This is a genomic window from Achromobacter sp. EB05 (assembly GCF_044232075.1).
GTDB classification, from domain to species: domain Bacteria; phylum Pseudomonadota; class Gammaproteobacteria; order Burkholderiales; family Burkholderiaceae_B; genus Achromobacter; species Achromobacter dolens.
This window is the reverse complement of sequence record NZ_CP155917.1, coordinates 1,415,749-1,528,512: the sequence shown is the minus strand read 5'-3', so window position 1 is coordinate 1,528,512 and position 112,764 is coordinate 1,415,749. Positions and strand designations below refer to the sequence as shown.

The 112,764-nt window shown below is 66.8% G+C and carries 108 protein-coding genes (2 of these 108 cut by a window edge); 43 read left to right on the top strand and 65 right to left on the bottom strand.

The features are described from left to right. From AAID08_RS06990 to AAID08_RS06955, 8 genes are all read right to left on the bottom strand, one after another. Positions 1-601 carry the 5' portion of a hypothetical protein gene (locus AAID08_RS06990; RefSeq protein WP_175142199.1) on the bottom strand. Its footprint begins 509 nt before the window's first position, so 601 of the gene's 1,110 nt are visible here — the first part of the coding sequence; the start codon lies at positions 599-601; its stop codon lies off the left edge, out of view. 128 nt (positions 602-729) lie between these two features. Beyond that, on the bottom strand, positions 730-2,040 hold the full coding sequence (locus tag AAID08_RS06985; RefSeq protein WP_047992235.1) for a citrate synthase: 1,311 nt from the start codon (positions 2,038-2,040) through the stop codon (positions 730-732). 19 nt (positions 2,041-2,059) lie between these two features. Beyond that, on the bottom strand, positions 2,060-2,320 hold the full coding sequence (locus AAID08_RS06980; protein WP_049077540.1) for a succinate dehydrogenase assembly factor 2: 261 nt from the start codon (positions 2,318-2,320) through the stop codon (positions 2,060-2,062). 26 nt (positions 2,321-2,346) lie between these two features. Beyond that, on the bottom strand, positions 2,347-3,063 hold the full coding sequence (locus AAID08_RS06975) for a succinate dehydrogenase iron-sulfur subunit (protein WP_054501497.1): 717 nt from the start codon (positions 3,061-3,063) through the stop codon (positions 2,347-2,349). An 18-nt stretch (positions 3,064-3,081) separates the two neighbouring features. Beyond that, entirely contained in the window at positions 3,082-4,848 is a 1,767-nt protein-coding gene (gene sdhA, locus AAID08_RS06970) for a succinate dehydrogenase flavoprotein subunit (RefSeq protein WP_208025194.1), read from the bottom strand. Between the two features lie 15 nt (positions 4,849-4,863). Next, on the bottom strand, positions 4,864-5,247 hold the full coding sequence (sdhD, locus tag AAID08_RS06965; RefSeq protein ID WP_054501498.1) for a succinate dehydrogenase, hydrophobic membrane anchor protein: 384 nt from the start codon (positions 5,245-5,247) through the stop codon (positions 4,864-4,866). Beyond that, a complete protein-coding gene (gene sdhC, locus AAID08_RS06960; protein ID WP_054501499.1) occupies positions 5,248-5,664 on the bottom strand; it encodes a succinate dehydrogenase, cytochrome b556 subunit in 417 nt (138 codons plus the stop codon). It abuts the gene before it with no gap. A 121-nt stretch (positions 5,665-5,785) separates the two neighbouring features. After that, on the bottom strand, positions 5,786-6,565 hold the full coding sequence (locus AAID08_RS06955) for a GntR family transcriptional regulator (RefSeq protein WP_035360087.1): 780 nt from the start codon (positions 6,563-6,565) through the stop codon (positions 5,786-5,788). Between the two features lie 357 nt (positions 6,566-6,922). Between AAID08_RS06955 and AAID08_RS06950 the strand changes: the two genes are divergently transcribed. The 15 genes from AAID08_RS06950 (at position 6,923) to AAID08_RS06880 (ending at position 22,677) form a co-directional block, all read left to right on the top strand. Continuing rightward, a complete protein-coding gene (locus tag AAID08_RS06950) occupies positions 6,923-7,912 on the top strand; it encodes a malate dehydrogenase (RefSeq protein ID WP_049072248.1) in 990 nt (329 codons plus the stop codon). A gap of 278 nt (positions 7,913-8,190) precedes the next feature. After that, positions 8,191-9,081 (top strand): methylisocitrate lyase, encoded by an 891-nt coding sequence (prpB, locus tag AAID08_RS06945; protein WP_054501500.1) that lies wholly within the window; start codon positions 8,191-8,193, stop codon positions 9,079-9,081. Between the two features lie 89 nt (positions 9,082-9,170). Next, a complete protein-coding gene (gene prpC, locus AAID08_RS06940; protein ID WP_064524451.1) occupies positions 9,171-10,388 on the top strand; it encodes a 2-methylcitrate synthase in 1,218 nt (405 codons plus the stop codon). Between the two features lie 82 nt (positions 10,389-10,470). Beyond that, positions 10,471-11,922, top strand: a complete 1,452-nt coding sequence (locus AAID08_RS06935) for a bifunctional 2-methylcitrate dehydratase/aconitate hydratase (protein ID WP_064524450.1) — start codon at positions 10,471-10,473, stop codon at positions 11,920-11,922. Between the two features lie 522 nt (positions 11,923-12,444). Next, on the top strand, positions 12,445-12,873 hold the full coding sequence (locus AAID08_RS06930; protein ID WP_006384749.1) for a CopD family protein: 429 nt from the start codon (positions 12,445-12,447) through the stop codon (positions 12,871-12,873). A gap of 35 nt (positions 12,874-12,908) precedes the next feature. After that, positions 12,909-14,600, top strand: a complete 1,692-nt coding sequence (locus AAID08_RS06925; protein WP_054501504.1) for a THUMP domain-containing protein — start codon at positions 12,909-12,911, stop codon at positions 14,598-14,600. Between the two features lie 251 nt (positions 14,601-14,851). Continuing rightward, positions 14,852-15,040, top strand: a complete 189-nt coding sequence (locus AAID08_RS06920; protein WP_006393542.1) for a hypothetical protein — start codon at positions 14,852-14,854, stop codon at positions 15,038-15,040. A gap of 152 nt (positions 15,041-15,192) precedes the next feature. Continuing rightward, a complete protein-coding gene (locus AAID08_RS06915; protein ID WP_054501505.1) occupies positions 15,193-15,708 on the top strand; it encodes an RDD family protein in 516 nt (171 codons plus the stop codon). Positions 15,709-15,860: 152 nt separating this feature from the next. Continuing rightward, positions 15,861-16,769: a DUF2167 domain-containing protein gene (locus AAID08_RS06910; protein ID WP_054501506.1), complete on the top strand. Its 909-nt coding sequence runs from the start codon at positions 15,861-15,863 to the stop codon at positions 16,767-16,769. A 3-nt stretch (positions 16,770-16,772) separates the two neighbouring features. Continuing rightward, the gene (locus AAID08_RS06905; RefSeq protein WP_054501507.1) at positions 16,773-17,498 is read left to right on the top strand and encodes a site-2 protease family protein; all 726 of its coding nucleotides are present in this window, start codon (positions 16,773-16,775) and stop codon (positions 17,496-17,498) included. 105 nt (positions 17,499-17,603) lie between these two features. Next, entirely contained in the window at positions 17,604-18,476 is an 873-nt protein-coding gene (locus tag AAID08_RS06900) for a UDP-2,3-diacylglucosamine diphosphatase (RefSeq protein ID WP_144654979.1), read from the top strand. Between the two features lie 128 nt (positions 18,477-18,604). Further along, positions 18,605-20,272 carry an acyl-CoA synthetase gene (locus AAID08_RS06895; protein ID WP_054501508.1) on the top strand — a complete coding sequence of 556 codons (1,668 nt, stop codon included), beginning with the start codon at positions 18,605-18,607 and terminating at the stop codon, positions 20,270-20,272. 46 nt (positions 20,273-20,318) lie between these two features. Further along, positions 20,319-20,840 (top strand): gamma carbonic anhydrase family protein, encoded by a 522-nt coding sequence (locus AAID08_RS06890; RefSeq protein ID WP_054501509.1) that lies wholly within the window; start codon positions 20,319-20,321, stop codon positions 20,838-20,840. Between the two features lie 86 nt (positions 20,841-20,926). Continuing rightward, entirely contained in the window at positions 20,927-21,856 is a 930-nt protein-coding gene (gene hslO, locus AAID08_RS06885; protein WP_054501510.1) for an Hsp33 family molecular chaperone HslO, read from the top strand. 47 nt (positions 21,857-21,903) lie between these two features. Continuing rightward, positions 21,904-22,677, top strand: a complete 774-nt coding sequence (locus AAID08_RS06880; protein ID WP_240806393.1) for a TadE/TadG family type IV pilus assembly protein — start codon at positions 21,904-21,906, stop codon at positions 22,675-22,677. Positions 22,678-22,759: 82 nt separating this feature from the next. Here the strand turns inward: AAID08_RS06880 and ftsB are convergent, their stop codons facing one another. The 4 genes from ftsB to AAID08_RS06860 all read right to left on the bottom strand — a co-directional run bounded on the left by ftsB (position 22,760) and on the right by AAID08_RS06860 (position 26,726). Then, a complete protein-coding gene (ftsB, locus tag AAID08_RS06875) occupies positions 22,760-23,206 on the bottom strand; it encodes a cell division protein FtsB (protein WP_175189351.1) in 447 nt (148 codons plus the stop codon). A 64-nt stretch (positions 23,207-23,270) separates the two neighbouring features. Continuing rightward, complete coding sequence (eno, locus tag AAID08_RS06870) at positions 23,271-24,557, bottom strand: phosphopyruvate hydratase (RefSeq protein WP_006389345.1); 1,287 nt, start codon at positions 24,555-24,557, stop codon at positions 23,271-23,273. Between the two features lie 4 nt (positions 24,558-24,561). Continuing rightward, positions 24,562-24,846, bottom strand: coding sequence for a DUF1330 domain-containing protein (locus AAID08_RS06865; RefSeq protein ID WP_006389344.1), 285 nt, complete (start codon positions 24,844-24,846; stop codon positions 24,562-24,564). Between the two features lie 227 nt (positions 24,847-25,073). After that, positions 25,074-26,726 carry a CTP synthase gene (locus tag AAID08_RS06860; protein ID WP_054501512.1) on the bottom strand — a complete coding sequence of 551 codons (1,653 nt, stop codon included), beginning with the start codon at positions 26,724-26,726 and terminating at the stop codon, positions 25,074-25,076. A 191-nt stretch (positions 26,727-26,917) separates the two neighbouring features. Here AAID08_RS06860 and AAID08_RS06855 point away from each other — a divergent pair, with 191 nt between their 5' ends. After that, positions 26,918-27,922, top strand: a complete 1,005-nt coding sequence (locus AAID08_RS06855; protein ID WP_395757477.1) for a hypothetical protein — start codon at positions 26,918-26,920, stop codon at positions 27,920-27,922. 80 nt (positions 27,923-28,002) lie between these two features. Here the strand turns inward: AAID08_RS06855 and AAID08_RS06850 are convergent, their stop codons facing one another. The 9 genes from AAID08_RS06850 to AAID08_RS06810 form a co-directional block, all read right to left on the bottom strand. Beyond that, on the bottom strand, positions 28,003-29,793 hold the full coding sequence (locus AAID08_RS06850) for an aminopeptidase P family protein (protein WP_336235877.1): 1,791 nt from the start codon (positions 29,791-29,793) through the stop codon (positions 28,003-28,005). A gap of 8 nt (positions 29,794-29,801) precedes the next feature. Next, positions 29,802-30,704, bottom strand: coding sequence for a M55 family metallopeptidase (locus AAID08_RS06845; RefSeq protein WP_336235876.1), 903 nt, complete (start codon positions 30,702-30,704; stop codon positions 29,802-29,804). A gap of 20 nt (positions 30,705-30,724) precedes the next feature. Further along, positions 30,725-31,819 carry a P1 family peptidase gene (locus AAID08_RS06840; RefSeq protein ID WP_336235875.1) on the bottom strand — a complete coding sequence of 365 codons (1,095 nt, stop codon included), beginning with the start codon at positions 31,817-31,819 and terminating at the stop codon, positions 30,725-30,727. 169 nt (positions 31,820-31,988) lie between these two features. Then, on the bottom strand, positions 31,989-32,891 hold the full coding sequence (gene gsiD / locus AAID08_RS06835) for a glutathione ABC transporter permease GsiD (RefSeq protein ID WP_054501517.1): 903 nt from the start codon (positions 32,889-32,891) through the stop codon (positions 31,989-31,991). 7 nt (positions 32,892-32,898) lie between these two features. Further along, on the bottom strand, positions 32,899-33,819 hold the full coding sequence (gene gsiC, locus AAID08_RS06830) for a glutathione ABC transporter permease GsiC (protein WP_006389337.1): 921 nt from the start codon (positions 33,817-33,819) through the stop codon (positions 32,899-32,901). Between the two features lie 89 nt (positions 33,820-33,908). Then, positions 33,909-35,462, bottom strand: coding sequence for a glutathione ABC transporter substrate-binding protein GsiB (gsiB, locus tag AAID08_RS06825; RefSeq protein ID WP_054501518.1), 1,554 nt, complete (start codon positions 35,460-35,462; stop codon positions 33,909-33,911). Between the two features lie 66 nt (positions 35,463-35,528). Beyond that, complete coding sequence (locus AAID08_RS06820; RefSeq protein WP_064524437.1) at positions 35,529-37,415, bottom strand: dipeptide ABC transporter ATP-binding protein; 1,887 nt, start codon at positions 37,413-37,415, stop codon at positions 35,529-35,531. 46 nt (positions 37,416-37,461) lie between these two features. Next, on the bottom strand, positions 37,462-38,442 hold the full coding sequence (locus tag AAID08_RS06815) for an isoaspartyl peptidase/L-asparaginase family protein (protein WP_064524435.1): 981 nt from the start codon (positions 38,440-38,442) through the stop codon (positions 37,462-37,464). Beyond that, on the bottom strand, positions 38,439-39,314 hold the full coding sequence (locus AAID08_RS06810) for a MurR/RpiR family transcriptional regulator (protein ID WP_054501521.1): 876 nt from the start codon (positions 39,312-39,314) through the stop codon (positions 38,439-38,441). Before AAID08_RS06810 ends, AAID08_RS06815 begins: the two co-directional genes overlap by 4 nt. 187 nt (positions 39,315-39,501) lie before the next feature. Here AAID08_RS06810 and AAID08_RS06805 point away from each other — a divergent pair, with 187 nt between their 5' ends. After that, complete coding sequence (locus AAID08_RS06805) at positions 39,502-39,960, top strand: GNAT family N-acetyltransferase (RefSeq protein ID WP_064524433.1); 459 nt, start codon at positions 39,502-39,504, stop codon at positions 39,958-39,960. Positions 39,961-40,056: 96 nt separating this feature from the next. Here the strand turns inward: AAID08_RS06805 and AAID08_RS06800 are convergent, their stop codons facing one another. The 3 genes from AAID08_RS06800 to AAID08_RS06790 all read right to left on the bottom strand — a co-directional run bounded on the left by AAID08_RS06800 (position 40,057) and on the right by AAID08_RS06790 (position 42,169). Further along, positions 40,057-40,710: a CoA transferase subunit B gene (locus tag AAID08_RS06800; protein WP_049072221.1), complete on the bottom strand. Its 654-nt coding sequence runs from the start codon at positions 40,708-40,710 to the stop codon at positions 40,057-40,059. A 12-nt stretch (positions 40,711-40,722) separates the two neighbouring features. Further along, on the bottom strand, positions 40,723-41,421 hold the full coding sequence (locus AAID08_RS06795) for a CoA transferase subunit A (protein ID WP_054501524.1): 699 nt from the start codon (positions 41,419-41,421) through the stop codon (positions 40,723-40,725). A 298-nt stretch (positions 41,422-41,719) separates the two neighbouring features. Beyond that, complete coding sequence (locus tag AAID08_RS06790) at positions 41,720-42,169, bottom strand: thioesterase family protein (protein ID WP_054501525.1); 450 nt, start codon at positions 42,167-42,169, stop codon at positions 41,720-41,722. Positions 42,170-42,281: 112 nt separating this feature from the next. Here AAID08_RS06790 and AAID08_RS06785 point away from each other — a divergent pair, with 112 nt between their 5' ends. The 6 genes from AAID08_RS06785 (at position 42,282) to AAID08_RS06760 (ending at position 48,693) form a co-directional block, all read left to right on the top strand. Continuing rightward, positions 42,282-43,928, top strand: a complete 1,647-nt coding sequence (locus tag AAID08_RS06785; RefSeq protein ID WP_054416785.1) for an electron transfer flavoprotein-ubiquinone oxidoreductase — start codon at positions 42,282-42,284, stop codon at positions 43,926-43,928. A 15-nt stretch (positions 43,929-43,943) separates the two neighbouring features. Beyond that, entirely contained in the window at positions 43,944-44,789 is an 846-nt protein-coding gene (locus AAID08_RS06780; protein ID WP_175142184.1) for an NAD-dependent epimerase/dehydratase family protein, read from the top strand. Positions 44,790-44,859: 70 nt separating this feature from the next. Beyond that, positions 44,860-45,978, top strand: a complete 1,119-nt coding sequence (locus AAID08_RS06775; RefSeq protein WP_175142183.1) for a cytochrome — start codon at positions 44,860-44,862, stop codon at positions 45,976-45,978. After that, positions 45,975-46,319, top strand: coding sequence for an antibiotic biosynthesis monooxygenase (locus AAID08_RS06770; protein ID WP_054501528.1), 345 nt, complete (start codon positions 45,975-45,977; stop codon positions 46,317-46,319). Before AAID08_RS06775 ends, AAID08_RS06770 begins: the two co-directional genes overlap by 4 nt. A gap of 50 nt (positions 46,320-46,369) precedes the next feature. Further along, positions 46,370-47,251, top strand: a complete 882-nt coding sequence (locus AAID08_RS06765; RefSeq protein WP_054501529.1) for a GntR family transcriptional regulator — start codon at positions 46,370-46,372, stop codon at positions 47,249-47,251. Positions 47,252-47,358: 107 nt separating this feature from the next. Then, complete coding sequence (locus AAID08_RS06760) at positions 47,359-48,693, top strand: aspartate aminotransferase family protein (protein WP_395757476.1); 1,335 nt, start codon at positions 47,359-47,361, stop codon at positions 48,691-48,693. Between the two features lie 67 nt (positions 48,694-48,760). Here AAID08_RS06760 and ltaE read toward each other — a convergent pair whose 3' ends face one another. The 6 genes from ltaE to AAID08_RS06730 form a co-directional block, all read right to left on the bottom strand. After that, on the bottom strand, positions 48,761-49,771 hold the full coding sequence (gene ltaE, locus AAID08_RS06755) for a low-specificity L-threonine aldolase (RefSeq protein ID WP_054501531.1): 1,011 nt from the start codon (positions 49,769-49,771) through the stop codon (positions 48,761-48,763). 42 nt (positions 49,772-49,813) lie between these two features. Beyond that, a complete protein-coding gene (locus AAID08_RS06750) occupies positions 49,814-50,701 on the bottom strand; it encodes a DMT family transporter (protein WP_116792770.1) in 888 nt (295 codons plus the stop codon). 138 nt (positions 50,702-50,839) lie between these two features. Continuing rightward, positions 50,840-52,819 (bottom strand): acetate--CoA ligase, encoded by a 1,980-nt coding sequence (gene acs, locus AAID08_RS06745; RefSeq protein WP_064524425.1) that lies wholly within the window; start codon positions 52,817-52,819, stop codon positions 50,840-50,842. Positions 52,820-53,085: 266 nt separating this feature from the next. Next, the gene (locus AAID08_RS06740) at positions 53,086-54,426 is read right to left on the bottom strand and encodes an MFS transporter (protein ID WP_054501533.1); all 1,341 of its coding nucleotides are present in this window, start codon (positions 54,424-54,426) and stop codon (positions 53,086-53,088) included. Beyond that, positions 54,423-54,830, bottom strand: a complete 408-nt coding sequence (locus AAID08_RS06735) for a heme-binding protein (RefSeq protein WP_054501534.1) — start codon at positions 54,828-54,830, stop codon at positions 54,423-54,425. Before AAID08_RS06735 ends, AAID08_RS06740 begins: the two co-directional genes overlap by 4 nt. Then, positions 54,827-56,716 (bottom strand): propionate--CoA ligase, encoded by a 1,890-nt coding sequence (locus AAID08_RS06730; protein WP_064524422.1) that lies wholly within the window; start codon positions 56,714-56,716, stop codon positions 54,827-54,829. The genes AAID08_RS06735 and AAID08_RS06730 overlap by 4 nt, the downstream gene beginning before the upstream one ends. Before the next feature lie 313 nt (positions 56,717-57,029). On the opposite strand from AAID08_RS06730, the gene AAID08_RS06725 reads away from it, so the two are divergent. Continuing rightward, positions 57,030-57,689 (top strand): C40 family peptidase, encoded by a 660-nt coding sequence (locus AAID08_RS06725; RefSeq protein ID WP_054501536.1) that lies wholly within the window; start codon positions 57,030-57,032, stop codon positions 57,687-57,689. A gap of 202 nt (positions 57,690-57,891) precedes the next feature. Here the strand turns inward: AAID08_RS06725 and AAID08_RS06720 are convergent, their stop codons facing one another. The 4 genes from AAID08_RS06720 to AAID08_RS06705 all read right to left on the bottom strand — a co-directional run bounded on the left by AAID08_RS06720 (position 57,892) and on the right by AAID08_RS06705 (position 62,295). Further along, on the bottom strand, positions 57,892-58,215 hold the full coding sequence (locus AAID08_RS06720) for a DUF2325 domain-containing protein (protein WP_035361296.1): 324 nt from the start codon (positions 58,213-58,215) through the stop codon (positions 57,892-57,894). 233 nt (positions 58,216-58,448) lie between these two features. Continuing rightward, positions 58,449-59,393, bottom strand: coding sequence for a CysB family HTH-type transcriptional regulator (locus tag AAID08_RS06715; RefSeq protein WP_006389315.1), 945 nt, complete (start codon positions 59,391-59,393; stop codon positions 58,449-58,451). Positions 59,394-59,486: 93 nt separating this feature from the next. Continuing rightward, on the bottom strand, positions 59,487-60,980 hold the full coding sequence (locus AAID08_RS06710; RefSeq protein ID WP_049072202.1) for a CoA-acylating methylmalonate-semialdehyde dehydrogenase: 1,494 nt from the start codon (positions 60,978-60,980) through the stop codon (positions 59,487-59,489). Between the two features lie 97 nt (positions 60,981-61,077). Further along, positions 61,078-62,295, bottom strand: a complete 1,218-nt coding sequence (locus tag AAID08_RS06705) for an ABC transporter substrate-binding protein (RefSeq protein ID WP_054501537.1) — start codon at positions 62,293-62,295, stop codon at positions 61,078-61,080. A gap of 170 nt (positions 62,296-62,465) precedes the next feature. Between AAID08_RS06705 and AAID08_RS06700 the strand changes: the two genes are divergently transcribed. Continuing rightward, a complete protein-coding gene (locus AAID08_RS06700) occupies positions 62,466-63,386 on the top strand; it encodes a LysR family transcriptional regulator (RefSeq protein WP_054501538.1) in 921 nt (306 codons plus the stop codon). A gap of 92 nt (positions 63,387-63,478) precedes the next feature. Here AAID08_RS06700 and lptF read toward each other — a convergent pair whose 3' ends face one another. Then, a complete protein-coding gene (lptF, locus tag AAID08_RS06695) occupies positions 63,479-64,579 on the bottom strand; it encodes an LPS export ABC transporter permease LptF (protein ID WP_064524420.1) in 1,101 nt (366 codons plus the stop codon). A gap of 55 nt (positions 64,580-64,634) precedes the next feature. On the opposite strand from lptF, the gene AAID08_RS06690 reads away from it, so the two are divergent. The 9 genes from AAID08_RS06690 (at position 64,635) to AAID08_RS06650 (ending at position 73,491) form a co-directional block, all read left to right on the top strand. Continuing rightward, positions 64,635-66,140 carry a leucyl aminopeptidase gene (locus tag AAID08_RS06690; protein ID WP_054501539.1) on the top strand — a complete coding sequence of 502 codons (1,506 nt, stop codon included), beginning with the start codon at positions 64,635-64,637 and terminating at the stop codon, positions 66,138-66,140. Between the two features lie 22 nt (positions 66,141-66,162). Next, entirely contained in the window at positions 66,163-66,618 is a 456-nt protein-coding gene (locus AAID08_RS06685; protein ID WP_054501540.1) for a DNA polymerase III subunit chi, read from the top strand. Between the two features lie 60 nt (positions 66,619-66,678). Then, positions 66,679-67,191, top strand: a complete 513-nt coding sequence (locus tag AAID08_RS06680; RefSeq protein ID WP_054501541.1) for a hypothetical protein — start codon at positions 66,679-66,681, stop codon at positions 67,189-67,191. 150 nt (positions 67,192-67,341) lie between these two features. Beyond that, a complete protein-coding gene (locus tag AAID08_RS06675) occupies positions 67,342-68,052 on the top strand; it encodes a Bax inhibitor-1/YccA family protein (protein ID WP_006393496.1) in 711 nt (236 codons plus the stop codon). Positions 68,053-68,119: 67 nt separating this feature from the next. Beyond that, positions 68,120-69,037: an aldo/keto reductase gene (locus tag AAID08_RS06670; RefSeq protein WP_064523615.1), complete on the top strand. Its 918-nt coding sequence runs from the start codon at positions 68,120-68,122 to the stop codon at positions 69,035-69,037. Between the two features lie 4 nt (positions 69,038-69,041). Further along, entirely contained in the window at positions 69,042-70,328 is a 1,287-nt protein-coding gene (locus AAID08_RS06665) for an NTP/NDP exchange transporter (protein WP_064523614.1), read from the top strand. 90 nt (positions 70,329-70,418) lie between these two features. Further along, the gene (locus AAID08_RS06660; RefSeq protein WP_054501544.1) at positions 70,419-71,381 is read left to right on the top strand and encodes a tripartite tricarboxylate transporter substrate binding protein; all 963 of its coding nucleotides are present in this window, start codon (positions 70,419-70,421) and stop codon (positions 71,379-71,381) included. A 31-nt stretch (positions 71,382-71,412) separates the two neighbouring features. Further along, a complete protein-coding gene (locus AAID08_RS06655) occupies positions 71,413-72,390 on the top strand; it encodes a succinylglutamate desuccinylase/aspartoacylase family protein (protein WP_054501545.1) in 978 nt (325 codons plus the stop codon). Positions 72,391-72,393: 3 nt separating this feature from the next. Beyond that, positions 72,394-73,491, top strand: a complete 1,098-nt coding sequence (locus AAID08_RS06650; protein ID WP_054501546.1) for a pyridoxal-phosphate dependent enzyme — start codon at positions 72,394-72,396, stop codon at positions 73,489-73,491. Between the two features lie 33 nt (positions 73,492-73,524). Here AAID08_RS06650 and AAID08_RS06645 read toward each other — a convergent pair whose 3' ends face one another. From AAID08_RS06645 to AAID08_RS06560, 18 genes are all read right to left on the bottom strand, one after another. Further along, entirely contained in the window at positions 73,525-74,442 is a 918-nt protein-coding gene (locus AAID08_RS06645) for a LysR substrate-binding domain-containing protein (protein ID WP_054501547.1), read from the bottom strand. A gap of 18 nt (positions 74,443-74,460) precedes the next feature. Then, on the bottom strand, positions 74,461-75,048 hold the full coding sequence (recO, locus tag AAID08_RS06640; protein WP_054501548.1) for a DNA repair protein RecO: 588 nt from the start codon (positions 75,046-75,048) through the stop codon (positions 74,461-74,463). Then, positions 75,041-75,931 (bottom strand): GTPase Era, encoded by an 891-nt coding sequence (gene era / locus AAID08_RS06635; protein WP_054501549.1) that lies wholly within the window; start codon positions 75,929-75,931, stop codon positions 75,041-75,043. Before era ends, recO begins: the two co-directional genes overlap by 8 nt. Then, entirely contained in the window at positions 75,928-76,689 is a 762-nt protein-coding gene (gene rnc / locus AAID08_RS06630) for a ribonuclease III (protein ID WP_049072173.1), read from the bottom strand. The genes era and rnc overlap by 4 nt, the downstream gene beginning before the upstream one ends. A 2-nt stretch (positions 76,690-76,691) precedes the next feature. Continuing rightward, positions 76,692-77,576 (bottom strand): signal peptidase I, encoded by an 885-nt coding sequence (lepB, locus tag AAID08_RS06625; protein WP_054501550.1) that lies wholly within the window; start codon positions 77,574-77,576, stop codon positions 76,692-76,694. A gap of 22 nt (positions 77,577-77,598) precedes the next feature. Further along, on the bottom strand, positions 77,599-79,392 hold the full coding sequence (lepA, locus tag AAID08_RS06620) for a translation elongation factor 4 (protein WP_049072171.1): 1,794 nt from the start codon (positions 79,390-79,392) through the stop codon (positions 77,599-77,601). 221 nt (positions 79,393-79,613) lie between these two features. Further along, positions 79,614-81,107, bottom strand: a complete 1,494-nt coding sequence (locus AAID08_RS06615; RefSeq protein WP_395757475.1) for a DegQ family serine endoprotease — start codon at positions 81,105-81,107, stop codon at positions 79,614-79,616. A gap of 40 nt (positions 81,108-81,147) precedes the next feature. Beyond that, on the bottom strand, positions 81,148-82,224 hold the full coding sequence (locus AAID08_RS06610) for a MucB/RseB C-terminal domain-containing protein (RefSeq protein WP_054501552.1): 1,077 nt from the start codon (positions 82,222-82,224) through the stop codon (positions 81,148-81,150). Then, complete coding sequence (locus tag AAID08_RS06605; RefSeq protein WP_054501553.1) at positions 82,224-82,733, bottom strand: sigma-E factor negative regulatory protein; 510 nt, start codon at positions 82,731-82,733, stop codon at positions 82,224-82,226. The genes AAID08_RS06610 and AAID08_RS06605 overlap by 1 nt, the downstream gene beginning before the upstream one ends. Before the next feature lie 12 nt (positions 82,734-82,745). Continuing rightward, complete coding sequence (rpoE, locus tag AAID08_RS06600) at positions 82,746-83,345, bottom strand: RNA polymerase sigma factor RpoE (protein WP_054501554.1); 600 nt, start codon at positions 83,343-83,345, stop codon at positions 82,746-82,748. A gap of 492 nt (positions 83,346-83,837) precedes the next feature. Further along, on the bottom strand, positions 83,838-85,067 hold the full coding sequence (gene fabF, locus AAID08_RS06595; RefSeq protein ID WP_054501556.1) for a beta-ketoacyl-ACP synthase II: 1,230 nt from the start codon (positions 85,065-85,067) through the stop codon (positions 83,838-83,840). 183 nt (positions 85,068-85,250) lie between these two features. Continuing rightward, positions 85,251-85,490, bottom strand: coding sequence for an acyl carrier protein (gene acpP, locus AAID08_RS06590; RefSeq protein ID WP_005012191.1), 240 nt, complete (start codon positions 85,488-85,490; stop codon positions 85,251-85,253). Positions 85,491-85,703: 213 nt separating this feature from the next. Beyond that, a complete protein-coding gene (fabG, locus tag AAID08_RS06585; protein WP_054501557.1) occupies positions 85,704-86,456 on the bottom strand; it encodes a 3-oxoacyl-ACP reductase FabG in 753 nt (250 codons plus the stop codon). Positions 86,457-86,460: 4 nt separating this feature from the next. Further along, positions 86,461-87,396, bottom strand: a complete 936-nt coding sequence (gene fabD / locus AAID08_RS06580) for an ACP S-malonyltransferase (RefSeq protein ID WP_054501558.1) — start codon at positions 87,394-87,396, stop codon at positions 86,461-86,463. 91 nt (positions 87,397-87,487) lie between these two features. Continuing rightward, complete coding sequence (locus AAID08_RS06575; protein ID WP_035360074.1) at positions 87,488-88,474, bottom strand: beta-ketoacyl-ACP synthase III; 987 nt, start codon at positions 88,472-88,474, stop codon at positions 87,488-87,490. Continuing rightward, on the bottom strand, positions 88,474-89,541 hold the full coding sequence (gene plsX / locus AAID08_RS06570) for a phosphate acyltransferase PlsX (RefSeq protein WP_054501559.1): 1,068 nt from the start codon (positions 89,539-89,541) through the stop codon (positions 88,474-88,476). Before plsX ends, AAID08_RS06575 begins: the two co-directional genes overlap by 1 nt. 59 nt (positions 89,542-89,600) lie before the next feature. Continuing rightward, positions 89,601-89,783, bottom strand: coding sequence for a 50S ribosomal protein L32 (gene rpmF, locus AAID08_RS06565; RefSeq protein ID WP_006389284.1), 183 nt, complete (start codon positions 89,781-89,783; stop codon positions 89,601-89,603). A gap of 52 nt (positions 89,784-89,835) precedes the next feature. After that, positions 89,836-90,495, bottom strand: a complete 660-nt coding sequence (locus AAID08_RS06560) for a DUF177 domain-containing protein (RefSeq protein ID WP_175167631.1) — start codon at positions 90,493-90,495, stop codon at positions 89,836-89,838. Between the two features lie 165 nt (positions 90,496-90,660). On the opposite strand from AAID08_RS06560, the gene AAID08_RS06555 reads away from it, so the two are divergent. The 3 genes from AAID08_RS06555 to AAID08_RS06545 are packed head-to-tail and all read left to right on the top strand — an operon-like array spanning position 90,661 to position 92,758. Beyond that, entirely contained in the window at positions 90,661-91,263 is a 603-nt protein-coding gene (locus tag AAID08_RS06555; protein WP_054501561.1) for a Maf-like protein, read from the top strand. Next, positions 91,260-91,970 (top strand): SAM-dependent methyltransferase, encoded by a 711-nt coding sequence (locus AAID08_RS06550; RefSeq protein ID WP_054501562.1) that lies wholly within the window; start codon positions 91,260-91,262, stop codon positions 91,968-91,970. Before AAID08_RS06555 ends, AAID08_RS06550 begins: the two co-directional genes overlap by 4 nt. Positions 91,971-91,972: 2 nt before the next feature. Beyond that, positions 91,973-92,758, top strand: a complete 786-nt coding sequence (locus AAID08_RS06545) for an N-acetylmuramoyl-L-alanine amidase (RefSeq protein WP_395757474.1) — start codon at positions 91,973-91,975, stop codon at positions 92,756-92,758. Between the two features lie 18 nt (positions 92,759-92,776). On the opposite strand, the gene msrQ is transcribed toward AAID08_RS06545, so the two are convergent. From msrQ to AAID08_RS06525, 4 genes are all read right to left on the bottom strand, one after another. After that, positions 92,777-93,430, bottom strand: a complete 654-nt coding sequence (msrQ, locus tag AAID08_RS06540) for a protein-methionine-sulfoxide reductase heme-binding subunit MsrQ (protein WP_054501564.1) — start codon at positions 93,428-93,430, stop codon at positions 92,777-92,779. Then, complete coding sequence (gene msrP, locus AAID08_RS06535; RefSeq protein ID WP_054501565.1) at positions 93,427-94,392, bottom strand: protein-methionine-sulfoxide reductase catalytic subunit MsrP; 966 nt, start codon at positions 94,390-94,392, stop codon at positions 93,427-93,429. Before msrP ends, msrQ begins: the two co-directional genes overlap by 4 nt. Before the next feature lie 158 nt (positions 94,393-94,550). Further along, positions 94,551-95,216: an HAD family hydrolase gene (locus AAID08_RS06530; RefSeq protein WP_054501566.1), complete on the bottom strand. Its 666-nt coding sequence runs from the start codon at positions 95,214-95,216 to the stop codon at positions 94,551-94,553. A gap of 1 nt (position 95,217) precedes the next feature. Beyond that, a complete protein-coding gene (locus AAID08_RS06525) occupies positions 95,218-96,183 on the bottom strand; it encodes an RluA family pseudouridine synthase (RefSeq protein WP_100505113.1) in 966 nt (321 codons plus the stop codon). A 508-nt stretch (positions 96,184-96,691) separates the two neighbouring features. Between AAID08_RS06525 and AAID08_RS06520 the strand changes: the two genes are divergently transcribed. Next, entirely contained in the window at positions 96,692-99,727 is a 3,036-nt protein-coding gene (locus tag AAID08_RS06520) for an Rne/Rng family ribonuclease (RefSeq protein WP_395757473.1), read from the top strand. A 187-nt stretch (positions 99,728-99,914) separates the two neighbouring features. Here AAID08_RS06520 and AAID08_RS06515 read toward each other — a convergent pair whose 3' ends face one another. The 5 genes from AAID08_RS06515 to argE form a co-directional block, all read right to left on the bottom strand. Then, complete coding sequence (locus AAID08_RS06515) at positions 99,915-100,463, bottom strand: acyloxyacyl hydrolase (protein ID WP_395757472.1); 549 nt, start codon at positions 100,461-100,463, stop codon at positions 99,915-99,917. A gap of 268 nt (positions 100,464-100,731) precedes the next feature. Further along, positions 100,732-101,610, bottom strand: a complete 879-nt coding sequence (gene accD, locus AAID08_RS06510) for an acetyl-CoA carboxylase, carboxyltransferase subunit beta (RefSeq protein ID WP_049072142.1) — start codon at positions 101,608-101,610, stop codon at positions 100,732-100,734. 37 nt (positions 101,611-101,647) lie between these two features. Beyond that, positions 101,648-102,514: a tryptophan synthase subunit alpha gene (trpA, locus tag AAID08_RS06505; protein WP_175142164.1), complete on the bottom strand. Its 867-nt coding sequence runs from the start codon at positions 102,512-102,514 to the stop codon at positions 101,648-101,650. A gap of 1 nt (position 102,515) precedes the next feature. Next, positions 102,516-103,715: a tryptophan synthase subunit beta gene (trpB, locus tag AAID08_RS06500; protein ID WP_064526737.1), complete on the bottom strand. Its 1,200-nt coding sequence runs from the start codon at positions 103,713-103,715 to the stop codon at positions 102,516-102,518. Between the two features lie 166 nt (positions 103,716-103,881). Further along, entirely contained in the window at positions 103,882-105,033 is a 1,152-nt protein-coding gene (argE, locus tag AAID08_RS06495) for an acetylornithine deacetylase (RefSeq protein ID WP_026382580.1), read from the bottom strand. Between the two features lie 133 nt (positions 105,034-105,166). Here argE and AAID08_RS06490 point away from each other — a divergent pair, with 133 nt between their 5' ends. Continuing rightward, positions 105,167-106,480 (top strand): MFS transporter, encoded by a 1,314-nt coding sequence (locus AAID08_RS06490; protein ID WP_081273556.1) that lies wholly within the window; start codon positions 105,167-105,169, stop codon positions 106,478-106,480. A 120-nt stretch (positions 106,481-106,600) separates the two neighbouring features. Here AAID08_RS06490 and AAID08_RS06485 read toward each other — a convergent pair whose 3' ends face one another. Next, entirely contained in the window at positions 106,601-108,886 is a 2,286-nt protein-coding gene (locus AAID08_RS06485; RefSeq protein WP_054501571.1) for a bifunctional (p)ppGpp synthetase/guanosine-3',5'-bis(diphosphate) 3'-pyrophosphohydrolase, read from the bottom strand. Between the two features lie 108 nt (positions 108,887-108,994). Here AAID08_RS06485 and AAID08_RS06480 point away from each other — a divergent pair, with 108 nt between their 5' ends. Both AAID08_RS06480 and AAID08_RS06475 read left to right on the top strand, forming a co-directional pair. Continuing rightward, the gene (locus AAID08_RS06480; RefSeq protein ID WP_395757803.1) at positions 108,995-109,828 is read left to right on the top strand and encodes a zinc-dependent peptidase; all 834 of its coding nucleotides are present in this window, start codon (positions 108,995-108,997) and stop codon (positions 109,826-109,828) included. Further along, entirely contained in the window at positions 109,825-110,334 is a 510-nt protein-coding gene (locus AAID08_RS06475) for a flavodoxin family protein (protein WP_054501572.1), read from the top strand. Before AAID08_RS06480 ends, AAID08_RS06475 begins: the two co-directional genes overlap by 4 nt. A gap of 163 nt (positions 110,335-110,497) precedes the next feature. Here the strand turns inward: AAID08_RS06475 and AAID08_RS06470 are convergent, their stop codons facing one another. After that, on the bottom strand, positions 110,498-110,851 hold the full coding sequence (locus tag AAID08_RS06470; protein ID WP_006389266.1) for a RidA family protein: 354 nt from the start codon (positions 110,849-110,851) through the stop codon (positions 110,498-110,500). Between the two features lie 78 nt (positions 110,852-110,929). Next, positions 110,930-112,105 (bottom strand): nicotinate phosphoribosyltransferase, encoded by a 1,176-nt coding sequence (gene pncB / locus AAID08_RS06465; protein WP_049072128.1) that lies wholly within the window; start codon positions 112,103-112,105, stop codon positions 110,930-110,932. Positions 112,106-112,262: 157 nt separating this feature from the next. Here pncB and fdxA point away from each other — a divergent pair, with 157 nt between their 5' ends. Beyond that, a complete protein-coding gene (gene fdxA, locus AAID08_RS06460) occupies positions 112,263-112,586 on the top strand; it encodes a ferredoxin FdxA (RefSeq protein WP_006389264.1) in 324 nt (107 codons plus the stop codon). A gap of 46 nt (positions 112,587-112,632) precedes the next feature. After that, positions 112,633-112,764: the 5' end (the start) of a ferredoxin--NADP reductase gene (locus AAID08_RS06455; protein ID WP_054501573.1), read on the top strand. 669 nt of this gene lie beyond the right edge of the window; 132 of the gene's 801 nt are visible here — the first part of the coding sequence; the start codon lies at positions 112,633-112,635; its stop codon lies beyond the right edge, outside the window.

Here is a 112,764-nt window from a genome sequence, read left to right as displayed (position 1 = left end):
TGCCCGGCCCCAGCACGCACTTGTTCAGCGCCATCATCGCGCCATCCTTCGCCACGTCGAATTCAATGTCCTGGGTGGCGTCGCATTGCCAGCCCAGCACCGTCTGGCTGCCAGCGCCTCGCAGCAGGACGCTGCGCGGATGCCGGCCGCGCAGGGCGTAGGTTTCGCTGTCGTACTCGGCGTCCAGATAGCGTTGCGCCCGCGACGCCTGCACGCCGTACATGGCCACGGGCTGCGGAAACTCGGCTTCGACGTAGGTTTCCAGCTCGCCCTCGTCCTGCAGCTTGAGGCGCGTGCCCGCGGGCATGGCGGTGCCGCCTACCGTCGTCGGCGCTTCCAGGGTGACGTTGCGGGCGGCCTCGCGGCGCGCGCCTTCGCGCTCGATCTGCCAGATGACCGTCTGGACCCAGGCATAGAAGGCAAAGGGGACAAGCAGCACCACGAACAGCAGTCCGGAGGTCTTCCAGTATTTGCGAACCGTGCGGCGCGCGCCGCCGCTGGCGACCAGCACCAGCGCCCAGCCAAGCAGCACCAGGCCGGCAAGAAAACCCAGGGAAACGAAAATGTAGAAGCCCGCTGAGGGCAGCGCTATTGGAATCATGGCAGGGATGATAAACGCCAAACCGCATCACCGCGACGGCGGGGCGGCCATCGGGGGAACAGGCCGAGGAGCGAGCGGACAACAAAAAACCGCCCGAAGGCGGTTTCCTGGTCAAGCGTGGCGGCGTATCAACGCTTGTCCATCGGGGGCACGTCGCGCGTGACCGAACCGGTGAACAACTGGCGCGGACGGCCGATCTTGTAATCGGGATCCGACAGCATTTCGTTCCACTGGGCGATCCAGCCGACCGTGCGGGCCAGCGCGAAGATGGCCGTGAACAGCGAGGTCGGGATGCCGATGGCGCGCTGGACGATACCCGAGTAGAAGTCCACGTTCGGGTACAGCTTGCGCTGCACGAAGTACGGATCTTCCAGGGCGATGCGTTCCAGTTCCATGGCCAGCTTGAACAGCGGGTCGTTTTCCAGGCCCAGGGCCGAGAGCACTTCCTTGCACGTTTCCTGCATCAGCTTGGCGCGCGGGTCGTAGTTCTTGTAGACGCGGTGGCCAAAGCCCATCAGGCGCACGCCCGAGTTCTTGTCCTTGACCTTCTCCATGAACTCGCCGACCTTGGCGATGCCGCCGTTGGCTTGCAGTTCTTCGAGCATCTGCAGGCAAGCTTCGTTGGCGCCGCCGTGAGCCGGGCCCCACAGGCAAGCCACGCCGGCCGAGATGGCGGCGAACGGGTTGGTGCCCGACGAACCGCACAGGCGGACCGTGGAGGTCGAGGCGTTCTGCTCGTGGTCGGCGTGCAGGATGAAGATGCGGTCGAGCGCGCGCTCGACGACTTCGTTGACCTTGTACTCTTCGCACGGCGTGGCAAACATCATGCGCAGGAAGTTGCCCGTGTAGGACAGGTCGTTCTGCGGATAGATGAACGGTTGGCCTTGCGAGTACTTGTACGCCATCGCGACCAGCGTCGGCATCTTGGCGATCAGGCGGATGGCCGAGATGTGACGATGCTGCGGGTTCGTGATGTCGGTCGAGTCGTGGTAGAACGCCGACAGCGCGCCCACCAGGCCCGTCAGGACGGCCATCGGGTGGGCGTCGCGACGGAAGCCGCGCAGGAAGAAATGGAGCTGTTCGTTGACCATCGTGTGATGGGTCACTTGCGAATCGAAGTCGGCCTTCTGTTCCTGGTTCGGCAGTTCGCCGTTCAGGATCAGGTAGCAGATGTCCATGAAGTCGCAATTGACGGCCAGTTGCTCGATGGGGTAGCCGCGGTACAGCAGCTCGCCCTTGTCGCCGTCGATGTACGTGATGCCCGATTCGCAGGCCGCGGTCGACATGAAGCCGGGGTCGAACGTGAACATGCCCGTCTGGCCGTACAGCTTGCGAATGTCGATCACATCCGGACCGACCGTGCCCTTGTAGACAGGGAACTCAATGGGTGCGCTGCCGTCCGAGAAGGACAGAGTGGCTTTTTTGTCAGACAGGTTCATGTTTTTTCCTCTCAATTAATCAGAGCGACCGCATCTGGCCGATGATGCCGCGGAGCCGGGGCGTGTCGAGCGCGCCCTCGAGCTCCTTGCGGGCCAGCAGCAGGTCGAGAAGATCGTTGTCTCCCAACTCGAAGAGCTGCGTCAATGCCGTCACGTCATCGTCGGTAAGCTCGGCCTCGTAGGCGTCGAGATACCGGGTGATGATCAAGTCGTTTTCGAGCAGGCCCCGGCGCGCCCGCCAACGCAGACGCGCCCGTTCCAGTTCAGTAAGCCTGCTCATCATTACACCTTAAATACACCAAACTACTAGACCGCGCGACGGACCATCAGTTCCTTGATCTTGCCAATGGCCTTGGTCGGGTTCAGCCCCTTGGGACAGACGTCGACGCAGTTCATGATGGTGTGGCAACGGAACAGGCGGTACGGATCTTCCAGGTTGTCCAGACGGCTGCCGGTGGCTTCGTCGCGGCTGTCGGCGATGAAGCGGTAGGCTTGCAGCAGGCCGGCCGGGCCGACGAACTTGTCCGGATTCCACCAGAAGGACGGGCAGGAAGTGGAACAGCACGCGCACAGGATGCACTCGTACAGGCCGTCCAGCTCTTCGCGCGCCTCGGGCGACTGCAGGCGCTCTTTCTCGGGCGGCGGCGTGTCGTTGATGAGGTACGGGCGGATCGAGTGGTACTGGTTGAAGAAGTGCGTCATGTCCACGATCAGGTCGCGGATCACCGGCAGGCCCGGCAGCGGGCGCAGCACGATCGGTTCCTTCAGCTCGCGCAGGTTGGTCGTGCAGGCCAGGCCGTTCTTGCCGTTGATGTTCATGGCGTCCGAACCGCACACGCCTTCACGGCACGAGCGGCGCAGGGCCAGGCTGTCGTCGACGTCGTTCTTGATGCGCACCAGCGCATCGAGCAGCATCTTGTCGGTCGGCTGGAGTTCGACCTCCAGCTTCTGCATGTACGGGCGCTCGTCCTTGTCCGGATCGTAGCGGTAGATTTCGAACTTGACGATTCTCTTGGTGCTCATAGTAGGCTCTATCCGGACTTAGAAGGTACGCGCCTTGGGCGGGAAGGACTCGACCGTCAGCGGCTTCATCTGCACAGGCTTGTAATCCAGGCGGCTGCCTTCGGAGTACCACAGCGTGTGCTTGAGCCAGTTCTCGTCGTCGCGGGTCGGGTGGTCGTCCAGCGCGTGGGCGCCCCGGCTTTCGGTGCGGTTGGCGGCCGACTTGATGGTGGCGCGGGCCACTTCGGTCATGTTGGCCAGTTCCAGCGCCTCGACGCGCGCGGTGTTGAACACCTTGGACTTGTCCTTGAAGTAGATGTTGTCGGCTTGCTTTGCCAGGTCTTCGATCTGGGTCACGCCTTCGTTCAGCAACTCCAGCGTGCGGAACACGCCGCAGTGGCGCTGCATCGAGAAGCGGATGGCGTTGCCGATGTCCTGGGTCTTCTCGCCCGAGGTGCGCGACTCCAGCTTGTTGATGCGATCCATCGAGAATTCGACGGCCTGCTGCGGCACGGGCTGGTGCGCGTGCTGGCGTTCCGGATGCGAATTGACGATGTGGTTGCCGGTGGCGCGGCCGAACACGATCAGGTCCAGCAGCGAGTTGGTGCCCAGGCGGTTGGCGCCGTGCACCGACACCGCGGCGCATTCGCCGATGGCGTACAGGCCGTTGACGATCTTGTTCTCGCCGTTTTCGCGCGTCAGCACCTGGCCGTGATAGTTGGCCGGGATGCCGCCCATCTGGTAGTGGATGGTCGGGACGACGGGGATCGGTTCCTTGATCGGGTCGACGTTGCCGAACTTGATGGCGATTTCGCGGATCGAGGGCAGGCGCTTGTTGATGACGTCGGCGCCGAGGTGGTCGAGCTTGAGCACCACGTAGCTGCCGTCCGGACCGCAGCCGCGGCCTTCCTTGATTTCCTGGTCCATCGAGCGCGACACGAAGTCACGCGGGGCCAGGTCCTTCAGCGTGGGCGCATAGCGCTCCATGAAGCGCTCGCCATCCTTGTTCAGCAGGATGCCGCCTTCGCCGCGCACGCCTTCGGTGATCAGCACGCCGGCGCCGGCCACGCCGGTCGGGTGGAATTGCCAGAATTCCATGTCCTGCAGCGGGATGCCCGCGCGGGCGGCCATGCCCAGGCCGTCACCGGTGTTGATGAAGGCGTTGGTGGAAGCGGCCCAGATGCGGCCGGCGCCGCCGGTGGCCAGCACCGTGGTCTTGGCTTCCAGGATGTAGATCTCGCCGGTTTCCATTTCGAGGGCGGTCACACCCACGACGTCGCCAGCTTCGTTGCGCAGCAGGTCCAGCGCCATCCATTCGACGAAGAACTGGGTGCGGGCGGCGACGTTGCGCTGGTACAGGGTGTGCAGCAGCGCGTGGCCGGTACGGTCGGCAGCGGCACAGGCGCGCTGGACCGGCTTTTCACCGAAGTTGGCGGTGTGGCCGCCGAACGGACGCTGGTAGATGGTGCCGTCGGGGTTGCGGTCGAACGGCATGCCGAAGTGCTCGAGCTCGTACACGGCGTTGGGGGCTTCGCGGCACATGAACTCGATGGCGTCCTGGTCGCCCAGCCAGTCAGACCCCTTGACGGTGTCGTACATGTGCCAGTACCAGTTGTCTTCGCTCATGTTGCCCAGCGAGGCGCTCACGCCGCCCTGCGCGGCAACGGTGTGCGAGCGCGTGGGGAACACTTTGGACAGCACCGCAACGGACAGGCCCGCTTGGGACAGTTGCAGCGAACAACGCATGCCGGCTCCGCCGGCGCCAACGACCACCACATCAAACTGGCGGCGCGGCAAGGATTTCATGACAGAGACCACGGCTTAGATGCTCCAGAGGATTTGCGCGAAGTAAACGACCGTACCGATCAACCAGAGGATCGTCAGCACTTGCAACAGCAGGCGCAGGCCCACCGGCTTGACGTAGTCCATCCAGATGTCGCGCACGCCGATCCAGGCATGCCAGGCCAACGCAAAGAAGGCAAGGGAGGCCAGGATCTGGCCAACCGGAATGAAGCCCACGTAGAAATTGAACAGCTTGACCCAGTGTTCGTACGTGAAGGCGGGCATCGTCAGGATGCCGATGAGCAGCACCAGCGTGTACACGGCCATGACGACGGCGGTGACACGCTGAATGATGAAGTCCATGACGCCATAATGGGCGCCGACGACCAGGCGCTTGGGTCCGTAGTTTTTAGCGGCGGCCATTTACAGCACTCCGAACAGTTTGAGACCGAACACCAGCGTCAGCGCCAGGCTGACACCGAAGACCACGCCGGCGCTTTTCTTGGCCGACAGCTTGTCGATGCCCAGGTGCAGATCCAGCAGCAGGTAGCGGATGCCGGCACAGAAATGGTGCAGGTAGCCCCAGATCAGGACCAGAAAGACAAGCTTGACGATCGGGTTGGCCGCGAAGGAAGCGATCCATGCGAACGACTGCGGCGCGGCCACGCTCGCTGCGAACAGCGGAACGATGACCAAGGGCAAACAGAGGAACAGCAATATGCCGCTGATGCGGTGCAGGATGGACAGCTTGCCGGCCAGGGGCAGGCGATAGGAGAACGCAACTTGGGCAAGCCCAATATTGCGAAACTGCGGACGTGGCTTGGCAGCGGTGTCGGACATGACGGCCTCGGTGTTTCGGAACTAGGGAATCGTGACGGCGCTAATGCCGTGGCCCTTGCGGGCAAACACAGTATTTTCGCCCAGAGAATGGGTCGGTATCAAATCGTAGGTAAAAAGCTCATCAATTCAGACTATTGCGGTAGTGGTATCGATCGGTCAAGTACAAGCCCCGTCGGATTTCCATGGGGCGGTCACCATACGTGTACGACACGCGATCCACCTGCAACAACGGCGCGCCGGCGGCAACATTAAGCAACGTACAGACTTCGGCCGGCGCCGCCACGGCACGCAGCTTTTCGTCCGCGCGCACCATGCTGACGCCGAACTCGGATTCGAACAGGCCATAGAGCGGCGCCTTGTTGGCGGTCAGCAGCTCCTGGGTGAGGCCGCGGAAGATGGATCCGGGCAGCCAGATGTCGTCAAGCACGGTGGGCACCTGCCCCATGCACAGCAGCCGGCGGATCGAGATCACGGTTTCGCCGGCCCGCAGGTCGAGCGCGCGGGCGATCTCGGCCGGCGCGCGCAAGCGGCGGCATTCGAGGATGCGGCTTTCCGCCCGCACGGCCTCGCCCTCTTCGTCGGGGGCCAGGCGCAGGAAACGATAGCGCACGCGGGCTTCATGATGGGTGGCGACGAAGGTGCCCTTGCCCTGGCGGCGCAGCAGCAGATGCTCGGCCGCAAGCTCGTCGACCGCCTTGCGCACCGTGCCCTGGCTCACCTGGAAACGGGCGGCCAGATCGATTTCGCTGGGGATGAGTTCGCCGGGCTTCCATTCGCCGCGGTCCAGGCTCTGCACGAGCAGGTCCTTGATCTGGCGGTACAGCGGACTGAAAGCGGCCCCCTCGCCCGTCGGACGGGCGGCGCGAGTGCGTAGGGGAGTTTCGGGCCGGGGGTCTGCCATGGATCGTCTTGGAAGTGTCATGTTCATCCGGAGAATGGAAGGCAGCGCAAACGATGCGGTTTCCATTCGCGTGCGCTGCTGCGGTGCCGGTATTCTGGCCTGATACAGGCGCGCAGCCGGCGGTGCTGCGGCGCATTCGAACAAACGCTCTATTGTGGCATATCGGGGGTGACGCTGTCCAACGTCTTATGTCTTATATAAGATATAAGATCAATTGACGCACCCGTAAATTAGTTCTAGGATTCCTGGCTGTCCGGCGACACATCCGCCCCCTCGCGCGCGGGCCGTCTTCGCCGTTCAACGGATTACACTGATTGGTGAGATTATTTTCTCGCCACACCATTACGGAGAACGTCCATGTCTAAGCCTGCCTTGCGTGTCGCCGTCACCGGCGCCGCCGGCCAAATCGGTTACGCACTGCTGTTCCGCATCGCCTCGGGCGAAATGCTGGGCAAAGATCAGCCCGTCATTCTGCAACTGCTCGAAATCCCCGACGAGAAAGCGCAAAAGGCCCTGAAGGGCGTCATCATGGAACTGGATGACTGCGCCTTCCCGCTGCTGCAGGAAGTCACCGCCCACAGCGACCCGCGCACGGCATTCAAGGACGCGGACGTGGCCCTGCTGGTCGGCGCCCGCCCGCGCGGCCCCGGCATGGAACGCAAGGACCTGCTGTCGGTCAACGCCCAGATCTTCACGGCCCAGGGCAAGGCCCTGAACGACGTCGCCAGCCGCAACGTCAAGGTCCTGGTGGTCGGCAACCCGGCCAACACCAACGCCTACATCGCCATGAAGTCGGCGCCGGACCTGCCCGCCAAGAACTTCACCGCCATGCTGCGCCTGGACCACAACCGCGCCCTGTCGCAACTGGCCGCCAAGTCGGGCAAGGCCGTGGCCGACATCGAGAAGCTGGTCGTGTGGGGCAACCACTCGCCCACCATGTACCCCGACTACCGCTTCGCCACCGTCGGCGGCGAATCGCTGGCCAAGCTGATCAACGACGACGCCTGGAACCGCGACACCTTCATCCCCACCGTGGGCAAGCGTGGCGCCGCCATCATCGAGGCCCGTGGCCTGTCGTCGGCCGCCTCGGCCGCCAACGCCGCCATCGACCACGTCCGTGACTGGGTCCTGGGCAGCAACGGCAAGTGGGTCACGATGGGCATCCCGTCGGATGGCTCCTACGGCATCCCCGAAGGCATCATCTACGGCGTGCCGGTGACCACCGAAAACGGCGAATACAAGCGCGTCGAAGGCCTGGAAATCGACGCCTTCTCGCGTGAGCGCCTGGACTTCACGCTGAAAGAGCTCCTCGAAGAGCGCGACGGCGTCAAGGACCTGCTGAAGTAAGCAGCCAGCAAGCAGAATTGGGCCCGTTGACGCGGGCCCAATTCGCAAGCGGACGGCGCGTCAACGGATGCGCCGCCCGCGGAACGCAAACCTGTCTCTTTGCGCCCGCGCAATGAATTGTCGCGAAGGGGACAGATTTTCGTTCCGCGACCGCGGTAAGGTCGTGGCCAGGCGCCGGAACCCGATGTCCGGCACGGCCACACGCCGCGGGCGCGCAGACCCAGCCATCCCAGCCGGGGCAACGTGACGACACCCGGCCCCTATAACGGAGACTCCCCATGTCCAGACCCGAATCCGCCGGCGCCCTGTTCCGCCGCGCGCTCGCCGAAGAAAGCCCGCTGCAGATCATCGGCGCCATCAATGCCAACCACGCCCTGCTGGCCAAGCGCGCCGGCTACCGCGCCATTTATCTGTCGGGCGGCGGCGTGGCGGCGGGCTCGCTGGGCCTGCCCGACCTGGGCATCAACACCATGGACGACGTGCTGACGGACGTGCGCCGCATCACCGACGTCTGCGACGTGCCGCTGCTGGTCGACATCGACACCGGCTTCGGCCCGTCGGCGTTCAACATCGCCCGCACCGTCAAGAGCCTGATCAAGTTCGGCGCCGCCGCCTGCCACATCGAAGACCAGGTCGGCGCCAAGCGCTGCGGCCATCGCCCGGGCAAGGAAATCGTCAGCACCGAAGAGATGGCCGACCGCGTCAAGGCCGCGGCCGACGCCCGCACCGACAGCGACTTCTACCTGATCGCGCGCACCGACGCCATTGCCTCGCACGGCGTGGACGCCGCCATCGAGCGCGCCCTGGCCTGCGTCGAAGCCGGCGCCGACGCCATCTTCGCCGAAGCCGCCTACGACCTGCCGACCTACGACCGCTTCGTCAAGGCGGTCAAGGTGCCGGTGCTGGCCAACATCACCGAATTCGGCAAGACGCCGCTGTTCTCGGTGGAAGAACTCAAGAGCGTGGGCGTGGGCATGGTGCTCTACCCGCTGTCGGCCTTCCGCGCCATGAACAAGGCCGCCGAGGCCGTCTACACCGCCATCCGCCGCGACGGCCACCAGAAGAACGTGGTCGACCTGATGCAGACGCGCGAGGAACTGTACGACCGCATCGGCTACCACGAATTCGAATCGCGCCTGGACGCCCTGTTCCAGAAAGGCAAGGCCTGACGCGCGCCACCGCATCCGGCGCCACGGCGACCCCGCGGCGCCCCGCCTCCCCATTGCATCGACCACCGCGAAAGGAAAGGAGTAGAGACATGAGCACGGCTCCCAAGAAGCAGGCTGCCAAAACGGATACCACCGCGGACGCCGCCCCGGCCGCCAAGCCGGAAGAAAAGGCCGGCTTCAAGCCCAAGAAATCGGTCGCGCTGTCCGGCGTGGTCGCCGGCAACACCGCGCTGTGCACGGTCGGCCGCAGCGGCAACGACCTGCACTACCGCGGCTACGACATCCTGGACATCGCCCACACCAGCGAGTTCGAGGAAATCGCCCACCTGCTGGTGCATGGCAAGCTGCCCAACAAGGCCGAACTGGCGGCCTACAAGCAGAAGCTGCGTTCGCTGCGCGGCCTGCCCGTGCAACTGCAGGATGCGCTCGAGGCCCTGCCGGCCGCGAGCCACCCGATGGACGTGATGCGCACGGCCGTCTCGGTGCTGGGCTGCGTGCTGCCCGAGAAGGACGACCACAACCTGCCCGGCGCGCGCGACATCGCCGACCGCCTGATGGCCAACCTGGGCTCGGCCCTGCTGTACTGGTACCACTACAGCCACAACGGCCGCGTGATCGACGTGCAGACCGACGATGACAGCATCGGCGGCCACTTTCTGCACCTGCTGCACGGCGAGAAGCCGAGCGACGAGTGGGTCAAGGCGATGCACATCTCGCTGAACCTGTACGCCGAGCACGAGTTCAACGCCTCCACCTTCACCGCCCGCGTCATCGCCGGCACCGGCTCGGACATGTACTCGGCGATCACCGGCGCCATCGGCGCGCTGCGCGGCCCCAAGCACGGCGGCGCCAACGAAGTCGCCTTCGACGTGCAGAAGCGCTACGAGACGCCGGACGAAGCCGAGGCCGACATCCGCCGCCGCGTCGAGGCCAAGGAAGTCATCATCGGCTTCGGCCACCCGGTCTACACCGTGTCCGACCCGCGCAACAAGGTCATCAAGGAAGTGGCCAAGAAGCTGTCCAAGAAGGCCGGCAGCACCAAGATGTTCGACATCGCCGAACGCCTCGAGACGGTCATGTGGGACATCAAGAAGATGTTCCCCAACCTGGACTGGTTCTCGGCCGTCAGCTACCACATGATGGGCGTGCCGACCGCCATGTTCACCCCGCTGTTCGTGATCGCGCGCACCGCGGGCTGGTCGGCCCACATCATCGAGCAGCGCGTGGACAACAAGATCATCCGCCCGACCGCCAACTACGTCGGACCGGAAGACCAGAAGTTCGTGCCGCTCGACAAGCGCAAGTAGGACGACGACATGGGCCTGCCGACGCCTTCCCCCGCGCCGCGCGGGCCCAGTGCCGCCTGTATCCACTCAGGAGAGGTACCCAATGTCTGCCCCGATCTCCAACGTCCGTCCCGAGCCCGACCAGGTCCTGGTCGATATCGCGGACTACGTCCTCAACTATGAAATCCAGAGCGGCCTGGCCTACGAGACCGCTCGCAACTGCCTGATCGACACCCTGGGCTGCGGCCTGGAAGCGCTGGAATACCCGGCGTGCCGCAAGCTGCTGGGCCCCGTCGTTCCCGGCACCATCGTCCCGCACGGCGCCAAGGTGCCCGGCACCCAATTCCAACTCGATCCCGTGCAGGCCGCGTTCAACATCGGCGCGATGATCCGCTGGCTCGATTTCAACGACACCTGGCTGGCCGCCGAATGGGGCCACCCTTCCGACAACCTCGGCGGCATCCTGGCCACCGCCGACTGGCTGTCGCGCACCGCCGTCGCCGCCGGCAAGCCACCGCTGACGATGCGCGCCGTGCTGACCGGCATGATCAAGGCGCACGAGATCCAGGGCTGCATCGCGCTGGAAAACTCCTTCAACAAGGTCGGCCTGGACCACGTGGTGCTGGTCAAGGTGGCGTCCACCGCCGTCGTGGCGCAGATGCTGGGCCTCACCCGCGACGAAGTCATCAACGCCGTCTCGCTGGCCTGGGTCGACGGCCAGAGCCTGCGCACCTACCGCCACGCCCCCAACACCGGCAGCCGCAAGAGCTGGGCCGCCGGCGACGCCACCAGCCGCGCCGTGCGCCTGGCGCTGATCGCCCGCACCGGCGAGATGGGCTACCCCTCGGTGCTGTCCGCCAAGACCTGGGGCTTCTACGACGTGCTGTTCAAGGGCCAGCCGTTCAGGTTCCAGCGTCCCTACGGCAGCTACGTCATGGAAAACGTGCTGTTCAAGATTTCGTTCCCGGCCGAGTTCCACTCGCAGACCGCGGTCGAATGCGCCATGCAGATCCACGACCGCCTCAAGTCCCTGGGCAAGTGCACCGACGACATCGCCAGCATCACCATCCGCACCCACGAGGCGTGCATCCGCATCATCGACAAGAAGGGCCCGCTGAACAACCCCGCCGACCGCGACCACTGCATCCAGTACATGGTCGCCGTGCCGCTCCTGTTCGGCCGCCTCACCGCCGCCGACTACGAGGACGACGTCGCCGCCGACCCGCGCATCGACGCCCTGCGCGACAAGATCACCTGCGTCGAGGACCCGGCCTACACCCGCGACTACCACGACCCCGACAAGCGCTCCATCGCCAACGCCCTCACCGTCCGGTTCACCGACGGCACCCAGCTCGACGAGGTCGTCTGCGAATACCCCATCGGCCACAAGCGCCGCCGCGCCGACGGCATCCCCCTGCTGGAAGCGAAATTCCGCACCAACCTGGCCCGCATCTTCCCCGCCCGCCAACAGGCCCGCATCCTGGAAGCCTCGCTGGACCAGAAAAAGCTGGAAGCGATGCCGGTCCACGAGTACGTCGATCTGTATGTGATCTGAGGCGACACGCGCGGATCTGATCCGAAGCGACAAGCGCAGATCTGAAGCGACAAGCTGCACGCCCCACGGCCCCATCACGGCAAAACCGTCCGGGGCCGCTCTTCTCCCTTCCTCGCGGCTGCGCGCCAAGCAAGCACCTGTCCACCACCGCGCAGCGAACACCCTCCCGACACAATCCACCGCGTAAGTCAAGACCGGCCGCCCGCGCGGCCGGCCTTGACGGGCCCCGCAAACCTCTCCAGCCCCCCACCGGTCTGGTGGCGCATCATTTCTCGAAACCCGTAGCCCGTCGCGGCGGCGGTTTGGGGGGCGGGCAACCTCGATGCGCCCGACGGAAACCGAAGGCAGCCGCCGAACGGCGGCCACGAGGTTGAGGCAGGGGCAGTCCGGAGCGAACGCTCCGGACCGCAATCGTGGGCGCCCGCCCCCCAAACCGCCGCCGCGACGGGCGACCTACGAAGCCCCCCCAGCCCCCAGCAATTACAATCCCCCTTCCCCAAGAAAACAAAGACCGCCCCCACCATGTCCATGCTCTGGGTAAAAACCTTCCACATCGTCTTCATCGCCTCCTGGTTCGCCGGCCTGTTCTACCTGCCCCGCATCTTCGTGAACCTGGCCCAGCAATCGGATTCGGCCGTGCAGGTCACCCTGCTCGGCATGGCGCGCCGCCTCTACCGCTTCACCACCATCCTGGCGGTCGTCGCCGTCGCGCTCGGCATGTGGCTGTACCTGGGTTACGGCATCGGCGTCGGCCCCGGCAACGGCTGGATGCACGCCAAGCTCTTTTTCGTCCTGCTCGTCATCGGCTACCATCACGCCTGTGGCGTCATGCTGCGTAAATTCGAACAGGGCAAGAACACCCGTTCGCACAAGTTCTATCGCTGGTTCAACGAAGTTCCCGTCTTGCTGCTCTTGGTGGTGGTGGCGCTGGTCGTCGTCAAACCCTTCTGATTCCCCCTACCCTTTGCACATTCGCCAGGATTCGTATGTCCGCTGATGACCAGGACCGCCCGCGCAAGACGCTGACGATCAAGAAAACCGCGCGCGACGCGCACGCCGAAGCCGCCCCCAAGCGGGTGCGCACCGGCGCCCGCGCCCGCCTGGTCGCCCAGAACGAGCGCGCCAAGGACAACATCGAGCGTCAGAAGGACCCCGAGGGCTACCAGCAGCGCCAGGCCGCCGCCCGCGCCGCGCGCCGGCCGGACGATCGTGAACGCGGCGACGGCCCGCGCCGTGGCGATGGCCCGCGCGGAGACCGCCCGCGCCGCGATGCCGCGCCGGCGCCGCGACCGGGCCGTACGCCGCAGCGCGCCCCGCGCCTGGACGACAAGTACGTCGCCCCCGCCACGCCCGCTGGCCGCTTCTACGATCCATTCGAGGACGACGGCCCCGCGCCCGAATTCGCGCCCGAACCCGATTACGACGACGAGGCGCCGGTCGACGCCGGCCCGGCGCACGGCGCCGACGCGCCACATCGTCGCGCCCCGACCGTCGAGGTGCGCGAACGCCGTCCGCGCGAACCGCGCCAGGCCGAGCGCTTCAAGGTGTTCGCCCCCTGCCCCCAAGGCCTGGAGGAAGCACTGACGGCCGAGATGCAGGCCCTGGGTTACGAAGATGCCGAAGCCGGCCGCGCCGGCTGTTCCTTCACGGCCGATTGGGCGGGCGTGCAGCGCGCCAACCTGTATTCGCGCCTGGCGACCCGCATCCTGGTGCAGGTCGCGCACGCCGAGATCTCGCACGAAGACGACATCCTGGATCTGGCCCGCGACACGCCCTGGGAGCGCTGGTTCGGCGCCGAACAGACTCTGCGCGTGGACACCTCGGCGATCAAGAGTCCGGTGCAGAGCCTGCAGTACTGCAACCTGCGCGCCAAGGATGGCATCTGCGACCGCCTGCGCGAGCTGGAAGGCGAACGCCCCAGCATCGACACCGTCCGCCCCGACGCGCGCGTACACCTGTTCCTGACCGGCCACACCGCCACCCTGTACCTGGACACCTCGGGCGAATCGCTGTTCAAGCGCGGCTGGCGCCTGGACAAGGGCGATGCGCCGCTGCGCGAGAACCTTGCCGCCGGCATGCTGGCGCTGGCGGGCTGGGACCCGGCCGCGCCGTTGCTGGATCCTTTCTGCGGCTCGGGCACCATCCTGATCGAAGCCGCCTGGATCGCCCTGGGCGTGCCCCCCGGCATCTCGCGCCCGTTCGGCTTCGAGCGCCTGCGCGGCCACGACGCCTACCGCTGGCGCGACCTGAAGGACGACGCGCGTTCGCGCATCCTGCCGCAGTTGGACGCGCCGCTGGTGGGCTACGACCTCGATCCACAGGCGGTCGAATTCGCCCGCAACAACGCCGAGCGCGCCTGGCTCACCGCCGACACCATCCGCTTCGAAGTGGGCGACGCCCGTGAAATACAGGCGCCGGCGGATCATGGCTGGATCGTCACCAACCCGCCCTACGGCGAGCGCATGGCCACCGAACAGGATGCCGACCTGTGGCGCGACTGGGCCGCGTGCCTGAAGCGCAATTTCGCCGGCTGGCAACTGCACATCATCACCAGCGACCTGACCCTGCCCAACCAGATGCGCCTCAAGCCCAGGCGCCGCGTGCCGCTGCACAACGGCGCGCTGGACTGCCGCCTGTTCGGCTTCGAACTGGTCGCGGCCGGCTACCGCGACGCCTGACGTCATCCCCGCCACCCCCGGGGCGGTTCGTCCCCGGGGCGTCATCCTATTTCCACGGCCCGCGCGTTGTAAAAGCGCCGCAACATCGCGCCCGTATCTTTGCTTATGGTGCCCCGCAGCGCCGATTTGGGGCATCATCAGCACCAGGGTGTTGCCAATGCGCACCAGGTGCTTGCACAGTTTCAGGGTTAACCCTATAATTCGGGTTATCCCTAGTAGCTAAACAACAGTGCAAGCCCGTGGAGGCTATTGTGATCAACCCGAACAACACCATCCGCCTGACCGACGAACTCGAGCGTCAACTGATGCTCCAGGCCATTGAAGAACAGTTCCGCCCGCACCCGATGCGTGCGTTGGCCGCGGGCCTGCGTAAGCTGGCCCACGGCGTCCGTGCCCTGGCTGGCAAGACGAGCGCCAAGAACGCGCACTCCGCCGCCTGAGCAGGACCCAGGCCTTCGGGCCTGAACGATTTCCCCTTGGGGGCTGCATAGCCCCTTTTATAGACCCGCCCTTACCGGCGGGTTTTTTTTATGGCCGGCACCGGGAAATCGTCAACCCACCAGGCGGTGGCTTTGTCGGATAATACCGGCCCATGACCGACGCCTCCCTCGACCAGACCCCCAACCGGCTGCGCCGGTTCGCCTGCATGATGTACGAAGCCGTGCTGCTGTTCGGCGTGGTCTTCCTGGCGGGTTATCTGATGGACACCCTGACCCAGAGCCGCAACGCCCTGGAATTGCGGCCCGTCCGCCAGGCCTGGCTGTTCGTGGCAATCGGCGCCTACTTCGTGCTGTGCTGGCGCCGCCGCGGCCAGACGCTGCCGATGAAGACCTGGAATATCCGCCTGGTCGATCGCGACGGCAATCCGCCCTCCACTGCCCGCCTGATCCTGCGCTATGTGCTGGCCTGGCCCCTGGTGCTGGCCGGCGCCGCCGTGGTCTGGGCCGCCGCCAGCGCCACCGGCTGGCCGTCGATGGACATGTTCATCGTGGCCGCGCCGTTCACGATCTTCGTCTGGTCGTGGTTCGATCCCGACGGCCAGTTTCTGCATGACCGCCTGCTTGGCACGCGCCTGCGCAATGCGCCGCAGCGCAAGAAAACCCGGTGAGCGAGCCTTGAGTCAGGTGCCTGACCACACGCTGAACATACCTGCTTACAACTGGCAAAATCATGCGGCGAATTAGGCGCAGGCTTTCAGAAAGTTGAAAGTCGCGCGCAAAGACAATGGGGCCCCTTTCATAGACGCTCCAATAACTAATCATGCGCGCATTCCTTTCCCGCCTGTCGCTGGCCGCCGCCAGCGCCCTCCTGTTCCTGCCGTTCGGCGCCTCGGCCCAGAATGCCGCCGCGCAACAGGAGATCGAAGCCGCGATGAAAGCGGCCTACGCGGCCGCCCAGGAAGGCCCGGCGGATGTGAAGCTGGGCGACCAGGCCGTGGTGCACCTGCCGGAATCCATGTTCTTCGTGCCGCGCCTCCAGGCCGACCGCCTGATGGCAGCCTACGGCAATGGCAAGGACCCCTCGCTCTTGGGCGTGGTCATGCCCAAGAGCGACGATGACGACTGGGTCATCACCATCAACTTCGACAAGGCCGGCTACATCAAGGACGATGACGCCAAAAACTGGAACGTCAACGAGCTGTTGGACAGCCTGCGCGACGGCACCGAGGAATCCAACGTCGAACGCAAGAAGCGCGGCTTTCCCGAACTGGTGATGGACGGCTGGGTCGAGGCGCCGAAGTACGACAGCAACACCCAGCGCCTGGTCTGGTCGGTCGCCGTCAAGCACAAGGGCGAGACGGCCAACGACAACCCCACCGTCAACTACAACACCTACGCGCTGGGCCGCGACGGCTACATCACGCTGGACCTGATCACGCAGAAGAACCTGGTGCCGAAGGACAAGACCGCGGTGCTGACGCTGCTGGACAACCTGAAGTACGTCGAGGGCAAGCGCTACGCCGACTTCAACTCGTCCACCGACAAGGTCGCCGAATACGGGCTGGCCGCGCTGGTCGCGGGCGTCGCCGCCAAGAAGCTGGGCCTGTTCGCCGTGATCGCGGCGTTCCTGGCCAAGTTTGCCAAGGTCGGCATCCTGGCCGCCGCGGCGCTGGGCGGCGGGCTGTGGAAGCGTTTCCGCGGCAAGAAGGCCGAACAGCAGCAACCCTGAGCAATGAAGCTGCTCCTGCTGCTGTTTTCCGGTATCAAATACCTGAAATTCGGCAAGCTGTTCGCCACCGGCGGCACCATGCTGCTGTCGGTGGCCGTCTACGCCTTCGTCTTCGGCTGGCGTTACGCGGCCGGCTTCGTGCTGTTGCTGCTGGTGCATGAACTGGGCCACTACATCGCGGCGCGCCAGCGCGGGCTGGACGTGGGCGCGCCCGTCTTCATCCCGTTCGTCGGCGCCTGGATCCAGCTCAAGGACATGCCGCACGATGCCGACACCGAGGCCTATGTGGGCCTGGGCGGGCCGCTGGCCGGCACGGTAGCGTCGCTGGCCTGCTATTTCGCGGCGCGCAGCACCGGCAGCGACCTGCTGCTGGCGCTGTCGTACGCGGGCTTTTTCATCAACCTGTTCAACCTGATCCCGCTGTCGCCTTTCGACGGCGGCCGCATCACCGCGGTGCTGTCGCCGCGCATCTGGCTGGTGGGCGTGCCGGTGCTGGTGGCCCTGTTCTTCTGGCGTCCCAGCCCGATCCTGATCCTGGTGGCGGTGCTGGCCTTTCCGAACGTGCTGCGGGCCTTCAAGTACGACCCGACGCTACCCGAGAACCAGGCCTATTACGGCACCACGCTGGAAAGCAAGCTGACCTATACCTGCGCCTACCTGGGCCTGGTCTGCGTGTTGGCCATCATGGCCCACGACGTGCACGACATGCTGGGCCATCTGCGCGGCTGATCCCGCCTGTTTGACGGCCGCCGCCGCCGAAACGGAGGCGGCAGTCACAACAGCGTCACTTTTTTTTCATGTCACGGTCATCGCGGGGTGATTTCATTCCCAGGCATGACGACAGCCCCCATGGACAGCACCGTGAACGAAATCCGCCCCACGCACTGGCGCGCTCTCTGGATTTCCGACATTCACCTGGGCACCGCCGGGTGCAAGGCGGAATTCCTGCTGGATTTCCTCGAGCATAACGATTCCGACACCCTGTACCTGGTCGGCGACATCGTCGACGGTTGGCAACTGCGCAAGCACTGGCACTGGCCCAGGGCCCATAACGACGTGATCCAGCGCATCCTGCGCAAGGCCCGCAACGGCACCCGGGTGGTGTTCATCCCCGGCAACCATGACGAATTCGCGCGCGAATTCGCCGGCTACGCCTTTGGCGACATCGAGATCCTGGACGAAGACGTGCACGTGACGGCCAAGGGCCTGCGCCTGCTGGTGCTGCACGGCGACCAGTTCGACGGCGTGATCCAGCACAGCCGCTGGCTGGCGCACCTGGGCGACGGCCTCTACCAACTGGCGCTGTGGATCAACCATCATTTCAACCGCCTGCGCCACCGCCTGGGACTGCATTACTGGTCACTGTCGCAGTACCTCAAGCACAAGGTCAAGAACGCGGTGTCGTTCATCACCGACTTCGAGGAAGCGCTGGCCGGCGAGGCCCGCCGCCGCGGCCTGGACGGGGTGGTGTGCGGCCACATCCACAAGGCCGAGCTGCGCGACGTGGGCGGCATCCTGTACTGCAACGACGGCGACTGGGTGGAAAGCCTGTCGGCCCTGGCCGAGACCCATGACGGCCAGTTGCAGTTGCTGGACTGGGCCGCGATCCAGGCCGAGCGCCAGGCCGACCCGACGCCGCGCAAACCCCGTTCGCTGTCCCTGCCGGCGCTGCCGTCGGCGCTGCGCCGGCAGGGCAAACACCCGTGATAACCCTTATACGTCCCCGTTACGCAACGCGGATATTGCAGTTCACGGCCCTCTAGGTCATGCTTGCAATTGGGGCAACGGGCAAAAACTGACCCGTTCACGCTGCAACATGCTCACAACATAGGGCCATGAACGACCAATATCAGGTGCTCTACCAAACATTCCGCTGGCTGGTTCCCACCCAGTTCAACATAGCGGAAGCGTGCTGCCACCGCTGGGCATCCAGTAGTCCGGATGCGCGGCGCATCGCCATCTACTACGAAGATGAAGCCGGCAACCGCGAGGTCTGGACCTATGCGCGGCTGGCCGAGGCCGCCAATCAGTTGGCCAATGGCTTGGTCAAGATGGGCGTGGGCCGCGGCGACCGGGTCGGTGTGGTTTTGGGGCAACGCCCGGAGACCGTGGTGGCCCACATGGCCATCTACAGCGTGGGCGCGGTGGTGCTGCCGCTGTCGGCGCTGTTCGGCCCCGAAGCCCTGCAGAGCCGCCTGTGCGATTCGGAAACCCGCGTCGCCATCGTCGACCATGCTTCCAGCGCCAACCTGCTGGCCGTCAGCGACAATTGCCCCAACCTGCAACAGATCATCGGCATCGGTTTCGCCGACGAGCGCGTCCTGCCCTGGCGCAGCCTGCTGGCGCGCCAACCCAGTGAATTCAAGCCGGTGCCGACGCGTTCGTCGGATCCGGCCATCCTGCTCTATACCTCCGGCACCACCGGCGCCCCCAAGGGCGCCCTGCTGCCGCACAGCGCGCTGATCGGCAACCTGCCGGGTTTCGTCGCTTCCCAGGACTGGTTTCCGCGGCCCGCCGACGTATTCTGGTCGCCCGCCGACTGGGCCTGGACCGGCGGCATGATGGACGCGCTGCTGCCGACGCTGTATTTCGGTCATCCCATCGTCGGCACCCGCGGCCGTTTCTCCGTCGAGCGCGCCTTCGAGCTGCTGGAACGCTACCAGGTCACCAACACCTTCCTGTTCCCGACCGCGCTGAAGATGATGATGAAGGCGGTGCCCGAGCCTCGCAGTCAATACCAGTTGGCGCTGCGGTCCATCATGAGCGCCGGCGAAAGCGTCGGCGAGACCGTATTCGAATGGTGCCAGTCGGCGCTGGGCGTGACACCCAACGAGATGTTCGGCCAGACCGAGATGAACTACGTGGTCGGCAACAGCCAGAAGCGCTGGCCGGCCAAACCGGGCAGCATGGGCCGGCCCTACCCCGGCCATCGGGTCGCGGTGCTGGACGACGCCGGCCAGCCGGTGGCGCCTGGCGAAACCGGCGAGATCGCCGTGAATCGCTACGACATCCACGGTTTTCCCGACCCGGTCCTGTTCCTGGGCTACTGGCGCGACGAAGCCGCCACCCAGGCCAAGTTCAAGGGCGACTGGTGCCTGACGGGCGACCTGGCCCGGATCGACGCTGACGGCTATCTCTGGTACGCCGGCCGCGCCGACGACGTGTTCAAGTCGTCCGGTTACCGCATCGGCCCCGGCGAGATCGAAAGCTGCCTGGTCGGGCACCCGGCCGTGGCCAATGCCGCGGTGGTGCCCAAGCCGGACGCCGAGCGCGGCACGGTGGTCAAGGCCTATGTGGTGCTGACGCCGGAATTCGCCCAGCGCGACCGCGGCGACATCATCGAGAACCTGCAGGAACACGTGCGCGAGCGCCTGGCGCCCTACGAGTACCCGAAGGAAATCGAATTCGTCGAAGAATTGCCCATGACCACCACCGGTAAAATCCAGCGTCGCATCCTGCGCCAGCGCGAAGAAGAACGCGCGCGGGCGTCCAGGCCCCAATGACGCGGGCGGGTCCGCAGAGATCCGCCGCCGCACCCGGAGACAGGGCATGCCCATTTACCAGCTCGACGACCTCATTCCCCGCATCGATTCGGCCGCCTACGTGGCCGACAGCGCCGACATCATCGGCAACGTCACGCTGGAGGCCGGCGTCAGCATCTGGTCACACGTCTCGATCCGCGGCGACAACGACGCCATCCTGATCCGCCAGGGCACCAATATCCAGGAAGGCAGCGTGCTGCACGTGGATACCGGCTGTCCCATGAGCATCGGCCCGAACGTCACCGTGGGCCACCAGGCCATGCTGCATGGCTGCACCATCCACGAAGGCGCGCTGGTGGGCATGCAGGCCATCGTGCTGAACAATGCCGTGATCGGCCGCAACTGCCTGATCGGCGCCGGCGCCATCATCCCGGAAGACCGGGTGATTCCGGACAATTCCCTGGTCATCGGCATCGGCAAGATCGTGCGCGAACTGTCGGACGAGGAAATCGCCAACCTGCACAAGAACACCGCCCATTACGTGGCGCGCGGCCAACACTACAAGACGGCCCTGAAACGTCTGGCCTGAGCCCGCCGCCGGGGACGCCCCGGCAACCGCCGACACCCCTGCCGCCGACAGGGGGAATCGGCCGTCCGATCGGCTAACATTCTTCCATGACCGATCAGCTCAAGAAATACCTCCTCGAAGACCGTAGCGTCCGCGTCCAAGCGGTGCGCCTCACGGATACCTGGAAGGCCGTCCAGGCCAACCACGACTACCCGCCCGCCATCACCCACCTGCTGGGCGAATTGGTGGCGGCCTCCACCCTGCTGGCCGCCAACATCAAGTTCGATGGCTCGCTGGTGCTGCAGATCCAGGGCGACGGCCCGATCGCCCTGCTGGTGGTGGAATGCCGCTCCGACCTCAGCCTGCGCGCCACCGTCAAGGTGCGCGAAGGCCATGACGTGCCGACCGATGGCGACATGCAAAGTCTGCTGAACCCGGGCGGCAATGGCCGCTTCATTGTGGTGCTGGACCCCCAGCACAAAGTGCCCGGCCAGCAGGCCTACCAGGGCATTGTGCCGCTGGAAGGCGAAACCGTCGCCGAAGCCCTGCAGCACTACATGAAGGCCTCCGAGCAGCTCGACACCCGTCTCTGGCTGGCCGCCGACGCCGACCATGCCGCCGGCATGCTGATCCAGCGCCTGCCCCACCACGGCGGCTCGGACACGACGACGCTCAGCGAACAGGCTGCCACCGAGACCTGGGACCGCGCCACGGCGCTGGCCACCACGCTCAAGCGCGACGAACTGCTGACCACCGAGATCGACACCCTGATCCACCGCCTGTTCTGGGAAGAAACGCTGGTGGCGTTCGATCCGCTGCCGGTGCGCTGGCACTGCCCGTGCACCCGCGAACGCGTGGCCAACATGCTGCGCTCGCTGGGCCAGGCCGAAGTCGACGACATCCTGGCCGAACGCGGCCAGGTCGACGTGGCCTGCGATTTCTGCGGCAAGCCCTACGTCTTCGACGCGGTCGATTGCGCCGCGCTGTTCACCGGCAGCCAGCCGGCCAACGGCGACGCGCCGCCCACCGTGCATTGAACCGCGCCGGGGTCCCTGCCTCGGCTTGTACGAATCGACAGGCGGTCATGCCCGCGCCACACTGGCCGGCCATGACCGCCTTTTTTGTCGCCTCGCGCTCCCGCGCCGCGCGCCCGCTGCAGCGTGGCGCCGCCGCCCTCGAGTTCACCCTGATCGCCGCCCTGATGCTGCTGCTGGCGCTGGGCACGGTCGAGGCCGTCCGCTGGCAACTGACACGCCAGATCGTCCACCTGGCGTTGTTGCAGGCGGCCCGCGCCGGCGCCACGACCCACGGCGATCCGGTCCACATCCGCGCGGCATTCCAGCAGGCCCTGCTGCCGCTGCACGCCGGCGCCGGCGGCCAAGCCGGCGCCCGCCGCCGTCAGGCCCACGCCCAGGCGCGCATCGCCGGGCAAGTAGGCGCGTCCCCATGGCGTATCGAGATCCTGCGGCCCGACGCCCAGGCCTTCCGCGATCATGCCCGGCCGGGGCTGCGCACCGATGCACCCGCCGGCCTGCAGGCCATCGACAACGCCTACCAGGCGCTGCAATACGCGCGCCGGCCCGACTTGCCGGACAGCCGCAGCATCTTCCGGGCCAATACGCTCAGGCTGCGGCTGACCTATCTGTACCGTCCCCTGCTGCCGCCATTGCGCCCACTGCTGGCGGCATTGGCCGGAGCCGACGGCAGCTACGCGGCCGCGGCGCGGGCTATCGGTCTCGCGCCGATCGGGATGGAACTCGAGGTGGAAATGCACAGCCATCCCGTGGACTGGCGCGGCGCCCAGCCGTATCCGCCCGGCATGGTGGCCGGGGCGTGCCGCGGCCTCCACTGCCCGTGAACGGACCGGGTGGGGCGGACATCAGCACTGGAGTATGACGGGACCGTTGGCGGGTCCGGGCATTGCCCGGACGCGTGGCGGATCAGCGTTGGGGAGTGGCGGTGCCGTTGGCGGGCCGGGCATTGGCCGGCCGCGTGGCGGAAGTGGCGGCCGGGGCCGGCCTGGCGGGCGTGGCCGGCGCGCTCGCACGCACCGGAGCGGCCGGGCGGGTGGCGGCCTCGGTGGCCAGCGACGCGCCGCCCGCGGGCGGCTGGGTGTTCTGCGGCAGGATGTGCACGAAGACTTCGCCGTCGCGCATCATGCCCAGTTCACCGCGGGCCCGTTCCTCGATGGCGCCCGACCCGTTTTCCAGGTCGCGGACTTCGGCCTCCAGGGCCGCGTTGCGCGCGCGCAGGCCTTCGTTGGTCTCGCGCTGCGCCGCCACCTGGCGTTGCAGGTCCCAGACCTTGAGCCAGCCGCCCTTACCCAGCCAGAGCGGGTACTGGATCAGCCCTACCAGCACGAACAGCACCAGGAACAACAGGCGCATACGCGGGAACCCTCAGCAGTCGTGGCGCTAACGAGGCCGCGGCGCGTGCCGCGGCCCGCTTACATTAACGCAAGTTGTAGAAGGCTTCCAGGCCGGGGTACGACGCGACTTCGGCCAGTTCTTCCTCGATGCGCAGCAACTGGTTGTACTTGGCCATGCGGTCCGAACGCGACAGCGAGCCGGTCTTGATCTGCATGGCGTTGGTGGCCACGGCGATGTCGGCGATGGTCGAATCCTCGGTTTCGCCCGAACGGTGCGAGACGACGGCGGTGTAGCCGGCGCGCTTGGCCATTTCGATGGCGGCGAAGGTCTCGGTCAGGGTGCCGATCTGGTTGATCTTGATGAGGATCGAGTTGGCCACGCCCTTCTGAATGCCTTCGCGCAGGATCTTGGTGTTGGTGACGAACAGGTCGTCGCCCACCAGTTGCACCTTCTTGCCGAGCTGGTCGGTCAGCAGCTTCCAGCCTTCCCAGTCGTTTTCGGCCATGCCGTCTTCGATCGAGATGATCGGGTACTTGTCGCACCAGGTCGCCAGCAGGTTGGTGAATTCCTGCGAGGACAGCGAGATGCCGCCTTCGCCGGCCAGGGTGTACTTGCCGTCGCGGTAGAACTCGGAGCTGGCGCAGTCCAGGCCCAGGGCGATCTGCGTGCCCGGCTCGTAGCCGGCTTCGGTGATGGCCTTCAGGATCAACTGGATCGCGGCTTCGTGGCTGGCCACGTTGGGGGCGAAACCGCCCTCGTCGCCCACCGCGGTGGACATGCCCTGGCCGTGGATCAGCTTCTTGAGCATGTGGAAGACTTCGGCGCCCCAGCGCAGGGCTTCGCGGAAGCTGCCCGCGCCCACCGGCAGGATCATCAGTTCCTGCAGGTCGAGGGTGTTGTTGGCGTGCGCGCCGCCGTTGATGACGTTCATCATCGGCACGGGCATGCTCATGGGGCCGCTGCCGCCGAAGTAGCGGTACAGCGACAGGCCGGACTCGTCGGCGGCGGCGCGCGCCACGGCCATGGAGGCGGCCAGGATGGCGTTGGCGCCCAGGCGTTCCTTGGACTCGGTGCCGTCCAGTTCGATCAGGGTGCGATCGACGAAGGTCTGCTCCTGGGCGTCCAGGCCCATCAGCGCTTCCGAGATTTCGGTATTGAGGTTCTCGACGGCGCGCAGCACGCCCTTGCCGAGGTAGCGGCCCTTGTCGCCGTCGCGCAGCTCGATGGCTTCGCGGGCGCCGGTGGACGCGCCCGACGGCACGGCCGCGCGGCCCATGGCGCCGGATTCCAGCAACACGTCACATTCGACGGTCGGGTTGCCGCGCGAATCCAGAATCTCGCGGCCGATGATATCGACGATTGCACTCATGACTTTACATTCCCTGAACGATAAACATATTCATCACGGCCGCGCCTTCACGGGCATTGCGGGCGCGTCGGTACTGCCAGGAGTCGTAGAAGGCCTGGGCCGCGGCCATGGACGGAAACTCCATGACGACGGTGCGGCCGGGCTCACGCCCCTCGAGGTGCCGGGATTCGCCGCCGCGCACCAGGATCTTGGCATCGTACGCGCGCATGGCGAGCGTGGACAGACGCTTGTAATCCTCGTACTGCGCGGGCTTGGTCACTGTGACGTCGGCGATGAGATAGGCACTCATGGGGTTCCTTCAGGACAGTTGCATTGATGGGGTCGCGGCGCCGGACAGCGAGACACGGGCAGTGTCGCGCAACACGGCGGGGCCGTGCCTGTCCGATGCTAAGTGGTTGTATCCGAAAGCAGCGCCGCGGCGCGAGGCCGCGGCGCATTGTCCGCCAGGAGCGACGGCGGGAACGGGGCCGGCGGCCCGGGCGGCGCAGATGCGCGGCTCGGTGCCGCCGACCGCCATTACGCCCCCTGGCCGCGGCGAGCCTTCTGCTCGATGGCGGCGCGGATGTAGCTGGAGAACAGCGGGTGGCCGTCACGCGGGGTGGACGTGAACTCCGGGTGGAACTGGACGCCGACGAACCAGGGGTGGTCGGGCAGTTCCATGATTTCCGGCAGGTTCTCCGTCGGGGTGCGCGCGCTGATCACCATGCCGGCCTCTTCAAGGCGCGGCACGTAGACGTTGTTGACTTCGTAGCGGTGGCGATGGCGTTCGTTGACTTCGTCGCCGTAGATCGACTGGGCGCGGGTGCCCGGCTTGATCGGCACGCGCTGCGCGCCCTTGCGCATGGTGCCGCCGAGGTCGGACGAGTTGTCGCGCTTCTCTACCTTGCCTTCGCGGTCCATCCATTCGGTGATCAGGGCCACCACGGGATGCGGCGCCGACGGATCGAACTCGGTGCTGTTGGCGCCGCCCAGGCCGGCCACGTGGCGCGCGAATTCGATCACGGCCAGTTGCATGCCCAGGCAGATGCCCAGGTACGGCACGCCGTTTTCACGGGCGTAGCGGATGGCGGCGATCTTGCCCTCGGTGCCGCGCTTGCCGAAGCCGCCCGGCACCAGGATGGCGTCCAGGTGCTTGAGCTGGTCGGTGCCGCGGGTTTCGATGTCTTCGGAATCGATGTACTCGATGTTGATCTTCGAGCGCGTGTGGATGCCGGCGTGCACCAGGGCTTCGGTCAGCGACTTGTACGATTCGGTCAGGTCGACGTACTTGCCGACCATGCCGATGGTGAGCTGGTGTTCGGGGTGTTCGAGCGCCTCGACCAGGTTGTCCCACATGGACAGGTCGGCCGGCGGCGGGGTCAGGCCCAGCGCTTCGCAGACGATATTGTCCACGCCCTGCTTGTGCAGCATGGCCGGGATCTTGTAGATCGAGTCGGCGTCCCACACCGAGATGACGGCATCCAGGGGGACGTTGGAAAACATCGAGATCTTGGCGCGCTCGTCGTCCGGGATGGGACGGTCGGCGCGGCACAGCAGCGCGTTCGGGTAGATGCCGATTTCGCGCAGCTTCTGCACCGAGTGCTGGGTGGGCTTGGTCTTGAGTTCGCCGGCGGACGCGATGAACGGCACCAGCGTCAGGTGCACGAACGCGGCATTGTTGCGGCCCATGCGCAGGCTCATCTGGCGCGCGGCTTCCAGGAAGGGCAGCGATTCGATGTCGCCCACGGTGCCGCCGATCTCGACGATGGCGACGTCGGTGTTGCCGTTCCAGGCGGCGTCAGCGCCCCGGGCGATGAAGTCCTGGATCTCGTTGGTGATGTGCGGAATGACCTGGACGGTCTTGCCCAGGTAGTCGCCCCGGCGCTCCTTGCGCAGCACCGATTCGTAGATCTGCCCGGTGGTGAAGTTGTTCACCTTGTGCATGCGGGCGGAGACGAAACGCTCGTAGTGGCCCAGGTCCAGGTCGGTCTCGGCGCCGTCTTCCGTGACGAACACTTCACCATGCTGGAACGGGCTCATGGTGCCCGGATCGACGTTGATGTAGGGGTCGAGCTTGAGCATGGTGACCTGCAGACCACGCGACTCGAGGATGGCGGCGAGCGACGCAGCGGCGATGCCCTTGCCCAGGGAAGACACCACTCCGCCGGTGACAAATACGTATTTGGTCATCGTAATAAGCGCCCGGGACGAGCGGGCGCGTGCGGGAAATTTGGATTATAGCCGGGAGGCGGAACTTGTCTGGGTTTTCCCCTAGCGGCCAGGCGTAACATTTGGCTGCACTCGCGCGCAGGACCGAAATGCCGTGACGGTGGCCATCATGCTATGGTCGTCCCCGATTTTCTTGTCCCGAGGCCCCTGCGATGAACCTTCCGACCGCACACCCGAACGCGCTGGCCAGGCGCCTGACCACCGCCGCCGTCGGCCTGCAGTTGCTGGGCGCCATCCTGGTCCAGCTCTACCTGATAAGCGCCGGACCGCTGGCCGCGCTGACGCGCGAGGCGTTTGCCCGGCCCGACATGCTGGCGAGCACGGTCGTGAACATCGTCGCCGGCTGCATCCTGGTCGGCCTGACCACCTGGGGAGCCACGCAGCGCTGGCTGCGCCGGCACAACGCGGGCGACGTCGACCGCCCGGGCAGGATGGTGGCCGTGCTGCTGGCGGTCTCGCTGGTGCTGTTCGTGCTGATCTCGACCGGGCTGGCGTTGCTGCAGCACGGTTTCTACACGCTCATCGTGAGGCACAAGGAATGGGTGGACGAGGCCTTCGGCTATTACGGCGTCCGCCGCATGCTCCTGATGGCCCTGCCGCCCAAGCTGTGCGCCATCCTGCTCACCATCCTGGGCAGTTGGCTGGCGGTGCGCATCGCGGCCTGGAGCGTCACCCCCGTAGCAGCGCAGGCGCCGTTCCTGCAGCGGCGCCACGCCGCGTGGATCGCCGCGCTGACGCTGCTGCTGTGGCAATTGCACGTCGCGCTGGTGATCGGCCTGTACTTCATGCCCGATGCGGGATCGGCCGGCATGCTGGAATACGCGATCGGCTATTGGATACTGCCCGCTTTGCTGCTGGCGCTGGCCGCATGGGTCTGCCTGCGCAACCTGCCGCAAGCACTGGGCGCGGCAGGCATGGGCCGCGCCATCGCCCACGGCACTTTCGCGTTCTGGCTGACCCAGGTGCTGGGAATCGGTCTGGCGCTTTTGATCATCTGGTCCATGACCTGGAGCCAGTTGATACGCACAGCCGCGTCATACACGACCTCGGTGGTGTCGGTGCTGATCTACAGCGTGCTGCTGGCGCTGAGCTGCTACCTTGGCGCCCGGTTGCTCTACCGCCGCCGCGAGACGCCGCCGGAGAGCGCGTCGGCCTGAGCGCCGCGCGAAGGCGCAACGCCGCAAGCGCAATGACAAAAGGCCCCGTTGGGGCCTTTTGTCATTGCAGGACGCGACCGTCAGATCGCCGCGGTGCGGCGTTCCAGCCAGGCCAGCGCTTCGCCCTCGACCAGCGGCGACAGGCGCTCGAACACGGTCTTGTGATAGTCGTTGAGCCACGCGATTTCATCCGCGCGCAGCAGCGACAGTTCGATGCAGCGCGTGTCGATCGGGCACAGCGTCAGCGTCTCGAAACACAGGAACTCGCCCAGCTCGGACGTCAGCCAGGCGCGGTTGGCCACCAGGTTCTCGATGCGCACGCCCCAGCGGCCAGGACGATAGATGCCCGGTTCGTTGGACGTGATCATGCCCGGTTCCATGGCCGTGTGCGGACCGGGAACCGCGCGATAAGAGATGACCTGCGGGCCTTCGTGCACGTTCAGGAAGTAGCCCACGCCGTGGCCGGTGCCGTGGCCGTATTCGGCGCCGCCCTCCCAGATCGGGGCGCGCGCGATGGCGTCCAGCATCGGCGACGGCGTGCCGCGCGGGAACGAGGCGCGCGACAGCGCGATCATGCCCTTGAGCACCAGCGTGAAATCGACCTTCTGGTCGGCGCTGGGCGTGCCTACCGCGACCACGCGGGTGATGTCGGTGGTGCCGCCCAGGTACTGGCCGCCGGAGTCGATCAGCAGCAGGCCGTCGCCTTCGATGGTGGCGTGCGATTCGGCCGTGGCGCGATAGTGCGGCATGGCGCCGTTGGCGTTGAAGCCGGCGATGGTGGCGAAGCTGGGGCAGACGTAGTCCGGCCGGCGGGCGCGAGCGGCGGTGATCTGTTCGTCGATGGTCAGCTCGGTGATGCGCTCGTTGCCCAGCGCGCCCTCGAACCAGGCGAAGAATTCGCACAGCGCCGCCCCGTCCTGCGCCATGGCCTGGCGCACATTGGCCAGTTCAGCGTCGGTCTTGCGCGACTTGAGCAGCGTGGACGGGTTGATGGCCTCGACACGCGGCACGGCGGGGTCCATCGCGTGGAACACGCCGCAGGTGACGCGCGCCGGATCGATCAGCAGCTTCTGGTCGAGTTCGAGCGAGGCCAGCGCGTCGGCGGCCTGGGCGTAATCGGCCACTTCGACGCCATCGGCGGCCAGCGTGGCGCGCAGCGCGGCGTCGATCTTGCCGTCAGCCACGAACAGCGTGGCATGGTCCAGGCCGAGCAGCGCATGGCCGACGAACACCGGGTTGTAGTCGACATCGGCGCCGCGCAGGTTGAAGAGCCAGGCGATGTCGTCGAGCGTGCTGATGAAATGCACGTCGGCGCCATGGGCGCGCATGGCGGCGCGCACCTGGGCCAGCTTGTCGGCGCGCGTGACGCAGGCCTGCGGCGCCACGTGTTCGTAGATCGCGGCCGACGGCAGGCCGGCCCGGTCGGTCCAGATATCGTCCAGCAGGTCGGCGCGGATCTCCAGCGTGGCGCCGGACGTGGCGGCGGCCACCGACAGCGCGCGGAACGCGGCCAGGCCCAGCACCTGCCCATCGACGCCGATGACATCGCCGGCGCGGGTGTTGGCGGCCAGCCAGTCCACATGGCCCGGCGTGGTGGCGACGGCGATCTTCATCAGTTGCACGCCGGTGCCGGCCAGTTGCGCCTCGGCCTGCACCCAGTAGCGGCTGTCGACCCACAGGCCGGCGAAATCGGCGGTCACCACCAGCGTGCCCACCGACCCCGTGAAGCCCGACAGCCAGCGCCGGCCCTGCCAGCGCGCCGGCAGGTATTCGGACAGGTGCGGATCCGAGGACGGCACGATATAGGCGGACAGGCCGCGGCGGCGCATGGCCTGCCGCAGTTGGGCGATACGGGTGTCGGTGCTGGACATGGGTTTCCTTAGCGCAACATGAAGGACATGGCGGCCAGGCTGTTCAGCGTGCGGATGGCGGCCTGCATGCTGTCCGTGGTGAACCGCAGCGTCACGCCGTCCACGCGCTCCAGCGTGGGCCACATGCAGAACAGGTCGGCCAGGGCCGACGACTGCGTCTGCAACCGGCATTCTATAGGGGCGGGGATGCGGAACGGAATTGCCTTTCCACCGCTGGGCCGCCCCGAGGTGGAAACGCCCCCCTGGGGGGCAGCAAGCCCGCCTTGCGGGCGCGGCGTGGGGGTCGTTCCCTTCAAGTTGCGCACGGCCGTCTCGGCAGCGGCGGCGATCGCGCGGCGCGAGGCCGCCGGCGACAGCGTCACGCCGCTGCCCTGGCCATGCGCCACCTTGGTCTGCACCCACTGCGCGCCGGGGAACAAGTCGGTGGTCTCGGCGATGAACACGTCGTCGCCGGTGGCCAGGATGACGGGCACGCCCATTTCGCCGGCCAGCGCGCCGTACAGGCCGGCCTCGCCCAGCTCCATGCCATTGATGAAGACGCGCGAGAAAGCGAAGCTGTTGATGGTGTGCGCGAGGATGCCGCGCCCCTGCGAGCGCGAATGGTAGCCGATCATGAAGACGGCGTCGCAGCCCTCTTCCAGGCCGCCCATCATGCCCAGGTAGCGCGGCTTGCCCAGCACCAGGCGGGCGCGTTCGTCGATGCCGTCCGGCAGCAGGTTGCGGAAGCCGCCGTGCGAATCATTGACCAGGACCTCTTCGGCGCCGCCGGCGATGGCGCCCTGCACGGCCGCGTTGGCCTCGGCGGTCATCCAGGCGCGGGCGCGCTCGTATTCGCCGTTGCCCGCGCGGACTTGTTCGGCGTGGAAGACGCCGGCGACGCCTTCGATATCGGTGGAAATCAGGATCTTCATGGAGAGTGCCTTCGTAGGATTCAGAATTCGGTGTCCGCCAGCCATTGGCGCCAGTCGGGCGCGGCGTCGCGGATGGCGGCGCGCTGATGGCCATCGCGGCCCAACACGCCGTCGGCCTGCCACAGCGCGGCGATGATGGCCTGCTCGCAGGCCTCGGCCGCCGCCTCGAACAGCGGATCGATGCGGGTCTCGTGCAGCATGGCGATGGCCGGCATCGGCCGCTCGGCCTGTTGCGGCACGGTGTAGGCGGTGGAGAACGCCAGCGCGATGTCGCCGCTGCCATGACCGAACACCGAGCCGGTGCGGGCCAGGCCGGCGCCGGCGCGCAGCGACAGGCGGCGCAACTGGCGCGCGTCCAGCGGCGCGTCGGTCGCCACCAGCAGGATGATGGAGCCCTTTTCCGGCACGATGGCGGCGTTCTCGCCCGCCTGCGCCAGGCCTCGGTCCAACTGGTCCGCCAGCCGCCGGCCGAAGGGCCGGCCGGCCACGGTCAGGTTGGGCAGGCGGCCGAAATTGGCCAGCACCAGCGCGCCGACCGTGTAGCGCAGGCCAGGCTGGATCGCGGCCACGCGCGAGGCCGAGCCGATGCCGCCCTTGAAGGAAAAGCACGACATGCCACGGCCCGCGCCGACCGCGCCCTGTGCCATGCGCTTGTCCGCGGCGGCCAGCGCCTGGACGTAGTGCGATTCCTGCACCGCCATGGCCTGGATGTCATTCAGATAGCCGTCGTTGCACTCGAACACCAGCGGATTGACCGTCGACATGCCGCGGCCGATCTCGGGCGTGGCCGCCACCGCCGCGCGGATCTGGGCGTTGGCCACGGTGCCCACGCCGAAGGTGTTGGTCAGCGCGATCGGCGTTTCCAGCACGCCCAGTTCCTGCACCTGGACCAGGCCGGTGCTCTTGCCAAAGCCGTTCAGCACCGTGGCGGCGGCCGGCACCTTGTCCAGGAACAGGTTGCCGCCATGCGGGCGCACCACGGTCACGCCGGTCTGCAGCGCGCCGTCGTCCAGCGTGCTGTGGCCAACGGTGATGTCGCCCACGTCGCAGATCGAATCGAGCGCGCCGGCTTGCAGCTTGCCGATGCGGGGTTGGTCCAGCGCTTGTTTGTCCATGCTTGTCGATGCGTGTCGCCACGCTCCAGAATGCAAAATGCCGCCGTCCCGCGCGACCGTGGCGCGCGCCGCGAGGCGGGCGCCCGGACGCGGGCGGCGGCAAGGGGATCGATGGGGCGCGCCGCGCCCCGAAGGGCGGCCGGCGCGGCGGCCATCATCCGCTTGGCGGTTACTTGCGGTCGATCTTGGGATCGAGCGCGTCGCGCAGGCCGTCGCCCAGCAGGTTGAACGCCAGCACGGTCAGGAAGATCGCCAGCGCCGGGAAGATCGCCACATGCGGGGCGATCACCATGTCGGCACGCGCCTCGTTCAGCATCGCGCCCCACTCCGGCGTGGGGGGCGAAGCGCCCATGCCCAGGAACGACAGGCTGGCCGCGGTGATGATCGAGGTGCCGATACGCATCGTGCCGTACACCACGATCGGCGAGATCGTGCCGGGCAGGATGTGGCGCATGATGATGGTCCAGTCGGACGCGCCCACGCTCTTGACCGCCTCGACGTAGGTCATCTGCTTGATCGACAGCGTGTTGCCGCGCACCAGGCGGGCGAACGCCGGCACGCTGAACACGGCCACGGCCACGATCACGTTGACCATGCTCGAGCCCAGGATCGCGACCACGCCGATGGCCAGCAGCATGCCGGGGAACGCCAGCAGCACGTCGGAGACGCGCATCGTGATGCGTTCCCACCAACCTTCATAGTAGCCGGCCATCAGGCCCATGAAGGTGCCGACGATGGCGCCCATGGCGACGGACAAAAAGCCCGCGGCCAGCGAGATGCGCGCGCCCATGATGATGCGGCTGAAAATGTCGCGGCCCAGCGAATCCACGCCCAGCCAGTGCGTCCAGGACGGACCGGCGTTGAGCGCGTCGTAGTCGAAGAAGTTCTCCGGGTCGAACGGCACGATCCAGGGGGCCAGGATCGCCACCACGACCAGCAGCAGGACGAAGACGCCGGCGCCCACGGCCAGCTTCTGCTTCTTGAACTTGCGCCAGAACTCGGTGGCGGGCGTGCGCACGTCGTTCTTGGGCACGGCGGCGGCAACGGTTGCGGCGGGTGTCGTATTGCTCATGGCCGCCTCACTTGTAACGGATGCTGGGATTGATGACGCCATAGAGCACGTCGACAATCAGGTTGATCAGGATGAATTCCAGCGAGAACAGCAGCACCAGGCCCTGGATCACCGGATAGTCGCGTTGGGTCACGGCGTCGACCAGCAGGCGGCCGAGGCCGGGCCAGTTGAACACCGTCTCGACCACGATCGAGCCGCCCAGGAGGAAGCCGAACTGCAGGCCCATCATGGTGACGACCGGAATCAGCGCGTTGCGCAGCGCGTGCTTGATGACCACGCGACGCTCGCTCAGGCCCTTGGCCCGGGCGGTGCGCACGAAGTCTTCCTGCACCACTTCGACGAAGGAAGCGCGGGTAAAGCGCGCCATCACCGCGGCCACCGCCGCGCCCAGCGTGATGGACGGAAGAATGTAGTGTTTCCAACTGGAGGCGCCCACGGTCGGCAGCCAGCCCAGGTTCACGGAAAAGATCTGCATCAGCATCATGCCCAGCGCGAACGCGGGGAACGAGATGCCGGACACCGCCAGCGTCATGCCGAGGCGGTCGGGCCAGCGGTTGCGCCACACGGCCGACACGATGCCGATGATCATGCCGAAGGTGACGGACCAGACCATGCTGGCGATCGTCAGCCACAGCGTGGGCATGAAGCGATCGGCGATTTCGGTCGAGACGGGACGCTTGGTGCGCAGCGAAGTGCCGAGGTCGCCTTGCAGCATGTGGCTGAAGTAGCGCACGAACTGCTGCGGCAGGGGCAGATCCAGCCCCAGTTCCTTGCGCACCAGTTCGACGGTCTGCTGGTCAGCCTCCTGGCCCGCGGCCAGTCGCGCCGGGTCGCCCGGAAGCATGTGCACAAACAGGAACACGACCACGGCCACCAGCAGCAGCGTGGGGATCATGCCCAAAAGACGTTTGACGATGTAGGTCAGCATTGAAATTCCTGCAACATCGGCGGGGACACCGCGTCCCCGCCGTATGTGGCCTTGCAAGGGGCCGAACGGCCCCGTGAGTTACCGCCGGTTTACTGCTTCAGGTCGATGTCGCCGAACCAGAACGAGGTGTCCGGTTCCACGTACACGCCCGACAGGTTCTTCGACTTGACGTACAGGTTGTTCTGGGTCACCAGGAAGGCCCACGGGGCGTCCTTCCAGATGGTTTCCTGAACGGTCTTGTAGATCTCGGTCTTCTTGGCGCGGTCGGTCGTCGCCAGGGCCTGCTGGATGCCGTCGTCAACCGACTTGTTCGAGTAGTACGACACGTTGTTGAGCACCGGCGGGAACGCGGCGGTGGTCAGCAGCGGACGCAGGCCCCAGTCGGCTTCGCCGGTCGAGGACGACCAGCCGGCGTAGTACATGCGGACCTTGGCGTCTTCAGGCTTTTGCACCTGTTGCACGCGCTGCACGCGCTGGCCCGATTCCAGCACTTCCACCGACACCTTGATGCCGACTTGCGCCAGTTGCTGCTGCAGGAACTGCACCACCTTCACCGAGGTGCCGTCGTTGTAGGCGGACCAGAGCTGGCTTTCGAAGCCATTGGGGTAGCCGGCTTCGGCCAGCAGGGCCTTGGCCTTCTTGATGTCGTACGGCCACGGGCCGGTCTTGTGGGCGAAGTCGACGCCGGTCGGCACGACGCCGTCGACGACGGTGGCGTAGCCCGAGAAAGCGACCTTGGCCAGGGCTTCCTTGTTGATGGCGTAGTTGATGGCTTCACGCACCTTGACGTTGTCGAACGGCTTTTGCTGCACGTTCATCGACAGGTAGCGGGCCATGATCGAGTTCTTGTGGTCGACCACGTCCAGCTTGTCGTTCTTGGACAGCACGGCGGCCTGCTCGAACGGCACCGGGAAGGCGAATTGCGCTTCGCCCGTCTGCACCACGGCGGCGCGGGTGTTGTTGTCGGTCACGGTGCGGAAGGTCAGGGTGTCGACCTTCGGGTAGCCCTTCTTCCAGTAGCCGTCGAACTTCTTGACCTTCAGGTATTCGGCGGGCTTCCATTCGACGAATTCGAACGGGCCGGTGCCAACCGGGTGGAAGCCGATTTCCTTGCCGTACTTGGCCAGGGCGGCCGGCGAGATCATCATGGCGGCCGGGTGGGCCAGCGCGTTGATGAAGGCCGAGAACGGCTTCTTCAGCGTGATCTTGACGGTCAGCGGGTCGATCACTTCGATCTTCTCGATGACGCTGAACTGGATGTAGCGCGACAGGCGGTTTTCCGGGTTGGCCGGACGGTCGAAGTTGATCTTGACGGCTTCGGCGTTGAACGGGGTGCCGTCATGGAACTTGACGCCATCGCGCAGCTTGAAGGTGTACACCAGGCCGTCTTCGCTGACGGTGTAGTCGGTGGCCAGGACCTTCTGGACCTTCAGGTCCTTGTCGAACTCGAACAGGCCTTCGTAGTAGGCCTTGCCGGCCGCCTGGTTCAGCGTGCTGTTGGTGTTGTACGGGTCGAGCGTTTCCAGCGCGATGGAGACGGCAAACGTCACGTCCTTGGCAGCATGCGCCAGCGGCGAGGTGAGCACGCCGAAGGCCACCGCGGCGGCGGCCATCAGCTTGGTGGGGCGCAGAACTTTCATCATTGCAACTCCTGGTTCCTGTGCGGAATTAGGGGGTTTGGTGGAAGAAAAACAAGTACGACAACTGACTCAATACGCTCCGCCGACCGCGTGGCGGGCGACAAAGTGATCGGTTCCTACCTGCACCAGCGGTTGCACCACCGGCTCGTCGCCGAGCTTGCGGATCGGGCTGGGAATTTCATCGGACAGCAAAGTGCGTTTCATGTGGCGGCGCGCCGGATCGGCGATCGGCACGGCGGCCATGAGCTTCTTGGTATAGGGGTGCTGCGGGTTCTCAAAGATGGCCCGGCGCGGACCGATCTCGACAATCTGCCCCAGGTACATGACCGCCACGCGATGGCTGACGCGCTCGACCACGGCCATGTCGTGAGAAATGAACAGGAACGAAATGCCCATGTCGCGCTGCAGGTCGATCAGCAGATTGACGATCTGCGCCTGGATCGACACATCCAGCGCCGACACCGATTCGTCCGCGATCACGACCTTGGGGTTCAGGGCCAGGGCGCGCGCGATACAGATGCGCTGGCGCTGGCCGCCGGAGAATTCATGCGGGTAGCGCTGCGCCATTTCGGGCGGCAGGCCGACGCGCTCGAGCAGTTCTGCCACGCGCTGTTCGGCCTCTTTGCCCTTGGCCACGCCGTGCACCAGCAGCGGTTCCATGATCGAGAAACCGACGGTGACGCGCGGATCAAGCGAGGCGAACGGATCCTGGAACACGAACTGGATGTCGCGGCGCAAGGCTTGCAGTTCGGAAGTCTTCAGGCGCACGATGTCGCGCCCGCCGAAGCGGATCTCGCCGCCCTGGCTGTCCACCAGGCGCAGCAGCGAGCGGCCGGTGGTGGATTTGCCGCAACCGGATTCGCCCACCAGCGACAGCGTCTCGCCGGGGTACAGGTCGAAGCTGACCTTCTCCACGGCGTGCACGCGGCGCTGCACGCGGCTCAGTATGCCGCCGCGCAGGTCGAAGCGCGTCACCAAGTCGCGCACGCTCAGGATCGGCTCGCGGCGCGCGGCCGGCACTTCCTGGGTGCTGGTGGCGCCGGGTTCGGCCACCGGCTGCGCCTTGCCGTCCACCTGCAGCAGCGGGAAACGCGCCGGCAGGTCGGTGCCCTGCATCGCGCCCAGCTTCGGCACGGCCGACAGCAGCGCCTTGGTATAGGCATGCTGGGGCGTGGCGAACACCGACGCCGACGGGCCTTCCTCGACCTTGTCGCCGCGGTACATGACCAGCACGCGGTCGGCCACTTCGGCGACCACGCCCATGTCGTGGGTGATGAACACCACGCCCATGTGCATTTCTTCCTGCAACTGGCGGATCAGTTGCAGGATCTGCGCCTGGATGGTGACGTCCAGCGCGGTGGTGGGTTCGTCGGCGATCAGCAGCGCCGGCTTGCAGGCCAGCGCCATGGCGATCATGACGCGCTGGCGCATGCCGCCCGACAACTGGTGCGGGTAGCGGTCCAGCACCGACTTGGCTTCCGGAATGCGCACCTGTTCCAGCATGCGCAGGGCTTCGGCGCGCGCGGCCGCGGCGTCCATGCCCTGGTGCTCGCGGATCGACTCGGCGATCTGGTCGCCGGCCGTGAACACCGGGTTCAGGGACGTCATCGGCTCCTGGAAGATCATGGCCATGTCGGCGCCGCGCACGTTGCGCATGGCGCGCTGATTGGCGTTGACCAGGTCGATCACGGAGCCGTTGCGCCGGCGCAGGGCCATGCTGCCCTGGGCGATGCGGCCGCCGCCGTGCTCCACCAGGCGCATCAGCGCCAGCGACGTCACCGACTTGCCCGATCCCGATTCGCCCACGATGGCCAGGGTCTCGCCCCGGTCCACATGGAACGACAGGTTGCGCACGGCTTCGACCGTGCGCTCCGAACCCACGAAGCGCACCGTCAGGTCGTCGACCTGGACCACGCGGTTATCCGGCAGCGCCAGGCTGTTTGCGCGATCAACCATATCTCTAGTAATCCCTAAAACTGACAAAAACGAAGCCCGTCGCCGCTCAGCGATAGATGGCGGTGACCGGCTTCTCACCGACGCGGGCGTAACCGCGGTACATGCCTTCCGTGTTGAACGGCAAGGCCACATTGCCCTGGGCGTCAACGGCCACCAGGCCGCCCTTGCCGCCGATGGTGGGCAGTTTTTCCATCACGACGCGGTCCGCCGCCGTTTCCAGCGAGGCGCCGCAATATTCCATCTGGGCCGCCACGTCATAGGCGGCGACCATGCGGATGAACATCTCGCCCGTGCCCGTGGTGGACACGGCGCAGGTCTTGTTGCTGGCGTAGGTGCCGGCGCCGATCAGCGGCGCGTCGCCGACGCGGCCGACCTGCTTGTTGGTGATGCCGCCGGTGGAGGTGGCCGCGGCCAGGTTGCCCTGCGCGTCCACGGCCACGGCGCCCACGGTGCCGAACTTCTTGTCCGCGTCGAGCGGATCGGCCGGCGCCGGCTGGCCGCGCGCGACCATGGCCTGGCCGTCGTGGTCCAGCACCGCCGCTTCCGGCGTTTCGCGCTGCACGCGCAGCAATTGCTCGCGGCGCGCCTCGGTGGAGAAATACGAGGGGTCGACGATTTCCAGGCCGGCGTCCTTGGCGAAGGCTTCGGCGCCCTCGCCCACGAACAACACGTGCTTGCTGGTTTCCATGACCTTGCGCGCGGCGAACACCGGGTTGCGCACGCAGTTGACATTGGCGATGGCGCCCGAACGCAGCGTGGCGCCGTCCATGATGGCGGCGTCCAGTTCATGGGTGCCGGCGCTGGTGAACACGGCGCCATGGCCGGCGTTGAACAGCGGGCAATCTTCCAGGAGGCGCACGGCTTCGGTGACGGCGTCCAGCGCGCTGCCGCCACGGGCCAGCACGGCCTGGCCGGCCGTCAGGATGGATTCGAGGGCGCTCAGGTATTCCTGCTCTTTCTCGGGCGACATGGCCGCGCGGGACATCGCGCCGGCGCCACCGTGAATCGCGATCACGGGTTGAATCATCGTTTACCTACTCCATGGATGAGCCACGGCATCACCGACTGGGTCACCCCAGCGGCGGCCGCGACGGAATTCTTGGCCCGATAGGCCACCGCCGCCGAAAGGGCTTCGATCAGGCCCAGCGCGGCGGTTTCGGAATTGGGAATCAGTTGGCGCGTGGACACCGCGTACAGCACCACCGACGCGGTCGGCGCCAGCGGCGAGGTGGGCTTGTCGGTCAGCACCAGCACCGGCACGCCGGCCTGCTTGGCGGCGCCCGCCAGGGTCACGGTGTCTGCCAGGTAGCGCGGAAAGCCGATGGCGATGACCAGATCCTTGCTGGTCATGCGCGACATCTGGCGCGCCGCGTGCGATACGCCGCCCGGGCCGGCCAGCGATTCGACGGAATGCAGGTGCATGCACAGGCCACGCTGCAGCATGCCGGCCAGGAAGCCGCTGGCGCCAAAACCGATGATGAAGACGCGGTCGGCGGCCAGGATGGCATCGACCGCCTGCTCACAGGCGGCGGCATCCAGGCTCTGCAGGTTGCGCTGGGCGTTGCGGATGTCTTCTTCGAGGGTCGCGGCGAATATCTGCACCGCGCTGGCCGAATGCGCGAGTTCGGTGCGCAATTTTTCGACCGGCTCCAGCGCCGCCTCGAAACCGCGTGCCAGTTCGGCGCGGAATTGCGGGTAACCCGGCAGGTCCAGGGCGCGCGCGAAACGGTTGGCGGTGGCGACCGACACGCCCGCCGCCGTCGCGAATTCGTCGATGGTCATCGTGGCGACGCGGAACTGGTGCGCCAGGACGTACTCGGCCATCTTGTGCTGCGTGCGGCTCAGCGCGGGCTGGGCCCGGGCGATCCGATCAGCGATCGTGAGTGCGGCCTTGTTCATCGAGAAAGAGGGGGAAACGTAGCGAAGGTTTGTGTAAATCTGTTTACACGCAAATTTTAGATAAGAAAATTCATTTTCATACTAAGGGTATACCCGTGAATTTATGTAACAGTGCTTCAAAAGAAACGGGGCCGGTTTGATGTACGCTTGATCCCAGCCCTTCTTCCCCGCATTTCGGACTTTTCAAATGCCCCTCTGGACCTGCAAACCCCACGCCGAACTGACCCTGGCCGAGCTCTACGCGATCCTGCGCCTGCGCTCGGAGGTCTTCGTGGTGGAACAGGATTGCGTCTTCCTGGACATGGACGGCAAGGACCTGCAGGGACAGACGGAACACCTGATGGCCTGGGAAAACGGCGCGCTGCTGGCCTATTGCCGCCTGCTCGAACCCGCGCTGAACGACGGCCAGGCGATCATTGGCCGCGTCATCACGGCGCCGGCGGCACGCGGCACGGGCCTGGGCCACGAGCTGATGCGCCGCGCCAAGGACGAAGTGGCGCGACTGTGGCCGGGCCAGCCGGTCTACCTGGGCGCGCAGGCCCGGTTGCGCGGCTATTACGGCGGGCACGGCTTCGTGCCGGTGACCGAGGAGTACATCGAGGATGGCATCCCGCACGTCGGCATGCTGCTGCGCGAAGCGGCCTGAACGCCACGCCCCGGGGCGCCCTGCCCGCCACGCCTGGCGGGCCCTCAATGAAAAACGCCCCTTGCGGGGCGTTATTCATGATGCCTTGGCGGCGGATTACTTGACCGCCGACACGTCCATCTTGGCGGCCGTCTTGGACTGGATCTCGTCCACCGTCACGCCCGGCGCCGTTTCCAGCAGCTTCAGGCCGTTGTCGGTGACTTCCATCACGCCCAGGTCGGTGATGATCAGGTCGACCACGCCCACGCCCGTCAGCGGCAGGTTGCATTCGGGCAGCAGCTTGATGTCCTCGGTGCCGTCCTTCTTCTTGGCCACGTGTTCCATCAGCACGACCACGCGGCCGACACCGGCCACCAGGTCCATCGCGCCACCCATGCCCTTGACCATCTTGCCCGGGATCATCCAGTTGGCCAGGTCGCCCTTTTCGGACACCTGCATCGCGCCCAGGATGGCCAGGTTGATCTTGCCGCCGCGGATCATCGCGAACGAGTCGGCCGACGAGAAGATCGACGAGCCGGGCAGCGTCGTGACCGTCTGCTTGCCGGCGTTGATCAGGTCGGCGTCGACCTCGGCGTCGGTCGGGAAGGGGCCGATGCCCAGCAGGCCGTTTTCGGATTGCAGCCAGACCTCGACGCCCTTGGGAACGTGGTTGGCCACCAGGGTCGGCAGGCCGATACCCAGGTTCACGTAAAAACCGTCTTGCAGCTCGCGCGCGGCGCGCGCCGCCATTTCATCGCGGGACCATGCCATGTCGTGTTCTCCTTAGGCCGGGCGAGTGGTGCGTTGTTCGATGCGCTTTTCCGGATTGGCGTTCAGCACGATCCGGTGCACATAGATGCCGGGCAGGTGGATCTGGTCAGGGTCCAGGCTGCCGGTGTCGACGATCTGCTCGACCTCGACCACCGTGAACTTGCCGGCCATCGCCACGTTCGGATTGAAGTTGCGCGCCGTCTTGCGGAACACCAGGTTGCCGCTGCGGTCGGCGATGTGCGCCTTGACCAGCGACACGTCCGGCACCAGCGAGCGTTCCATCACGTATTGCTGGCCGTCGAATTCGCGGATTTCCTTGCCATCGGCGACGATGGTGCCCACGCCGGTGCGGGTGAAGAACGCCGGAATGCCGGCGCCGCCGGCGCGCAGCTTCTCGGCCAGCGTGCCCTGCGGCGTGAATTCGAGCTCGAGTTCGCCCGACAGGAACTGGCGTTCGAATTCCTTGTTCTCGCCCACGTACGACGCGATCATCTTGCGGACCTGGCGCGTGTTGAGCAACTGGCCCAGACCGAAGCCGTCGACGCCCGCGTTATTGCTGATGCAAGTGAGATCCTTCACGCCCGAATCGCGCAGCGCGGCGATCAGGGCCTCGGGAATGCCGCAAAGGCCGAAACCGCCGACGGCGATCATCTGGCCGTCCTTGACGATGCCTGCCAGCGCCTCCTGGGCGCTTGCAAAAACCTTGTCCATCGCTCCAACTCCTAGTTAAGGTCGAACTGAAGAGGATCCGCCCGCCTTGCCGGACCGCTTGCCCCGAGAAGGAGGCCGGCGATCCTGGGTGGACCCTGTTTTTACTTGGGGCGCGGCTGCCGGTTTCGCGGTCCGGCGGCATCGCGGCCGGGCCCGATGCCTGCTGGTTCGCGGCGCCGAGGGTGGCGCGCCCTGTCATTCGTATTGTGGTTCTGTCCTGGATTTTAACGGCATGGCCGGCAAATGCGGGCGTCGTTTCAAACGCCGCATCGAAGTCGGACCGCCACCGCCCCCGCGCCTAGGCGGCCGGCTGGAACTGCGTGGCCATTTTCGCCAGCACTTCGGGCGGCCACGGAGCGGACGTATTGGCCACGTAATCCATCCACACCAGCACGTTGCGGCCGCGGGCATAGGGACCCGCGTCATCGCCGACCTTCTCGAGCAGCAGCTCGAATTCCGCGCTGGAACGACCGATGCGCGTCACCTTGTGCGTCACCCGCACCGTCGCCGGATAGGTCAACGGGCGCAGGAAATCACAGGATGCATGCGCCAGGATGGCGCCGTCATCGGCCGGCAATTCGAAGCCCGCGTCATAGAGGATCTGCATGCGCGCCTCTTCCATGAGGCGGAAATACAGCGTGTTGTTGAGATGGTTCAAGGCGTCGGAATCGCCCCAACGCAAAGGCAAATCCACTTGGTGGGTGTCGCCCACCGCCAGAATCCGCGCAGACAGAGTGTCCGGGTTCACCAATTGCTCCTGATGTCTGATGGAAATGCGAAGACGTGCAAGGTCTCCGCCTGCAATACAATCGCCGATAATACTTCCAGCCATATATGGAATACATACGGGGAGCTTTGCAATGTCTGAACGCGAGTCGATGGAATATGACGTGGTCGTGGTTGGCGGGGGTCCCGCCGGCCTGGCCACCGCTATCCGTCTGAAGCAGCTGGCCGCTGAAAAGAATCAGGAAATCGGCGTCTGCGTCCTGGAAAAAGGCGCCGAACTGGGCGCCCACATCCTTTCCGGGGCGGTGATGGATCCGCTGGCGCTGACCGAACTGATTCCCGACTGGAAAGACAAGGGCGCCCCGCTCAATGTGCCCGTGACGCAGGACAAATTCCTGTTCCTGTCCGAGAACGGCGCGCGCGCCACCCCCAATTGGCTGCTGCCGCCCTGTTTCCACAATGAAGGCAACTACATCGTCCGCCTGGGCGACGTGGTCAAGTGGCTGGGCGAGCAGGCCGAGGCGCTGGGCGTCGAGATCTTCCCCGGCTTCGCGGCGGTCGAAGTGCTGTACGACGAGAACGGCGCGGTGCGCGGCGTGGCCACCGGCGACATGGGCGTGGCCCGCGACGGCAGCCATACCGCCCACTACCAGCCCGGCATGGAACTGCACGCGCGCTACACGGTGTTCGCCGAAGGCGCGCGCGGCCAGCTCGGCCGCCAATTGATCGAACGCTACAAGCTCGACGATGGCCGCGACCCTCAGGCCTACGGCATCGGCATCAAGGAAATGTGGGAAGTCGATCCGGCTCAGTCCAAGCCCGGCCTGGTGATCCACACCGCCGGCTGGCCACTGGATTCCGACACCTACGGCGGCTCGTTCCTCTACCACCTGGACAACAACCTGGTGGCGGTGGGGATGATCGTCGGCCTGGACTACGCCAACCCCTGGCTGTCGCCGTTCGACGAATTCCAGCGCTACAAGACCCACCCCGCCATCCGCGGCACCTTCGAAGGCGGCAAGCGCATCGCCTATGGCGCGCGCGCCATCACGGCGGGCGGCCTGCTGTCGCTGCCCAAGCTGACCTTCCCCGGCGGCGTGCTGGTCGGCTGTGAGGCCGGCTTCCTGAACGCCTCGCGCATCAAGGGCAGCCATGCCGCCATCAAGTCCGGCAAGCTGGCCGCCGAGGCCGCGTTCGACGCGTTGGTGGCCGACCGCCGCCACGACGAACTGGCCGCGTATCCCGAGGCCTTCAAGAATTCGTGGCTGCACACCGAGCTGAACAAGGCGCGCAACTTCAAGCAGTGGTTCAAGAAGGGCCGCACCGTGGCCACGCTGATGACCGGCATCGAGCAACTGGTGTTCAAGGGCAAGATGCCGTGGACCCTGCGCCACAGTAAGCCCGATCACGCCTGCCTGCAGCCGGCCTCGCAGTGCGCCCGCATCGATTACCCCAAGCCCGACGGCAAGCTGACCTTCGACAAGCTCAGCTCGGTGTTCATCTCCAACACCAACCACGACGAGAACGAGCCCGTCCACCTGACGCTGAAGGATCCCTCGGTGCCGGTGCAGGTCAACCTCGCCAAGTACGGCGGTCCGGAATCGCGCTACTGTCCTGCTGGCGTCTACGAGTTCGTCAAGGACGACCATGGCGAGGACCGCCTGCAGATCAACGCGCAGAACTGCGTGCACTGCAAGACCTGCGACATTAAGGACCCGACCCAGAACATCGTCTGGGTGGCGCCGCAGGGCGGCGAGGGGCCGGTCTACAGCGGCATGTAGCAGGCGTCGGCGGCCATGGCTGAACGCGTGCTTTTCATCGGCTGCGGCGATCTCGGCCAACGCGCCGCGCGCCGCCTGCTGGCGCGCGGCGACACGGTCTACGCATTGCGCCGCCACCCGCCGGCCGACGACGCCAGCGGCATCCGCTGGCTGGCGGGCGACATCAGCCAACCGGATAGCCTGCCGGCGCTGCCGGCCGGCATCACCCGCGTGATCCACGTCGCCACGGCCGGCGCGCGCGATCCCGCCGCCTATCGCGCCGTGTTCGTCGACGGCCTGAACCACGTGCTGGATGCGCTCGACACGCGCCAGGTCGAGCGCGTCGTGTTCGTGTCCTCCAGCGCGGTGTATGGCGAACATCGCGGCGACTGGGTCGATGAAGACACGCCGCCCGCGCCGCAAGGCTTCAACGGCCGCATCCTGCTCGAGGCGGAAGCGGCGCTGGCCGCGCACGCGATCCCGCACACCACCCTGCGCTTCGCCGGCCTCTACGGCCCCGGCCGCCTGCAACTGATCGAACGGCTGCGGACGGGCAAGGCCAGCGCGCCGCTCGAACCGCCGCACTGGGCCAACCGCATCCACATCGACGACGCCGCGGCCGCCATCGCGCACGTGGCGCTGCTGCCCGATGCGTTGCCGGTCTACATCGGCTGCGACGACACGCCCCTGCCGCTGCATGAACTCTATGCCGAGCTGGCGCGGATGATCGGCGCCCCGGCGCCTGGCGACGGCCCCGCGCCCAATGGGGTCGGCAGCAAGAAGCTCAGCAACGCCCGTCTGCGGACCAGCGGCCTGGCGCTGCAATGGCCGGACTCGCGCGCCGGCTATGCCGCGCTGCTGGCGGACACCGCGCAGGCATAGTTCGACCCGGCCGAATCGTCGCTGGCGCGACGCGGTGATACTGGCAGTCCCCGAGCCAGCCGCGCCGCCCATGTCCACGCCCTTTCCTACCGATCCGCTGCAGGCGGTCACGCACGTCGATCCCTATCCCTATTACGCCGCGCTGGCCCGCGATCGCCCCCTCTACCGGGACACTCGGCTGGGCCTGTGGGTGGCCAGCGATCCAAGGCTGATCCGCGACATCATGCGCCATCCCGCCGCCCGTGTGCGCCCCCTCGCCGAGCCAGTGCCCAAGGGAATCGCCGCGGGTCCCGCCGGCCTGCTGTTCGGCCGCTTCCTGCGGATGAACGATGGTCCGCGGCAGCGCCGTCTCAAGACATTGTTCAGCGGCTTCCTGGCGCGACAGGCGCCGCTGGCCCCCGCGCCCGACTGGCAACGGCTGGACCTGGACGCACGCTCGGCCAGCGGCGTCGACCGCTGCCTGCACGCCGCCCCGGTTTTTGCGCAAGCCTGTGCCATCGGCCTGTCTGGCGCCGTGGCCGCGGAATGCGCACACGATATCGGCGCGTTCCTCGCAGCCCTGCCGCCCTCCGCCGCCGAGGACCGGACGGCGGCCGGACACGCGGCGGCCGAGCGCCTGCTGGCGCGCCTGCGCGCCCATTTGGACGACCCCGCCGCCAACCCGGCCTTGCGCGAATTGCGCGTCCTGGGCGCAGAGGCCGGCCTGGATCCGATGCTGCTGGCCGCCAACCTGGCGGGCCTGCTGTTCCAGGCCTGCGAAGCCGGCGCCGGCCTGCTGGGCAATGCGCTGCTGCGCGCCGCGCGCCTGGGAGCCGGCGTGGACCTGACGCGGGCGCAGGCCTGGGAAATGGTCGATGCGACGCTGCGGCACGACCCGCCCATCCACAACACCCGCCGCTTCCTGGCCGGCCCGATTGAACTGGACGGCCAGCGCATCGAGGCCGACGAGACCGTGCTGCTGGTGCTGGCCGCGGCCGCCATGGCGCAACCCGATGCGCACTGGACTTTCGGCGCACAGAGTCATGCCTGCCCGGGCCGCGACGCGGCACGGCGCGATGCGGCCGGCGCGCTCGTTCACCTGCTGAAGGCCGGCATCGATGGCGCCGCCCTGGCGGCGCGCTTTCGCTACCGCCCCCTGCCCAACGCGCGCATTCCCCAATTTGATTTCACCGAGGAGCCCACCCCATGATCGCCGTGATATTCGAAGTCGAGCCCGCCGACGGCAATGCCGCGCCCTATCTGCACATCGCCGCGGGCCTGATCGATGAACTGAAGACCATAGACGGCTTCATTTCGGTCGAGCGCTTCCAGAGCCTGACGACCCCAGGCAAGCTGCTGTCGCTGTCGTTCTGGCGCGACGAGGACGCGGTCAGGCGCTGGCGCTCGCTGGAATCGCATCGCCACGCCCAGGAAGCGGGACGGGGCGGCGTGTTCGCCAACTATCGCCTGCGTGTCGCGCAGGTGCTGCGCGACTATGGCATGCGGGACCGAGACCAGGCGCCGGGCGACAGTCGCGCGCATCATGGCTGAGGCCGCGTCTGTCCGTTACCATTGCAGCACCGCCGTTCCCGCGCTCCTCCATGCCTCCTGCCGCTCCCGCCCGCCCCACTGCGCTGCAAGTCGACCTGGCGCGCCTGATCGCGCAGGACATCGTGGCGCGGCGCTACGCGCCTGGCGCCCACTTGTCCGAGGAAGCGCTGGCGGCGAGCTATGAGGTATCACGTACCCCGGTGCGCGGCGCGCTGCGGCTGCTGGCTACCCAGGGGCTGATCACGCATCGTCCCAACAGCGGCTACACCGTGGCCGAAAACGCCGCCCAGGCCTCGCCCGCCATCGCCGGCGCGGGTCCGACCCAGGACGAACTCTACCGCCGCCTGATCGCCGACCGCGCCACCCGCGTGCTGCCCGACCAGTTCACCGAGCGCGAGCTGCTGCAGCGCTATCCCGCGCCGCGCAGCGTGCTGGCCAAGGCCCTGCTGCAGTTGTCGGCCGACGGCCTGCTGGAAAAGCGCAAGGGCCACGGCTGGCAATTCGCGCCCTCGCTGGAGAACCGCGAGGCGCTCGACGAAAGCTACCGCTTCCGCATGACGATCGAATGCGCCGGCCTGCTGGAGCCAACGTTCCGGCTCGACCGTAATGCCCTGGAGCGCATGCGCGCCGCGCACGAGGCGCTGATCCAGCGCGACGACGCCGGGATCTCGGCCGCTGAGTTCTTCGGCCTGAACGCCGCGTTCCACGAAATGCTCGCGCGCTGCTCCGGCAACCGCTACATCCTGCAGGCCGTACAACAGCAGAATCAATTGCGCCGCCTGGAAGAACACGCCGCGTTCCACCGCGAAGCGCGCTTCGTGGACTCCAGCAACGAACACCTGCGCATCATCGCCGCGCTGGAAGCCGGCGACCAGGAAAAGGCCTCGCAACTCATGCGCGAACACCTTTCGACCTCACTGCGGCAATCCTGAACCTGCATTCCCGAACCGCCGTTCCGTCTTTTCTGCCCCCTAAATTGTATTTTTCTTATTATTAATACAAAATGGTCGCACCTGAACTTCCTTGAAGCAGCAAGCCCATGCCCTCGCCCACGCCTCATCTGTCCTCTCCCCTCAACGCCGACGCCTATTGGATGCCCTTCACCGCCAACCGTCGCTACAAGCGCGATCCGGTGCTTTTCAGCGCGGCCGAGGGCATGCACTACATCCGGCCCGACGGCCGCCGCGTGCTGGACGGCATCGCGGGCCTGTGGTGCGTCAACGCCGGCCATCGCCGGCCCGAAATCGTCGAGGCCATCGCCCGCACCGCCTATGAGCTGGACTACGCGCCGTCGTTTCAGATGAGCCATCCGCTGGCGTTCGAATTGGCCGAAAAGCTGTGCGAAGAGGCGCCCGCCGGTTTCTCCAACGTGTTTTTTTCCAACTCCGGATCCGAGGCCGTCGATACCGCCCTCAAGATTGCGCTGGGCTACCACCGCGCGCGCGGCGAAGGCCAACGCGTGCGCCTGATCGGCCGCGAACGCTCGTATCACGGCGTGGGGTTCGGCGGCCTGTCGGTCTCGGGCATCGGCGGCCATCGCAAGCCGTTCGGCAACCTGCTGCCCTATGTGGACCATCTGCCGCATACCTACGACCGCGAGCGGATGGCCTACAGCCGCGGCCAGCCGGACTGGGGCGCGCACCTGGCCGATGCGCTCGAGCGCATCGTGTCGCTGCACGACGCCTCCACCATCGCCGCTGTCATCGTCGAACCGGTGGCCGGATCCACCGGCGTGCTGGTGCCGCCGCGCGGTTACCTGCAGAAGCTGCGCGAGATCTGCGACCGGCACGGCATCCTGTTGATCTTCGACGAAGTGATCTGCGCCTTCGGCCGCGTCGACGGCGCCTTCGCCTCGGCGCATTTCGGCGTCACGCCCGACCTCATCACCAGCGCCAAGGGGCTGACCAACGGCGCCATTCCGATGGGCGCGACGCTGGTGCGCCAGCATGTCTACGACGCCTTCATGCAAGGCCCGGAGAACGCCATCGAGCTGGCCCACGGCTACACCTACTCGGGCCACCCGGTGGCCTGCGCGGCCGGGCTGGCAATGCTGGACATCTGCCGCCGCGACGGCCTGTTCCAGCGCAGCCGCGACCTATGGCGCTATTGGGAGGATGCGGCCCACGGCCTCAAGGGCCTGCCGCACGTGGTGGACATCCGCAACATCGGCCTGCTGGCCGCGATCGAACTGGCGCCGCTCGCGGGCAAGCCGGGCCAGCGCGGCTATGCCGTGCACCAGGCCTGCCTGGAACGCGGCTGCCTGATCCGCGCGGCCGGCGACACCATGCTGCTGTCGCCCCCGCTGGTCATCGAGCCCGCGCAGATCGACGAGCTGTTCTCCGTGCTGGCGCAGGTGCTGCGCGCCGGCGACTGACCCGACGCGGCGGGAGGCATGCCGGCATGGGCGGTCCCTTGCGAGCCAGCCCGCCTTACGCTATCGGTCATCGCAGATGGCGAGCGACGGCCTCGATCACCCGGCGCACGTCCGCGCTCGACACGTCCAGATGCGTCACCAGGCGCGTCGGCCCGCCGTAGACCGCGCGCATCAGGATGCCATCGGCAGCCAGCGCGGCGGTCAGCGCATCACAACGCGCCGGCTCGAATTCCGCGAACACCATGTTGGTGTCCTGGCTCAGGACCCGCACGCCGGTGATGCCGCGCAGGCCGTCGGCCAGCAGGCGTGCGTTGGCGTGATCCTGCGCCAGGCGTTCGACGTTATGTTCCAGCGCGTACAGGCAGGCCGCAGCCAGCACGCCCGACTGGCGCAGGCCGCCGCCCAGCACCTTGCGCCAGCGGCGCGCACGGGCGATCAGTTCGGCGCTGCCCACCAGCACCGAACCGACCGGCGCCCCCAGCCCCTTGGAAAAGCAGATCGACACAGAATCGAATGGCTGGCACATCTCGGCCAGCGGCTTGCCGCTGGCGACGGCGGCGTTGAACACGCGGGCCCCGTCCAGGTGTGTGGCGAGGCCATGGCCGCGGGCCCAGTCGGTCGCCGCGCGCACGTAATCCGCCGGAATCAGCTTGCCATGGAAGGTGTTCTCCAACGCCAGCAGCCGGGTGCGGGCGAAGTGCGGATCGCCTTCGGGCTTGAGCGCGGCAGCGAGCTTCTCCAGCGGCAGAGAGCCATCCTCGGCGTGCTCGATGGGCTGGGGCTGGATGCTGGCCAGCACCGCCGCGCCGCCGCCCTCGTACTTGTAGGTATGGGCCTGCTGGCCCACCAGGTACTCGTCGCCGCGTTCGCAATGGGCCATCAGGCCGGCCAGATTGCTCTGCGTGCCCGACGGAAAGAACAGGCCCGCGACCTTGCCCGCGCGCTCGGCAACTGCCTGCTGCAACTGAATGACCGTGGGGTCATCGCCCATCACATCGTCGCCCAGCGGCGCGCTGACCATGGCCTGCAACATGGCCGGAGACGGCCGGGTGACGGTATCACTGCGCAAATCGATCATGAAGCTTCCTTGAAGGAGAACGGAATCCGGTTAACGGGCCGATCAGCCCGCGCGCGCGGCAGGCGCCGCGCGACTAACGACAAAAATGCCGGCAAGGATCAGGGCCATGCCGCCCAGCTCGACCGGCGACGGACGCTCGGACAGCACCGCCCATGCCATCAGCATCGCCACCACCGGCACGCCCAGGCTGGAAAGGCCGGCAATCGAAGCCGGAACCCGCCGCACCACCTGCAGCCACAGCAGCCAGCCGGCGGCCGTGGCGATCAGGACGATATAGACCATGCCGGTCCACAGTTGCCAGCCCCACTGCGCCGGGATCTGCGGCGCCAGCCACGCCACCGGCGTCATCACCAGTCCGCCGAACAGCATCTGCCAGGCCGTGAAGGTCATCACGTCGGGCGCGTGACGCTCGAACATGCGCTTGGACAGCACCGTGCCCACGCCCCAGCACAGGCCGCTGCCCAACCCCAGCAGCACCGGCCGCATTTCGCCCACGCCGTGCCAGGGTTCGATGAACAGCACCAGTCCGATCGCGGCCAGGCCGATGCCGACGCCGTGGCGGGCCGTCGGCCGCTCGCCCAGCAGGCCCCACGCGAACAGCACCACCCAGAACGGCATGGTATAGGCCATCAACGACACCTTGCCGACGCCGCCGGATACCAGCGCAGTCTGCACGAAGCCCTGGAAACCCGCGGTCTGGGTCAGGCCGATCAGCAAGGTCAGCTTCCACGACGGCAGGCCCAACGGCCGCCGGGTGGCGGCGGCCAGCGCAAACAGCACCAGCGCGCCGGTCACGTAGCGCAGCGCCACGAAATCGAACGGACCGATGTACGGCACGATCAGCTTCATCGCGATCCAGCTCCCCGCCCACACGAGGATGGTGCTGAACATCAGGGCCAGCCCTGCGCGATCGAAACTGCTGCGGCTCACGGCGGCGTCTCCAGTGAAAGTGGCGAAGGAAAAAACGACGATGCCCATGCCGGCAAACCGGCATGGGCATCTCGCATTATGCTCCCGTCGCGCGGGGAACCGTCCGCGCCGTCCGCATGACGGACGGCGCGCGCCGCGTCACAGCGGCTTGGACAGTTGTTCCAGGATGGCGGGATTTTCCAGCGTCGACACGTCCTGCGTCACTTCCTCGCCCTTGGCGACCACGCGCAGCAGGCGGCGCATGATCTTGCCGGAGCGGGTCTTGGGCAGGTTGTCGCCGAAGCGGATGTCCTTGGGCTTGGCGATCGGGCCGATTTCCTTGGCCACCCAGTCGCGCAGCGTCTTGGCGATGGCCTGCGCCTCTGCGCCTTCGGGACGGGCGCTCTTGAGCACCACGAAAGCCACCACGGCTTCGCCGGTGGTGTCGTCGGGACGGCCGACCACGGCGGCCTCGGCCACCAGTTCGTGCGCGACCAGCGCGGATTCCACTTCCATCGTGCCCAGGCGGTGGCCCGACACGTTGAGCACGTCGTCGATGCGGCCCATGATCCAGAAGTAGCCGTCCGCATCTCGCTGCGCGCCGTCGCCGGCCAGGTAATAACCGCGCAGTTCCGACGGGAAGTAGCTCTTCTTGAAGCGCTCCGGGTCGCCCCAGATGTTGCGGATCATCGCCGGCCACGGACGCTTGATCACCAGGAAGCCGCCGTTGCCCTGGTCGACGTCGCCGCCGGTCTCATCGACGATGGCGGCGGCGATGCCCGGCAGCGGCAGGGTGCACGAGCCCGGCTTGGTCGGCGTGGCGCCCGGCAGCGGCGTGATCATGTGGCCGCCGGTCTCGGTCTGCCACCAGGTGTCGACGATGGGGCAGCGCTCGCGGCCGACGTTCTTGTGATACCACATCCAGGCTTCGGGGTTGATGGGCTCGCCCACCGTGCCGATGATGCGCAGGCTGCCCAGGTCGTATTTGGAAGGATGGGTCTCGGGCGCGGCCTCGGCGGCCTTGATCAGCGAGCGGATCGCGGTCGGCGCGGTGTAGAAGGTGGTGACCTTGTGGCGCGCGATCATGTCCCAGAAGCGGCCAGCGTTGGGGAACGTCGGCACGCCCTCGAACACCACCTGCGTCAGGCCCGCGGCCAGCGGGCCGTAGGTGATGTAGGTATGGCCGGTGACCCAGCCCACGTCGGCCGTGCACCAGTAGACGTCGTCCTTGCGCGCGTCGAAGGTCCACTTGACTGTCAGCAGCGCCCACAGCAGGTAGCCGGCGGACGAGTGCTGCACGCCCTTGGGCTTGCCGGTGGAACCGGAGGTGTACAGGATGAACAGCGGATGCTCGGCATTGACCGGCACCGGCTCGCAGGTGTCGGCCTGGCCAGCCTCGACGTCGTGCATCCAGAGATCGCGGCCTTCGTTCCAGGCCACTTTGCCGCCGGTGCGGCGATAGACGATGACGCGCTTGACGGCTTCGCAGCCGCCCATGGCAATGGCGTCTTCCACCGCCGGCTTGAGCGGAATGGTCTTGCCGCCGCGCACCTGCTCGTCGGCGGTGATGACCAGCGAGGCGCCGACGTCGACGATGCGCTCCTGCAGGCTCTTGGCCGAGAAGCCGCCGAACACCACCGAATGCGTCACGCCCAGGCGGGCGCAGGCCTGCATCGCCACCACGGCCTCGATCGACATGGGCATGTAGATGATGGCGCGGTCGCCCTTCTTGTAGCCCAGCTTGGCGATGCCGTTGGCGAAGCGGCACACGCGCGCCAGCAGTTCGCGGTAGGTGACCTTGACGACCTTGCCGTCATCGGACTCGAAGATGATGGCGGTCTTGTCGGCGTTGCCGTTGGTCAGGTGCACGTCCAGGCAGTTGGCCGAAACGTTCAGTTCGCCGTCGCCGAACCAGCGGTAGAACGGCGCGTTGGATTCGTCCAGCACCTCGGTGAACGGCTTGGTCCACTGCAGGTTGTCGCGGGCCTGGCCGGCCCAGAAACCGTCGAAATCCTTTTCGACCTGCGCGCACAACGCGTTGTAGGCGTCCATGCTGGGAATCGCGGCGCCCTGCGCCGCGCGCTCCGGCGGCGGGAACACCCGGGTTTCCACCAGTACGGACTCAATAGCATTCGACATGATCTTGTCTCCAATCTGTGATTCTGTTGTTGATGCCGTTTTTATCTGACTGCCCACTCGCAACCGTATCGCCGCGCTCTTACGGGCACCTTACGCAAAATACGGGCCATAAGCCCGTATCCCGCGGGAACGCGCGCCAAACATGGCGGCAACGGCATCGACAACTGACAGCGCAATACGCAACCCGCCGGACATCGCGCCGCCATCAGGCGCAGCGATTGTCCGGGACTTCATAAGAATATCAGTTGCGGCGAACGCCCGCGCCGTCATGCGGCGCGGCGCGCCAGGCCGCGCGCCATGTCCACGCGCGACAGCAGGATCAGGCCGCCGACAAAGAACAGGCCGGTCACCAGAATGGCCAGCCGGTGGTTGCCATGCGTGGCCCAGGTCACCAGTCCGTAGGTCAGCGGGCCGATGACCGCGGCCAGTTGCACCGCGAACGTCCACAGCGAAAAGAATTCGGCCAGGCGTCCGGCCGGCGCCAGCGCGCCGGTCATGGCGCGGCCCGCGCTCTGCGTCGTGCCCATGCACAGGCCGGCCAGCGTCGCGGCCACCCAGAACACCGGCGCCGTCACCGCGGCGTAGGCCACCAGCACCATCAGGATCCAGCCGCACAGCGTGATCGCCAGCGCCGGCTTGTGGCCGATGCGGTCCTGCACATAGCCGAACGAGAACGCGCCGGCCGCGGCGCCGATGTTCACGGTGAACACCAACAGCATGATCTGCGGCGTGGTGAAACCCATGACCTCCGAGGCATACACCGCGGCAAGCGTGATCACCACCGAAATGCCGGCCTGATAGCAGGCGATGCACATCAGCAGGCGGCGGAACTCGGGAAAATGCTGGCCGGTTTCGCGCCAGGCGTAGGCCAGGCGCTTGAGCATCGCCAGCGCCGCTTGCGGTTCGCCGGAAGGCCGCGCGCGCTCGCGCAACAGGAAGAACGACGGCAGCGCCGCCAGCGCGAACACCGCGCAGGTCACCAGGATGACGCGCGGCACGAAGTGTTCGGCGTCGAGGCCGTCGGCCTCGGCCAGTTTCACCACCACCAGCGACAGGCCCAGGGTGAGCATGCCGCCGCAGTAGCCGAAGCTCCAGCCCCAGCCCGACACCCGGCCCAGCGCCGACGGCTTGGCCAACTCGGGCAGGAATGCCGCCACCACGGACTCGCCGACGCAGTAGCAATAGTTGGAGACGACGATGGCGGCCAGCGCCAGCCATACATCGCCCGGCCCGGCCTGGGTCAGCACCAGCGTGGCGGCCACGCAGCCGATCGTGCTGCTGTACAGCAGGCGCCGCTTGCCGGCGCGCGCGTCGGCGCGCGCGCCCAGCGTGGGCATCGTCAGCATGATGAGCAGATAGGACAGCGACAGCGCCGCGGTCCAGGCCAGCGTGGCCCACGGCGCGCGGCCGCCGACCACGCCGACGAAATAGGTGCTGAACACCGCCGTGAGGATCACGGTGGTGTAGCCGGAATTGGCGAAGTCGTACATGGCCCAGGCCCAGACTTCGCGCTTGGCCACGCCGGGGTTCAGCGGACTCCTGTCCGCCGCCCCGCCGGCGGAGACGGCGGCGCCATCGGGCGCCTGCCGCGGCGTTTCCTGGCTCACAGACCCAGCGCGGCGATGCCAGCCTGGGCGATCTGGGCGTCTTCGGTGGACTTCACGCCCGACACGCCGACCGCGCCCACCACCTGGCCGTTGGCCACGATCGGCACGCCGCCTTCCAGCATGCCTTCGATCAGCGGCGCCGACAGGAAGGAATAGCGGCCGTTGTTGATGATCTCTTCGTAGACGCGCGACTCACGGCGGCCCAGGGCCGCGGTCTTGGCCTTGGCCGGCGCGATGTGCGAGGAAATGGGCGCGGCGTCGTCCAGTCGCAGCATGCCGAGCAGGTGACCGCCGTCGTCGGATACGGCGATGGTGACGGCCCACTTGTTCTGCTGGGCGTGTGCTTCGGCCGCGGCCAGGATCTTCTTGACGTCTTCGGCGGTCAGCACGGGTTTGGTATTCATTGCAGCGACTCCTTGATCTGTTCGAGGGCGGTGGGATCTTCGATCGTGGTCAGGTCGCCGGGATCACGGCCTTCGCATACCGCGACAATGGCGCGGCGCAACACCTTGCCCGAGCGGGTCTTGGGCAACGCGCCCACGAACCGGATGCGGGCCGGTCGCGCCACCGCGCCCAGCTGATCTTCCACCAGCCGCATGATATCCGCTTCCAGTTGCTTTGCGCCCTCCGCCGTCTCCGCCGCCGCGGGATTCTTCAGCACGGCGAAGGCCATCGCCGCCTGCCCCTTGAGCGCGTCCGCCACGCCCACCACCGCGCACTCGGCGATGCCGCTATGGCTGTTGACCGACTCCTCGATCTCGCGCGTGCCCAGGCGGTGGCCGGCCACGTTGATCACGTCGTCGGTGCGTCCCAGGATGAACCAATACCCATCCGCGTCGACCAGCCCCCAATCGAAGGTCGAATACACCTGGCGCCCCGGGATCGACGTGAAATAGGTCTGGACGAAGCGCTCGTCGTCGCCCCAGATGGTCGACATGGCGCCCGGCGGCAACGGCGGCACAATGGCGACCACGCCCTTCTGGTCGGGTCCGAGGTCCTCGCCGCTGGACTCGCTGACGATGCGCGCATCAAAACCATAGACCGGGAACGATGGACTGCCGAAGCGCGTCGGCACCTTTTCCACGCCCGGCTGCGCCGACAGAATGGGCCAGCCGGACTCGGTCTGCCAATAGTTGTCGATGATGGGCTTGCCCAGGCCATCGGAAATCCATTGCGCGGTGGGCTCATCGAGCGGCTCGCCCGCCAGGTACACCGCCCGCAGCGAGGACAGGTCATGCTTGCGCAGCAAGGCCGGGTCCTGGCGCTTGAGCACCCGCACCGCCGTCGGCGCCGAAAACAGCGTGTTGACGCCGAACTGCTCCACCAGCTTCCACAGGATGGCGCCGTCGGGGCGCACCGGTGTGCCTTCGTACAGCACGGTCGCCTGCCCGCCAATCAGCGGGCCATACACAATGTAGGAATGCCCCACCACCCAGCCGATGTCGCTGGTGCAGAAGAACGTGTCGCCGGCCTTGCCGTCGAACAGATACTCCATCGACGACGCCAGCGCCACCGCATAGCCGCCGGTATCGCGCTGCACGCCCTTGGGCTTGCCGGTGGTGCCGGACGTGTACAGGATATAGCTGGGTTCGGACGACTCCAGCCAGGTCACCGGCACGTGGACGCCGCGCTGCGCAGCGCGCAGGGTGGCGTAGTCCAGGTCGCGGCCGGCGACCGGCTCGAACGGCGCCAGGCCACGGTCGAACACCACCACCGAGGCCGGCGGCGTCTTGCACAGCGCCAGCGCCCGGTCCAGCAGCGGCTTGTAGGGCACCACCTTGCCGCCGCGCGAGCCGCCGTCGGTGCACACCACCACCTTGGGCGCGGCATCGTCGATACGCTGTGCCAGGTTGACCGAGGCGAAACCGCCGAACACCACCGAATGCACCGCGCCGATGCGGGCGCAGGCGAGCATGGTGAAGACCGCCTCGGGCACCATCGGCATATAGAGCAATACGCGATCGCCGCGTCCCACGCCCAGGTCCTGCAGCATCGCGGCGGCCGCGTTCACTTCGTCATAGACGTCCTGGCGGGTGTAGATGCGCTCGCGCTCGACTTCGGTGGAGACCCAGATCAGGGCCGGCTTGTCGGCCTGGGTCGGCAACCAGCGGTCCACGGCGTTGTAACAGAGGTTGGTCGTCCCGCCCACGAACCACCTGGCGAAAGGCGGCCGGGAAAAATCCAGGACCGACTCGAACGGCGTATCCCAGTGCACCCGGCCGGCCTGCTCGCGCCAGAAGGCGTCGCGGTCGTGCACCGAGCGGTAATGGAAATCCCGGGTTTTTTGCATTTTTGTCTCCTGTTATTGTGCATACGCCGTATGGCTGATTGCTTTCTTTTCGAATCCTTTGGTCATTCTGGTGGGCAAACCTTGCACGAGGCTTGCCGCAGGTCAAAAAATTCTGCCACGCGTCTACGCCTCACGGGCGCCGGGCTGGTTACAGTAACGAACCAGTCTTAAAAGTTTGGTAGAATCCCCGCGAAGTTGTAGACAACATATCTGTTGGTTGGCTGCTTGATTTCAGCTATTCAGGTGTTTTTTAGCGTTTTTGACGCTTTATTGCCCGAAAATTGCGAAACAGGCGGCGACCTTCCCCAGGCGAATGCATCGACACTCCAAAAGCGCGCGACTGAATTCATCCTCTGGCCAGGCAAACCGCGGTCTGCGTTTGCTGGCGCTGGCGGCGTGCGTCGCGGGTCTGGCGGGTTGTGCAAACACCTCTCAAAAATCCACCGCCTATACGTCCGAGATCGATCCCTACGAGACGGAATGGGTCGCCACCGCCGATGATCCCATCGGCATGCTGGTGGTGCAGAAGTTCAAGCGCGAACGCCAACGCAACCACAGCGAAGTCAACAGCGACAACGCGATGGTCAGCGAAGCCCTGAACTACCTGGGCATCCGCTACCGCTTCGGCGGCAACTCCCCCGATACCGGTTTCGACTGCAGCGGCCTGGTCGCTTACACCGCCGAACGCTCGCTGGGCCTGAAGCTGCCCCGCAACGCCGCCGAAATCGCACAGCAAGGCATTTCGGTCGCCAAGAACGAGCTCAAGGCCGGCGACCTGGTCTTCTTCAACACCCTGGGTCGCCGCTACTCGCACGTCGGCATCTACCTGGGCGACGACCGCTTCGTGCACTCGCCCAGCGCTGGCGGCGTGGTGCGGGTCGAAAACATGACCATGGCCTATTGGAGCAAGCGCTACAACGGCGCCCGTCGCCTGGACAACAGCCTGGTGGCCAGCGCCCGCGCGGCCAACTGACCGCGCTTGTAGTGTGACGCGCCGGCCGCGACGCGGCTATCCTCCAAACGGCGCGATGGGCCGACGCAATCCGACACAGACAGCAAAACGCCGCCGGACTTTACAGTCTGGCGGCGTTTTGCATTCCTCTTCGCGGCCTTGAGCCGCGGGCCTTTTCGGCCTCCCCAGTTTTCAGTGTTGGCGCCGGCGTGGCATGGCAGGGTCAGTGGACCGCGGCGCCCCGGCTGCACAGGCCGCATTGCTGCAAGGCCTGCTGCATGCTGCATACCGAACGGCGACAAGCCACGACACGGATGCCACCACGCTGCGCGGCATTGCGGAAGGTCTTCATGACGTTGTGGCCGAGGAAATCGGTCAGCAAGATGACCAGTTGGGTGCCCGAGGGCAATTGCAGCGTCTTCTTCTGATGCGAGGGATCACGACCACTGATGTGGTGCGTGATCGAGATGTTGTGTCCTTTGAGCAGATCCGGAATGTTGCCGAGCCTGTCGGCGCCCACTACCACTGCACTCAATCCTGCCGTCATGTTTAACCTCACTGGGTCGTTGAGACTGGATGTAATGATAATGATTCCTATTTTTTAGTCAACCCAAATGAGATCGGTTCTTATTTAATATTTTTTATGAGCTTATGAAAAGGGATAGCGAGACACCTTGTCCGCGCCCTTCCCCGCCCCCGCTTCAATGAAAAAAAAGCGGCTCCCCACCAAGGGAACCGCTTCTTCTCGTCCGACTTCCACGGCGCTCGTCATGGCCCAGCCTACTTCGGCGTTCCCTGCACGGCCTCGGTCACGACCGCGCGCGTCAGGGAAGGCGCCAGCATTTCCAGGAAGGTATAGACGTAATCGCGCAGGAACACTCCGGCCTTTACCCCGACGCGGGTGGTGTGCGTGCCGAACAGGTGGCCGACCGGCAGGCCCACCAGGCTGGAATCGCGCCGCGGGTCATAGGCCACGCCGGCGATGATGCCGATGCCCAGCCCGACGTCGACGTAGGTCTTGATCACGTCGGCGTCGATGGCTTCCAGGACGATGTCCGGATGGATCCCCTGGTTGGCGAAGACCTCGTCGATCGTGCTGCGGCCTGTGAAGGCGCGGTCATAGGTCACGATGGGGTATTCCGCCAGTTGCGCCAGCGACAGGCGCTTGGCGGCGCTGGACGTCAGCTCGGCCAGCGGATGATCGGGCCGCACCACCACGGTGTGCTCCCAGGCATACACGGGCAATGTCGCCAGGCCCGGCGTCAGGGCCAGCGACTCGGTCGCCAGCGCCAGGTCGGCCTGCTCGTGCAGCACCATCTCGGCCAACTGCGCCGGGCTGCCTTCCGCCAGCGACAGGTGCACCTTGGGGAACTGCTTGCGGAACGCCGGAATCACGCGCGGCAGCAGGTAACGCGCCTGGGTGTGGGTGCAGGCGATCACCAGGCCGCCTTCGTCGCGGCGGGCGAATTCGTCACTGACCTTCTTCAGATTGTCGACCTCGCGCATGATGCGGTCGATCACCTGCGACACGGCCAGGCCGGGCTTGGTCAGCCCCTTGATGCGCTTGCCGTGGCGTTCGAAGATCTTGATCCCGAGCTCATCCTCGAACTCGATGATGGCCTTGGACACGCCCGGCTGTGAGGTATAGAGCATCCGGGCGGCTTCGGTCAGGTTGAAGTCGCGCCGGATGGTTTCGCGCACAAAACGAAATTGCTGCAGGTTCATGAATTGGCCCCTGATAGACGGGCCAATTATAAGTAATAAGGACGCCTTGTTATATGACTTATTAATATAAGCTTAGGACAAGGCGTCCCTTTTTCAGCGCATCGAGATCGTGGTGTTCACGGTCTTGGCGTGGGCCGACCAGCGCGCCGTGACGGTCTTGGTCTGGGTCCAGAACTGCACCGCCTGCTTGCCGTTGGGGCCCAGGTCGCCCAGCTTGGATCCGCGCGAACCGGTGAAGCTGAACCACGCCACCGGCACCGGGATCGGCACGTTGATGCCGACCTGGCCGACGTCGATGTTGTTCTGGAAGTAACGCGCCGCGCCGCCGTCCTGCGTGAACAGGGCAACGCCGTTGCCGTTGGGGTTGCGGTTGATGAATTCCACCGCCTCTTCCAGCGTTTCCGCGCCGACCACGCACAGCACCGGGCCGAAGATTTCCTCGGTGTAGATGGTCATGTTCTCGGTCACGCCGTCGAACACGGTCGGGCCGACGAAGTTGCCCTGCTCGAAGCCGGAGACCTTCAGGTTGCGGCCGTCCAGCAGCAGCTTGGCGCCTTCGTCCACGCCCTTCTGGATCAGGCTTTCGACGCGCTTCTTGGCGTTCGGCGAGACCAGCGGGCCCAGGTCGGCGGCGCGGTCCATGCCCGAGTTGACCTTGAGCTTCTTGGCGCGCTCGACGAAATCAGGCAGCCAGTTGCGGGCCTCGCCCACCAGCACGGCCACCGACGAGGCCATGCAGCGCTGGCCGGCGGCGCCGAACGCGGCACCCAGCAATTGGTTCAGCGCGACTTCCGGATCGGCGTCCGGCAGGATCACGCAGTGGTTCTTGGCGCCCATCATCGACTGGCAACGCTTGCCGGCCGCCGAAGCACGGTTGTAGATCTCGGTGCCGACGCGGGTCGAACCAATGAACGACACGGCCTTGATGTCGGGATGCTCGCACAGCCCGTTGGCCGTTTCCGGACCGCCATGCACCACGTTCAGCACGCCCGGCGGCAGGCCGGCTTCCAGCGCCAGTTGCGCCAGGAACAGCGACGAGCTGGGGTCCTGCTCGGACGGCTTGAGCACGAAGGTATTGCCGCAGGCCACCGCGATCGGGAACATGAAGCACGGCAGCATCACCGGGAAGTTGAATGCGGTGATGCCCGCGCACACGCCCAGCGGCTGGATCAGCGTGTAGACGTCGATGCCCGAGGCGGCGTTCTCGGCGTACTCGCCCAGTTGCAGGTTGGCGATCGAGCAGGCGTGCTCGACCACTTCGAGGCCGCGGCCGACTTCGCCCTCGGCGTCGGGCAGCGTCTTGCCATGCTCGCGGGTGATCATCTCGGCCAGCTTGGCGGTGTTGGCGCGCAGCAGCTCCTGGAACTTCAGCATGACGCGCATACGCGCGCCCTGGCCGCTGTTGCGCCAGGTCTTGAAGGCTTCCTTGGAATTGGCGATGGCCTCGTCCAGTTCCGCGCGCGTGGCGAACGGCACCTTGGCCACGACTTCCTGGGTGGCGGGGTTGATCACGTCGCGCCATTCGGTGGTCTTGGACTGCACGAGCTTGCCGCCGATCAATAGCGGAACGCGGGGGACTTCACTCATTTGATGCTCCTCACACTGCATTGTCGATGCGGATGGAATCCGCGTTCTTGGATCTCTCGCGCGCGCCGCCGGGCGAGCCCGGACGGCGCGCCACGCCTTACTTTTGCACCAGCGGGCAGGCCGAATCGGCCAGCGGCTGGAAGGCCTCGGCCGCCGGGATGGTGGCCACCAGCTTGGAATAGTCCCAGCCGCCCTTGGACTCGGACGGTTTCTTCACTTCGTACAGGTACATGTCGTGGATCACGCGGCCGTCGGGCCGGATCGAAGCGTTGCGCATGATCGGATCCTTGATCGGCAACGCGCGCATCTTGTCGGCCACCACCTTGCCGTCGGTGCTGCCCGAGGCCGCCACCGAACGCAGGTAGTGCAGCACGCTGGAATACACGCCGGCCTGCGTCATGGTCGGTTTCAGGCCGCGGAAGGCCTTCTCGAAGCGGGTCGACCACTGGCGCGTGGCGTCGTCGTAATCCCAGTAGAAGCCGTCCACGTACGACAGGCCCTGGGCGCTTTCCAGCCCCAGCGCGCGCAGGTCGGACAGGAAGATCAGCAGCGACACCAGGCGCTGGCCGCCGGCCACGATGCCGAACTCGCGCGCCTGCTTGACGGCGTTGACGGTGTCCTGGCCGCCATTGGCCAGCGCCACCACCTGCGCCTTGGAGCTTTGCGCCTGCAGCAGGTAGGAGGCGAAGTCCGGCGCGTTCAGCGGATGGCGCACGCTGCCGGCAACGGTGCCGCCCAGCGCCTTGACCGCCTTGGCCGTGTCGGCCTCGAGCGAATGGCCGAAGGCGTAGTCGACGGTGATGAAGTACCAGGACTTGCCGCCCGCCCTGACCGTGGCCTTGGCGCCGCCGGCGGATTGCGAATAGGTGTCGAACATCCAGTGGAATCCGACCGGCGAGCATTCCTTGTTGGTCAGCGCCGTGGTGGCCGGGCCGGAAAACATCACGACCTTGTTCTTTTCGCGCGCGATGCCCTGCACCGCCAGCGCCACGGCCGAATTGGTCAGGTCGGCGATGGCGGTGACGCCGTCGCGGTCGAACCATTCGCGCGCCTTGGCCGCCCCCACGTCGGCCTTGTTCTGGTTGTCGGCCGACACCAGCTCGATCTTCATGCCCTTGCATTCCGCGGCCAGGCAATCGTCGATGGCCAATTGCGCCGCCGCCACCGAACCGGGCCCGCCCATGCCGGCGTAGGTGCCCGACATATCGGTCAGGATGCCGATCTTCACCGGCGGTTTATCCGCCGCGTGCGCCTGCCCCAACAGCGCTGCGCCCAGACACAAGCCTGCGGCCAGCCCGCGTGCGTGCAATTCCATGGATTTGTCTCCTGAGTTTTATGCGTTATGGCGCCGTCTTCGCGGCGTGCGGCTCCCGGAGCATTCCCCCAGGGCTGCCGACCCAGTGTAGATGTGTGAAAATCAACAAGCAACACCAGAAATGCACATTCCTTGTGCATCAATGCACAACCTTATCAGGGGCGGATAACGTGCTGGATTGGGACAGCCTGCGGTACTTCCTGGAGGTCGCGCGGACGCAGCGCGTCAGCGCCGCGGCGCGCAAGCTCGGGGTCGAGCACACCACCGTGTCACGGCGCATCCGCGCCCTGGAAGCCGAATTGGACACGCTGCTGTTCGAGAAATCGCGCAGCGCCGGCTTCGTGTTGACCGAGGACGGCCAGCGCCTGTTCGTGCACGCGGAGCAAATGGAAAGCACGGTGCACAGCGCCCGCGAGACGCTGTCGGGGATCGGCCAGGCGCTGTCCGGCCACCTGCGGATCGGCGCCACCGAGGGCTTCGGCAGCTACGTCTTGACGCCGCTGGCGGCCGATTTCCAGCGGCGTTATCCGCACATCACGCTGGACATCCTGCCGGTGCCGCGCTTCGTCAGCCTGTCCAAGCGCGAGGCCGACTTGGCCATCACCATTGAGCGCCCCCAGCGCGGCCCCTATGTATGCAGCAAGCTGTGCGACTACACGCTGCGCCTGTATGGCACGCCCGAATACCTGGCGCGCCATCCGCCGATCCGCGGCCGCGCCGACCTGGCCGGCCACAGCTTCATCGGCTATGTCGACGAACTGCTGTTCAGCGAGCGCCTGCGCTACCTGGAAGACCTGCTGCCAGCCAGCCGGGTGGTGTTGCGCAGCACCAGCGTGGTGGCGCAGTACCACGCGGCGCTGCAAGGCCAGTCGCTGGCCATCCTGCCCTGCTTCATCGCGGCGCAGGATCCGCGGCTCAAGCCGGTGCTGGAAAAGGAGGTGGAGATCACGCGCTCGTTCTGGATGTATTGCCACGAGGACCTGCGCAAGCTCAAGCGCGTCACGGTGCTGTGGGAATTCATCCGCAAGTCGGTGCTGCGCAATGCCGACCTGCTGGCCGGCAAGCGCGGGACGATGAAATACCTGCCCTGAAGGCGGCAGCGGCGGCGCGATCACGGGCCCCCGCGGTCGGCGGCCCGCCTTGCCTATCCCCCCGCCAATGGATCGGGCCGCGGGTGGGACCGCTAGCTGTTCCTGGGCGCCTTGACGCGCAACCGGCGCATCAGCAGGAACGCCGTAAACGCGGCCACCACCAGGTGGATCGCCACGGTGCCCACGCCGAAACTGAGCTTGCCGTTGGAAATCCAGGCACGCGACAGGTTGATCAAGTTCATATACAGCAGCCCCACCAGGCCGGCAATCAGCAGGTCGCCGGAGCGGCCCAGTCGCGGGTTCACGGCGCCCAGCGGGATTGCCAGCAACGCCAGGTTCAGCGCGGCCAGCGGCAGCGAGATGCGCCACATCACCTGCGACCAACTGCTGGTGGTGTTGTCGGCCATCAGTTGCGGCGTGGTGCGAGCCTTGGCCGAGCGTTCGGCGGCGGCGCGCGCGGAAGCGACGGGGTCATCGCCGCCCTTGCTTTCCAGGCGCAATCCGTATTTCTCGAAGTGCACCAGTCGGATCTCGGGCGTGCCCGGCTTCAGGTCGTAGCGATGCCCCTCGCCCAGCACCAGGAAGCGGTCGCCATTGGGCAGCGTTTCGCTGTGGGCGCTGCTGGCGGTCAGCACGCTGAGCCATTCCGGTCCGGTTTCGCGCGCGAACACATTGCCCAGTTCGTCTGTCGGCTTGGCCGGATCCTCGGCGAAGAACACACGGTTGCCGCCTGCCGATTCCGCGAACTGGCCCGCCGTGACCTTGGACAGGTCGGAGCGTTGTTCAAAGCGCTCGTGGTATTCGCCGATCTGGCGATACGCCCAGGGCGCGGCCACCAGCGTCAGGCCGGCCACCGCGATGGCCACGGGAATGGCGACGCGCAGCACCGGCTTGAGCCAGTCCGCCAGCGACAGGCCGCTGGCGAACCAGACCACCATCTCGGATTCCCGATAATTACGCGTGACGGTGGTCAGCACCGCGATGAAGACCGAGACTGCCAGGATGGTAGGCAGCGCCGTGATGGTGGACAGCGCGGCCAGCACGAGCACGACGTCCGCCCCGATGTTGCCGCCCGCCGCCTCGCCGAGCAGGCGCACCAGCAGCACGCTGAGCCATACGATGAGCAACGTGGAAAAGACAACGCCAGCGTGACTGGTGATCTCGCTGACGACAGAGCGTTTGAATAGAGACATGGGAGAATATGCGGGATAATCGACCGCATCATACAGACGCACACGGGAAACCCTCATGGAATTTAGCACACAGACCACTGCTTCCCTGCACCAGATCAAGACCGCCGCGCTGGCGGTCGGGGTCTTCGCCGACGGCGTGTTGAGCCCCGCCGCCGACCTGATCGACCGCGCCTCCAACGGCGCCGTGCGCGCCGTCGCCAAGAACGAGTTCCGCGGCCGCGCCGGCTCGACCCTGGTGCTGCGTTCCCTGCCGGGCGTGTCGGCCCAGCGCGTGGTCCTGGTCGGCCTGGGCAAGCAGGACGAATACTCGGCTCGCGCCCACGCCTCGGCCGAACAGGCCTTCGCCGCCGCCTGCGTCGCGGCCCAACTGACCGAAGGCGTGTCCACCCTGGCCGCCAACCCGATCGCCGACGTGCCCCTGGTTGCCCGCGCCCGCAGCGCCGCCATCGCCGCCGGCAGCGCCACCTATCACTACGACGCCAGCTTCGGCAAGCCCGACCGCGACGCCCGTCCCAAGCTCAAGAAGATCGTGCAGATCGTCGAGCGTGCCGACGCCGCCCAGGTCCAGAAGGGCCTGCGCGAAGGCGCCGCCATCGCCAACGGCATGGAACTGACCCGCACCCTGGGCAACCTGCCGGGCAATATCTGCACCCCCACCTACCTGGGCGACACCGCCAAGCGCCTGGCGCGCGAATTCAAGTCGCTCAAGGTCGAGGTTATGGACCGCAAGCAGGTCGAAGCGCTCGGCATGGGCTCGTTCCTGTCGGTGGCGCGCGGCTCCGAGGAAGCCCTGCGCTTCATCGTCCTGCGCCATGCCGGCAAGCCCGCCAAGAAGAGCGCCAAGGCGTCCGAAGGCCCCATCGTGCTGGTCGGCAAGGGCATCACCTTCGACGCCGGCGGCATCTCGCTCAAGCCCGCGGCCACCATGGACGAAATGAAGTACGACATGTGCGGCGCGGCCAGCGTGCTCGGTTCGTTCCGCGCACTGGCCGAACTGGAACTGCCGCTGGACGTGATCGGCCTGATCCCGGCCTGCGAAAACCTGCCCAGCGGCAAGGCGAACAAGCCGGGCGACGTGGTCACCAGCATGGCCGGCCTGACCATCGAGATCCTCAACACCGACGCCGAAGGCCGCCTGGTGCTGTGCGACGCGCTGACCTACGCCGAGCGCTTCAAGCCGTCCACCGTCATCGACATCGCCACCCTGACCGGCGCCTGCGTCGTGGCCCTGGGCCATGTCAATACCGGCCTGTTCACCAAGGACGACGCGCTGGCCGAGGCCCTCTCGTCCGCCGGCCGCCAGGCCCTGGACACCGCCTGGCGCATGCCGATGGACGACGCCTACCAGGACCAGCTCAAGTCCAACTTCGCCGACCTGGCCAACATCGGCGGCCCCCCCGCCGGCGCCGTCACGGCCGCCTGCTTCCTGTCGCGCTTCACCAAGTCGTATCGCTGGGCGCATCTGGACATCGCCGGCACCGCCTGGAAGAGCGGCAAGGACAAGGGCGCCACCGGCCGACCCGTGCCGCTGCTGATGCAGTTCCTGCTGGACCAGGCTTGACCCCGCACGCACGGAAACCGGCATGACGCGCATCGACTTCGCCTTTGGCGCGCCCGACCGCCTGCGCATGGCCTGCCAGGTGGTGCGCAAGCGCTACCTGGCGGGCCAGCGGCTGGTGGTGTATTGCCGCGAGGGCTCGCGCCTGGCGCAGTTCGACCGCATGCTGTGGGCCTTCGATGACACCTCGTTCGTGCCGCACGTCCTGGCCAACGATCCGCTGGCGGCCGAGACGCCCGTCGTCCTGACCGCCGGCGATCCGCAGCAGGCGGCGCAGGCCGCCGGCGACGGCCCTTCGCCCTGGCTGCTCAATCTCGACGACGACTGCCCGCCGGGCTTCGAGACCTTCGAGCGGCTGCTCGAGATCGTCTCGGACGATCCCGACGACAAGCAGGCCGCGCGCCAGCGCTGGCGCGTCTATCAGGGCGCCGGCCACACGCCACAAAGCCACGACCTGAGCCAACGACAGCAGGGCGCCTGACCGCCCTCCCCGCCTCCCGCGCCGCCCCCAGCGGCGCCATCTCGACCCTCGGGAGCCCCCATGCCCCACCGCCCTTCCGACCCCGGCATCCCCACCCTGACCCAGCGGGCCGAACCCACGCTGTCGCCTCCGGAAGCGCCGCTGCTGACCGACGCGCCCCAGGATGACGACGCCTTCCCATTGCTGACCGACGTTGCCCCGAATGACGACGCCTTCCCGCTGCTGACCGACGTTGCCCCGAATGACGACGCCTTTCCGCTGCTGACCGACCTCGCCCGGGATGATGATGCCTTCCCGCTGCTGACGGATGTCGCTCAGGACGGCGCCGACGCGCCGCGTCTGGCTGAAGCGGCCGATACGCCCGCCCTTCCGGCCCTCGCCGCGGCAGTCGCGCCCGACGCCCCGGCCGCCGCACCGGCAGAGGCCTCGGTGCTGGCCGCCCGCCTGCAGGCGGAAGTCGAACAGGTCATGCGCCAGGCCCTGGCCGACGCCATCGAACAGATCCAGGCGCGCATGGATGAGGAACTGCCGCGTATCGTGGCGCGGGTGATGCAGGACGTCAGGCCCGGTTGAAACCGGCTTGACCATCCCCATAACAGGGTCATGCCTGCCCGCCCTGCGCGCTAATTCTTCTGAAAACTGGATTCTTCAGGGAACTGTAAGGTATCCTTGGCATCTAAGCCTTCTAGGCAAATCAATTTCTGCCGTACACAGGAGTCCTCCATGAACGAATATCGTCCGTCCCCCTTTAACCGTTCCGGCACCCTCGCCGGCGCGCCGGGCGAGGTCGTGCGCAACAAAGTCCTGCGCAACACCTATTGGCTTCTGGCGCTCTCGCTGATTCCGACCGTGCTGGGCGCGGCCGTCGGCCTGTACACCGGCATCAACCGCGTCATGGGCGCCAGCCCGGGCCTGTCCGCCATCGTGTTCCTGGTGGGCGCTTTCGGCATGATGTTCGCCATCGAGAAGAACAAGAACAACTCGCTCGGCGTGGTCCTGCTGCTCGCCTTCACGTTCTTCATGGGCGTGATGCTGTCGCGCCTGCTGGGCTTCGTGATGGGCTTCAGCAACGGCTCGCAACTGGTCATGACGGCCTTCGGCGGCACCGCGATCGTGTTCGGCACGATGGCCACGCTGGCCACCACCATCAAGCGCGACCTGTCCGGCCTGCAGAAATTCCTGTTCATCGGCGCGGTCGTGATCCTGGTGGCGGCCCTGGCCAACATCTTCCTGCAGTTGCCCGCGCTGATGCTGACCATCTCGGTGCTGGCCATCGTGATCTTCTCGGCGTTCATGCTGGTCGACCTGCAGCGCGTCGTGAACGGCGGCGAGACCAACTACGTGTCCGCCACGCTGGCCATCTACCTGGACGTCTACAACGTCTTCTCGAACCTGCTGATGCTGCTGGGCATCTTCGGCGGCAACCGCGAGTAAGCGCGCGGCTGTCACAGTCACAAGGGCCTGCATGAACCATGCAGGCCCTTTTTCATTGGAGCGAGCCATGCCTGATCGCCGTCGATTCCTGCAGGCCGCCGCCTGCGCATCCCTGCTGGCCCAGCCCTGGACGGCAAGCGCCCTGAGCCTCCAGCGGCCGATGCTGACCCGCCCGATCGGGGCCACCGGCGACATGCTGCCGGTGATCGGCCTGGGCACCGCCGACACCTTCAATGTGTCGCCCTCGGACGCGGCCGCCATGGCGCCGCTGGCGCAGGTCGTGGACGCCTTGCTGGAGGCGCGCGGCTCGCTGATCGACACCGCCCCCAGCTACGGACAGGCCGAAGCCGTCACCGGAGCGCTGCTGGCGCGCGAGCCGGACCGGCGTCCGCTGGTGTTCCTGGCCACCAAGATCAGCACCCAGGGCCACGAGGCGGCCCGGCGCCAGATCGAGAACTCGCTACGCGCGCTGCGGACGCAGAAGCTCGACCTGATCCAGGTCCACAACCTGATCGACACCCGCAACCAGTTGGCGCTGCTGCGCGAACTCAAGCAGCAGGGCGTAACGCGCTACCTCGGCATCACGCACTACACCGACGCCGCCCATGACGAACTGACCGAGCTGGTCGAAAAGGAAAAGCCCGACTTCCTGCAGATCAATCTGTCGGTGGGCGCGCGCAACGCCGAAAAGCGCCTGCTGCCGGCCTGCCAGGCCAATGGCGTCGCGGTGCTGATCAACCGCCCGTTCCAGGACGGCGCGCTGTTCCGTCAGGTCAAGGATCGGCCGCTGCCCGGTCTGGCCGGTGAAATCGACTGCACCTCGTGGGCGCAGTTGTTCCTGAAATTCATCATCGGCCATCCCGCCGTGACCGCCGTCATCCCCGCCACCTCCAAGCCGGCCAACATGGTGGACAACGCGCGGGCCGGCTTCGGTCCGCAACCGGACGCGGCGCTGCGCGAACGCATCGCCGCCCTGCTGGGCTGAAGCCATGCGCGCCGCCGGCTCCTGGCGCCAGCGGGCGGCGCAAGCGCTGGGGCTCCAACCCGGCGAGGTGGCGGCGGGCGCCTGCGGCTTCGCCTTCTTCTTTTTCCTGTTCTGCGGCTATTTCATGCTGCGGCCGATCCGCGAGACCCTGGGCATCCAGGCCGGTGTTGACCAACTGCAATGGCTGTTCAGCGCCACGTTCCTGGCCATGCTGGCGGTGGTGCCGCTGTTCGGCTGGCTGTCGGGCCGGGTGCCGCGCGCCACGCTGGTGACCTGGGCCTACGCGGTGTTCGCCGCCACCATGGCGGGCTACGCGGCGCTGTTCCACTGGCAGCCCGATGGCGTCTGGGCCGCGCGCAGTTTCTACGTGTGGTTGTCGGTCTTCAACCTGTTCGTGGTCTCGCTCGGCTGGAGCCTGATGGCCGACGTCTTCCGCATGGCGTCGGCCAAGCGCCTGTTCGCCTTCATCGCCGCCGGCGCCAGCGCCGGGGGATTGTGCGGCCCCTTGCTGGGCGGCCTGCTGGCGGGCACGCTCGGCACGGCCGGCCTGCTGCTGTTGTCGGCGCTGCTGCTGGCGGCCACCCTGCCGCTCAAGCGCTGGCTGCTGCGCTGGCGCGCCGCGACCCGCTCCGAAGCCGAGACCGCTGAACTGGCGCGCCCGATCCCGGGCGCCATGCTGGCGGGGCTGGCACGGGTATTCCAGTCGCCTTACCTGCTGGGTATCGCCGTGCTGGTGCTGCTGCTGGCCACCCTCAGCACCTTCCTGTACATGGAGCAGGCGCGGCTGGTGGCCGAAACCTTCCCGGACAGGGCGCAGCGCATCCGCGTCTTCGCCACGCTGGACTTCATCGTGCAGGCCCTGGCGCTGTTGTCGCAGCTATTCCTCACCGGCCGCGTCGCCGCCTGGCTGGGCGTGCGATTCCTGATGGCGGCGGTGCCGCTGGCCATGGCACTGGCGTTCCTGGCGCTGGCGGCCTACCCGGTGTTCGCGGTGCTTGCCGTGGCCATGATCCTGCGGCGCGCCGGCGAATACGCGTTGGTCAAACCCGGACGCGAGATGCTTTTCACCGCGGTCTCGCCCGAGGACAAATACAAGACCAAGAACGTCATCGACACCGTGGTCTACCGCGCTGGCGACGCGGCCAGCGGCTGGGTCAAGGCAGGGGTCGATGCGCTGGGACACGGCGTGGCGCTGATCGCCCTCCTGGGCGCGCTGTGCGCGCTGGCTGCGGCGGCGCTCGGCTACGGACTGGGGCGCAAGGCCGATCGGCAGCCGCCACCCCAGCCTTAGCTTTTATCGAACAACCATCTGATAAAACCAAACGGATTCCCCGCGCGGCCGCCGCACAATAGCGCAGCCCTCAACGTCCCGGGAACCGTCATGAAACGCTCCGCCAGCCTTGCCGCCCTGTTGCTTTGCCTGACCGCGCAGCCCGCGCTGGCCGAATACCCGGAACGGCCCATCACGATGATCGTGCCGGCCGCCGCCGGCGGCAACGCCGACATCACCGCCCGCCTGGTCGGCCAGGAAATGAGCCGCGTGCTGGGCCAGCCGGTGGTGATCGAAAACCGCGTGGGCGCGGGCGGCCGCATCGGCACCCAGGCGCTGGTGCGCGCCGCGGCCGACGGCTACACCATCGGCTACGCCCACGTCGGCACGCTGGTGCTGCATCGCTATCTCTTCAAGCAGCAGCTCTATGACCTGGACCGCGACATCACGCCGATCGGCCTGGTGGCCGAAACCCCCAACGTCATCGTCGTCAATGCGGCCTCACCCTACCGCGATCTCAAGAGCTTCATCGACGCCAGCCGCGCCCAGCCCGACCGCCTGACCATGACGTCGGCCGATCCCGGCACCACCAGCGAAGTCGGCGTCAAACTTTTCATCGCCCAGACCGGCGCGGCGGTGCGGCAGATTCCCTATAAGGCCACGGCCGCGCAGTTGGCCGACCTGCTGGGCGGCCACGTCGATTCGATGATGGAGAATCTGCCGCCCCTGATCGGCAATCTGAAGGACGGCCGCCTGCGCGCGCTGGCTGTCACCACCAAGGCCCGCGCGGCATCCAATCCGGACGTGCCGACGGTGGCCGAGCAAGGCTATCCCGACTACGAGCAATCGGCCTGGAGCGCGCTGGTGGCGCCGGCCGGCACGCCGCCCGCCGTCATCGCGCGGCTGAACGCGGCGATGAACGCCGCGCTGCGCGCGGAACCCGTCGCGCGCGAACTGCGCAGCCGCTCGCAGGAGCCGCTCGGCGGCGCGCCCGCCGACGTCCAGACCCAGATCCAGAAGGAACTGCCCAAATGGGAAACCCTCATCAAGGCCGCCGGCACCACGCTGGATTGACACACCCTCGCCCGCGACCGGAGGCCACGCCATGATCCAGGTAAGCCGCGAAGACTTCACCTGCGCCGCCGCCACCAACGCGTCGGCCTACCGGCGCGTCACCATCCCGGTGCTGAAGATCGAGGCCGGCCCCGGGCCGGCCGTGGCGCTGATGGCCGGCGTGCATGGCGACGAATGGGAAGGCCAGGCGGCCATCCTGCAGCTCTGGCAACTGCTGCCGGGCGTCCTGCAGCGCGGCACGGTCTACCTGCTGCCCGCCGCCAACGCCGAGGCCTCGCTGGCCGGCACGCGCCTGTCGCCTTCCGACGGCGGCAACCTGAACCGCGCCTTTCTCGGCGCGCCGGCGCGCGGCTATACCGAGAGCGTGGCCGCCGCCCTGGAGGCGCGGCTGCTGCCGCGCATCCAGGCACTGGTGGACATCCACAGCGGAGGCGCATCGCTGCGCTACCTGCCGTCTTCGGTCATCACCCGCTATGGCGACGACGCCTATGATGAACGCCTGCCGGCCCTGGCCCGCGCTTTCGGCCTGCCGCATTGCGTGTTCTTTCGCGGCCGCGAATCCGGTTCGATGCCTGCCGCCGCCAGCCGCCTGGGCGTGCTGCGCCTGAGCGCGGAAATCGGCGGCGGCGGCGAGACCACCCGCGCGCTGGTGGAACGCTGCCGCGACGGCCTGCTCGGCTGCCTGGCCGAACTGGGCTTGCTGGCCGCCGCCACGCCGCGCCAGCCGGCGCCGTTGCTGCACGACCTGGACGCGCCGGCCGCCACCCTGCGCAGCCGCGAACCGGGCGTGTTCATTCCCGCCGTCGATCTGGGCCAGACCGTGACCGCCGGCCAGACCATCGGCCAGCTCATAGAACCCGCCCGCCCCGACCTGCCCGCGCGCGCTCTCGCCAGCCCGCAGGCCGGCACCGTGGTCTGCCTGCGCGCCATCGCCCGCAGCGACGACGGCGACTGCCTGCTGCAGGTCGCCCCCGCCCTTCCCCTGGACTCCCTTGCCTCGTTGTACTGACCCATGCTGATGAACCCCCGCTTGTCCGGCCTGCGCTGCATCCGCTGCGACAGCCACCTGCCGCCCGCCGACTACCCGGAAGGCTGCCCGCATTGCCTGGAGGCCGGCCATCCCGCGTCGCTGGAATGCCAGTACGCCGCAGGCTCCGGCGACGCAATCGACCTGCCGGTGCTGGGCCCCGTCACGCTCGGCGAAGGCGCCACGCCCTGCCTGGATGCGCCCGCGCTGGCGCAGGCGGAGGGCGTGGGACGGCTCTGGCTCAAATGCGAGAGCGCCAACCCCACCGGCAGCCACAAGGACCGCATGGCCGCGCAACTGGTGTCGCGCGCCCGGCTGGCCGGCGCCACGCGTGTGGCCGCGGCTTCCAGCGGCAATGCCGGCGTCTCGCTGGCGGCCTATTGCGCCGCCGCCGGTTTGCAGGCCGACATCGCCATCACCCGCAACTGCCCGCCGCTGCAGCGCGAGGCCATGCAGCGCTTCGGCGCCCGCCTGACCGCATTCGACGACAGCCTGGGCCGCTGGCCCCATGTCGCCGACCTGTGCCGCAACCAGGGCGCTTTCGCCGGCACCAACTATCTCAACCCGCCGGTCGGCACGCATCCCTACGGCGTCGAAGGCTACAAACCAATCGCGCAGGAATTGTTCGACCGCTGCGGACTGCCCACCGACATCGTCGTGCCAACCGCGCGCGGCGACCTGCTGTGGGGCATTCTGATGGGCTGGCAGCAATTGCTGCGCGCCGGCCGCATCCCGCGCCTGCCGCGGCTGCATGCGGTGGAACCGTTCGCCCGCCTGTCGCGGGCGCGCGCCGCGGGCGATGCGCGCGGCCTGTGGGAAGGGGCCACCGATCAATACTCTATCGCCGGCGGTACCGTCACCCTGCAATCGCTCGAAGCGCTGGCGCGCTCGGGCGGCTCGCCGGTCGAGGTCTCCGATGCCGCCGCCGCCCAGGCGCAGCAGCGGCTGGAGCGCCTGGGCCTGGCCACGGAACTGTCATCGGCCGCCGCGCTTGCGGCGGTCACGCGGTTGCGCCGCGCCGGCCAGCTTGATGCGGAATCGTCGGTGGTGCTGATCCTGACGGCGGACGGCCGCCGCGGCTAGGCGGCGGCAACGGCTGCGCGGACCGCGAGCCCGTCAGCCGCGCTTGACACCGTAGCGTTCCACCAACGGCGCCAACGCCGCGCGCAGACAGGTCGCCCAGTACTTGCCAGCCTCCGACAGCGGCCGGCTGCCATGCAGGATCATGTGGCATTCAAAATGCACCGGCGCAGCCAGCGGCCGGTGGCACAAGCCCGCGGCTTCCAGCCCCACCGCGGTGGCGGGGTTGGCGATGCCGACGCCATGGCCGGCCAGCGCAAGCTGGCACACCGTGCTCGAGTACGGCGTCTCGATCGCGACGCGCAGGCCGAGGCCGGCCTGCAGCACCAGCGCGTCCAGCCGCTGGCGCGAGGCATCCTCGGCATTCAGGGCGATCACATCCACCTCGGCCAGTTGCGCCAGTCCGACCTGCTCCAGGCGCGCCAGCGGATGACCGTCCGGGAACACCGTCACGGCCCGCAGGCTGGCCAGGCGATGGCCGCGCAGGCCCTCCAGCTCCGACTCATCCGCCACGGCGGCCAAGTCCAGCTCGCCTGACACCACCATGTCGCGCAGTGTGTTCGAATCCCGGATCTGCAGATACAGGGGCGTGTCCGGATAACGCTCGCGAAAGCGCGCGATGGTATCGCTGACGACCGCCCCGCTGTAGGCATGGATGCAGCCGATGCGCAGACGCGGCTGGGCCGCGCCGCGGATCGCGCGGATCTTGCGGCCCAGGCTTTCCAGGCCGACGTTCAGGCGGCGGATCTCCTCGTACAGCAGCGTGGCCTCGGGCGTGCGCTGCATGCGCTGGCGCACGCGCTCGAACAGCCGCAATTCGATGCTGGCCTCGAGCGCGGCCAGCGTCGCGCTGACCGTGGCCGGCGACACATCGAGCCGCCGCGCCGCGGCGGTCACGCTTTCCGTTTCATAGACGGTGCGGAAGGTCTCGACCTGCTTGAGCGTGAAGGTCATGGCAGGCGCGCCGCGGGTTCAGATGCGCTGCAGGTCCATCAGCACCCGGCGCGTGGCCAGGGGCCGGCCCGCCAGGTTCTCGGCCAGGCGTTCGCGCAGGTCGCGGCGCAGGGCCGGCTCGATGACGGGATCGTCGAAATCGGGTTCCGCCTCATCCACGCCGTAGCCGGTCTCGCGCAGCAGCGTCCATTCGAAGCGGCGCAAGGCGCCCGCCGCGCGCGTGCCGCCCGACAACTGCTGCAGCGCCATGTCGTAGGCGTCGAACAGCAGCGGATGGGCATCCTCGCGCGGCAACAGGCGCAACAGCAGTTCATTCATGTACCACGCCGACATCAGCGCGGTGCCGTTCAGGGCACGCACGCCCATGATCTCGGCGCGGGTCAGGGTCTTGACCTCGCCGTTGCCGGTCCACGACAGCAGCAGCGGCTGGAACGCCGACAGCACCGGACGCAGCACCGAATACGGGCGCTTGGCGCCCTTGGCGACCATGGCCACACAGCCGTGGTCGCGCGAGAAAGTCTGAACGATGAGGGACGTCTCGCGCCACGCGGTGGCGTGGAGCATGTATCCCGGGCGATCCTGGACGCGAGGCGCCCGTTTACTCATAGCCCAGGTCGCGCAGCGCACTCTCGCGGTCGGACCAGCCCTTGCGCACCTTGATGTAGATCTCCAGGTGCACCGGCTTGTCCAGCAGCTTGGCAATGTCCTGCCGCGCCTCGGAGGCGATGCGCTTCATGTGCATGCCGCCGGTGCCCAGCAGGATCGGCTTGTGGCTGTCGCGCTCCACCACGACGCAGGCGGCAATGCGCGCGCCCTTGTCGGTCTCTTCCCACTGCTCGATCACGACCGTACAGCCGTAGGGCAGTTCGTCGCCGACCAGGCGGAAGATCTTCTCGCGCACCAGTTCGGCGGCGATGAAGCGCATCGGCCGGTCGGTCAGGGTGTCTTCCTCGAACATCGGCTCGCCTTCCGGCAGGCGCGCCGCGATTTCCTGCAGCAACTGGTCGAGCTGCTGGTTCTTGGTGGCGCTGACCGGCACCACGGCGCCAAACGGATGCAACGCCATGATCTTCGAGACGAAGGCGAACAGCTCATCGCGGTTCTTGAGCGCGTCGATCTTGCTGATCACCAGGATGGTGCGCTCCGGCGCAGGCAGCAGCGGCAGCAGCTTGGCGTCGCCCTCCGACCACTTGCCGGCCTCGACCACGTGCACCACCACGTCGACGTCGGCCAGCGCCTGCGTCACCACGCGGTTCATCATGCGGTTCATGGCGCCGCCATGGCGCGTCTGGAAGCCCGGCGTATCCACGAACACGAACTGTTCGTGGTCGCGCGTCAGCACCCCGTGGATGCGGTGGCGCGTAGTCTGCGCCTTGCGCGACACGATGGAGATCTTGGAACCGATCAGCGCGTTCGTCAGCGTGGACTTGCCCACATTGGGGCGGCCGACGATGGCCACGAAACCGGTACGGAAAGGGGTATCGCTCATTTAGTCTCTTGGGACACTGCCACGGGCAGCGACAACTGCGCGGTCTTGCGCGCCTTGCCCGACTTGCGGGCGGCCTTGGACGCCGGGCTGATGGCCTGCGCGGCCTCCAGCGCCAGCTTGGCGGCCGACTGCTCGGCCGCGCGGCGGCTTGCGCCGGGCGCGTTCACCTTGATCTCGAGCGCCGGAATGGCGCACTCGACCTCGAACTGCTGGCTGTGGGCCGCGCCATGCGTGGCCACCACGGTGTACACGGGCAAGGCCAGCTTGCGGCCTTGCAGGAATTCCTGCAGCAAGGTCTTGGCGTCCTTGCCCAGGGTCTTGGGGTCGACCGAGGCCAGCACCGGCTGGTACTGACGCACGATCACGCGGCGGGCGGCGTCGAAGCCGGCGTCCAGGAACACGGCGCCGAACAGGGCTTCGACCGTGTCGGCCAGGATCGACGGCCGGCGAAAACCGCCGCTCTTCAGTTCGCCTTCGCCCAGGCGCAGGTATTGGGACAGCTCCAGGCGCTGGGCGATGTCCGCCAGCGAAGCCTGCTTGACCAGGTTGGCGCGCAGGCGCGACAGATCGCCCTCGTCGATCTTCGCGTAACGCTCGAACAGCATCGCCGCGACGACGAAGTTGAGCACGGAATCCCCGAGGAACTCCAGGCGCTCGTTGTGGCGCGCCCCATGGCTGCGGTGGGTCAGCGCCTGTTCAAGCAGTGCTGGGTCACCGAAGTGGTGATCCAGCCGGTTTTCTAGCGTGGCTAGCGACATAATCAGTTGAACCGGCCAATGCGGCTGAGATCGCTGAAATTCATCCAGATGAAGAAGGCCTTCCCGACGATATTGGATTCCGGCACGAAACCCCAATATCGGCTGTCGGCGCTGTTATCCCGATTATCGCCCATGGCGAAGTATTGCCCCTCGGGTACTTTGCAGCGTACCCCATCGCGGGAATATTGGCAGTTCCCGAGGTTGGGAAATTGGTACTGCGGGCGATATTCCTGCGGCCGGCTCTCATCAAGCAGGATATTGTGGCTAACTTCGCCCAATTTCTCCTTATATTGTGCAATATAGGAGACACGATCAGGTTCGAAATAGTCACCGTCGCGCGTATGTGGCACCAATTGGCCGTTCACGTACAGTTTTTTGTCGAGGTAGGCGATTTCGTCACCAGGCAGGCCCACCACGCGCTTGATGTAATCGACGTCCGGATCCACCGGATAGCGGAACACGAACACATCGCCACGCTGCGGCTTGCCGATCTCGACGACCTTCTTGTCAATCACCGGCAGCCGCAGGCCATAGCTGAACTTGTTCACCAGGATCAGGTCGCCCGATTGCAGCGTCGGCAGCATCGAGCCCGACGGAATGCGGAACGGTTCCACCACGAACGAGCGCAGCACGAACACGAACAGGATCACGGGGAAGAAGCTGACCGCGTATTCGATCCACCACGGCACGCGGCGGGCCTTGTCGCCGGCCTCGCGCCGCAGGCGCTCGGCTTCTTGCGAATCGCCGATCAGCGCCGCGTCGTACTGCGCCATCGCCTCTTGCGCCCGGCGCTCGCGGCCGCGCCGCAATACGGCCAGATCGAGCGCCCAGATAATGCCGGTCAGCACCAGCAGAACAAACAGGATCAGGGCAAAGTTCCAACTCATCAGCTAACCGCCTTCTCGGGTTCTATTTGTCTTCCACTTGCAGGATGGCCAGGAAGGCCTCTTGCGGAATTTCCACCGTGCCGACCTGCTTCATGCGCTTCTTGCCGGCCTTCTGCTTTTCCAGCAGCTTCTTCTTGCGCGAGATGTCGCCGCCGTAGCACTTGGCCAGCACGTTCTTGCGCAGCGCCTTGACGTTCTCGCGGGCGATGATTTCGGCGCCGATGGCCGCCTGGATCACCACGTCGAACATCTGCCGCGGAATCAGGCCGCGCATGCGCGTCACCACGTCGCGGGCGCGATGGCGGGCGTTGCTGCGGTGGACGATCACGGCCAGCGCGTCGACGCGGTCGTTGTTGATCAGCAGGTCCACCCGCACCACGTCGGCCGAGCGGTATTCGAGGAACTCATAGTCCATCGAGGCGTAGCCGCGCGACACCGATTTGAGCTTGTCGAAGAAGTCCAGCACGATCTCGGCCAGCGGGATTTCGTACACCAGGTGCACCTGGCGGCCGTGATAGCTCATGTTGATCTGCACGCCGCGCTTGTTGTTGCACAGCGTCATCACCGGACCGACGTAGTCCTGCGGCATGAACAGCGTGACCTTCACGATCGGCTCGCGGATGTCGGCGATCTTGCCGATTTCCGGCATGCGCGACGGGCTTTCGACGGTGATCACCGAGCCATCGCGCTGCTCGACCTCGTACACCACCGACGGCGCGGTGGTGATGATGTCCATGTCGAACTCGCGCTCCAGGCGCTCCTGCACGATTTCCATGTGCAGCAGGCCGAGGAAGCCGCAGCGAAAGCCAAAGCCCAGCGCCTGCGACACTTCGGGTTCGAACATCAGCGCCGCGTCGTTCAGCTTGAGCTTCTCGAGCGAATCGCGCAGTTGGTCGTATTCGGAGCTCTCGACCGGATAGAGGCCGGCGAACACCTGCGGCTTGACTTCCTTGAAGCCGGGCAGCGGCTCGGCGGCCGGCTTGCTCGCCAGCGTGACCGTATCGCCGACCTTGGCGTCCTCGAGCTGCTTGATGCCGGCGATGATGAAGCCCACCTCGCCCGCCGACAGGTGCGGACGCTGCTGCGACTTGGGCGTGAACACGCCGGTCTGCTCGCACAGGTGGGTGGCGCCGGAAGCCATCAGCAGGATCTTGTCCTTGGGCTTGAGCATGCCGTTGACGATGCGCACCAGCATCACCACGCCAACGTAGTTGTCGAACCACGAGTCGATGATCAGCGCCTGCAGCGGCGCATCGGGATCGCCCTTGGGCTGCGGCACCCGCGCGACGATGGACTCGAGGATCTCGTCGATGCCCATGCCGGTCTTGGCGCTGGCCAGCACCGCCTGCGAAGCGTCGATGCCGATGACGTCCTCGACTTCCTGGCGCGCGCTGTCCGGATCGGCCTGCGGCAGGTCCATCTTGTTCAGCACCGGCAGCACTTCCACGCCCAGCTCGATGGCGGTGTAGCAGTTGGCCACGGTCTGCGCTTCGACGCCCTGCGAGGCGTCGACCACCAGCAGCGCGCCTTCGCACGCCGACAGCGAGCGGCTGACTTCGTACGAGAAGTCGACGTGCCCCGGGGTGTCGATCAGGTTCAGGTTATAGATCTTGCCGTCCTGCGCCTTGTAGTGCAGGGCCGCCGTCTGGGCCTTGATGGTAATGCCGCGCTCACGCTCGATCTCCATGGAGTCGAGCACCTGGGCCGACATTTCGCGATCCGCCAATCCGCCGCAGCGCTGGATCAGGCGATCGGCCAGGGTCGATTTGCCGTGATCGATGTGGGCAATGATGGAGAAGTTGCGAATATGCTGCATGCTTGAATTTAAAAGGGACGGAACATTCGGCAAACTGCCGGAAGACGCCGCCACCAGGGTAGGCACGGCTGACGGGTTGGGGCCACTCGGCCGGCACGCCCGCCGCCGGGCCACGCTTGCGGCGGGCTGCGGACGGCATCTGGCGGGAGGGCCGGGCAAAAACGAGGGGGCGCCAGGCGCCCCCTCTTGCGGCAATCAGCCATTTTAGCCGGTCTTGCGCCTTATTTGCTTGCGGGCACCGCCACCCACTGGGTCTGCTCGCCGCGACGCACCAGCAGGCCGACCGCGCGGCCCTTGTCCAGCTTGCCGACCAGCTCGGCGAACTGCTTGGCGCCGGTGACGTCGGTGTCGTTCAGGGCCAACACAATGTCGCCTTCCTGCAGGCCGGCCTTGGCTGCCGCGCCTTCGGCGACCTTGACCTGCACCCCGCCCTTGATGCGCAGCTTCTTCTGAACGTCGGCGGGCACGTCGATCACGCCCAGGCCCAGCGCGTTGGTCACTTCCGGCGCGGGCGGCGCGCCCTTCTTGCCCGGGGCGGCCTTGTCGACCGGAATCTCGCCGACCTTGACCGACAGGGTCATCTTCTTGCCCTTGCGCCACACTTCCATGTCGGCGCGCGTGCCGGGTTTGGTTTCGCCAACGATACGCGGCAGATCGGACCAGCGCTTGATCGGTTCCTTGTTGAAGGTCAGGATCACGTCGCCCGGCTGCACGCCGGCCTGTTCGGCCGGGCCGTCCACTTCGACGCTGCTGACCAGCGCGCCCTCGGCCTTGGGCAGGCCGATGGCCTCGGCCACGTCCTTGCCGACTTCGCCGATCTGCACGCCGACTCGGCCGCGCGTGACCTTGCCGGTGGCACGCAACTGGTCCACCACCCGCATCGCTTCATCGATCGGGATGGCCAGCGAAATGCCCATGAAACCGCCGCTACGCGAGATGATCTGGGAATTGATGCCCACGACTTCGCCCGCCAGGTTGATCAGCGGGCCGCCCGAGTTGCCCGGGTTGACCGCCACGTCCGTCTGGATGAACGGCAGGTATTCGCCGGTATCGCGGCCGATCGCGCTGACGATGCCCGAAGTCACGGTGGAATCCAGGCCGAACGGCGAGCCGATCGCCAGCACCCACTGGCCCTTCTTCAGTTTCTTGGGATCGCCGATCACCAGCGGCGTCATGTCCTTGGCTTCGATCTTGATCAGCGCCACGTCGGTGCGCTCGTCGGTGCCGATGACCTTGGCCTTGAATTCGCGGCCGTCGGTCAGGGTGACGTAGATGTCGGTTGCATCGCTGACCACGTGATTGTTGGTCATGATGTAGCCGTCTTCGGAGATGAAGAAGCCCGAGCCCACGCCGCGCGGCACGGTACGCTCCTCAGGCTGCTGCGGCTGCGGACGCTGGCGCGGATTGGGCGACTGCTGGCCCGGCGGCTGGAAATCCGGGCCGAAGAACCAGCGGAACAGCTCCGCCGGATCGTTGCCGCCAGGGCCGACGCCACGGATCGGCACGGTGGCGGTGGTGCGGATGTTGACGACCGCCGGGTCGGCTTTTTCAATGATGCCGGTGAAGTCAGGCAACGCCACCGTCGGGGTGGGCGTTTCGGCCGCAGCGGTCTGCGCCTGCGAGGCGGGCGCGAAGGCGGCCGCTATCAGGAGCCCCGCCGTCGCGGCCGCCAGGAAGCGGCGCAGGCCGGGGTTCGACACCATCATTGCTTTCATAGATTGCTCCGAAATCACTTCTTGCCGCAGAGGCCGCCCATTACTTGGAGCCGGCCGCCGGAGCATTCGCCACGGGTACGTATTCTGTCGCTTGCGCCAATTGTTCCAGCGTCGCCACGGGCACTTCGCCCACGGCCGTCAGCCAATAATCGGCGATGCGCGTGCCATAGACGGTAATCGATCCACGCTGCGCCGCGCCAGGGGGCGGATGATGGCCGCGCTGGCTGTCGTAGGGTTCGATGAACACCGAGATGGCCGCCAGGCCATCGGACAGCACCATCTGATTGACCGTCGCGCCGCGCCCCATCGAGCGCGCCACCTGCATGACGACCGTGAACCCCTTGGGCGCCGGAATGCGCCATCCCAGGGCGCCCAGGTCGACCGTCTTCATGGAGGGCTCGAGCACCTTCCAGTCGCGCGTGTTCCAGCGCGACGACAGCGATTTGGGATCGACCTCGGCGCCCAGGCGCAGCGAAGTGAACGACACCTGCTCGACCACGCCGCGGGCGGCGTTGAGGGTCTGGGCCTTCAACAGCAGATTGGTCTCGACGTCGGCACAGAGGCGATAGCCATAGCGCAACTTGTCCAGCGGCTCGATAGTGATCAGGCGGCATTCGCGCCCGGCAACGCGATGCAGCGCCGATTCGGTGCGGATCTTGTAGTGGTCGGTCAGGTTGGCCGGATCGCCCAGCAACAGGCCGGGAAAGCGATCGCCGCGGCGACGCTCGATCAAAACCGTCTTGCGCTCGGGGATCAGGCACTGCACATCTTCGTTGTGCCGCAAGTATTCGCGCGGCTGCCCGTCCAGGATCTCGAGACGCTCGCGCTCGCCGGTGCCGTCCAGGACGTGCACCAGGCGCGAGGACTGGATCATCTCGCCCTGCTGATACATGAACACGCCGGCGTAGTCCTGCTTGCGCGCGGCCTGCTGGATGCGGGAGAGCAACTGGACCACGTCATCACCCTGCGGGGCGGGCGCGGTGTCGGCGGCGCGCGCGGGGTCATGCGCGGCCAGGAATGCGGTCAGGAGCGTAGCGGCGAACCAGCCGGCGCGGTGAGCCTGCCACGAGGCAGCCCGTCCCAGCGCCGGCCAACGGGTCGGAAGCACCAGGGCCATCAGCGCCCCGCCCCGACGTCGAACGACACCTGACGCACCGCGCTGGGGCCGGCCATCTGGCGATGGGCCTCCAGGTAGTCGCTCAGGCCCGACGTATCGGCGCTGCCGCTGACGCTGGCGTCGGCCAGCACGCGCGTCTCGGTGCCGGAGGAACCGCCCGCCAGGTAGGGCTGGGCGACCCAGGCCACCGTGGCAACCGCGGCCGCCACCGCCAGGCCCGACAGCCCCATGCGCAGCGGCGAGCGGCGCCGAGGCGCCGCCACGATCGGCAGTTCGGCATCCAGCGCCCGCGACAGGCGGGCGTGGAAGTTCGCGCTGGGCGTCAGCGCCAGGTCGCTGTTGCGCAGGGCATCACCGATCAGATGATAGGTATCCCAGGTCTGTCGCCCTTCGCGGGTCAACAGGCCGGGGAGAATATCGTCGGTTTCTTCACCGTCCATCCAGGCGGAAACGGATTCCTCCCAGGCGGCATCCGAAGAAACGACGGACTTGGCTGCTGTAGTCTGCATGACTGCCACTCCTTACCAGCGACGCTCGACATCGGTGCCAAGCAAGGGACGCAACTTGGTCGCAATGGCTTCCCGCGCACGGAATATGCGGGAGCGCACCGTACCAATGGGGCAGTCCATGCTCTGGGCGATGTCTTCGTAACTCATACCTTCGATTTCACGCAGGACGATTGCGGTGCGCAATTCCTCGGGCAACTCCTCGATAGCCGCGTTCACCGTCTCGGCGATCTCGCGGCTGGCAACCATCGACTCCGGCGTGCTTATATCGGTTAGGTTGTCGGTTTCGTTAAAAGTTTCACCGTCTTCCGTTTCTATCGCATTGGGCGCGCTCGGCCGCCTGCCCTGGGAGGCGAGCCAATTTCGGGCCGTATTGATGGCGATACGATACAACCAGGTGTAGAACGCGCTCTCGCCCCGGAATTGGGGCAAGGCCCGGTAGGCCTTGATGAACGCTTCCTGGGCCACATCCTCGATCTCGGCGGGGTCGCGGATCATGCGGGCCAGCAGACGGAGAATCTTGCGCTGGTACTTGAGCACCAGCAGGTCGAACGCCTTCTTGTCGCCCCGCTGGACGCGCGCAACAAGCTCGGCGTCGACTTCGCGCTCGCTCATGTAGCCTCCCGCAGGCGGACCGTCCGGGACGTCTGCCGCGCCGCGCCGGCCAGCAGGCACAGCCGCCGCCAGTCGTCGGGTCGCAACGTCGGTTGCCAGACGGTGAAAGTTACATTTTGGTCGTTAAAGGCCATACTCCCGGGGGGCAAGGGCTGCAGGGTGAGCGAAAGCCAAGCAGGTCCGCGGCGCTGTTGTACCAGCACCGCATCCCGCCAGCCGCCCGGCAGGCGCACCTGCCAGCGGCCGCCACCGGCCGCGGTACGCAGGGCCGATACCGGGGACAGGCTCCGACGGCTCGAGTGTAACAGCCCTGCCGCCAGCGCCAATGACATCAACACGGCGGCGGCCGTCCAGGCGTTGCCGTGCCACGAGGCGGCGGCGACGAGACTGGCAGCCGCGGCCACCAGCCCCAGACCCGGCAGCGCCAAGACGCCGCGTGGCCGCAGGACGGGCACGCGATAAGTCCAGCGCCCCTGGCCCGGGCCTTCCAAATCAGACCCGGCGAACGGCCATCGAGCCGTTGGTGCCGCCGAAGCCGAACGAGTTGGACAGGCCGACGTCGATCTTCATCTGCCGCGCCTCGTTGGCGCAGTAGTCCAGGTCGCATTCGGGATCCTGGTTGAAGATGTTGATGGTCGGGGGCGAGACCTGGTTGTAGACCGCCAGGGTCGTAAACACCGCCTCGATGCCGCCGGCCGCGCCCAGCAGGTGGCCGGTCATGGACTTGGTCGAGTTCACCACCAGCTTCTTGGCGTGGTCGCCGAACGCCAGCTTCAACGCGTCGCTCTCGTTCTTGTCGCCCAGGGGCGTCGAGGTGCCGTGCGCGTTGACGTACTGGACGTCTTCCAGGTTCAGGCCGCCGTTGCGCAGCGCGTTGAGAATGCCGCGGCGCGGGCCGTCCTTGTCGGGAGCCGTGATGTGATGCGCGTCCGAGCTCATGCCGTAGCCGGCGAACTCGCCATAGATGCGCGCGCCGCGCTTCTTGGCGTGTTCGTATTCTTCCAGCACCAGCACGCCGGCGCCCTCGCCCAGCACGAAGCCGTCGCGGTCGCGATCCCAGGGACGCGAAGCCGTCTGAGGATCATCGTTGCGGGTCGACAGCGCGCGCATCGCGGCAAAGCCGCCAATGCCCAGCGGCGACACGGTCGACTCGGCGCCGCCGGCCAGCATGACGTCGGCATCGCCGTACTCGATCAGGCGGGCCGCGTCGCCGATGCTGTGCAGGCCCGTGGTGCAGGCGGACACGACAGCGTAGCTGGGGCCCTTCATGCCGAAGGCGATGGACAGATGGCCGGAGATCAGGTTGATCAGCGAACCCGGCACGAAGAACGGCGAGATCCGGCGCGGACCCTTGGCCATGTATTCGACCTGGGTTTCCTCGATGCGCGGCAGACCGCCGATACCCGAGCCGACGATCACGCCGATGCGTTCGGCGTTGGCTTCGGTGACTTCCAGGCCGCTGTCGCGCCAGGCCTGCATCCCGGCGGCCACGCCGTAATGGATGAAGGTATCCATCTGACGGGCTTCTTTGCTCGAGATATAGGTGCTGACGTCGAAGTCCTTGACTTCGCCTGCAATGTGCGTGGTGATGGCCGAGGGATCGAAACGGGTGATGCGGCTGATGCCAGAACGTCCGTTGACGATATTGTCCCAAGCGGTGGTCAGGTCGTTGCCAACAGGCGAAACGATACCAAGGCCAGTGATGACGACACGTCGCTTCACGGATGACTCCTCAAACAGACAAAAGAAAGGCGGTTTTCGGGATGCACTGCGCGTGCGGCACACGCAATAGCGGGTCGGGCGTCAATGCCCTTCCCGCGCGTGGACCACACGGCAAATTCCTGAAACCGCCCCGGTTCCCGGCCGGCCCCGGACATGGGGCAACCGGAAGGATATAGGCTGAGCTTACTGCTTACCGTTCGAATTGATGTAATCAATCGCTTGTTGCACGGTCGTGATCTTTTCGGCCTCTTCGTCGGGGATCTCGGTCTCGAATTCGTCTTCGAGCGCCATGACCAGTTCGACCATGTCGAGCGAATCGGCACCGAGGTCGTCAAGGAAGGAGGATTCGTTCTTGATCTCGGCTTCGTTCACGCCAAGTTGTTCAGCGACGATCTTCTTGACGCGCTGTTCGATGCTTTCCATGCAGATCTCCAAATGGGAAAAATCCCGCGAATTATAGCCAAGCGCAGAGTACTGCAAACGCCAGGCCGTGACAAAAATAACACCGCGCACGTTGATCTGTCGCCCGCCGGGCGCAGGAAAACCGGTGTGCGGCGTTTCCGGATGAACCGCGCGTTGCCGTACCGGTTCCCCGGCACTGACGCGGCGGCCTGGGCCGCCCGCGCGTTTCGTGACTTATTGCATGTACATCCCGCCGTTGACGTGCAGGGTGGTGCCGGTAATGTAACCCGCCTGCGGCCCGGACAAAAAGGCCACCGCATGGGCGATATCCGTCGGCGAGCCCAGTCGGCCCAGCGGAATCTGCTGCAGCAGCGCCGCGGTCTGGCTCTCGCCCAGGGCGCGCGTCATGTCGGTGTCGATGAAACCCGGGGCCACGCAATTGACGGTGATGTTGCGGCTGCCCAGCTCGCGCGCCAGCGCGCGCGACATGCCGGCGACGCCGGCCTTGGCGGCGGCGTAGTTGGCCTGGCCGGCATTGCCGCTCGAGCCCACCACGGAGGTGACATTGATAATGCGTCCCCAACGGGCCTTCATCATATTGCGCAGCACAGCGCGCGACAGGCGAAAGACCGACGCCAGGTTGGTGTCGATGACCGCGGACCAATCGTCGTCTTTCATGCGCATTGCCAGCGTATCGCGGGTGATGCCGGCATTATTGACGAGGATGTGCGGACCGCCGCCTTCCTTGCCAAGCGCGTCGATGAGCGCGTCGCAGGCTTCGGCGTTGGTCACGTCCAGCACCACGCCACGGCCGCCGAACGGCGCCAGCGCCTCGGTGATGGCGGCAGCGCCGGATTCGGAAGTGGCAGTGCCGACGACCACGGCGCCACGGGCGGCCAGCTCCTGGGCGATGGCGCGGCCGATGCCGCGCGTCGCGCCGGTGACCAGGGCGATCTTGCCCTGCAGTTCGATCGAAGTGTTTTCCATGGTCTTAATTTCCGTTGACCGCGGCCAGCGCGGCCTCAAGCGAGGCCGGATCCGTGATGGCCAGGCCGGTGAGCTCGGGGTCGATGCGTTTGGTCAGGCCGGCCAGCACCTTGCCGGGACCGCACTCGATGACGTGGGTCACGCCCTGCGCCTTCATGGCGCGCAGTGTTTCCACCCAACGCACAGGATGCCATGCCTGGCGCACCAGCGCATCCCGGATTGCCCCGGGTTCCGTCGGCGAGGCGACATCGACGTTGTTGATGACCGGGATCTGCGGCGCCGCCACGTTGACCGCAGCCAGCGCGTCCGCCAGCACATCGGCGGCAGGTTTGAGCAGGCTGGAATGGAACGGCGCGGACACCGGCAGCAGCAGCGCGCGCTTGGCGCCCGCGGCCTTGGCCTGCTCGCAGGCGCGCTCGACCGCGCCCTTGTGGCCGGCGATCACGACCTGCGCCGGCGCGTTGAAGTTGACGGCCTCGACCACCTCGCCCTGGGCCGCCGCGGCGCAAGCGGCGCGCACGGCATCATCGTCCAGGCCGAGAATGGCAGCCATGGCGCCGGTGCCGACGGGCACCGCGGCCTGCATGGCGTCGGCGCGCACGCGCACCAGGCGCACGGCATCTTCCAGGGCCAGCGAGCCCGCGGCGGTCAGCGCGGCGTATTCACCCAGGCTATGGCCGGCGACGACGTCGGGATTGCGGCCACCCGCCGCGCGCCAGGCCGCGAAGAACGCGACACCGGCCGTCAGCATGGCGGGTTGGGTATTGGTGGTCAGGTTGAGCTGCTCGATGGGACCCTGCGCGATCAGTGCGCCCAGGTCCTGGCCCAGCGCCTGCGAGGCGCGCGCCACGGTATCGGTCACGGCAGCGACATCGGCCCAGGCATCCAGCATGCCGACTGCCTGCGAACCCTGGCCAGGAAAGACAAAAGCGATTTTCATGTTCGACCGTGTGGAGTGATTCAGAGTCTGTGGAATGTCGGGCGCGACATCCGGGCGGGCGCGGCAGTCCGCGTCCCGGCCGGACACGCCCTTACATGCGGGCCAGTACCGAACCCCAGGTGAATCCGCCGCCCACGCCCTGCATCAGCACGAGCTGGCCCGGCTTGACGCGGCCATCGCGGCGCGCGGCGTCAAGCGCCAACGGCACGCTGGCAGCGGAAGTATTGGCATGGCTGTCGACGGTGATGACAACCTTCTCGACCGGCACGGCAAGCTTGCGCGCCAGGAAATTGAGGATGCGGACGTTGGCCTGGTGCGGCACCAGCCAATCGACTTCGCTGATGTCGACGCCGGCTTCGGCGCAGGTGTCGCGGGCGGAGCGGTCCAGCACCGTGACGGCCTGCTTGAACACGGCCTGGCCGTCCATGCGCAGGAACGGATCGCCGGTGACGTCGCCATAAGCCACGTTGCCCGCGGCGCTGAGGATTTTCATCTGGCTGCCATCGGCATGCAACTGGGCGGCCAGGATGCCAGGCTTGTCGGAAGCCTTGAGCACCACGGCGCCCGCGCCGTCGCCGAACAGCACGCAAGTGCTGCGGTCGTTCCAGTCGAGAATGCGCGAGAACACTTCGGCGCCGATCACCAGGGCGCAACGCGCGCGGCCGGCACGGATGAAGCTGTCGGCGGTGGTCAGGGCATAGACGAAGCCGCTGCACACGGCCTGCACGTCGAAGGCCGCCGAGCCCTTGGCGCCCAAGTTGGCCTGCACCAGGCAGGCGGTGCTGGGAAACACGAAATCGGGCGTGGAGGTGGCCAGCACGATCAGATCGACCTCGGAGGCGTCCACACCCGCGTCGGCCAGCGCGCGGCGCGAGGCCTCGGTCGCCAACTGGCTGGTGGTGACGCCACGCTCGGCCAGGTGGCGCTGGCGGATGCCCGTGCGCTCGACGATCCACTCGTCGGAGGTGGCGATATCGCGCGTCGCCAGTTCCGCAGCCAGGGCGTCATTCGAAACCACGCGTTCCGGCAGGAAGCTGCCGGTGCCCGCGATCACGGAATATTTCATTGCGGTATCCATCAAGCGGTGTCTCCAGCCGCGCCCGGCTCGAGCGCCGGAGCACTCGAGGCAGACTGGACGCGCTGGTTGAGCTGCGCGACCGTCTGCGCGGTGCGCTCCAGCAGTTTACTCACGACGGCTTCGCGCGCCCGTTGCAGCGCGAAACCGAAGGCGTAGACATCAGCCGAGCCGTGGCTCTTGATGACCACGCCACGCAGCCCCAGCAACGCCGCGCCGTTGTAACGGCGATTGTCGACGCGGTTGCGCAAGCGGTTCAGCACCGGCTTGGCCACGGCGCCGGCCAGCAGCGTGATCAGGTTGCGTTTGAACTCTTCGCGAATGACGCTGGACAGCATTTTGGCCAGGCCTTCCACGGACTTGAGCACGACATTGCCGACGAAGCCATCGCAGACGACGACGTCGACCGTGCCCTTGAAAATGTCATTGCCTTCCACGTTGCCGTAGAAGTTCAGGGGACTGGCGCGCAGCAGCTCGGCGGCTTCCTTGACGACCTCGTTGCCCTTGATGACCTCTTCGCCGATGTTGAGCAAACCCACGGTGGGGTTGTCGCGATGGTCCACCGCCTGCGATAGCGCGGCGCCCATGATGGCGAATTGCAGCAGGTGTTCGGCCGTGCAGTCCACATTCGCGCCAAGGTCCAGCACCGTGGTGGCGCGGCCCGTCTGGTTCGGAATGGACGTGGCGATCGCGGGCCGGTCGATGCCGTCCAGCGTCTTGAGCACATAGCGTGAAATGGCCATCCACGCGCCGGTGTTGCCCGCGGAAATGCAGGCGTCGGCGTTCCCGTCCTTGACGGACTGGGCGGCCAGGCGCATGGAGGAATCTTTTTTGCGGCGCAGGGCGACCTCGACCGGGTCGTCCATGGTGACGACTTCGGAAGCCGCCACGATCTCGAAACGATCACGCTCGACGCCGCGGTGCTCGGAGAGCGCCGCTTCGATGGCGTCGGGAAGCCCGACCAGCAATAGCCGGGTATCCGGGAATTGCCGGGCGAACTCGATCGCAGCCGGAATCGTGACGGGCAGACCGAAGTCTCCGCCCATACAGTCTATGGCGATGCGTATCACGGGTGCCAGGTATCAGCGCTCAGCCGAATTGGTCCGAGTACGAGTTCGGCCCGGGGGCCTTATTCGTCGGCCTTGGTCTTCAGGACCTTGCGGCCACGGTAGAAGCCGTTGGGGCTGATGTGATGACGCAGGTGCGTTTCGCCCGTGGTCGGTTCGATAGCCGTCGACGGATTCACCAGAAAATCGTGCGAGCGGTGCATACCGCGCTTGGACGGGGACTTCTTGTTTTGTTGAACAGCCATGATGACTCCTAGAAACGGGGCGCATTGTACGCGATGCGGCCCGATGTTGATCTCAATCTTTGTGCTTCAGTTGTTCCAGCACCGCAAACGGCGACGGACGCTTGACAACGGGCTCTTGGGGAGCTTCGCTGTCCTTGGCCTGCGCGCCCGGGCATACATCATGCTTGGGCACATACGGAACGCTCAGAATGAGCTCATCTTCGATCTGGGCCAACAGATCGAAATGATGCGAACCCACCACCTTTTCAGGCTGGTTGGACACAAAACCTTTTCCTGCGTTTCCTGCTTCCTCGCCGTCCTCATCCTCGTCGTCGAAACCCGCGGCGTGATCGCCCGAGGTAAAGCCGTCGTCGAGGTCGGCTTCGGACTTGACCAGTTGCAGCAGGACCTCGCTGTCCACCGGATAGGCGAACGGCTCATTGCACCGCTGACACACCACGACCGGATTCGCCTGCACATGAATGTGCAGGAGCGGCTGACCTTGCAGCAGCCCGGCCTTGCCCATCTCGCCACGCACGGACCACGTCACGAGGCCGGCCTCACCCGCCGGTTGCTCGGGAAGCCCGTCAACCGCGCGCGTCAACCGCACAAGAGGTATGGTGCCTTGCGCTTCCTTGCCCGAATGGGCGAATGCGAATGCGTCGATGGGCTTGATGTTCTGTCCTTTCGCACGAGGCCGCCGGAAATGCGCATTCGCGCACAACCCGCACATCCCGTGCATTCGCGACCATCCCAGGGCGCAAAACCGATGACTGACGCGGGGTTGCGCCCCGCCCATGAGTGGGGGTTGCGCCCCGCCCAAAAGTCATGCTGCCCTGCAAAAATGCCGCAAAACGTTAGATAATACTGTGACTTACGTCCCAGCGTCAAATATCGAATGCCCTCACAACCCAGTCTGATCCTCGCCTCCAGCTCGCGCTACCGCAAAGAACTGCTCACCCGCCTGCGCCTGCCCTTCACCGCCATTTCGCCCGATGTGGACGAAACGCCACAGCCAGGCGAATCACCCGAAGCGCTGGCGCTGCGCCTGTCGGTGGCCAAGGCCATGGCGGTGGCCGGCGGGCATCCCGGCAGCGTCGTCATCGGATCGGATCAGGTGGCCACGGTAGACGGCCAACCCATTGGCAAGCCGGGCGATTTTACGCGCGCCCAGGCGCAATTGCGCGCACTTTCCGGGCAGATCGTGGAATTTCACAGCGCGTTGGCGGTGACTGACGGTCATCGCGTGGAAAAAGCCGATATCGTGACGCGGTGCAAATTCCGGCGCCTGAGCGACCAGGCCATCGACGCCTACCTACGCGCCGAGGAACCCTACGATACCGCAGGCAGCGCCAAGGCGGAAAGCCTGGGCATCGCCCTGATGGAAAGCATCCAGAGCGACGATCCGACCGCCATCATCGGCCTGCCGCTGATCACCTTGACCACCATGCTGGCCGAGTTCGGGCTCGACGCGCTGGCGGCGCCGGGAGCGCCCGCATGAGCGGCTCGCTGCACCTGATCCCGGTGGGACTGGGCGAGGCCGCCCCGGAAAGCTGGCTGCCCGCCGATGCGCGCGCCCGGGCCGGCAGCCTGGACACCTACATCGCCGAGAACGCCAAAACGGCGCGCGCCTTCCTCAAGCTGGTGGGCACCACCCGGCCGCTGCAGGAAATCACCATCCACACGCTCAGCGACAGGACGGACGCGGCCGAGATCGGCGCCTGGCTCGAGCCGGTGCGCCGCGGCGCCGACATCGGCCTGGTGTCCGAAGCCGGCTGCCCCGCGGTTGCCGACCCTGGCGCCAAGGTGGTGGACGCCGCCCATCGGCTGGGCATCGTCGTCAAGCCCTGGGTCGGCCCCTCCTCCATCCTGCTGGGCCTGATGGCCAGCGGCCTGGATGGCCAGCGCTTCGCCTTCCACGGCTACGCGCCCGTGGACGCCGGCGAACGCGCCAGGCAGCTCAAGGCCTGGGAACAGCACTCGGCCCGACACAACCAGACGCAATTGCTGATCGAGACCCCCTACCGCAACGCCGCCATGTTCGCAACGCTGCTGGCCAGCCTGAAGGGCGACACCAAGCTGTGCGTGGCCCGCGCGCTGACCACCGCGGACGAATGGATCGCCACGCGCACCATCGCCGACTGGAAAAAACAGCCCGCCCCATCGCTGGACAAAATGCCCACCCTGTTCCTGTACCTGGCCCGCTGACGATGATCCGATTTGCCGCAGTATGCCTGGCCCTCGCGGCCCTGGCCGGTTGCGCCCAGCGCGGCCCCGCCGGCCTGAACCTGGACACCTCCGTTACCGCGGTCAGCCAGAGCAGCCGGGTGCGTTTCGTCGTGGTGCACTACACCTCGACCGACGACGCCGTATCGATGAAGCTGCTGTCGCAGGGCAAGGTCAGCGCCCACTACCTGATCGAAACCTCCGGCCGCGCCCACAGGCTGGTCGACGAAACCCGCGCCGCCTGGCACGCCGGCGAAAGCGCCTGGTATGGCCTGAATGCCATGAACAGCACGTCGATCGGCATCGAAATTGTCAACCCGGGCTGGACCGACGGCACCGACGGCAAGCCGCAGTGGCATGCGTACGGCGACCGGCAGATCCGCGCCCTGACCCTCTTGCTGCGCGACATCATCCAGCGCCACGGTATCGCGCCCGAGAACGTGGTGGGCCACAGCGACATCGCGCCCCAGCGCAAGGTCGACCCCGGCCCGCTATTCCCCTGGAAGCAACTGGCCGCAGCCGGCATCGGCCGCTGGTATGACGAAGCCGGCGCCGCCGCACACCTGGCGCGCCTGCAGGCCCAGGGCACACCCGACGTCGCCTGGTTTCAGCAGCAACTGCAGCGGCTGGGCTACACCACGCCACAGAGCGGCACATTGGACCGCGCCACCATCAACGTGCTGGCAGCGTTCCAGATGCACTACCGCCCTGCCCGCCACGACGGCCAGCCCGACGCCGAGACCGCGGCGATCATGCTGGCCATACTGTAACCGGATGGCGCATGCCGCTCAGGCCCCGCGACGGCGCCACCAGGCGGCCAGCCGCCAGCCCAGCAGCAGCGCCAGCACCGAGGCATACAGGATCGGCTCTGACAGGTCGTTCTTGCCGGCCTTGTGCCACCAGTAATGCAGCACCGCCAGCAGGCCGATCAGGTAGATGGCGCGGTGCAGTTGCTGCCAGCGCCTGCCCATCTTGCGCATGGCCCACTGGGTGGAGGTGGCCGCCAACGCCGCCATCAGCACGAACGCGGCAAATCCCACGGTAATGAAGGGCCGCTCGCCGATGTCCTGCAACATGGCGGCCGGATCGAAGCCGCGGTCCCACCAGACCCAGGCCATGAAATGCATGGCGCCATAGAAGAACGCGAACAGGCCACACATGCGGCGCAGGCGCACCAGCGCCGGCTGCCCGGTCAGGCGCCGTAGCGGCGTGATCGCCAGCGTCACGAGCAGGCACACCAGCGTCCAGGTGCCCGACGAGCGTGTCAGGAATTCCACGGGATTGGCGGTCAGCCCATTGGTGAAGCCCAACCAGAGCCAGCGCGCGAACGGCGCCAGGCCCAACAGGAACAGCCAGGGCTTGACGCGCCCGACAGCCCGCGCCGACCACTGGGGCTTGCGCGCCGGGGTCGCGCCAGCACTCTCGGCCACGGGCGGTTTCAATAGTTGGCCTTCAAATCCATGCCCTGGTAGAGCGACGCAACCTGCTCGGCATAGCCGTTGAACATCAAGGTCTTGCGCTTGGGCGAGAACAGGCCGTCCTCGCCAATGCGGCGCTCGGTGGCCTGGCTCCAGCGCGGATGCGGCACGGTGGGATTGACGTTGGCGTAGAAGCCGTATTCCTGCGGCGCGGCCTTGATCCATGAGGAGACGGGCTGCTTTTCCACCAGACGGATCTTGACCAGCGACTTGCCCGACTTGAAGCCGTACTTCCAGGGCACGGCCAGCCGCAGGGGCGCACCATTCTGGTTGGGCAGCACCTTGCCGTAAACGCCAAACACCAGCATGGCCAGCGGGTGCATGGCCTCGTCGATGCGCAGGCCCTCGATGTAGGGCCAGTCGAGGATGGCGGCGCGCACGCCCGGCATGTTCTCGCGCTGCACGGCGGTCACGAATTCCACGTACTTGGCATTGCCGGTGGGCTCGACCTGTTTGAGCAGCGCCGACAGCGAATAGCCGATCCAGGGAATCACCATGGACCACCCCTCGACGCAGCGCAGCCGATAAACGCGCTCTTCCATCGGCGCGAGCTTGAGCAGTTCGTCGATATCGAAGGTGCGCGGCTTGCCGACCTCGCCCTCGACGCTGACCGTCCAGGGCCGGGTCTGCAGCTTGCCGGCGTTGGACGCGGGCTCGCCCTTGTCGACCCCGAATTCATAGTAGTTGTTGTACGACGTGATATCAGCGAAAGACGTCTGCTTGTCCATGACGCTGAACGCCGCATTGGGCTGGCCCGCCAGGGCGCCGGCACCGGGGCCCTGGGCGAAGGCGCTGCGCGTCGCCCACGGCAACCCCAGCCCCGCCGCCGCCACGCCGGCGCGCAGGATCAGGTCGCGACGCGACCGCCAGACCGCTTCGGTCGTGATGTCGGAAGGAACGATGTCATGGGGCTTGCGTATCAGCATGGGAATCTCCTAGGGGGCCGGCGCGGCGAGTCGCGTCGCTGCCGCCCCGCTCAAACCGTGGACGTTTCGCGACCCCATGATATTCCGCCGGCGTGGCCGGCGGCGATCCGCAATAGACCGCCCCGCTCTCGCAGCGTTCCCCGGCGCGCCTGCGATCGTCAGGCCGCCGCCGCCAGGGTCCGGCTGAGCAGCCAGTCACGCACCAGCGGCACGCTATCCAGCACCGCCTGCGGACCGCAACCCTCAAGTTCCTTCAGGGTATGCGCGCCGTAGGTCACGCCCAGGCCATGCACGCCGGCATTGGTCGCCATCTGCATGTCGTGAGAAGTGTCGCCCACCATCACCACGCGGGCCGGATCGACGTCCAGCTCGCTCATCAGCTCGTGCAGCATGGCCGGATGCGGCTTGCTGAAGGTCTCGTCGGCGGTGCGGGTGGCGTCAAACATGGGGCCCAGGCCGGTCGCGGCCAGGGCGCGGGTCAGGCCCACCCGGCTCTTGCCGGTGGCCACGGCCAGGCGCACGTCGCGCTCGGCCAGCGCCGTCAACAACTCGGGAATGCCATCGAAAAGGCGCAATTCTGGATCGCGCAGCAGGTAATGGGTGCGGTAGCGCTCCAGGAAGCGCGGCAGCATCGCCTGGGTCAATTGGGGCACGGCGCGGCGCAGCGCGCTTTCCAGCGACAGGCCGATGACCCAGCTGGCGTCGGAGGCCGATGGCACCGGCAGCTCCAGGTCGCGACAGGCACCCTGGATGGCGGCCACGATGCTGTGCGTGGAATCCATGAGGGTTCCATCCCAGTCAAAAACGACCAGCGAATACGACATATCAGACCGACTCCAGTTGTTTCAGTATTTTCCGACAGGCGGGCGGCAGTTCGGCCGTCAGCGTCATCGGCTCCCCCGTCAACGGGTGATTCAGCGTCAATTGATGGGCATGCAGGAACATGCGACCAAAACCCATGCGCGAGAACTCGGCGCGGACCTCGTCATGGCCATACTTGTCGTCGCCCACGATGGGAAAGCCGCTGGCCGCCAGGTGCACGCGGATCTGGTGGGTACGCCCGGTGCGCAGCTCGGCGTCCACCAGGCTGTAGCGGCCGAAGCGCTGCTTGAGCGTGATGATGGTGTGGGCGGTCTGGCCGTCGGGATCGACCTTGACGCGGCGCTCGCCCGACTGGGTGGTCCATTTGGACAGCGACAGCTTGATGTGCTGGCGGTCGTTGACCCAGTCGCCCTCGACCAGCGCGTAATAGTGCTTGTCGCTGCGCCCCTCGCGCAGCATGGCGTGCAGGGCCAGCAGCGCGCTGCGCTTCTTGGCGACCATCAGCAGGCCGGAGGTTTCGCGGTCGAGCCGGTGCACCAGTTCCAGGAACTTGGCCTCGGGGCGGGCGGCGCGCAGTTGCTCGATCACGCCGAAGGAAACGCCGCTGCCGCCGTGGACCGCCACACCGGCGGGCTTGTCCACCACCAGCATCGCGTCATCCTCGAACACCACCGGGAATTCGGCGGCCGGCACCGGTTTGGGCTTGCCCGGGTCGGGCAGCCGCAGCGGCGGAATGCGGACCATGTCGCCTTCCGCGACCCGATAGTCCACCGAGATACGTCCCTTGTTTACCCGGACCTCGCCGCCGCGGATGGCCTTATAGATATGGGTTTTGGGGACGCCCTTGCACAGGCGCATCAGGTAGTTATCCAGGCGCTGGCCGGCATGCTCGGCGCCCACTTCCACCATGCGGACGGAGGGGGTGGCCATAGGGGAGGAAGTTTCTTTGCGCATTGCGGAAAGCGACATATAATCGGGACAGCCTTAAGGGGCTGAATCAGCCGCTGGCGTAGAGATGCAACTCAAGTACGCAACTCCGTCGAGCGCGTGGGCCGCCATTGTACTGCCTGCTCATTCAACCCCTGGGTCATTTGGTCGCCGGCGCAACCGCGCCCTGCCGGATAGTGGTGTGGCATTCATTTTGCCCGCTGTCCCAGCAGGTCCGTTGCCTGCCGCAAGCGGCTTGAAGCACTGCAAGAATCGTCGCATATTTAAAGCACCAGCTGCGCGTCGGCAACCAATCCGGCCGCAACTGCCGTTCACAGCACATTTCCGTCAAACCACATTCAGTGAAGCTGACCCTCCTGCTGAAAGAACCCCGTGCCCCACGGCACGACGTGCCCGCCTGACCCGCGGCGGATACGCCTGGGCGCCGCCCAGGTACGGTCCGCATCTTCTTGCCCGCTTCAGCCGCAGCCCGAGTGGCCCGAGGTCACGCGCCGATATCGGCGCGTCATGACAACGGAGAAACCCTCTCATGAAGCGCATGCTGTTCAATGCGACGCACCAGGAAGAATTACGCGTCGCTATCGTCGATGGGCAAAAACTCATCGACCTCGACATCGAGACTGCCGGCCGCGAACAACGCAAAGGCAACATCTACAAAGGTGTCATCACCCGGATCGAACCCGGCCTCGAAGCCTGCTTCGTCAACTACGGCGAAGACCGCCACGGCTTTCTTCCCTTCAAGGAAGTGGCTCGCAGCTTCTTCAAGGAAGGCGTCGACGTCCGCACCGCCCGCATCCAGGACGCCCTGCGCGAAGGCCAGGAACTGATCGTCCAGGTTGAAAAGGAAGAGCGCGGCAACAAGGGCGCCGCCCTGACCACGTTCATCTCGCTGGCCGGCCGCTACCTGGTCCTGATGCCCAACAACCCCCGTGGCGGTGGCGTTTCGCGCCGCGTCGAGGGCGAGGACCGCCAGGAACTGCGCGACACGATGGAGCAGCTCGAACTGCCCCAGGGCATGAGCATCATCGCCCGCACCGCCGGCATCGGCCGCAACGTCGAAGAACTGCAATGGGACTTGTCGTACCTGTTGCAGCTCTGGACCGCCATCGACGGCGCCGCGCGCGACAACTCCGCGCCCATCCTGATCTACCTGGAATCGAGCCTGGTCATCCGCGCCATCCGCGATTACTTCTCGCCCGAGATCGGCGAGATCCTGATCGACACGGACGAGATCGCCGACCAGGCCACCGCGTTCATGAGCGTGGTGATGCCGGACAACGTCCAGCGCGTGAAGCGCTACCGCGACGACATCCCGCTGTTCTCGCGCTTCCAGATCGAACACCAGATCGAAACGGCCTACTCGCGCACGGTCACGCTGCCCTCGGGCGGCGCCATCGTCATCGACCACACCGAAGCGCTGGTGTCCGTGGACGTCAACTCGGCCCGCTCGACCCGTGGCGCCGACATCGAGGAAACCGCCCTGCGGACCAACTCGGAAGCCGCCGACGAAGTGGCCCGCCAACTGCGCTTGCGCGACCTGGGCGGCCTGATCGTCATCGACTTCATCGACATGGAAGACAGCAAGAACCAGCGCGCCGTCGAACAGCGCCTGCGTGATGCCCTCCATTTCGACCGCGCCCGCGTCCAGATGGGCAAGATCTCGCGCTTCGGCCTGATGGAACTGTCGCGCCAGCGCCTGCGTCCGGCCCTGAACGAAGGCTCGCACATCACCTGCCCGCGCTGCAACGGCACCGGCGTGATCCGCGACGCCGAATCGAGCGCCCTGCACGTCCTGCGCCTGCTGCAGGAAGAAGCCATGAAGGAAAACACCGCGGCGGTCCACGCCCAGGTGCCGGTCGACGTGGCGACCTACCTGCTGAACGAAAAGCGCGCCGACATCACCAAGATGGAAGCCCGCCTGAAGGTCAACCTGGTGCTGATCCCCAACAAGCACCTGGAAACCCCGCATCACCACATCGAGCGCCTGCGCCACGACGATCCGCGCCTGGAAGAAGTGAAGACCAGCTTCGAGCTGGTCGAGGCTCCCGCCACCGACGCCCCCTGGCAGCCGCGCGAAAGCGAGATCAAGGCCCGTCCGGAGGCGCTGGTCAAGGGCATCACGCCTTCGCAGCCGGCTCCCATGTCGACCCCTGCCCCGGCGCCCGCCCCCGCGGCCGCGCCGGCGCAATCGGGCGGCCCCAGCCTGCTCAAGCGCCTGTTCGGCTGGCTGACCGGCAACAGCGAGCCCGCCAAGGCCGCGCCCGCCGCCCAGGAAGAGACCAGCGCCAAGCGCGCCGCGTCGCCGGCCCGCGGCAAGGGCCGCAGCGGCCACGATGGCCAGGAACGCCGCGGCGAACGCCACGGCTCCGACCGCAACCGCAACCGTCGCGGTGAGTCCCGCGCCGAAGGCGCCGAGGGCAGCGAAGGCGGCCGTCCGCACATTCGCGGCAACCGCCGCCCCGAAGGCGAACGTGGTGAACGCCAGGAACGCGGCGAGCGTCACAACCGCAACGAGCGTGGCGAACGCGATCAGGCCATGCAAGCCGCGCAAGCCTCGAACCGCCCCGACATCGCGCCGGAAGCCGCTGGCGATGATGCCGGCGCCGGTCGCAACCGCCGTCGCGGCCGTGGCCGCAACCGCCGCGAGGAAGGCCAGGCCGACGCGCCGATGAGCGAACAGGAAAGCATGGTCGCCGCGCTGGCCCAGTCGGTCGCCACCGCGCTGCCTGAAGCCAAGCAGCCCGCCGACGCCCAGGCCGAAGCCGTCGAGCAGACCGCCGATGGCGTGCCCGCCGTCGAAGGCGCCGAAGCCGGCGCCGACCCGGAACGCAAGCGCCGCCGCCGCCGCAGTCGTCGTGGCCGCCGCAGCCCGGACGAGGCAGGCGTGGCAGGCAGCGACGAGCAACTGGAAGACGGCGCCGAGGAAGACGCCAGCGAGCCCGCCGAGAACGTGACCGCCGCCCCCGCGCCAGTCGCCGCCCCGGTGGCCGCCGCGCCGGCCGAAGCCCCCGCCCCGCAAGCCGAGGCGCCGGCACAGCAAGCCGAAGCCGTCCAGGCTGAGATCACGCCGGCACCGGCCCAGGTCGAACAGACATCCGCCGCCGCGCACGAACCGCAGGCCCAGCAGCCCGTACAGGCTGCGGCCCCCGAGCCGATCGCCCCGGTGGCTGTCGAGCCCGCCAGCGAGGTTTCCGAGCCGGCCGCGCCTGTCGCGACCCCGGTGGAAGCCGCCGCGGTCGAGCCGGTGGTGGAACCTGCCGTGACGGCCGCGCCGGTCGAACCGGAAGCCACGCCGGCACCGGTAGCCGCCGCGCCTGTGGCGGCGGCGCCGGCCAGCGCCCAGCCCATCGTGGTGCCGGCGACGGCTCCTTCGGCCAAGGCCCAGGCCCTGCACGAAGTGGTCAACGCCGCCGGCCTGCAGTGGGTGGAAACCGACCCCGAGCGCCACGCGCAGACGCAGTTGCGCATCGCCGCGGCGCACACGCCGGTCCGCCTGGGCCGCGAGCGCAAGCCGGTGGCCCCGGTTTCGAACGAACCCCTGGTTCAGGTCGAAACCCGCCACTAAAGGCAAGCCGCGCAAGCAAAAGCCCCCATCGAATGATGGGGGCTTTTTTATTTGCCAGCCGACCACGCCGCCCGGGCATGGCGCCGGAACACACCGGCGGAACATGGCGCCGGGATATGGCGCGAACATGGCCCAAAAAAAACCCTCGTCACCGAGGGTTTTTTCGTCAGGCCGGATCGCGCCGCGATCAGAACTGGTACGTATAGGTCAGCTGCACCGTATCCAGGCCGGGATTCGGGCGCTTGATGCTGGCGTTGGAGAAGTGCGAATAGCGCACGCCGATGCGGTTGTTCGGCGTCAGCAGGAAACCCAGACCGACGTGGTCGCCGAACTGGAAGGCGGTGCTGATGTTCTCGTTGGCGAAGCGGGTGCGCGAGAACACGGTGGCGCCGATACCGGCTTCGAGGTAGAAGCGCTCACCCGTCCACCAGCGGAACATCGGGATGGCGTTCAATTGCCACACATTGCTCGGCGAGCGGTCGCCGTCGGCCCACCAGTAAGACACGCCGAGTTCGGGCGTCAGATCCAGGCGGCCCCAGTTGCCGCCGAACTGATAGGTCCACACCGACGGCGTTTCGTAATTCAGGGTGAAGCGCTGATAGTGGTCGCCCACGCCATAGTGCAGGCTCACGCCGCCCTGCGTACCCTCGGACGACTGGGCGCTGGCGATGGTCGCGGCGCCGGCGAGGGCCAAACCGACAAGGCGGACAAGCATTTTCTTCTTCGTCGACTGCATTGGGAGCAACTCCGTATTTTGTTGGGATGACATCTCGGCGCAATTCACGAGTGTTATCCAGTACTACAGAACATAGCAAAAACCGGGCCAGAAGGCTCGCAATATGTCGCAATAAGGCAACAGAAATCATGGAAAACATTGTTCCGCCCGGCGCACAAAAAATGACGCTGTCAGAGGGCTGAACAAACGGCCATGAAAAAGCCGCCGGCACAAGTGCGCGGCGGCTTTTTCATCTGCCCCCCAAGCCCGAAAGCCCGGGGAAACGGGATCAGGCGGCGGTGACGACGTCGGCCGGCTGGTTGGTCAACAGCGCCAGCAGGCGGGCGATTTCCTCTCGCAACTGGCGGCGGTCCACGACCATGTCGATGGCGCCCTTCTGCAGCAGGAACTCGGCGCGCTGGAAGCCTTCGGGCAGCTTCTCGCGCACGGTCTGTTCGATCACGCGCGGACCGGCGAAGCCGATCAGGGCCTTCGGCTCGGCGATGACCACGTCGCCCATGAAGGCGAAGCTGGCGGACACGCCCCCCATGGTGGGATCGGTCAGCACGCTGATGAACGGCAGGCCGGCGGCAGACAGGCGCGTCAGCATGGCGTTGGTCTTGGCCATCTGCATCAGCGACAACAGGCTTTCCTGCATGCGCGCGCCGCCCGAGGCGGCCACGCAGATGAAGGGCGTCTTGTTGTCGAGCGCGGCCTGGGCGCCGCGCGCGAAGCGCTCGCCGACCACCGAGCCCATGGAGCCGCCCATGAACTCGAATTCAAAGCACGCCAGCGTCGCCGGCACGCCGCGAATCGAGCCGCTGACCACCACCAGCGCGTCGGTTTCGCCGGTCTGCTTGACGGCTTCGGCCAGGCGCTCGGGGTACTTGCGGGTGTCCTTGAATTTCAGCGAATCGACCGAGCGCGTGCTCTGGCCGATTTCGACGCGGCCTTCCATGTCGAGCAGCGAGTCGATGCGGGCGCGGGCGCCGATGCGCATGTGGTGATCGCACTTGGGGCAGACGTGCAGGTTGGCCGCCAGGTCTTCGCTGTACAGCACCGTTTCGCACGACGGGCATTTCACCCACAGGCCTTCGGGCACGCGGCGGGCGCCGCTGTCGCTGGTTTTGTTGATGCGAGGCGGCAGGAGTTTTTCGATCCAGCTCATTGTTTGTTCATCCCGTAAGGAAGTCGCGCCAGGCCGCTCAGGCCGACGCGCTCGGTCGTTTTACTTGATCCAGCGCCTGCCGGATGGTGCGCAGCCAGCCGCTGGCGGCGGCGACTGCGGCGTCGGTTTGCTGGGCAGCGGAGGCGTTGGCCACCGCCTGCTCCATGGTTTCAATCAGTTTGCTGCCGATGACGACCGCGTCCGCCACGCGCGCCACGCGCTGCGCGCTGTCGGCGTCGCGGATGCCGAAGCCCACGCCTACCGGGATCTCGCGCACATGGCGGCGGATCACCGCCACGCGCTCGGCCACGTCGTCGGTGTTGAGCGAACCGGCTCCCGTCACGCCCTTGAGCGACACATAGTAGACGTAACCGCGCGCCACGGCGGCCACGGCCTGGATACGCGCGTCGGTCGAGGTGGGGGCCAGGAGAAAGATCGGAGCGATGCCATGGCGGCCGAGCGTTCCGGCGAATTCGACCACTTCCTCGGGCGGATAGTCGACCACCAGGACGCCATCCACGCCCGCGGCCTCGGCGCGGCGGGCGAATTCGGCCTGGCCCATGCGTTCAATGGGGTTGGCATAGCCCATCAGCACCACGGGGGTGGCGGTATCGCGCTGGCGGAACTCGGCCACAAGGTCGAGCACGCGGCCCAGGCCCACGCCCTGCGCGATGGCGCGCTCGGCGGCGCGCTGGATCACCGGGCCGTCGGCCATGGGATCGGAGAACGGCACGCCCAGTTCGATGACGTCGGCGCCGGCCTCGACCAGCGCGTGCATCAGGGGAACGGTGGCGGCGGGCGACGGATCGCCGGCCGCGATGTAGGGAATGAGCGCCGCGGCGCGGCCGGATTCGGCGGTGCGCGCAAAGGCGGCGGCAATGCGATCGGAGCGGGTTGTCGTCATATCAGAGTTCGATACCGGCGCGTTCGGCGACGGTATGCATGTCCTTGTCGCCACGGCCCGACAGATTGACCAGGATGACCGCGTCGCGCGGCAGCGTGGCGGCCATCTTCACGGCCTGGGCGATGGCGTGCGAGGACTCCAGCGCCGGCATGATGCCTTCGATGCGGCAGCAATCGTGGAAGGCCTTCAGCGCTTCGTCGTCGGTGATGCCGACGTATTCGGCGCGGCCGGAGTCCTTGAGCCAGGCATGCTCGGGACCGACGCCGGGGTAGTCCAGCCCGGCCGAGACCGAATGCGTTTCCTGGACTTGGCCGTCGGCGTCCTGCATGACGTAGGTGCGGTTGCCGTGCAGCACGCCGACCTGGCCGGCGGCCAGCGACGCGGCATGCTTGCCGCTGTCCATGCCTTCGCCGGCGGCTTCGACGCCGATCAGGCGCACGTTCTCGTAGGGAATGTAGGGATGGAAGATGCCCATGGCGTTGGAGCCGCCGCCGACCGCGGCCACGACGTAGTCGGGCTGGCGGCCGATGGCCTCGGGCATCTGCGTCAGGCATTCATTGCCGATGACGGTCTGGAAATCGCGCACCATGCGGGGGTAGGGGTCGGGGCCCGCCACCGTGCCGATGATGTAGAAGGTGTTCTCGATGTTGGTGACCCAGTCGCGCATGGCTTCGTTGAGCGCGTCCTTCAGGGTGCGCGAGCCGGACGTGACCGGCACCACCGTGGCGCCCAGCAGCTTCATGCGGTAGACGTTGGAGGCCTGGCGACGGACGTCTTCGCTGCCCATGTAGACCACGCATTCCATGCCGTAGCGGGCCGCCACCGTGGCCGTGGCCACGCCATGCTGGCCGGCGCCGGTTTCGGCGATGACACGCGGCTTGCCCATGCGCTTGGCCAGGAGCGCCTGGCCGATGCAGTTGTTGACCTTGTGCGCGCCGGTGTGGTTCAGGTCTTCGCGCTTGAACCAGATCTGGGCGCCGCCCACCAGGTCGGACCAGCGACGGGCGTGGTAGACGGGGCTGGGACGGCCGACGAAATGCTTGAGTTCGTAGTTGAACTCTTCCAGGAAGGCGGGATCGACACGGTAGCGGTCATAGGCGGCACGCAGCTCGTCGAGCGCGTGCATCAGCGTTTCTGCCACGAAAACACCGCCATAAGGGCCGAAATGGCCCTGGGCATCCGGAAAATCGTAAGGTTTCACCAAGCATCTCCCCCGGTATCACGGCCAGCGTCTGCCGCCCGCAAATCCGGTTTGCAACCCGTCATTTTACCTGACGCCGGCCACAGCGGGGGTTGCACCCGAGCCCGCCGGGTACCCCCGGGGGCTCCGGGGAGAATGGCCCGGCCGGTCGCCGCGGTCCGTCGCCTCAGAGCGACTGACCCATGCGGCGCAGGAAGGTCTCGCAGGCGGCCAACTGGTCAAGCGCGACGAACTCGTTGGGCTTGTGCGCCTGCTCGATGTGGCCGGGGCCGCAGACCACCGTGGGAATGCCGATGCCCTGGAACAGGCCGGCTTCGGTGCCATAGGCCACCTTGCGGGTGGCGCGGTCCTCGGTCAGGGCGCGCACCAGTTGGGTGATGGCGGCTTCCTCGGAAGCTTCCAGGGCCGGCGCCGCGGCGCCGGTCTCGATCTCGATGCTGGCGCCGTCGAATTCGGCCTTCATGCGCGGCAAGAGCTCATCGCGCACGTATTTCTCGACTTCCGCCTGGATCTGGTCGGGTTGCATGCCCGGCAGGTTGCGGAATTCATAGGTGAATTCGCACAGTTCGGGAATGGTGTTGACCGCGATGCCGCCGCGGATCTGGTTGGTGGTCATGGTGGAGAACGGCACGTCGTAGAACTGGTCGTACGGGCCGTTGGCCTTGAAGCTGTCGGCCAGGTCGCGGATGCGGCAGATCAGGCGGGCGGCGTATTCGATGGCGTTGCAACCGCGCGGGGTCAGCGACGAGTGCGCCGCCTTGCCGTGCACTTTGCAGCGGAACAGGTTGATGCCCTTGTGCGCCACCACCACCTGCATGCCGGTGGGTTCGCCCACCACGCAGCCTTCGGGGCGGATGCCGCGCTCGTGCAGGTCGGCCAGCATGTACGGCGCGCCGGCGCAGCCGACTTCCTCGTCGTAGGAGAACGCCAGGTGGATTGGCTTCTTGCGCGGCATGGCCAGGAATTCCGGGACCAGCGCCAGCGAACCGGCAATGAAGCCCTTCATGTCGCAACTGCCGCGGCCGTACAGCAGGCCGTCTTTCTCGACCAGTTTGAACGGATCGGTGCTCCAGTCCTGGCCATCGACCGGCACCACGTCGGTGTGGCCCGACAGGACGATGCCGCCCTGCTGGTTGCCGTCCTGCGCCGGCAGAGTGGCGAACAGGTTGGCCTTGGTGCGCTCGGGATTGTGCGCCAGCCATGCATCGACACCCTGGCCCTTGAGCCAATCACGGACGGTCTCGATGAGGGCAAGATTGGAATTGCGGCTGGTGGTGTCGAAACCGACCAGCGTCTCCAGCCAGGTGCGCGCGTTCATGTAGCAACTCTCTCGGGTAAAAGCAGCAGTGTAAAGCCAGGACGCGTCCGCGTCCCGCCCCCGCGGCCGGCGGGGCGCGTCGCCTGGGCCTAGAATGACGGCCTCACCACAGCAAGCCCCCCAAGGAGAATCCGTGCAGCACAAAGCAGTTCCCACGCGCAACATCGTGGCGGCAGTCATCGGCAATGCCCTCGAATGGTACGACTTCCTGGTGTTCGCGTTCATGACGCCGATCATCTCGAAATTGTTCTTCCCCACCGACCCCAGCGTTCCCGGCAGCGAACTGAACGCGATCCTGATGACCACGGCGATCTTCGGCGTCGGATTCTTCATGCGTCCCGTGGGCGGCATCATCCTGGGCCTGTATGGCGACAAGAAGGGCCGCAAGGCGGCCATGGTGCTGGTGACCTCGCTGATGGCGGTGTCCATCGCCCTGATCACCGTGGCCCCCACCTATCACGCGGCCGGCATCCTGGCCCCCATCTTCATCCTGATCGCGCGACTGCTGCAGGGCTTCTCGGCTGGCGGCGAGTTCGGCACCTCGACCGCCCTGCTGATCGAGATGGCGCCCAACGGCAGGCGCGGCTTCTACGGCTCGTGGCAGATGGCCGGGCAGATGCTGGCGCTGCTGCTCGGCGCGGCCTGCGGCACGCTGATCACCGAGTTCTTCACGCAGGAGCAGATCGCGGCCTGGGCCTGGCGCCTGCCGTTCGCGTTCGGCCTGGTGATCGTGCCGATCGCCATCTATATCCGCCGCAACATCGACGAAACCGACGCCTTCAAGCAGATGAAGGAAGAGGAGCGCCAGGCCGCCGCGCGCGGCGAAGTGCAGCGCCTGAGCCTGGGCGAGATGGTCCGCACGCACACCCGCGAGACGCTGATCGGCGTGGGGCTGGTGGTGACGGCGACGGTGTCGATCTACATCACCTTCACCTACCTGGTGACCTACTCGACCCAGATCCTCAAGCTGCCGCTGAACCAGACCTTCCTGGTGCAGATGGCGGGCGCGGCGCTGATGGTGCTGCTGACGCCGTTCATGGGCGCCTGGTCCGACCGCGTCGGCCGCCGCCCGCTGGTGATCGGTTCGCTGATCGGCTATCTGCTGGTGCTGTACCCGCTGTATCACTGGCTGTCGGACGCGCCGTCGATCGGCCGCCTGCTGACCGTGCAGATCGTGGTCTGCGTGTTCGTGTCGGCCTTCTTCGGCGTGTTCAGCACCGTCATGGCGGAGCTGTTCCCGGCGCGGGTGCGCTCGGTGGGTCTGTCGCTGGCCTATAACGTGGCGGTGATGATCTTTGGCGGTTTTGCCCAGTTCATCGTGACCTGGCTGATCAAGACCACCGGTTCGCCGATGGCGCCGGCCTACTACGTGATGTTCGGCGTGGCGCTGGGGCTGGTGGCGTCGTTCTTCATGCGCGAACGCGCCCACGAGAACCTGGATCACTGATATTCCCGGGCCGCGATGGGCCCGGGTGGTCCATTGCGGGGCGCCCCGGGCAACGGCCATGCATGGGCGCCCTCTTCCGAGCCGCCCGTCCCCGGGGCGGCCCATCTTGCGCGTCGCAGGCTAGCGGCGCACCGCCGACGATACGCCCGGCACTTCGGCCAGCGCATCCAGCGCGCGCGCCAGCGATTCGCCGCCGCGCACTTCGACCGTGAACACCATATGGGCCAGCGACTGCCGGCTCTGGGTGTTCACGCCCACCACATTCAAGCGCAGGCGCGCGAACACTTCGGACAGGTCGCGCAGCAGGCCGGAGCGGTCGTGCGCGCGCACGCTGATGTCGACCGGATAGAACGTGTCCGCGGGGGTCTCGCCCCAGGCCACCTCGATCACCCGCTCGGGCTCGCGCGCGGCCAGCGCCAGGTAGCTGTGGCAGTCGCTGCGGTGGATCGACACCCCGCGCCCGCGCGTCACGAAGCCGGCGATGGCATCGGGCGGCGCGGGCCGGCAGCAGCGCGCCAACTGCGTCAGCAGCGAGCCCACGCCCACCACCAGCACCCCGCTCTTGCCGCTTTTCTCGGCGCTGCCGGCACTGGCGTGGCGCAGCGCGGCCGGTTGCGGCTCGGCGGCGGGCGCCGGCTGCTGGAACACGGCGTCGATCTGGCGCAGGCTGAATTCTTCCTTGGCCGCCGCCACATACAGGTCGTCCGCGCGAGCGAAACCGAGGTTCTGCGCCAGTTGTTCCAGGTTGACGGCGGTCTTGCCGAGCCGCTGCAGTTCCTTTTCGACCAGCGCCTGGCCTTGCGTGATGCGCTGCTGCAGTTCGATGGCGTTGAACCACATGCGCACCTTGGCGCGGGCGCGCGGACTGGCGAGGAAACCGAGTTGCGGGTTGAGCCAGTCGCGCGACGGGCCGCCCGACTTGGCCGAGATGATCTCGACCGTCTGGCCGGTCGCCAGGCGCGTCTGCAGGGGCACCATCTGGCCATCGACCCGCGCCCCGCGGCAGCGGTGGCCCAGGTCGGTGTGCAGGTGATAGGCGAAGTCGACCGGCGTGGCGCCGGCCGGCAACTCGATCACGCGCGCCTGCGGGGTCAGCACGTAGATGCGTTCGTCCGTCGGTGTGGGCGCGGCGGCATGGCGGCTCTTGCCCGGGCCCGACTTGGCGGCGGACTTGGCCGCGTCGGGCTTGTCGGCGACGGGCGCCTCGCCCGCCTCGACATCGCTGTTCCAGGCCAGCAACTGGCGCATCCAGGCCAGTTGCCGGTCGTATTCGCTGGACGCCGCCACCTGCCCGCCCTTGGCGCCCGCTTCCTTGTAGCGCCAGTGCGCGGCCATGCCGTACTCGGCGAACTGGTGCATTTCGCGGGTGCGGATCTGCACCTCGAACGGCCGGCCGTCATCGTCCGCCACCACCGTGTGCAGCGAACGGTAGCCGTTGGGCTTGGGCCGCGAAATGTAGTCGTCGAACTCGTCGGACAGCGGCGTCCACATCTCGTGCACCATGCCCAGCGCCATGTAACAGGCGCGCACGTCGTCGACGATGATGCGCAGCGCGCGCAGATCGTACATCTGCGAGAAATCCAGGCGCTTGACCCGCATCTTGTTCCAGATGCTGTAGATGTGCTTGGGCCGGCCGCTGACCTCGGCTTCGATGCCATGTTTGGCCAGCGCCGTCTGCAGGCGCTCGATGGCGCCGGCGATGAAGGCTTCGCGCTCGACCCGCTTTTCCTCGAGCAGGCGGGCGATCTGCTTGTAGCGGTCGGGTTCCAGGAAGCGGAACGCCAGGTCTTCCATTTCCCACTTGATCTGCCAGATGCCCAGGCGGTTGGCCAGCGGCGCGTACAGGTCGAGGGTCTCGCGGGCGAAGTCGGTCGAACAGGGGGTCTTGCTTTCGGCGTGCCAGCGCAGGGTCCGCAGGCGCGAGGCCAGGCGCATCAGCACGATGCGCAGGTCGGCCGCCATGGCCAGCAGCATCTTGCGCTGCATTTCCTTCTGCGAGCCGGTCTCCGCTGCCGCGTCGCTGGCCTGGCGCGCCACCACGCCCAACCGCAGCAGGGCCCGGGTGCCCTGCACCAGGCGGGCGACCTCGGCGCCGAAGGCGGTGGCGACCGGGTCGTTGCGCAGCGCGGGAGCCGGCGCGGTCAGGTCGGTCGGCAGGGCCGCCAGCAGGGCCGCCGCGCGCGTGGCCGCATCGGTATGCAGGCCCGCCAGGATCCGCGCCACGCCGGCGCCGTGCGAGGCCAGCGGTTCGCCCGTCAGGGCCTGCTGGCCCTCGAAACGGGGAACCGACCAGGCCACCGCCTGGTCGATAAGCGCAAGGCCATCGGCGTCGAGGCCCGCCCCCGCCTCCTGTCGCCAGGAAGCGTCGAAAGGCGAAGGCGCATCAGGAACGGGCGGGGCGGACATCGCGGGCGTATTGCGGTTACGGTAATCGAGGATTCCGACACTCTACACTAGGAATCAATGCTGAAAACCCCGGCCAACGCCGGGCACATATTCAAGGAACCCAAGCTTATGTTGCGCTGGCTCAAGGGCCGGGGCGCGCGCGCCGCCGAGGTGGCGCAGATGCGGGCCCGGATCGCACCCGACCTCTGGCGGCAGGTGCTGGACGCCCACCCCTTCCTGGCGGCGCTGGACGCCGACGAATCCGCGCAGTTGCTGGCGCGCTCGGCCTGGCTGCTGGCCAGCAAGACGATCAATGGCGCGCAGGGGCTGGAAGTGACCGACTTCATGCGGCTGTCGATCGCGGCCCAGGCCAGCCTGCCGATCCTGAACCTGACGCCCGCGCTATACGAGGGCTGGGAGGAGATCATCGTGTACCCCGCGGGCTTTCGCATCCCGCGCAAGCAGATGGACGAGGACGGCGTGATGCACGAATACCTGGAAGACGCCGCCGGCGAGGCCTGGGACGGCGGTCCGCTGGTGCTGTCCTGGGAGGACACGCAGTTGTCCGAAGGCGGCTTCAACGTGGTGATCCATGAGTTCGCGCACAAGCTCGACCTGCAATCGGGCTTTGCCGACGGCATGCCGTCGCTGGCGGCGCACGGCGATATCAAGCCGCGCGAATGGCGCCGCATCCTGGACGACAGCCTGGATCGCTTCATCGCCGCGGTCGACGCGGTGGAGGCCGCCATTCCGCATGACGTCGATCCGGAAAGCGCCGAGGCCGACGCCTGGTACGGGCGCTTGCCACTCGACCCTTACGCCGCCACCGACGAAGCCGAGTTCTTCGCCGTCAGCTCCGAGCACTTCTTCGTCGATCCCCACCCGATGGCCGAGGCGCTGCCGGAATGGTTCGGCCTGCTGCGGGCCTATTACCGCCAGGATCCCCTGGCGCGCTACGCATGAAACGGCTGCTGATCGTGTGGCATTCCCGCACCGGCGCGGCCCGCCAGATGGCCGAGGCCGCCGCCCGGGGCGCGGCCGCGGCGGCGGCGCTGCTGGAACAGCCGGACGAACTGGCGGTGACCCTGCGCCGCGCCGCGCACGCGGGGGCGGACGAGGTGCTGGCCAGCGACGGCTTGCTGTTCTGCGCGCCGGAGAACCTGGCCAGCCTGAGCGGCGAAATGAAGGAATTCTTCGACCGCTGTTATTACGACGCGCTGGACCGCATTGCCGGCCGTCCCTACGCCTGCCTGATCAGCGCGGGCAGCGACGGCGCCGGCGCGGCGCGCCAGGTGGAGCGCATCTGCACCGGCTGGCGCCTGCGGGCCGCGGCTCCGCCCCTGATCGTCAACCTGGGCGCGCAGACGCCGCAACAGATCGCCGCCCCCAAGACCGTGGCCCCGGCTGAGCTGGCGCGCTGTGAGGAAGTCGGTGGCCTGCTCGCCGGCCTGCTGCTGACAGCGGCTTGAGACAGCCCTGCCGCCGACAGCGGGCCGGCCCAGGTCCGCCGCTGCGCGCTCCATAGCGCCCTTCCTCCTGGCGGTCGGCGCGCCGTGACGCCACGCGGCGCGTCCAGGAATGAAAAAGCCCCCCGGCCTGCCGGAGGGCTTTTTCATCGCGCGGCCGCGCCAATCAGGCGACGGCGGCGGTGACGACGATCTCGACCTTGAAGTCGGGGTTGGCCAGGCGGGCCTCGACGGTGGCGCGCGGGGGCGAGTTGCCGTCGGCGACCCAGGCGTCCCAGGCCTTGTTCATGCCGTCGAATTCCTTCATGTTGGCCACGTAGATCTGGGCCATCAGGATCTTGGTCTTGTCGGTGCCGGCTTCGGCCAGCAGGCGGTCGATGGTGGCGAGCACTTGCTCGGTCTGGCCGGTGATGTCCAGCGTGGAATCGTCCGGCACCTGGCCCGCCAGGTACGCGACGCCGTTGTAGACGGCCATGTCCGACAGGCGCTTGGCGACGTGGAAGCGCTTGATGCTGCTCATGAATATTCCCCTAATGACGAGTTGCGGGTTGAACAATGCGAAGAATGGCGAACTTTACCCTGCCCGGGCCGAGGCCCGCTAGGCGGGCGGCAGTTGGAACACCTGGCGCAGATAGGCCAGGTAGGCGGGATCGTCGCACATGGTCTTCTCAGGCGCGTCGGACACCTTGGCCACCGGCTGGCCGTTGCAGCGGACCATTTTCATGACGATCTGCAGCGGTTCGTGGCCCAGGTCGTTGGTCAGGTTGGTGCCGATGCCGAACGACACCTTGCAACGCCCGGCGAACTGGCGCGCCAGTTCGATGGCGCGCGGGAAGGTCAGCGAATCCGAGAACACCAGCGTCTTGGCGCGCGGGTCGACGCGGTTCTTGCGATAGTGCTCGAGCAAGCGTTCGCCCCAGACGAAGGGATCGCCCGAATCGTGCCGCGCGCCGTCGAACAGCTTGCAGAAATACATGTCGAAGTCGCGCAGGAAGGCGTCCATGCCATAGACGTCCGACAGCGCGATGCCGAGGTCGCCGCGGTATTCCTTGGCCCACACTTCCAGCGCGAACACCTGCGAATCGCGCAGCCGCGGACCGAGCGCCTGGCAGGCCTGCAGGTATTCGTGGCCCATGGTGCCCAGTGGCAGCACCTCGTGCTGCTTGGCCAGCAGCACGTTGCTGGTGCCCGCGAAATGCGGACCCATCTGGGCCTTCATGGTCGAGACGATCTCTTCGTGCCAGACCTTGGAGAAGCGGCGCCGGGTGCCGTATTCGGCCACGCGGAAATCGGCCAGCGCCGGGTCGTCCAGCACCAGATGCATCTTGGATTGCAGGCGCTTGCGGCCCTCTGCCCAATCCGGGTTCTTGCGCGTGTTGCGGAAGTAGACCTCGTTGACGATGGCCAGCACCGGGATCTCGAAGAGAATGGTGTGCAGCCACGGGCCCTTGACCTCGATGCTGATCTCGCCCGGCCCCTCGCCCTCCTGGATGCTGATGCAGCGCTCGGGCAGGTGGAACAGTTCGAGGAAATCGACGAAGTCGCTTTTGATGAAACGCAAGCCGCCCAGATATTTAAGTTCGTCCTCGGTGAAGCGCAACTGGCACAGTTGGTGCACTTCTTCGCGGATTTCATCCAGGTAGGGGCGCAAGTTGACCCCCGGAGTCCGGCATTTGTAACGGTACTCGACCTGGGCAGCGGGAAACTGATGCAGCACCACCTGCATCATGCTGAATTTGTACAGGTCGGTGTCGAGCAGCGAGGTGATTATCATGATTACGCGTATCGTTTCGCGACACCATAGCACAGCGGGGCCCCGCGATACCCCAATGCGCCACGATGTCAACACGGGTATTGGCGGCGGTTTGGCGCCGCATTGGGTAAAATCCGCCCAACAAGACACACATGCCGCCTGCCCGGAGTTCCTGAGAATGACCCACGTAGTCACCGAAAACTGTATCAAGTGCAAGTACACCGATTGCGTCGACGTATGCCCGGTGGACTGTTTTCGTGAGGGTCCGAACTTCCTGGTGATCGACCCCGACGAGTGCATCGACTGTGCCGTGTGCATCCCCGAATGCCCGGCCAACGCCATCTACGCCGAGGAAGACGTGCCGCAGGACCAGCTCAACTTCATCGCCCTGAACGCAGAACTCTCGCCCGAGTTCGCCAGCATCAGCCGCGCCAAGAAGCCGCTGCCCGACGCCGACGAATGGAACGGCAAGCAGGACAAGCTGCAATACCTGGAAAAATAATCCGCGAGCGCGGGGCCGCCCAGGCCTCGCGACGCGCGATGCCCCGATGACCGACGATTCCAAATACACGCGCCAGACCGTTACCCACGTTCATACCTGGGTGCCCGACAAGCTGTTCTCGGTGCGCGTCACGCGCGACGACGCGTATGCCTTCCAGCCGGGCCAGTTCGCCCGGGTC

Bases quoted from the DNA above. Each gene is read 5' to 3' on its own strand.
- sdhA (WP_208025194.1), bottom strand. From the start codon at position 4,848: ATGAAATCCTTGCCGCGCCGCCAGTTTGATGTGGTGGTCGTTGGCGCC.
- AAID08_RS06545 (WP_395757474.1), top strand. From the start codon at position 91,973: ATGATCCGATTTGCCGCAGTATGCCTGGCCCTCGCGGCCCTGGCCGGT.
- lepB (WP_054501550.1), bottom strand. From the start codon at position 77,576: ATGAGTTGGAACTTTGCCCTGATCCTGTTTGTTCTGCTGGTGCTGACC.
- AAID08_RS06670 (WP_064523615.1), top strand. From the start codon at position 68,120: ATGCCTGATCGCCGTCGATTCCTGCAGGCCGCCGCCTGCGCATCCCTG.
- recO (WP_054501548.1), bottom strand. From the start codon at position 75,048: ATGAGTAAACGGGCGCCTCGCGTCCAGGATCGCCCGGGATACATGCTC.
- AAID08_RS06795 (WP_054501524.1), bottom strand. From the start codon at position 41,421: ATGGACAAGGTTTTTGCAAGCGCCCAGGAGGCGCTGGCAGGCATCGTC.
- AAID08_RS06515 (WP_395757472.1), bottom strand. From the start codon at position 100,463: ATGCAGTCGACGAAGAAGAAAATGCTTGTCCGCCTTGTCGGTTTGGCC.
- lepA (WP_049072171.1), bottom strand. From the start codon at position 79,392: ATGCAGCATATTCGCAACTTCTCCATCATTGCCCACATCGATCACGGC.
- AAID08_RS06820 (WP_064524437.1), bottom strand. From the start codon at position 37,415: ATGGTTGATCGCGCAAACAGCCTGGCGCTGCCGGATAACCGCGTGGTC.
- AAID08_RS06865 (WP_006389344.1), bottom strand. From the start codon at position 24,846: ATGAGTGCCTATCTCATCGCCGACGTCACAGTGACCAAGCCCGCGCAG.
- AAID08_RS06775 (WP_175142183.1), top strand. From the start codon at position 44,860: ATGTCCACGCCCTTTCCTACCGATCCGCTGCAGGCGGTCACGCACGTC.
- AAID08_RS06895 (WP_054501508.1), top strand. From the start codon at position 18,605: ATGAACGACCAATATCAGGTGCTCTACCAAACATTCCGCTGGCTGGTT.
- AAID08_RS06930 (WP_006384749.1), top strand. From the start codon at position 12,445: ATGTCCATGCTCTGGGTAAAAACCTTCCACATCGTCTTCATCGCCTCC.
- AAID08_RS06765 (WP_054501529.1), top strand. From the start codon at position 46,370: ATGCCTCCTGCCGCTCCCGCCCGCCCCACTGCGCTGCAAGTCGACCTG.
- AAID08_RS06660 (WP_054501544.1), top strand. From the start codon at position 70,419: ATGAAACGCTCCGCCAGCCTTGCCGCCCTGTTGCTTTGCCTGACCGCG.
- accD (WP_049072142.1), bottom strand. From the start codon at position 101,610: ATGAGCTGGATCGAAAAACTCCTGCCGCCTCGCATCAACAAAACCAGC.
- fabG (WP_054501557.1), bottom strand. From the start codon at position 86,456: ATGGAAAACACTTCGATCGAACTGCAGGGCAAGATCGCCCTGGTCACC.
- AAID08_RS06985 (WP_047992235.1), bottom strand. From the start codon at position 2,040: ATGAACCTGTCTGACAAAAAAGCCACTCTGTCCTTCTCGGACGGCAGC.
- AAID08_RS06665 (WP_064523614.1), top strand. From the start codon at position 69,042: ATGCGCGCCGCCGGCTCCTGGCGCCAGCGGGCGGCGCAAGCGCTGGGG.
- AAID08_RS06855 (WP_395757477.1), top strand. From the start codon at position 26,918: ATGAACCTTCCGACCGCACACCCGAACGCGCTGGCCAGGCGCCTGACC.
- AAID08_RS06655 (WP_054501545.1), top strand. From the start codon at position 71,413: ATGATCCAGGTAAGCCGCGAAGACTTCACCTGCGCCGCCGCCACCAAC.
- lptF (WP_064524420.1), bottom strand. From the start codon at position 64,579: ATGTCTCTATTCAAACGCTCTGTCGTCAGCGAGATCACCAGTCACGCT.
- gsiC (WP_006389337.1), bottom strand. From the start codon at position 33,819: ATGCTGACCTACATCGTCAAACGTCTTTTGGGCATGATCCCCACGCTG.
- AAID08_RS06720 (WP_035361296.1), bottom strand. From the start codon at position 58,215: ATGACGGCAGGATTGAGTGCAGTGGTAGTGGGCGCCGACAGGCTCGGC.
- AAID08_RS06850 (WP_336235877.1), bottom strand. From the start codon at position 29,793: ATGTCCAGCACCGACACCCGTATCGCCCAACTGCGGCAGGCCATGCGC.
- rpmF (WP_006389284.1), bottom strand. From the start codon at position 89,783: ATGGCTGTTCAACAAAACAAGAAGTCCCCGTCCAAGCGCGGTATGCAC.
- argE (WP_026382580.1), bottom strand. From the start codon at position 105,033: ATGAACGCGCGCACCTGGCTGGAGACGCTGGTCGGTTTCGACACCACC.
- AAID08_RS06530 (WP_054501566.1), bottom strand. From the start codon at position 95,216: ATGTCGTATTCGCTGGTCGTTTTTGACTGGGATGGAACCCTCATGGAT.
- AAID08_RS06880 (WP_240806393.1), top strand. From the start codon at position 21,904: ATGCCCGCGCCACACTGGCCGGCCATGACCGCCTTTTTTGTCGCCTCG.
- AAID08_RS06710 (WP_049072202.1), bottom strand. From the start codon at position 60,980: ATGAGTGAAGTCCCCCGCGTTCCGCTATTGATCGGCGGCAAGCTCGTG.
- AAID08_RS06650 (WP_054501546.1), top strand. From the start codon at position 72,394: ATGCTGATGAACCCCCGCTTGTCCGGCCTGCGCTGCATCCGCTGCGAC.
- AAID08_RS06975 (WP_054501497.1), bottom strand. From the start codon at position 3,063: ATGAGCACCAAGAGAATCGTCAAGTTCGAAATCTACCGCTACGATCCG.
- AAID08_RS06730 (WP_064524422.1), bottom strand. From the start codon at position 56,716: ATGCAAAAAACCCGGGATTTCCATTACCGCTCGGTGCACGACCGCGAC.
- eno (WP_006389345.1), bottom strand. From the start codon at position 24,557: ATGAGTGCAATCGTCGATATCATCGGCCGCGAGATTCTGGATTCGCGC.
- trpA (WP_175142164.1), bottom strand. From the start codon at position 102,514: ATGACGACAACCCGCTCCGATCGCATTGCCGCCGCCTTTGCGCGCACC.
- hslO (WP_054501510.1), top strand. From the start codon at position 20,927: ATGACCGATCAGCTCAAGAAATACCTCCTCGAAGACCGTAGCGTCCGC.
- AAID08_RS06575 (WP_035360074.1), bottom strand. From the start codon at position 88,474: ATGGATACCGCAATGAAATATTCCGTGATCGCGGGCACCGGCAGCTTC.
- sdhC (WP_054501499.1), bottom strand. From the start codon at position 5,664: ATGTCCGACACCGCTGCCAAGCCACGTCCGCAGTTTCGCAATATTGGG.
- AAID08_RS06760 (WP_395757476.1), top strand. From the start codon at position 47,359: ATGCCCTCGCCCACGCCTCATCTGTCCTCTCCCCTCAACGCCGACGCC.
- pncB (WP_049072128.1), bottom strand. From the start codon at position 112,105: ATGATAATCACCTCGCTGCTCGACACCGACCTGTACAAATTCAGCATG.
- AAID08_RS06845 (WP_336235876.1), bottom strand. From the start codon at position 30,704: ATGAAGATCCTGATTTCCACCGATATCGAAGGCGTCGCCGGCGTCTTC.
- AAID08_RS06980 (WP_049077540.1), bottom strand. From the start codon at position 2,320: ATGAGCAGGCTTACTGAACTGGAACGGGCGCGTCTGCGTTGGCGGGCG.
- AAID08_RS06925 (WP_054501504.1), top strand. From the start codon at position 12,909: ATGTCCGCTGATGACCAGGACCGCCCGCGCAAGACGCTGACGATCAAG.
- AAID08_RS06470 (WP_006389266.1), bottom strand. From the start codon at position 110,851: ATGAGCAGCATCAAGCGCTTCCACGTCGCCAAGCGCCTGTCGGACATG.
- fabD (WP_054501558.1), bottom strand. From the start codon at position 87,396: ATGAAAATCGCTTTTGTCTTTCCTGGCCAGGGTTCGCAGGCAGTCGGC.
- AAID08_RS06955 (WP_035360087.1), bottom strand. From the start codon at position 6,565: ATGGCAGACCCCCGGCCCGAAACTCCCCTACGCACTCGCGCCGCCCGT.
- ltaE (WP_054501531.1), bottom strand. From the start codon at position 49,771: ATGATCGATTTGCGCAGTGATACCGTCACCCGGCCGTCTCCGGCCATG.
- ftsB (WP_175189351.1), bottom strand. From the start codon at position 23,206: ATGCGCCTGTTGTTCCTGGTGCTGTTCGTGCTGGTAGGGCTGATCCAG.
- gsiB (WP_054501518.1), bottom strand. From the start codon at position 35,462: ATGATGAAAGTTCTGCGCCCCACCAAGCTGATGGCCGCCGCCGCGGTG.
- AAID08_RS06550 (WP_054501562.1), top strand. From the start codon at position 91,260: ATGAGCGGCTCGCTGCACCTGATCCCGGTGGGACTGGGCGAGGCCGCC.
- AAID08_RS06685 (WP_054501540.1), top strand. From the start codon at position 66,163: ATGACGCGCATCGACTTCGCCTTTGGCGCGCCCGACCGCCTGCGCATG.
- AAID08_RS06715 (WP_006389315.1), bottom strand. From the start codon at position 59,393: ATGAACCTGCAGCAATTTCGTTTTGTGCGCGAAACCATCCGGCGCGAC.
- AAID08_RS06815 (WP_064524435.1), bottom strand. From the start codon at position 38,442: ATGATTCAACCCGTGATCGCGATTCACGGTGGCGCCGGCGCGATGTCC.
- AAID08_RS06785 (WP_054416785.1), top strand. From the start codon at position 42,282: ATGTCTGAACGCGAGTCGATGGAATATGACGTGGTCGTGGTTGGCGGG.
- rpoE (WP_054501554.1), bottom strand. From the start codon at position 83,345: ATGAGCGAGCGCGAAGTCGACGCCGAGCTTGTTGCGCGCGTCCAGCGG.
- AAID08_RS06770 (WP_054501528.1), top strand. From the start codon at position 45,975: ATGATCGCCGTGATATTCGAAGTCGAGCCCGCCGACGGCAATGCCGCG.
- AAID08_RS06555 (WP_054501561.1), top strand. From the start codon at position 90,661: ATGCCCTCACAACCCAGTCTGATCCTCGCCTCCAGCTCGCGCTACCGC.
- acpP (WP_005012191.1), bottom strand. From the start codon at position 85,490: ATGGAAAGCATCGAACAGCGCGTCAAGAAGATCGTCGCTGAACAACTT.
- AAID08_RS06735 (WP_054501534.1), bottom strand. From the start codon at position 54,830: ATGAATACCAAACCCGTGCTGACCGCCGAAGACGTCAAGAAGATCCTG.
- prpB (WP_054501500.1), top strand. From the start codon at position 8,191: ATGTCCAGACCCGAATCCGCCGGCGCCCTGTTCCGCCGCGCGCTCGCC.
- AAID08_RS06560 (WP_175167631.1), bottom strand. From the start codon at position 90,495: ATGTGCGGGTTGTGCGCGAATGCGCATTTCCGGCGGCCTCGTGCGAAA.
- AAID08_RS06915 (WP_054501505.1), top strand. From the start codon at position 15,193: ATGACCGACGCCTCCCTCGACCAGACCCCCAACCGGCTGCGCCGGTTC.
- AAID08_RS06900 (WP_144654979.1), top strand. From the start codon at position 17,604: ATGACGACAGCCCCCATGGACAGCACCGTGAACGAAATCCGCCCCACG.
- acs (WP_064524425.1), bottom strand. From the start codon at position 52,819: ATGTCGAATGCTATTGAGTCCGTACTGGTGGAAACCCGGGTGTTCCCG.
- AAID08_RS06645 (WP_054501547.1), bottom strand. From the start codon at position 74,442: ATGACCTTCACGCTCAAGCAGGTCGAGACCTTCCGCACCGTCTATGAA.
- AAID08_RS06480 (WP_395757803.1), top strand. From the start codon at position 108,995: ATGTTGCGCTGGCTCAAGGGCCGGGGCGCGCGCGCCGCCGAGGTGGCG.
- AAID08_RS06615 (WP_395757475.1), bottom strand. From the start codon at position 81,107: ATGAAAGCAATGATGGTGTCGAACCCCGGCCTGCGCCGCTTCCTGGCG.
- AAID08_RS06800 (WP_049072221.1), bottom strand. From the start codon at position 40,710: ATGGCATGGTCCCGCGATGAAATGGCGGCGCGCGCCGCGCGCGAGCTG.
- AAID08_RS06860 (WP_054501512.1), bottom strand. From the start codon at position 26,726: ATGACCAAATACGTATTTGTCACCGGCGGAGTGGTGTCTTCCCTGGGC.
- prpC (WP_064524451.1), top strand. From the start codon at position 9,171: ATGAGCACGGCTCCCAAGAAGCAGGCTGCCAAAACGGATACCACCGCG.
- AAID08_RS06520 (WP_395757473.1), top strand. From the start codon at position 96,692: ATGAAGCGCATGCTGTTCAATGCGACGCACCAGGAAGAATTACGCGTC.
- msrP (WP_054501565.1), bottom strand. From the start codon at position 94,392: ATGCTGATACGCAAGCCCCATGACATCGTTCCTTCCGACATCACGACC.
- AAID08_RS06605 (WP_054501553.1), bottom strand. From the start codon at position 82,733: ATGCAGACTACAGCAGCCAAGTCCGTCGTTTCTTCGGATGCCGCCTGG.
- AAID08_RS06475 (WP_054501572.1), top strand. From the start codon at position 109,825: ATGAAACGGCTGCTGATCGTGTGGCATTCCCGCACCGGCGCGGCCCGC.
- AAID08_RS06690 (WP_054501539.1), top strand. From the start codon at position 64,635: ATGGAATTTAGCACACAGACCACTGCTTCCCTGCACCAGATCAAGACC.
- AAID08_RS06935 (WP_064524450.1), top strand. From the start codon at position 10,471: ATGTCTGCCCCGATCTCCAACGTCCGTCCCGAGCCCGACCAGGTCCTG.
- AAID08_RS06910 (WP_054501506.1), top strand. From the start codon at position 15,861: ATGCGCGCATTCCTTTCCCGCCTGTCGCTGGCCGCCGCCAGCGCCCTC.
- AAID08_RS06725 (WP_054501536.1), top strand. From the start codon at position 57,030: ATGCATCGACACTCCAAAAGCGCGCGACTGAATTCATCCTCTGGCCAG.
- fdxA (WP_006389264.1), top strand. From the start codon at position 112,263: ATGACCCACGTAGTCACCGAAAACTGTATCAAGTGCAAGTACACCGAT.
- AAID08_RS06890 (WP_054501509.1), top strand. From the start codon at position 20,319: ATGCCCATTTACCAGCTCGACGACCTCATTCCCCGCATCGATTCGGCC.
- AAID08_RS06675 (WP_006393496.1), top strand. From the start codon at position 67,342: ATGAACGAATATCGTCCGTCCCCCTTTAACCGTTCCGGCACCCTCGCC.
- AAID08_RS06805 (WP_064524433.1), top strand. From the start codon at position 39,502: ATGCCCCTCTGGACCTGCAAACCCCACGCCGAACTGACCCTGGCCGAG.
- AAID08_RS06905 (WP_054501507.1), top strand. From the start codon at position 16,773: ATGAAGCTGCTCCTGCTGCTGTTTTCCGGTATCAAATACCTGAAATTC.
- AAID08_RS06525 (WP_100505113.1), bottom strand. From the start codon at position 96,183: ATGTCGCTTTCCGCAATGCGCAAAGAAACTTCCTCCCCTATGGCCACC.
- AAID08_RS06780 (WP_175142184.1), top strand. From the start codon at position 43,944: ATGGCTGAACGCGTGCTTTTCATCGGCTGCGGCGATCTCGGCCAACGC.
- AAID08_RS06610 (WP_054501552.1), bottom strand. From the start codon at position 82,224: ATGGCCCTGGTGCTTCCGACCCGTTGGCCGGCGCTGGGACGGGCTGCC.
- AAID08_RS06840 (WP_336235875.1), bottom strand. From the start codon at position 31,819: ATGGACAAACAAGCGCTGGACCAACCCCGCATCGGCAAGCTGCAAGCC.
- AAID08_RS06705 (WP_054501537.1), bottom strand. From the start codon at position 62,295: ATGGAATTGCACGCACGCGGGCTGGCCGCAGGCTTGTGTCTGGGCGCA.
- AAID08_RS06680 (WP_054501541.1), top strand. From the start codon at position 66,679: ATGCCCCACCGCCCTTCCGACCCCGGCATCCCCACCCTGACCCAGCGG.
- AAID08_RS06950 (WP_049072248.1), top strand. From the start codon at position 6,923: ATGTCTAAGCCTGCCTTGCGTGTCGCCGTCACCGGCGCCGCCGGCCAA.
- AAID08_RS06810 (WP_054501521.1), bottom strand. From the start codon at position 39,314: ATGAACAAGGCCGCACTCACGATCGCTGATCGGATCGCCCGGGCCCAG.
- AAID08_RS06485 (WP_054501571.1), bottom strand. From the start codon at position 108,886: ATGTCCGCCCCGCCCGTTCCTGATGCGCCTTCGCCTTTCGACGCTTCC.
- era (WP_054501549.1), bottom strand. From the start codon at position 75,931: ATGAGCGATACCCCTTTCCGTACCGGTTTCGTGGCCATCGTCGGCCGC.
- sdhD (WP_054501498.1), bottom strand. From the start codon at position 5,247: ATGGCCGCCGCTAAAAACTACGGACCCAAGCGCCTGGTCGTCGGCGCC.
- gsiD (WP_054501517.1), bottom strand. From the start codon at position 32,891: ATGAGCAATACGACACCCGCCGCAACCGTTGCCGCCGCCGTGCCCAAG.
- rnc (WP_049072173.1), bottom strand. From the start codon at position 76,689: ATGTCGCTAGCCACGCTAGAAAACCGGCTGGATCACCACTTCGGTGAC.